Source organism: Parafrigoribacterium mesophilum (assembly GCF_039652555.1).
GTDB lineage: Bacteria > Actinomycetota > Actinomycetes > Actinomycetales > Microbacteriaceae > Parafrigoribacterium > Parafrigoribacterium mesophilum.
Map to the genome: position 1 here is coordinate 1 of NZ_JBDJAF010000007.1, position 83,663 is coordinate 83,663.

Consider the following 83,663-nt stretch of genomic DNA (forward strand, 5'->3'; position numbering starts at 1 on the left):
TGCTTCAGCAGCTCCACTCCACGACCGGAGGTCCTTCACCATCGACAACGACTACAGCGTGTCGTCACATCCACTCAACCAACCTGCCTGGGCAGTACAACTAGCCCCACCGCGAGCGTCGGCACCCTCCGCCGGTTGAGGGGCGAGCGCGCCAGCGCAGTCCCCCCGCCGGTTGAGTAGCGAGCGCGCCAGCGCGTTTTCGCCGGTTGAGTAGGCGAGCGTTAGCGCGAGCCGTATCGAAACCACTGCCCCTCACCCCGGCAACGCGTCCCCCGGAATCCCGCGCACCTCGTACACGTCATAAACCAGCACCCCGGCTTGCACCGCCGGGTCGCCCTCCATCACCGCCCGTGTCGCATCGCGGTCGAGATTGAAGATGCCGATTCCGGAGAGGTCACCGGTGTCCGTGACCGGGCAGACGATGGCCAGCCGGCCGTCCGCGTGCAACTCCATGTTGCGTCGGCCGTGCTCCCAGATGATCGACGCGGCGTTGTTATCGCCGCGATGCGGACCGGGTCGCAGAAGAACTGCAGTGTAGGCTCTGGCGTTTGCCCGCCACGCGTTCAGTTGCTCATCGGTGAATGACTGCATAGCGCCCTCCTAGGGGCGGTCGAGGCGAGCGGGCTCGGCCGAGCCCACGGCATCCACGGCGGTGCCGAGACAGCCGAGGATGCGCGCCCAGCCGGTGTTGAAGCTGCCGCCGAGGTAGCCGCCCGGCAGCGCGCACGCCTTGGCCAGGTCGGCGTCGCTCAGCACCTCCCAACCACGGTGTTCGACGGAGACGCGGGTCAGTGCTGGGCCCAGCGCGTGGAAGCTCAACGCGACCTCGGTGGGTGCGCCGGTGAGGTTCCAGGTCATGACGAATCCGGATGGCGGCTCCCACTGCAGAAGCGGTCCCCAGTCGTGGGTGCTCCCGTCGGTCCAGGTCTCGAAGACGCGGCCGCCGCGGTGCTGTTCGAGAGTGACCTGCCGCACCCGGTCGGTACCGACTGAAAAGGGGCGCACCGGCCACCAGGTTCCGATCTCACGGACGAAGACCGCGAAGGTGTGCTCGATGTCGCTGTGCACGAGCGTCGATTGCCGCACTGGTGGGCGCCGCAGCGCGGTCACCGTTCCGGCGGGTTGGGTGCTCTCTGTCACGGTGCACTCCTCAGATCGAGGTCATCCGGCGGCGGATCCGGATGCGTCATCGAGTTCACGCTCCGCCTCCACGAGTCGGCGAGCCGAGTCTAGGGACGCCGACCACATCTCGTCCAGTAATTCACGGAGAGCTCCCAGCCCTTCGGGGCGTGCCCGGTAGAGCCGGCGTGTTCCGTCGCGGCGCTCGGTCAACAAGCCGGCGGACTTGAGGATGCTCAGGTGCTGGCTGACTGCCGTGCGTGTGACGTCGAAGGCCTGGGAGATCTGACCGGCGGGAAGTTCCTGCTCGGTGACAAGGCGCAGGATGGCGCGACGACGCGGTTCTGCCAGTGCGCGCAGAACCGCGTCGGTCGCCTCCTCCTTCGGCAATGGATCGGGTTTGTTCACGACCACAGGCCCACGGCGTTGCCGTCGGGGTCGGCGATCATGGCGAAGGATCCGTAGCCGCCGGGCAACTTGGTCGGCTCGACCAGACGGGACCCGCCGAGTTCTTCGGCGCGCGCCAGGTACGCATCCAGGTCGCCGACGCGCATATAGATTTTCACACCGGTGTCGCCCGGGTTTTCGCTTGGTCCGAATCCGCCGATGACCGCATCCTTACCGGCGCCGGTGTCGACGAGCGCATAGTCGCCCATCGTCTCGTCGGTCTGGATGGTCCAGTCGAACAAACTCGAGTAGAACTGCTGTGCTCGTTCGCGATCTTCGCTGATGACCTCGAACATCGCCACTGGCTGACCCATGATCGTACTCCGTTCCGTCTCTTTCCGTTAGTAATCGCTAACGTTAGTCATAGGTAACGGATAGTGCAACCCCGCGTTTCCAACTCCACGGATCTGATCTGCGACTCCTGGCTCGTACTCTGTCCGACGCTGGGAACGATAAGCTATCGAGGGTCCGGTTTTCACCGTACGGACTAGCCACGGGCTGTGGCGCAGTTTGGTAGCGCACGTGACTGGGGGTCACGGGGTCGCAGGTTCAAATCCTGTCAGCCCGACCGCGAAGTCCCGGAAACTCAAGGGTTTCCGGGACTTTTTCAGTAGGTAGATTTGATCCGGCCATCGAAAACCCATCAAAAACCCCTCACCACCGCCGCCCAACAGCCTTGTTCTCCGCCTGGTGTCGGATGCCTGCGGTTCGGTGCGGACGCTCCGGCGACGCCGGCGCACCTACCGGCCATGGATACCGACAACACCACCCCGCCCTTTGGGCTGGAACCGCTGCTGGACGTGAACGAACTCGCCGCCTACCTGGGCGTGCCGGTGTCGACCGTCTACGACTGGCGCACCAACGGCAAGGGCCCGCGCGCATTCCGGTTCGGCAAACGGCTGAAGTTCGCCATCTCCGACGTCCAAACCTGGATCGGGCAACACCGCGACCCCAACCCGCCCGAGCCGGGCGATCGGTGGCCGATCCGATGAGCCGGCCAAGACTGACCATCGGCACCTTCGGCAGCCTGTCCGCCCGCCGCCTGGCCTCCTGCAAAATCGAGGTCCGCACCCGGTACCGGGGCTGGGACGGCAAGACCCGGCTGGTGCAGGCCACCGCCGCGACTCGGCCGGCGGCGGAGCGCGCGCTGAAGGCCAAGCTGGCGGAGCGGATGCTGTTCGAGCCGGCGTTTTCCGCGCTGACCGCGGACAGCCGGTTCTCGGAACTGGTCGCCTATTGGCTGGACGATCTCGGCCTGCAGGGCTGGTTGTCGGAGACGACCCGGCAGTTGTATGAGCGGAACATGCGCACCCTGGTGCTGCCGGTGTTCGCGGAGCTGACCCTGCGGGAGATCGGCGTGGCCCGCTGTGACCACTTCCTCAAGCAGCTGGCGCAGCGCAGCTACAACCGGGCCAAGCAGGCCCGGGTGGTGTTGCGGCTCGCTCTGGGTCTCGCGGTGCGGCACGAGGTGATCCCGAGGAACCCGATGGATCACGTCTCCCGGCTGCGCCGGCCAAGCCACACCCCGACCGCGTTGACCCCGGTGGAGGTCAACGCCATCCGTGCCGCGATCGTGTATTGGGAGGCTGGACGCTCCCCGTCCGGCCCGAAACCGGACGGGCAGTTGGGGGCGATCGTGGAGGTTATGCTCGGTACTTCCGCGCGCATCGGCGAGGTGCTCGCGCTCCGGCGCCGGGACATCGATATCACCGGTGCGCCACCGTCGATCCGGATCTGCGGCACCATCGTCAGCCGCAAGGGCGAACCCACGCTGCGGCAGGACCATCCGAAGACCGCGACCTCGCGCCGCACCGTGGCGGTCCCGTCGTTCACCGCCGAGGCCGTCCGACGCCGACTCGCGAGGCTGAGCAATCCGTCAGCGGAGGCGTTGCTGTTCAGTAGCCGGGAGGGGACACCGTTGACGGCGAACAACGTGCGGCGGCAGCTCCGGCACGTGATGGATCTGGCGGGCATCACCGGCGTGACGCCGCACCTGTTCCGCCGCACCGTCGCCACCGCGGTCAACGAGCAAGCCGGTGTCAACCTCGCCGCCGAACTCCTCGGTCATACCGACCCGAGGATCACCATCCAGCACTACATCCGCCGCAACGAGATGGTGAACCCCGCCACGGCCGAGCTACTCGACCGGGTGTTCGCGAAGCACTGATGAGCATGCGATCTCCATCGACCCCAAACCTTGTTCGGAACCGGCACGCCGTCACCACGATTCGGATAATCTGCCCAGCGCGCGCCTTGTGAGTAGCGGTGGTGCCAAGTTGGCACCACCGCAGACTCCGCCGTCCTCGGCTGCCCGAGAGGGTAATCCGCTACCTGGTCCGGGTCGTACTTGTTCGCGGTGGCGGTGCAAAACTCCGTGGCGCGGCACATCCGAATCCTGACCTCGAAGTCATCCCTCCACGCAACGCGAGCGAGCCAGTGCGGGCGCGTGAGCAGGACACTCAAGCGAGAATCATAGGATCCGTGTCGGTTTTCCTCATGTTCGTGGACCATCGCTGCGGCACCTCCCGATAGGTAGGTGCGCACGCCGTCCCCAACTGCTCGTATCGCTGGGCGTGAAACTCGGACGGCGTCTATTCCGAGGACGAGCGCGGCCTGTGTCGCCTGACGCCAGATCAGGTTGGCTCTGTCGGGCCGCGGCGGTACCCGGGTGAGACAGATCGCGGCAATCCTCCCAGAAGCGCGGCAGCAGCCGGCAAATACATCGCCGCGCTGGGACGCCGGGCTAGTCGATGCAATCCGTGTCCTACGTGCGGAGTGGAGGATGACCTAGCGCGGTCAACTCCCCGCGACTCAGAAGTCGTAATCATCTCTCCCTCGGGGGATGTCTCATCCAGACACGAGTAACTTCGCCGACCTGGTCCCAGGACGAGACGGGACCAAAGTTGTCGGACTGCAGAATCATGAGGACGTTATCAATATGGGGGACAAGAGGCAGGTCTACGGGTCTGGTGCTGCGCTGGAGGAGGTCTGGATACGGGCTGGATAGCTCCTGCAGGTGGGCCAGAACTTCTGCGGCTGGCAGTGCTTCGGCATTGAGATCGAGGATCGCGGCTTTTGAGGCCGTGGAGACGCTGCTGGATTGGATGATCTGAACAGCCTCTGGCGGCAGCATGGTTGATGTGCTGATGGACCAGGCTGCGAGCGCTTCCAATACTTCGCTGGTCGCCTTCTGTGGTGTGGCTGGCAGGCCGTTTGCTATCTGACTCTTGACCTCGTCATCGACGCTGTCGTCGCGGAGGAGTGCTTTTAGAACTTCGACGCTAGGCGTCAGTTGGTTGAAGTACCCGGATGCTTTTGTTGAGCCGATGATAAAGGCGACTTGAGCTTCTCCTGCGTTGTCCAGCGCTGCGAAGGTATTTGGGTCGTCGGCAACAAGTCCCTTTTGGACGAGAGACTTGATGAGCTCGGGTTCTCTCGTCGAGATCTTGTTGATCGCGATCGGTGCTCGCGTGAGCGAGTTTGCCAGTAGTACTCGGGTTTCAACGGTTAGCTGTTTCTCATCGATAAGTTGCGCTGCCATTGCTTCCTGTTCGGCAGGCTCGGCGCCGTTGGCGTTGATAGCGGGCTCGGAACTGAGGAAACGGACCAGGGGCTGATCGATAGAGCGCGCATCGATGTAGATTTCTACATTGTGAAGCGTGAGATCGAAGCGTCGGCCTTGCGCCAGGACTTCCATGACATTGTCGGGAACCCCGTCAAGGTCATCGATTCGGAGGCCTTCAGGTAGACGCGAGAGTACCTCCGATGACTTTCCGGCCTCGGCCCGTTCGACGGCGGACATGACATCGACGAGGACGTTGATGTCTTGAAGGGCGTATTGCGGAGGAGTGGTGCCGTCGATGCTCGACAAGTATTCATCGAAGTGGGCGATGATGTGGTCGAAGACGACATCGCTGGCGTCGAAGACTGTGTCGAGTCCAATGCTGTCGGGATCTTCGAGCGCTATCCGTAGGTTCTCGTCCGTGATGACATATTGGCGGGCTTCGATAATCGCTGTTGTCGCGGCGGGCGACAGTCCCTTCAGGGATGGGAGTCGCACTCCGAGGCGCTGAAGCATCTTGATCGCTCTCGTTGGATCATTCTCGCTAGCGGTAAGCTCCCGTAGTTTGTTGTATTTGGCTGCGATCTCGTCGCGGACTGCGTCCGACGCTGGATACTCCTCGTCAGGATCCGCGCCTTCGAACGCCGCCAGGGTGAGAGCCTCTCGCTCGCTGAGGGAATCTTGCGGTCTGTTGGCGATGTATTGGAATATGCCGAACCAGTGCGGCGCAAGCTTATGAAAGAGCTTTCCGACGTATTCACCTTCGGCCACGTAGATGTCGATGAACTCGACCCCAGCTGGACGCACCCAGGCGAGGAGTTTGATGTTGCGGTCGAGCCGTGAGTTGTCGGTGCCGAGCAATTCGTTGTAGATCGCGAGGTTGAACAGGCCGATCGAGCCGAAAACCTCGGGTCCGCCCTCTCGGAGAACGGCCGTGACCTCGTCCTGCGTCAGTTCGTAGCGGTAGGACGGCGCTTCGGCTTGGGTGTGCTGGATCAGGAAGTTCATGGCGTTGGCGGAGGTAACCTCGCCGTGAAACTCTGAGGTGTAAAGGTGGAAGTTGCGATCGATGTGGCCCTGCGCGATGAGATTGATCAGGAGTGGATCGCCCAGCGGAGTGAGGAAACTCTTTCGGAAGTCGATCCCGCTCTCCTTGTGCCGGAGGGTCCACTTTGGCTCAGTGAGCTGCTTGAAGTCTGCCGACCGGAGCCACCGTTGCTGATCCCTTGCATTCTGCAGTTCTTTTCGCCATGAGGTGTCCTCCTCCGCGGCCCAGCGCTCGGGCACGCTCGCTCCGAGCTCGGCGCGCAACCCAGCGCCATCGATGTGGAACACATCCGAACTATCTCCCCACACCTCGATTTCTGTGCCCCCGTCGATGACGCTTGCCCAGAAGTCTGGTGTGATGATTTCTGCGGTCGCGCGGAAATCATCCCCGATTCGGAACTGAATACGCCTCGTGGACTTACCAAGCCTTGTTAGCCAACGCTCGGACAGCGCCTGTAGCTCGGCCCCGAGCTGTTCTGCGCGAGCCTGAGTGTCCGCCACGGGCGAGCTGTGTTCTTCAAGAGTCGCAATCTCGCGCGAGACATCGGACAGACCCGCGTCGATAATTTCGCGCGCTACGCGATATAGCCGGTCAAGCGAACTGTCACCAACCCGAATGAGTTCGAAGTCTTTGAGGCGGGTGTTCTTGAAAGCGACCATCGCGAACAATCCGGTCGGTGTGAGCCCTTCGAGCTTCTTGGGGGCAAGCACACGGGCATGGAATACGCGGTATTCATTGATTATGTTCAGCAGAAGGCGCATGTCGGTGATGTGCTTCGCGACGACGCTGAGTACCTGGGCGTCCACAGAAGCGTCGACTTTCTTCATCGCTTTCACGAGGAGGTCGCGCGAAGTGCGATGCGTGATGAACGGGACGATGGGGATTACCAGGTCAAAAAACTTCGTTCGCTGAGTCGGAGGACTCGCCAAGCTGAGGTCGGCCTGCCAGACGCCAGGTCGGCTCGACTGGACACGAGGTGATGTCGTACCGTCGGTGGCGGGGACAAGTTCATCTGTGACGGATTCCGTCGCTAGATCCTCGAAGATGCTGTCTCGCACGGCGTAGATGAAGTGCAGGGGTCGTCTACGCAACTGTCGGGACGTATTGAGCACCGTATTTAGCGCTCGCAGCGATGCATAAATAGCTGGGTTCTCGAAGCGATCAAGATCTTCAACGATCACGATGTCGCGTTTGGTCATCTCGAAGAAATAGACGACTTCGTCAAGATACTTGTCGAAGTACGACTCTTCTCCACTTGCCCCGTCTGTTCTGAGTGTTACCGAGGTTGAAGCGGTGCCGAGCTTGTCGATGCGGACGCGATTGTGAAGAAGATACTGAAGTAGGTACGTGAGGATTGCGATGGCGGTACCAATCCCAAGTAGTAACCAGACGCGTTCGCCCTCTCGTTCCGGAGGTAGTTGGAGTGGGGCGCCCCAGCCCGTGAGCCAGAGAACTCCTCCGGCAACAGTCCCTGCTAGGACAGATATCACCGCGGTGCGCCAAAACGATAGCTTGCTAATTCTTCGAAACCGAGACCCTGGCACCTTGCTTGGCCGCTCGCGATAGAGCAGTTGTTTGACAATTTCCTTTTGGATTTGGTTGTTAACCTCTTCCTCAGCGGCGTCCGGCTGCACTCCTATGTCGCTGAGCGAAGACAGCGAGATCTCAACGACCCGCCGCCTAAGACTCATTCGTACGGCTGTCAAGACACTGCTCTTGCCGCTGCCGTACCCTCCGGTCAAGGCGATGTTCCAGACATTCTTCCGACGCTTTCGGTCGCGTAGCAGCGCGATGAGTTCCGTGCTGTAGACCCCGTGTTGGTCGGGGATTGGCATTGGCGTCAGCGGTCTGAGGATGAGGGCGTCACCCGCAATCCTCTGGCGAACTGCCTTTAATAGTCGCGTCGCTCTAAGTCGCAACCGGCCTGTCCATCGAAGTTCAAACCCGGCAGGTACCTCGATGTCGTCGTCCAACACACTTTCTCCTTCCGCACGGAAGGCAGGCTGCGGATCGAGGACTACTAGGGTCCGTATCAGTCGTGCGCCTACCACAGCCTCGTGCCCGACGATACCGGCATCGTACTGTGCGATCCGCGGGACGCGCAGGGACATCACTACCGAAAGTCTTCCTCATCTTCCTCGCGCTGCCGCAGTTCACCGGTCAAACAGCCAGCTGGCGCGCGCGGGTGCAGATGATTTTGCTCGGCGGCTTCACGTGGGGCAACTGCGCCAGCGTGTACTTCGCCGGCGGTTACGGGCGCCAGCACCATCCTGATCACTCGCCCGCGTGTCGCGAAGATCGTCGGCCTCCTTTTTTCGGCATCGCCACAATCGGCCACGGCATCGACCTGGTAATCGAGAAGTCCCTGACCGCGATCCACTGAGCAAACAGATGCAGGCCACGCCCGTACCGACCCCCGCGACAGCGGCGAATACCGGTCGTGCGGGAAGGGGCTCGATCCGGTCCCTTGCCGATCGTCTCGCTTTCAGATCCACCACACCATTTGCAGATCGAGGACAGAGCGTGTCGGGTTGATGCCGCGGAGGTCTCTGCCGCGCACCTTCAAGTCGTGGATGAGGTTCAGGCGGAGGCCGTCCGGTGACGGTGTCGATGCGGGTGATGTCGGCGGGCGACGGATACAAGTACTTGCTGAAGTCGGTGGCTGCCGGTGACGGCGATCGAGACCTGTCGACGCCGTTGATCCGCTACTACGCGGAGACGGGCACGCCTCCGGGGTTCTGGCTTGGTGAGGGTGTCCGCTCCCTCGGGCAGGGGGAGCTGGAGCCGGGCGATGCGGTGAGTGAGGCGCAGCTTCAGCTCCTGCTTGGTATGGGCCGTGACCCGATCACGGGCGCTCCGTTGGGGCGGGCGTTCCCGGCCTACAGGAGCGTCGCTGAGCGTATCCGTGACCGTGTGGCGGGGTTCGATGCCGGCCTCTCGGTCGATGAGCGGGCCGCTGCGGTGACTGCGATCGAGGCTGGGGAAGCAGGCAACACCCCGCGTCGGGCCGTTGCTGGGTATGACTACACGTTCAGCGTGCCGAAGTCCGTGTCGGTGCTGTGGGGGTTGGCCAACGCGGACACGCAATCCTTAATCGCAACGGCGCATCACCAGGCGGTTGCTGACGTGGTTGGGCTGATGGAGCGGGAGGTTGCAGCGACGCGCACCGGTGTCTCGGCGGGCGATGGGGCGGTGGCGCAGGTGGAGGTGACTGGGTTGATCGCGATGGGATACGACCACTACGACTCGCGTGCCGGCGACCCGCAGTTGCACACGCACGTCGTCATCTCCAACAAGGTCCGTACCGTCTACGACGAGGGTTGGCGGTCGTTGGATGGGCGGCCGATGCACGCCGCGGTACACGCACTGTCGGCACACTACAACGCGGTCCTCGCCGATCACCTCACGCGCGTGCTTGGCGTCGGGTGGGAGCGGCGTGACCGGGGCCGGGACCGGACCCTGGCGTGGGAGATCGCCCGCGTCCCCGAGGAGCTGATCGAGGAGTTCTCCTCCCGGTCGCGCGACATCAACGTCGAGGCCGACCGGCTGATCGATAAGCACGTGGCCGAACACGGTCGCCGGCCGGCGGGGGAGACGATCGTGAAGCTGCGGGCGCAGGCCACCCTGTCCACCCGCCCGGCGAAGCAGGTTCGCTCGTTGGCGGAGCTGACCGCGGAGTGGCGGAAACGAGCAGCCGACACGCTCGGGACGGATGCCGCAACCTGGGTGACGACGGTACTCAGCGAGAGCGAAGGGCGCGCACTACTGCACGCCGGCGAGGTGCCGCTGGGTGTCGTCGCCGAACTGGGGCGTGTGGTCGTTGCGGTGGTGGGGGAGAAGCAGTCGACTTGGCGGCGCTGGAACCTTCATGCCGAGGCGTCCCGGCAGACGATGGGCTGGCGGTTCGCTACCACGCAGGATCGGGAGGCGATCGTCGGCATGATCACGGATGCCGCCGAGTCCGCGTCGTTGCGGCTCACGCCACCGGAGCTTGCCAGCTCACCCTCGGTGTTTCAGCGCGGGGACGGCACCAGCGTGTTCCGGCCGAAGAACTCCGTCGTGTTTTCCTCCGAGAAGTTGCTGGCTGCGGAGGATCGGTTGCTCAAGCTGTCCCGCACGACGGATGCGCCGACCGTTGGTGTCGAGGTGATCGAGCGCATCGCTCACCGCCGCGACACTTCGGGCCGGAGGCTCGCTGCAGACCAGGCGGCGGCCCTAGCGATGGTCGCCGCCTCCGGCCGTACCCTCGATCTGCTGGTCGGGCCGGCCGGGGCGGGCAAGACGACGGCGATGAACGCGCTGCGCCGAGCGTGGGAATCTCAACATGGTGAAGGGTCGGTGATCGGGCTGGCTCCATCCGCGGCAGCCGCGCAGGTGCTTGCCGAAGACCTCGGCATTGCCACCGAGAACACCGCGATGTGGATCACTCGACAGAGCCACGGCCAAATCGCGTTTCATGCGGGGCAGCTGGTGATCGTGGACGAGGCATCCCTGGCCGGGACGTTCACCCTCGACACGATCACCGCCCACGCCGCCAAGGCAGGCGCAAAGGTTCTACTGATCGGGGACTGGGCACAATTGGATGCCGTGGACGCTGGTGGGTCATTCGGGATGCTGGTGCGGGACCGTGATCATGCCCCCGAGTTGGTCGACATTCACCGGTTCCGCCACGAGTGGGAGAAGACCGCCTCCCGGCAACTGCGGATCGGCGATGCGGCCGTGATCGACACCTACCAGGAGCAGGGCCGGATTCGCGAAGGCGAGTCCGAGGCGATGCTGGATGCCGCCTACACCGCGTGGCGGGCCGACCTCGCCCAAGGGTTGGCCTCGGTCATGATCGCCGAAACCCACGACATCGTCACCGCACTGAACAACAGGGCCAGGCTCGACCGGATCATCGAAGGAACCGTCGCAACGGCTGGCGCCGTTCGGCTGCACGACGGCACCGAGGCATCCGCCGGCGACCTCGTCGTCACCCGCCACAACGACCGGCGCCTGCGCGCCTGCCGCGGATTCGTGAAGAACGGCGACCGCTGGACCATCACCGCAACCGGCCGCGACGGGTCCGCGACCCTGCGCCGAGCCGGACACCGGTTCGGCGCCTCCGCCACCCTGCCCGCCAGCTACGTCGCCGACGAACTCGACCTCGGGTACGCGCTGACCGCCCACCGCGCGCAAGGCTCCACCGTCGACACCGCGCATGCGATCGTGCAAAGCACGGCCATGACCAGAGAGGCGTTCTACGTCGCGATGACCCGCGGCCGCCAGGCGAACACCGCATACGTGGCGACCGATCACCCCGACGACACCCACGCGCACCCGCATCCCGACGATCAGGCGAGCAGCACCGCGCGGGCGGTTCTGTCCGGGGTGCTCCAGCACGTCGGTGCCGAGCCATCCGGGCACGAGACCATCCGCGCCGAGCACGAAGCCTGGTCGAACATCGCCCAACTCGCCGCCGAGTACGAGACCATCGCCGCAGCCGCGCAACGCGACCGCTGGATCCACCTCGTCCAGCACGCGGGACTGACCGAACGGCAGGTCAGCCAGGTCATCGAGTCGCCAGCGTTCAGGCCGCTCACCGCAGCGTTACGCCGAGCCGAAGCCTTCCGTCATGATGTCGATGTGCTGCTGCCACGGCTGGTCGCAGCGCGGGGTTTCGAGGACGCGGACGACATCGCCGCCGTCCTGCACCATCGCCTTGCGAAGTCAACAAGCAGGCGTACCGGCAGCAGCCGAGGCACTCCCGCTCCGCGCCTCATTGCCGGCCTGATCCCCGAAGCGACTGGGTCGATGAGCGACGAGATGCGTCAAGCCCTCGCCGAACGGCAGCGGCTCATCGAGCAGCGCGCCACCGCGCTGGCCCAGGCAGCCGTCGAGGAACGTGCCGCATGGATGGTCCGGCTCGGGCAGCCGTCCCGCGACCGCCGGTCTCAAGCGACCTGGACACATCACGTGCGGACAATCGTCGCCTACCGCGACCGCTACCAAGTTACCGCCGCCACTAATCCGCTCGGCGCGCCAGCTGACGGTGTAGCGCAGCGGCTCGACCGCGCCCGCGCCGAAACCGCACTCACCTGCGCGCGACAACTCGAACCCAAGACCGCACTGCAGATGCCGTCGTCTGTGCGTCGCCAACCCGATCTGCGTCTGTGATCGACAGGTTCTACTTTCATAGGTTTGCTGAGCCTTTGCGCCAGCTGAGTCGCCCGAACTTCTGCCCGAGCCTCCTGATAACCGTCTTTACGCCGCTCATCAACTTCAGCGCGCGCCCATCCAGCCCTGATCTCTGAGCTGCCGCCCGGAGACAACGGAGGGGGCGCTGCTATCCGGAGTCCGCGAGCGCAACGTCTGTCATGGCTCAGTCAAGGCACATGAAAAGGTCTCATACGCTTCGAGATTTGCGCCCAGCGCCTCGCGACGATCGCGGGAACAGGTAGGTCCGTTGATCGGGCGCTCAAGGTTCAGGGAGCTGCGCCGAGCAAGCCAGTCGCCCGACGCGCCTCGATGTCATATGGATACGTGACAAGCCATCGGTACGCTCGGAGTTGGAGTCAGGTTCCGTCTCGGAGTCAGCCTTCACATCGAAAGGAACGCCGTGCGTCTAGAAGATATCGTCGCCCCGGCGGGGTTGGCAGGCATCGTACCCGGCCGTCCGGTGACGGTGCTGGCGGCATGGATGCACGGCCCGAACGCGGTTGAGGTCACCTACCGAGACGACAACGGTGACCTCGGCCAGATCGTCCTCTACCGGGCCGACGAGTCGAGGATCGAGCCGCATCTCAACAGCGGGCGTCCATTCGATGCCGACCCGCGGAACTTCCGCCTTGCCGCCGAGGCGCAACGCATCATGCTCGCGGCTCTGCATGACCCCATGCTCGCGGTGGCGACGAGCGCTGTGCAGCCTCTGCCCCACCAGATCCGTGCGGTGTACGGCGAGATGCTGCCCCGCACGCCGCTTCGGTTCTTGCTGGCCGACGATCCCGGTGCCGGGAAGACGATCATGGCGGGCCTCTACATCAAGGAGCTGATTCTCCGTGAGGACGTGCGCACCTGTCTGGTAGTGGCGCCAGGCGGTCTGGTCGAGCAATGGCAGGACGAGCTTGCGCTGAAGTTCGGGCTGGAGTTCGAGATCCTTGGCCCGGGCGCTGAGGACACCGTTCCCGGAAGGACCGTCTTCGACCAGAAGCCGCTGCTCATCGCGCGAATGGATCAGCTCGCGCGCAACGAGGTGCTGCTCGATGAGTTGGAGCAGGCCGAGTTCGATCTGGTTGTGGTCGACGAGGCGCACCGAATGAGCGCGAGTTGGTTCAGTGGCGAGCTGAAGGCATCCAAGCGATTCCAGCTCGGCGAGCTGCTGAGCGAGCGCGCCAGGCACTTCCTGCTGATGACCGCAACCCCGCATAACGGCAAGGATGAGGACTTTCAGACCTTCCTTTCGCTGCTCGATCGCGACAGGTTCGTCGGGCCCGGCGGCAGGGACGCCCATTCGGGAACCGCCGATGGCCTGATGCGCCGGATGGTGAAGGAGCGCCTGGTGACGTTTGAGGGGCGGCCGCTGTTTCCTGAGCGGATCGCCGAGACCGCCGCATACCGACTCTCGCCGGACGAGCAGTACCTCTACGAGGAGGTCACCGAGTACGTCCGCAACGGGATGAACCTCGCCGACCGACTGGAAGGCAAGCGGAAGAACACCGTAGGCTTCGCCCTCACCGTTCTGCAACGCCGACTTGCGTCCAGCCCGGAGGCGATCTACCAGTCGTTGCGGCGACGCACTGATCGGTTGGAGCGGCTGCGCGCCGACCTGATCGATGGCATCCTCGACGCGCCGCCGACGGACACGCCCGCGTCGCTGCTGGAGGACGATCCCGACATCGATGAACTCGACGCCGCCGAGCTGGAGGAGGCCGAGAATGAGCTCGTCGACGCTGCGACCGCGGCGCGCACCGCGGCGGAGCTGGAGACGGAGATCCTCGACCTGCGGAGGCTCACCGAGATCGCCCGCAAACTTCTCACCAGCCAGCAGGACGTGAAGTGGCGGGAGCTACGCGGTGTGATCGACAGCCATGTTCTTGCCCACGCCGATGGCACCCCGCGTAAGCTCATCGTCTTCACCGAGCACCGCGACACCTTGAACTACCTCGATCGCCGCATCGGGCAGTTGCTCGGCAAGCGTGATGCCGTCGTCGTCATCCACGGCGCAGTCCCGCGATACGAGCGTCGCCGCATCACCGCCGAGTTCACTGCGAACGCCGACGTGCAGATTTTGCTCGCCACGGATGCCGCGGGCGAGGGCCTGAACCTCCAGGCGGCGCACCTCATGGTCAACTACGACCTGCCGTGGAACCCAAACCGCATCGAGCAGCGCTTCGGCCGTATCCACCGGATCGGCCAGACCGAGGTGTGCCGGCTGTGGAACCTCGTCGCCGAAGACACCCGCGAGGGTGACGTGTTCATCCGCTTGCTCGACAAGATTGAGGAGCAGCGCGCTGCCTATGGCGGCGAGATCTTCAACGTACTCGGGACCTCCCTCGGAGAATTGTCGCTCACCAAAGTACTGCGCGAAGCGATCCGCTATGGCGAACAGCCCGAGGTCAAAGCCCGAATGTGGGAGGTCATCGACGAGAGTGTCTCCGCTGGCCTCCAAGAGCTGCTCGACGACAAAGCCCTCGCCAACGAAGCCCTCGCACCGAACGACCTGGAGACGCTGCGCCGCGAGATGGATGACGCCAAGGCAAAGCGTCTCCAGCCACACTTCATCCGCGACGCATTCCTCGAAGCGTTCGATCGAGTAGGCGGCCGCATCGAGCGGCGCGAGAAGGGTCGCTACGAGATCACCCACGTTCCTGCCGCGGTACGCGAACGCGCGGGGCGAGCGCCGATTGCGCGACGTTACGAGCGCATCACATTCGATGTGGACACCGTCGACGTCCACGGTGCCCCGCGCGCCGAGCTCCTCGCACCGGGCCACTCGCTACATGATGCCGTGCTGCACCTCGTTATCGACCAGTACGGCTCAATGCTCGACCGGGGCACAGTGCTGAAATCCGACACGGTGCTCGAGCCGACGCTGCTGATCGGCGTTGTCAACGAAGTAAAAGACGCCACAGGCGCAACCGTCAGCAAGCGCTTCGGCTACTCGTTTGTTGGCGAAGACGGTATTGCGCATGAGGCCGGCCCTGCCCCTTACCTCGATTTCGGGCCCGCCGACGACGCGCAACGGCAGTCCGCAGCAGGACTGCCATGGCTGGCGCAGCGCGAGCACGATGCCGTTTCCTGGGTGATCGCCGAGCAACTCCCGACCTTCGCCAACGAAGTCACCGTCCGTCGCACGGCGGAGTTTGAGCGCGTTCGCGAGCGCGTTATCACGCGACTCACTGGCGAGGTCAACCGTCTATACACCAAGGCGTTGAAGACTGACGCGGACGCCGCGGCAGGCAAGAAGGTCCGGTACTCTAGCGAGACCCTACGGCGTCGTGCCGAGGACCTCGAGCAGCGCCGCGTGACCCGTCTTGCGCTCATCGATCGCCAGCTCGCGATGTCGCCCGTCCCCCCGAGGATTACGGCCATCGCGCTCGTAGTGCCCCAGATTGAAGTGGAAGCCTCGCGCGACCCGAGCGTGTCAGCAGTCGCCCGCGCTGCTGTCGAGCGCCGCGGCGTCGACGCAGTACTCGCCGCCGAACGCGCGCTGGGACGTTTCCCTGAGGAGCAGGCGCATAACAACCCTGGTTTCGATGTCCTCTCGCGCGCTGTTGAGAGCCCCGATCTCCGAATCGAAGTCAAGGCTCGTATCGAAGGTTCGGACACATTCACTATCACCCGCACCGAGGTGCTCACCGCGCTCAACGCCGCGCCCGACCACAGGCTCGCCCTCGTGAGGGTCAGCGCTGGTGACTCCCACCTCGACCAGGTGCGCTATATCGGCAACGCCTTCCAGGGGGTTGAACCTGCCTGGCTCACCGACTTCGATGTGGTCTCCCAGAACCTTTCCTGGAACGACTGGTGGGCGCGCGGAACCGAGCCGTTCTGACGCAGAGTCGCTCACCGCGGAGCCGAAGGTTCCGGCGTGCTTGCCTCGGTACTTGCCCAGTCATCGCTAAGGTGAGAGAACGTAGCGTATCGAAGGGGATTCCATGGCGAGCCAGCGCCTCACAGTGTTCTTATTGACGGAAGACGTGCGTGTGCCGAACGATGCTCTGGATGCGGCTCGCGAGAAGCCTTATTCGGAGCAAGAGCTCCCCGCCACCGTCGGATTCGAGGGTGCGTTTTACTCGAAGTACAACCCACCGAAGTTCCCAGAATGGGTTAAGTACGTAACCCCAGTGCTTGGCTCCGACCTCGACGCCAAAACGGCGTCAGCATCAGGGCTTCTCATTATCAAGGCCGTCAACCGATACTTTGCGCTGAGCTTTGGGTTCGGCCGCAGCTTTCTCGATCCCTCGAAGATCGAGCGTCGCTTCGGACTCAAAGTCGCACTGAACCGTATCGACGCGCAACAGATTCGCAGCCTAGACACCAAAACGTTCGAGGACATGGTGGTGTCGAAAACCACGCAAACAAGCAAGAACGCGGAACTAGCCAACTTCGGTGTCGATGCTGCACGGGACCTACTGAGAGCTGTCACGGGGAAGCCGTCGGACAAGTCACTCGGTCGGACGATCTCCGGTTCGGATGCGCTTGTCCTCACGACGAAACGCTCGGTGAAAGAATTGCCCGACCTTCTCGCGGAGCTTCTGGTGGCCTATGAGGATGACGCCTACAAGGCCCGGTTCGAGTGGATCGACCACCTTGCGGAGGTGAAAGACCCAACCAACATCAGAGCCCTCGATGCCCAACTCGTCAAGCAGCTTCAAGTAGGAGATACAGCGAGAACTCACTTGGCGATGCCGGAGAACTTCGGATGGGATGAGATTTCCGGCTTCAAGATCGACGGAGCTGGCCGGACAGAGTTCGACGACCTCGACCTTGATGAATACCTCGAAGCCCTGGGCGACAAGCGAAACGACCTTACCGTCGAACAGCTCAAGTCCCACAAAGTCAAGGTCGGCTGGATCAGGTCAGGCAACTTTGACGCTCGCTGGAGCGTGTACAACGCTCTCGTCTCCGAACAGCACGTCGACCAAAAGTTGTTCGCACTGATCGAGGGCCGGTGGTTCGAAATCGCCGAAACACTGGTTGCAGAGGTTGACAGCTATCTCGAATCCCTGCCTGTTGCAGAGACCACTCTTCCCTCCGCGATCAAGAACGAGAGCGAGGGGACCTACAACGCCCGCGTTGCCGAACTGTCGACCGACCTGCTACTGCTCGACAAGAAACTTGTGCGTGCGCAGGATGCCGCAACTTCTATCGAGTTCTGCGATCTGCTCTCGTCCGGCTCAGAACTGATACATGTCAAGAGGAAGTCCCGGTCAGCGACCCTCAGCCACCTCTTTGCGCAGGGCAACGTCTCGGCGAACACTCTGATCGGAGATGGCCCATTCCGCGACGCCGTGAGAGCGCGCCTCGGGCAGGCCGCAGGAGACGACGCCGCCCGCTGGCTCGACCTGATACCAGGGTCAGACTCCCAGCCAGACCGTTCCCGCTACACCGTGCACTTTGCGGTTCTAACGAACTCAAAGGGAACGGGAACTGATTGGCTACCGTTCTTCAGCAAACTGAATCTGATGCAGACTGCAAAGCAGATTCAGAGCCTCGGCCCAGCCGTCGTTATATCTCGGGTGCCGGTCGATGCGACGACGGCGTAACCGCTCTAGCGCAGTAGAGCGGGTCGGTGGGCCGCGAGCCTCGTCGACGAGCTGTTCAAGGGCTGACGGGCCTCGCGGGTAGGCTCGAACCCGCGGCCTGATCGGCCAAGAGGTACGCCCGAGAGGAACCGAGTGGCAGTCAGACGCAAGTTGATTGAGGTGTCATTACCGCTCGACGAGATCAACAAGCAGTCGGCGCGCGAGAAGTCGATCCGCCACGGGCACCCGTCGACGTTGCATCTCTGGTGGGCACGTCGCCCGCTTGCGACGGCGCGCGCGGTGCTTTTCGCGCAGCTCGTTGACGACCCGAGCAACTTCCACGCTGAGTATCGTCAGGAGGCGGTCGACAAGGCCTATGAGGACCCGGACGCGTGGGCCGAGCATCGCGTGAAGCAGGAGCGTGAGCGTCTTTTCGACCTCATCAGGCGGATGGTGAACTGGGACAACCTGAACGACGAAGACCTCTTCGACCAGGTTCGTGCCGAGATCATGCGCTCGACGGATAACAACCCGCCAGCAATTCTTGACCCATTCGCAGGCGGTGGCACGATCCCGCTCGAGGCACAGCGGCTCGGCCTAGAGGCGCACGCTAGCGACCTTAACCCGGTCGCGGTGCTCATCAACAAGGCGCTCATCGAGATCCCGCCGAAGTTCGCCGGACGCGAGCCGGTGTTTCCCGGCGCAGCGGGGCAGCGCAACGCTTGGCCGAAGGCAACAGGGCTCGCCGAGGATGTACGCCGCTACGGCGAGTGGATGCGCAGCGAAGCCCAGAATCGCATCGGCCACCTCTACCCCAAGGCCACCCTGCCCGACGGGTCGAAGGCGGCTGTCATCGCCTGGATCTGGGCGCGGACGGTCACTTGCCCCAACCCCGCCTGCGGCATCGAGATGCCTCTCGTACGCTCCTGGTCGCTCGGCAAGAAGAAGGGCAAGGAAGCCTACGTCGTGCCACGCGTGGTCGAAGGGCGTGTTGAATACGAGATCGGGCACGATCCAACGGCGTGGCCGACCGGTGGCGCTGACGGAACAATGTCTGGCAGGAAGGGTGCCGTTTGCGTCTCCTGTGGAACTGCGGTTCCGACCGAATACATCAAAGCGGAAGGGTTGGAGCGCAGACTCCGCGCAACGCTAATCGCGACTGTCGCCGAGGGTGAAAGGCGCCGAGTCTATCTCGCCCCTACGGTCGAGCACGTCCAAGCGGCGAACGTGCCCAAGCCCGGTTGCACCCCTGACCAGAAGCTCGGGATTGATCCGCGCAATCTCTGGACACCGTCCTATGGGCTGGACACCTTCGACTCGCTTTTCACTAATCGGCAGTTGATGGCGCTCACCACATTCAGTGACCTCGTGTTAGAGGCTCGGGAGCGCGTCCTCAGTGACGCACTTGTCGCCGGAATGCCCGGGGGAGACCGCCTCGAAGCCGGCGGCACTGACGCCTCCGCCTACGCCGACGCCGTCGCGACGTACCTTGGTCTGGCCGTGGACCGCATCGCCGCAGTCAACTGCTCACTTTCACGATGGAATTCTGCGCCATCCAAAGAGAGCGTTTCTGATGTTTTCGCCCGTCAGGCTATTCCGATGGTGTGGGACTTTGCGGAGGGCAACCCGTTGCAATGGGGACCGGCGAATGTTCTGTGGAGCGTCGAGTGGGTGGCTCGCGCCGTCAACAACCTTCCCCTGGGGTCTGGGGCCGTCGAGCAGGCCGATGCCGCGAGCCGGAGCTTCTCGGGGCTGCTCCTCTCGACCGATCCGCCGTACTACGACAACATCGGGTACTCGGACCTGTCCGACTTCTTCTACGTCTGGATGCGCCGCTCTCTGCGCCCGATTCAGCCGAAGCTGCTCGGAACGATGCTCGTTCCAAAGGCTGAGGAGTTGGTCGCGAACCCATACCGACATCGGAGTACGGAAGGAGCCAAGGCCTTCTTTGAGGCGGGGTTCGAGCACGTCTTCGCTCACGCCCGCGAGAGCGCATCCGAAGACTACCCGATCGCCGTTTACTACGCCTTCAAGCAGTCCGAGACTGATGAAGGTGGCGAGGCGTCGACAGGCTGGGAGACCATTCTTAGTTCGATGGTTCGCGCGGGCTGGTCGGTCACGGCGACGTGGCCGGTGCGCTCAGAGCGTGGCGGTCGCATGATCAGTGTCGGAACGAATGCGCTCGCTTCTTCCGTAGTTCTTGCGCTTCGCCCTCGCCCATCGGACGCCACGGTCACTGACCGCCGCGGTTTCATCGCTGCGATGAAACGTGAGCTCGGCCCGGCGCTTCGTGAGCTGCAGCAGGGAGGCATTGCCCCTGTCGACCTGCCACAGTCGGCGATCGGGCCGGGAATGGCGGTGTTCTCCCGCTATGCAAAGGTCATCGAATCGGACGGCTCGGAGATGACCGTTCGCTCTGCACTCGCCCGGATCAATGAGGTTCTCGACGAGCTTCTCACCGAACAGGAAGGCGACTTCAACCCGACGACGCGCTTCGCGATCGCCTGGTATCGCGGCAACGGCTACGAAGCTGGCGCATTCGGCGACGCCGAGAATCTCGCACGCGCCCGGGCTACTGCCGTGGCAGCGATGGAACGTAGCGGTATCCTCACTGCTCGGGCTGGCAAGGTGCAGCTCTACCGCCCAGGGGACCTGTCCGGGGACTACGACGTGGCGATGGATCGGCACACAAGCGCGTGGGAGGCGCTGCAGCACACCATCCGCATCCAAGAGTCAATGGGCATCCCCGCCGCAGGTGCATTCCTACACGAGGCGAGCCGTCGCACAAATGGTCCAGTCGACCTAGATCTCGTGAAGCAACTGGCTTACCTACTCTTCCAGGTTGCCGAGAAGAACGGCTGGACGAAGGACGCCATCTCGTTCAACGGCATCGCCACCTCCTGGTCAGAGCTGCTCGACTCCGGGCGGACTTCTGCACACGTAAGCACCGCGGCGACCCTCGACTTTGACGCACTCGCGGAGTAGCGATGGCGATACGTGACGCGGACCGCAAGCTGCCGTGGGGGCGCGCACACAACCGGTGCGCCCCACTTGGCTCATGAGGTTCCAGGGCACGGTCAGCAGCAAACAAGTGGGCGGCTTCGATGACTGAGCCCCGAAACCTGTTGAAGGGCTGGTGCACTATAGGTCGGTCCTTCTCAGAAGGGCTGCGAGAGTTCGGTGATGATTCGCGTATCCAGAGTCTGGACGCGCATCTCAAGTCGCTCACCGGGCTCCGGTCGGGCGAGCCTGGTGCAGCATGGGCGCTCGCCGCACACACGGGGCTTTGGCCAGAGCCACGCGACGGGGCTGAACGCGGCCAGCGGCTGATCGACTTCGTGCTATGGGGAGAGGGCGACCATCTGGAAGCCGCCGAGGTCATGCAGACGACTGACCGTGAGTTCATGCGCCGACTTCGGACAATGAGCGACGCCATTGTTCCCGCCGTCCACGCGGCGTACAGCGGAACACGTTCCTGGGGGCTCCAGTTCGAGCGTTTCGTCGAGCTACCGTCGAGCAACCGCGACCTCCAGCGGCAGGTGTCTATCTGGGCAGAGGCGCTTAGGACCGCCGACCCGGAGGCCGGTGCCATAGAGTTAAGGCAGGGGCTTAGCGCCTGGCCGTTCAGCGATGAGAGACCCGCTGGTGTCTACTTCAGTAGCGCCAACGCAGAGGTTGGCGAGCGTCCGGAGACGCCCTACCTGGACCGCCTCTCTGAGTACCTCGCCACCGACAGCAACATCGCGCGACACGTCGAGAAGCTGAGTGCTGAAAGCACGACGCTCGGTGCTCGCCGCACCCATCTGTATCTACCAATCGCCGCGAGCGGCGAGAACGGTGATCTGTTGGCACTGTCTCCGAGCCTCTTTACTTGGGGCACGTTCACACCGCTTGAGGGCATCACCGACCTATGGCTTGCGAATGGCCTTGAAGTCTTCCACTGGTCAGCAGAGACCGGCTGGGTCTATCACCCAGATACGGACGAGAGTGCGGAAAACGCTCGCGCCCACCGTGCCGGGCCGAACTCCTAGCTTCCGCCACGCCGACCAAGCCCCCGACGTTCGGCCGATGTCCGCTGCCCTCGGTAGCCTGGGGAGTCAGGAGGCTTTCTAGTGGCGACATCAAATCGTGACCGCATCGGGCGGATGTTCGAGATCCTTGCGGAGGCGCTCGACCCCTTCATTGCAGAGGTGCTGGAGCCGCAGATCGGTGATTCCGATTGGGCGCTGGTGGTCAAGCTCGCCGACGAGGAGAAGGGCATTACCGGCAAGGCACACAGCCGGGAAGACCCTGCCATGCAGCTTCGGATTCTGACCGAGGGCCTAACGGGCCGGGTGAAGAAGGGCTGGTACCCGTTCAAGGGCGTCGTCACCCGCGAGCACGAGGCGTATGCGAGCCTGCTACGCGAGACGCGGAACCAGTGGGCGCACAACGCGTCCTTCGATGACGACGCGGCGCTGCGGGCGCTCGACTATGCCCGGCTGCTGCTGTCCGCGGTGGGGCAGGCGCATGCGGCCGACAAGGTGGACGCTATCCGGCTCGACCTGCGGCGGATCGCCACGGGCAAGCAGGACTCACGTGCGCTGAAGTCCTCAACCGTGGTGCCCGGCGCGTCGGGGCTGGCCCCGTGGCGGCAGGTGCTGAAGCCGCGCGACGAGGTGGCGACAGGCAACTTCCAGTCCAGCGAGTTCGCCGCCGACCTCTACAAGGTCGCACGCGATCCCGCGGCGACGAGCGGGGAGTATTCCGATCCGGCGCAGTTCTTCGCCCGCACCTACCTCACCGAGGGTCTGCGCGACCTCATCGGCCGCGCGGTGAAGCGCCTGGCCGGGGATGCGAACGCCTCGCCCGTGGTGAATCTCCAGACCAACTTTGGTGGCGGCAAGTCGCACTCGATGCTGGCGCTGTGGCACCTGGCCGGCGGTCTGCCGCTGAGCCGGTTCCCGCAGGAGGCGCAGGAGCTGCTGACGGCGAACGGCTACCCCGTGGTGGGCATCACCGCGCGTCGGGTCGCGCTGGTCGGCAACCACTTCGCGCCGCAGGGCGAGACGAAGGACGACGGCACCCGCGTGAATACGCTGTGGGGTGAGCTGGCGTGGCAGCTCGGCAGGCGCGAGGCGTATGAGATTGTCAAGCAGCATGACGAGAAGCGCACCAACCCGGGCGCTGACCTGCACAAGCTGTTGCATAAGTACGCTCCGGCAGTCATCCTGATCGACGAGTGGGTGGCCTATGCGAGACAGCTCTACGGCCGCGAGGACCTCGCGGGTGGCACGTTCGACACGCAGTTTACGTTCGCACAGTCGCTGACCGAGGCTTCGAAGTCGATACCCGGCATTCTGCTCGCGATCTCGATCCCCGCTTCACACGACGCGGACGACAGCGGTGAGTATGCAGGTGCGGCCGAGGAAGTTGGCGGCTCGAACGGTATGGAAGCACTTAAGCGCCTCCAGAATGTCGTGCGGAGAGTCGCCGACCAGTGGCGGCCAGCGTCGAGTGACGAGGCGTATCGCATCGTCAAGCAGCGGCTATTTGAGTCCGAGGATGCGCGGGCGCTTGCACAGATCGCTGCGACGGCCAGGGCCTTCAGCGACTTCTACGTGGCGAATGCGGGCGAGTTCCCCAAGGAGGCCCGCGACCCTCAATACGCCCGGCGTATCCAGCAGACTTATCCTCTGCATCCCGAGCTGTTCGACCGGCTCTACGAGGACTGGTCGTCTCTGGAGCGGTTCCAGCGCACGCGTGGCGTGCTGCGCCTGATGAACGCAGTGATTCATGCCCTGTGGGTCGGCGAAGATCAGGGACCTCTCATCCTGCCTGGCTCGATCCCGCTGTCGGTTGCCTCCGTGAATGCCGAGCTGACGCAGTACCTCCAAGACTCGTGGAAGGCCGTCATTGATGCGGACGTCGATGGGTTGAACTCAGAACCGGCTCGCATTGACAACGAGAAGCCCGTGCTCGGTCAGCGGTCAGTGACGAAGCGACTCGCTCGCACCGTATTCTTCGGTGCCGCGCCCACGATCGGCACAGCCCACATGGGCATCGACACTCAGCGCGTTTTCCTCGGCGCGGCGGTACCCGGCGACATCGTCGGCAACTTCCATTCCGCGCTCACTCAACTCGGTGACCGCACGACTTACTACTATTCAAGCGCGGGCAAGCACTGGTATGACACCCAGGCGAACGTCACGCGTCGCGCGAAGGACGCCGCTGACGCGCTCCATCAGGAAGATGTGTGGGCCGAGGTCGTCAAACGGCTCCGCGCTGAGGAGCGGACCCGGAGCGACCTCGCCGGTATCCATGTCGGACCAACCGACTCGGGGGACATCCCAGATACCGAGCAAGCGAGACTCGTCATCCTCCACCCGCGCTATTCGCACAAGGGTAAGAAGGGTGATTCACCCGCGATCGGCTTTGCACGCCAGGCCACCGAACGCCGCGGCACAGCGAATCGGACGAACCGGAACATGGTTGTCTTTCTCGCGCCAGACGAGGACCGCCTCGCCGAACTCGATCAGGCGACTCGATCTTTCCTTGCGTGGAAAGAGATCGTCGGCAAATCGAACGAGCTAAACCTCACGCCGCAGCAGCTTGCTCAGGCGCAGGAAAAGCGGGACCAATTTGGCCGCACCGTCGATGACCGGCTCGCACTGACCTACCAGTGGGTGCTCAACCCAGTCGCGCCCGACCCCAGCTCACCATTCGAGATCGAGATCGTCAGGGCTGAGGGGCAGACGGGTTCGCTCGCCGAACGTGTTGCAAAGAAGCTTGGCAGCACGGGCGCCTACAGCGTCCAGCACGCCGCCCGATCGATCCGGTTCTCGCTCGACACGAAGGTCCCGTCGGCATGGTCAGCGGGGCACGTCTCAGTCGGTGCGCTGTGGGGGCTTTATGCGCAGTATCCCTACATGCCGCGGCTCCGCTCGCGAGAGGTGCTGATCGACGCCCTCGACAACCAGCCGTTGCTTTGGCAGAGCGAAGGCTTCGCGCTGGCTGAGTCCTACGATGAGGCTGCCGGTAGTTATGTCGGTCTCTGGTTGCCCGGTGAGACGGGTCGTGCAGCAATTTCGGATGCAACTCTCATCGTGAAGCCTGAGCTGGCCGAGGCGCAGCGGGCGGCCGACCTGCTCGCGACAGCGACTGCGCCTGGCGGTGACCCTGCTAACAGCGACACGGGCGAAGGCACCGGCGCATCGTCGCCTGCCACGGGACCGGCATCTACGACAACGACGACACTGCCGAAGAAACCAGTCGCTACGCGCTATGTCGGGAGCGTACCGATCAACGCTGAGCGCTACTCCGCGGACTTCGCCAAGATCGCCACCGAGATACTCGCAAACCTCGCAGCGTCCGGCGCGAAGCTGTCGATCTCGTTGTCGATCGATGCGGTTCACCCTTATGGGTTCAGCGAGCAGCAACTCCGAACCATCCGCGAGAACGCCGGAACGCTGAAGTTCACGACAAACGAGTTCGAGGCGGAGTGACTAATTGTGGCCGTAGCTCGCGAACGAGTATGTCAATACTGGAACAGCAATTATCCGTTACTTAGGTCCGCTCGGAGACTGGTCATGTTCTCCTAGATCAGCTTTTGGAATCGCTCTGGTGAAATGCCCGATTCCTGGGCGACACGGACGGTGAACTCGTTTACCGTGCGATCGGTTTCGATGAAAACTTCACGCGTCTCATAAAGCTCCGCCAGCATCGTTCCCGTCCAGCAATAGTCATGAACGCGGCCGCCTTCTTCCGAAAGAAGCTCATCCAACTTCTTCGTTTGGGCGCAGCTTCGAAAACAGGCGCTGTCGCTCCGCCTCGACGATTTCTCTGACTAGTTCGGCCTCGGAAACATCGAACGCTTCGGGCGCAATCTGGGCCGTCTCGCTGATCGCGACGAAGTCATCGAACAGTTCCTTCTTCTTCGCCAAGATTTGGGTGACCCGTAGGTCGACACCTTCCTCGGAAAGCAGCCGATGGACCTGAACGGACCGCAACTGGCCCATTCGTCGCGCCCGGGCGATTGCCTGCCACTCCGTTGTCGGCTTGAGTTGCGGCTCGCAAATCACGACGACCGATGCGGCCTGGATGTTGAGACCGATGCCTCCAGCGATGATCTGGGCGACGAGCACAGCTCCAGATTCCGCAGCAGAAAAGTCGTCGACCAGTGTTTGCCGTTTCACGGCCGGGACCGATCCCGTCAGCGGCCCGAACACACTGCCGGACAATGCACCCACGACCTCGTTAAGGACGCTCAGGTAATTCGAGAAGACGATCACCTTCCGGTTGTTGTCCTGGGCCTCGTCTACGATCTCGATCAAGCGTTGGAGCTTCTCGGAGTCCATGCCTTGAAGCATCGCCGCTTGCCGCATGGCCTGGAAGTTGCCGGAGTAGACGGCATTCCTGTACGTGGCTCTGTCTGCGGCCGACATTGGCAGCCATTCTTCCACCTCGACCAGTTCAGGAAGCTCAGTGAGCACGTCTTCCAGGTTGCGGCGGAGGTAGACCGGGGCGACCTGCTGACGAAACAGCCGCGGGCGGAGGTCGGTCGCGTCGACCACGAGGTCCGGTCGGATGTAGTCAACGAGGTTGCGGAACTCTTCGACCCGGTTCTCCAGCGGGGTACCAGTGAGCAGGATTGCGCGCTCTGCCTTTTCGATCACTCGAGAGCTTCGCTGGGCGCGTAGCGTCCGGGGGTTCTTGATGTAGTGCGCTTCGTCAAAGATCACACAGGCAAGCTCGTTAACCAGGGCGAGGTGTAATTCGAGCCAGCCAAGGGATTCGTAGGTCGTGACGGCGATGCCGCCTAATCGCCGCCAACTCCGCAGGGCGGCGTCCCGTCCGGATCCATGCAGCCGGTGCGCTCGGAGAGTCGACTTCGCCTGGATCTCTCGCATCCAATTCGTCACGACTGCTGCTGGGCAGATGACCAGGGCATGTTGTGAGCCCTTTGTGCGCAGGTGCGCCACGGCGGCGAGCGCCTCGATGGTCTTGCCGAGGCCCATCTCGTCGCCGATGATGACCTTGCGCTGAACGAGTGCGAATCGTGCCGCAAAGCTTTGGTATCCGCGAAGCGACACGGCAAGGTGCTCGGTTTCCAGCTCTAGTTCACGGATGGCCGCGACTACATCCTCCGGCAACCCTCCGATGACGGCATCTTCGTCCTCGGTGAGGAACCCCAGCTCTTGAAGCATCGCGAAGTAGTCGGCCGGGCGGGCCAGAAAGTCCTGCCACGGGTCTCGCGGTGCGGCACCCGCAACCGAGGCAGAGATCGCCTGTGCACGGCGGACAACAGATTCGACGGCATCTACGAACGCAGCGTGATCCGAGAGCGCCGAGATAATAACCAGGTGCATGACGTTGCTGTCCAGCGCATTCGCCAGCGGGGTGAGTGCTTCGGCGCGGGCCAGGTCGGCCGTAGCGTTCTTCGTCTTCCGCGTAGCGTCCCAGATCCCGAGGTGTCTGACCAACGCGAGAGTCCGAGCTGTCGGGCTCTTAATATCGATGCGCACCGGCATCTCGTCGTACGTCGTCTGCCAGAGTGTTTGAGCTGCGCCCCGGATACGGCGAGCAGTGGTTGCGCCAATCCCCTGGAGTAATGAGAGTTGTGTTGCGTAGGTGAAGACGTCCTGAACCGTCGTGAACCCCGCGTCCGCCAGCGGCGCGATGCGAATGCGCTCCCTTGTGGCGTCCTTCAACCGCTCGATTGGCATCTCGGCGATCACGCGCTGGACCTCGGCCTTACGAAGCGCGACGCCGGCATCAACGGCCTGCTGTCGGAACTTTGCTTCCCTGGTCAGGTCGTCTTGGATTGTCTTGACCGCACCGGGAAGCGCTGACGTGACGGCGCTCGGAAGCAGTTGTGGTGCGCCGAGGCCGACTATCTCCGTGACGAGACCAACGGACTCCGAGAGTGCCGCGGCGACATCAATCGGGAACGGGTCACGAGACCGATCGTCGGTGCGAGACAGGATCGCGGGGACGCCTGCCGAGCGGCCCCAGGCAGCGAAGTCGGATAGGTAATGGCCGGCGTGCTCTCCCTTCTCGCGCACCTTGCTGCTACTAAAGAGTCGTCGAAGTCCGTACAACGCCCTGACGTCGCGCAGCGCGGTCGGGATTTCAGTGACCAGCTGTTGCAACGTTTTGGTTTCTTCCGGGGTCAGCAACGGGAGTAGTACGCGGAGGGCGAGCAAGCCGAACTGCTGGCTGTCGCTCTGGCGAACAGGAAGCACACTCCAGTGGCGCTCGCCATGCAGCTTTACGTCAACAATGCGTGACTTGATCGAGGCTGTTGCGCTGTCGGCCTCGGCTTGAACCCGAGAACGGTATGTCGTCACCTCCTGCGCGTGCTTCGCCCACTCCGAGACCTCATCCAATTCCGGACGCAGTCTGTGGAGTTCGTCGCGGATCATGCTGGTATCGTTCGCAATCGTCAGGTGATGGTCGGGCCCTCAAACGCTATTGGTAAGTACCCCTCAACGTTGGCGCCTAGCCGTATCGTAGCGACCGGCTGCGGGGAAGGAACCGCACCGTACTGAGGCTCATCGCATCGTGTCGTCGAATTTCGACAGGACAACGGGCCTGAGCCGCTCACTGCAGCGGGAAGGTACACGAAGTCAGTGCCGCTCCTTGGCCGGCGTGACCACTGCGTGCCGGCCGTGGAAATCATCGCCGAGTCCAGAACTTGTGCAAGCCAAAACTGATTCCTCAGTACGGCATCCGGCTTGTCACTATCCACGGCCAAAGTTCGTCGAGGGGAGCCTAACAAGAGGATTCGTGATTGCAACGTGTCGTCCCGCCATCTTTCGACGGCTTAGAGATGGTCAGGCGAGGTAAACTGACACCACCAAATGGGATGTACTTTCCGTCGGGCGATGATGCACCGAAGATCGCAGCTACACCTGTTTTCCCATCGAATTCATTCGTGACTACCCCGGATCGAGCATTTATAATCGGAGGAAGCGAACCGCCCGGTTCTCTGTCAACATAAGGGAACCCGCGAGTAGCCGAGACAGCCGGTTGGGATTCGAAAGAACATGAGGAATCCACGGGGTCGCAGGTTCAAATCCTGTCAGCCCGACCGCGGCCGCACGAAACCGCGAAGTCCCGGAAACTGAAGGGTTTCCGGGACTTTTTCAGGTTTCCGGGACTTTTTCAGTAGGTAGATTTGATCCGGTCATCGAAAACCCATCAAGAACCGCTCACCACCACCGCCCAACAGCCTTGTTCTCTACCTGGTGTCGGATGCCGGCGGTTCGGTGCGGACGCTCCGGCGACGCCGGCGCACCTGCCGGCCATGGATACCGACAACACCCCGCCCTTTGGGCTGGAACCGCTGCTGGACGTGATCGAACTCGCCGCCTACCTGGGCGTGCCGGTGTCGACCGTCTACGACTGGCGCACCAACAGCAAGGGCCATCGACCTGGAAGCTTATTCGGGAACTAACGCGCCCGTCACCATGGTTGGGATCGCTTGGCAAGCGTTTGTGGTGCCAAGTTGGCACCACCGCCGAATACACGATTCCCGGTCCCTGCCCGGAGCCGGGTGAACTGTTTGCCGGCGATGGTCATTCTCCAACTGGTCGAGGTCGTGCTTTTTCGCGAGGTCGGTGTAACGCTCAGCGGTGCACCGTATCCCACCGTAACCTCGGGGGACACTCGCCGCGAAGCAATCCACGTAGCCTGCACACTAGTTATTGCGCCACGCCGTCGCGTGGTTGAGAGATTCTCGTCCTAGAGTATCTCCATGGATGGTATACGCCTTACCGGAGATTCAGTCGTATCGGCGTTAACGTTGACTACATCTCCGATGATCTAAAGGTCCTCGTCCAAGCCCGGCTTAGTGACTATTGCTATGGCGCGACTCGCGTGATGGAAGATACGGCTTACTACTCGTTCGAGAAGACGGTTAAGCAATTTCTTGAACGATTCGAGTCGAAGCATCGGACGACGCAGATCGGCATGGCTGGCGAGTTCCTCGTCGATCTCCTTATGCCAATGGCGCAACCCGGCGCTCTCCAACACGAGTATCTATTTCAATAAAGAAGAGCGCAGCACAAAGAAGGGTTTCGACCTGACGTTTTTTGAAGAGACTTCCAATGCCGTCTGGTACTCAGAGGTGAAATCGGGCGAACCGACAAGTGACTCTGTCGACGTCAAAGTGGCATCTCTGATGGCAACTGCGGCTTCAGACCTTGCTTTTAAAATGAGGGCAGGTGCACCGCGGTCGCGCTGGGAATCAGCCCAGCTAGATGCGGGATTGGCGCTTAGCTCGAACGAAGACAAAACGGTAAAGGCTTTGCTAAGGCGCGACTTCACCGTTGCCCCAGCTAGATCCGACGTAGACAAGTTCTTCACGGAGCTGAGCCCAATAGCTTAAGAAGTGGGCGATCATTCGTTTGTAGGGTTCGTTATCGGAAGTGCCTCGGCACGAAATAACTTCGAGACGCCTCCGATTAGCATCCGTGGGCTGTATCGTACGAGATTCCCCATATGGGCACGACACCGATGTCCGCGGACGGCAGCCGGCCGGCTCAAAGGTGCGTCTGTTCAGCGTCCTCTTGCGCAACTTATGTGTGATTCGGGGCCAGCTGGCCGCTTGCATGTGACTTGCTAGGAGCATGGGCATGGGCATCGGCAGTACAACCGATACGGCACTGATGGAGGTCACAACGCCAGGCCAGTCTGCCGTTTATTTGCGAGGTTGCAGATTCCGCAGAGCCCACGTGCCGAGTTCCTCGATGGTCGGCACGATTTCGGTGCCCGCAGTGGTGAGTTCATAACTGACCGATATCGGTGGCCCTTCCGCGACGTCTCGGCGCACAAGTCCGACCTCGACGAGCTCGGACAGGCGCTCCGCGAGCACGGTGTCACTGATGCCACTGACGGCCTTGCGCAGCCCGACAAACGACGCGCTTCCCGTGCCGAGGACACCGAGAATCATGCCGTTCCATCGCTTTCCCAACACCGAGAAGGCAAGAGTGATCGCGGAATCACACCTGCGCGTGTTGGTCTCAAGGTCGGCCATGACATCAATCATAATCGTGCTAGCGTTTTCCGAGTCGCTTTGTTTTTCGTAGTCCACGTTTGGAGAACCAATGTCTTTGTTCCGCCTCGATGCCAGCATCATGCCCGCTACATCCCAGAGCCGTGCCCTGGCCGATCTGGTTGAAGCGGAGTGGTCCGCCGAACATCCCGACTCCGTCGTCAAGCGTCGTGATCTTGGCAGCGAGCCGCTGCCTGCCACGCTCTGGCGTGACGTCGTGACCAGCCGCTTCCTCGCCGAGGCAGACCGCAGTCCGGCTCAGCACGACGCTCACGCACGTGCCGCAGCACTCGCCGACGAACTGATCAACGCGGATGCCCTGTTACTGGCGATCCCGCTCTACAACTGGGGAGTCGCAGCCCACGTGAAGACCTGGTACGACGTCACCTACACCGACCGGCGCATCGCCGGAGGTGCCCTCAAGGGTAAGCCCGTTGTGCTCGCCACCGTCCTCGGCGGCAACTACAGCCCCGGCACCCCAAAGGAACGGTGGGACCACTCCACCCCGTGGCTTAGCCACGTGATCGGCGAGATCTGGGGTGCCGACCTGCTCGTTGTGCAGCGCCAGCTCACACTCGTCGGCGTCAATCCAGCGCTGGATCAATTCACCGGGCAGGCCGCAGAAATCAAGGTCGCCGCAGAGCAACTCGCGATCGAGCACGGGCGCGCCCTAGCCGCGAAGCGGTATTCGCGGGTGGGCTAACCCGGGATTGCGGGCATGGGCATCTCGCTCCGCGAGATCGCCGGGTCCATCGGCAGCCGCCTGGGCAAATGCTCGGCCGTAGGCGCCCCTTCTGCCTCAAGGGCGGATCGTTCGGTTCAACCTAATGAAAGAGATTACTCATCCATGAGCAGCATCAGTTTCATCGGTCTGGGGGGCATGGCCCGCGCCATAGCCGCTCGCGCGGTCGCGGGCGGCAACTCGGTCGAGCTCATCGGCCGCGACGCGGCCAAGGCGAAGGGCCTGGCTGCCGAGCTCGGCGGCGGGGCCACGGATGGCACATTCGGCGCTGTCCCGGCTGGTGATATCGTCGTCCTCGCCGTGCCGTACACCAGCGCAGTGCAGGTCGTCGCCCAATACGGGGATGCACTGGCTGGCAAGGTCATCATCGATATCTCCAACACCTTCAACGCCGACGGCACTGCTCTGGTCATCTCTGACGGCACTTCCGGTGCGCAGGAGATCGCCAAGGTTGCCCCGGTAAGCGCGCACGTCGTGAAGGCGTTCAACACCGTCTTCGGCCACGTCCTAGTAAAGGGGCGTCCGTTGGACGTGTTCTTCGCCGGAGATGACGCGCGGGCCAAGGCGAGTGTGTCGGCGTTCATCGAGAGCCTCGGACTGCGCCCCCTCGATGTCGGCGGCCTGGAGATGGCCCGCTGGCTAGAAGGGATCGGGCCGCTACTGATGGGCCTGGCCCGCCACGGCGTGGGGAACTTCAACCTCGCCCTCGGCGTCAGCATTCTCAGCTGAGCGCACCCGTGCCTGCCGCTCCTGCACCGCGTCCGGCAAGCGGCGGAGGCGCCCGTCGAGATCCAGATGCCGCATTATGCATTCTTGGTTGATGAGGACCTCTTCGGCCGCGCGTATGTGCGACAGGCCATCGCCCAAGCCCTCAGGCGTACGACAGCGACCATTCCGCCCACAGGAGTCGAGCCCTGCGTGTCCCGACGGAGGTTCCGCTTGTGACACAAGTCAGCAATCCTCGGCCAGCGAGCGTTCAACGATAGATCTGCGTCGGTAGAGGTCCGGCTTGCGGGTACCTACTTGATCCGTTCGTAGACTTGACCATGAGGTCCAGCAAGTGCAATGGGGATCCGGCTTGTGGGCCAGCTTGGCGCCGTCCGACCATACAGCGTCGCGCGTGCGATTAGCTGAGCGTCATGACACGCACACTCATTCTCGGTGGGACGGCATGGCTTGGTCGCGAGATAGCCGAGCGGTTGGTTACCAGAGGCGAGGACGTGACGTGTCTTGCTCGCGGTGAGTCCGGAGAGGTTCCGAGCGGCGTGACTTTCGTCCGTGCCGATAGGCGACATTCTGGTGCTTACGATGCTGTTAAGGGAAGCGACTGGGACGAAATAATCGAGCTTACGTACCAGGCCGACCTCGTCACCGGGGCGCTTGATGCTTCGGCTGATAATACGCAGCATTGGACCCTGATTTCGTCCGGCGCCGCGTCCTGCGCTGTCGCATCCGATGTCCTTAGCCCGAGAAGCGCGATTCCCTGTCACTCTTGGAGAAGGAGTGTGCGCGCAGCTTGAAGAACATCAAGATGAATGTCGTGGGGCTACAGGCGAGAACAAGGGCCAAGACCACCGCCCACCAGTCGCCGTTGACCGCGAAAAAGGCACCGAATGCGAGCGCAACCGATAATCGCACGACGTTGACGATGAGAAGACGGCGCCGTCGGCGCATCAGTTTTGCCTCGTCTGGCTCTTCCGGCCACGGCTCGTCCCAACTGCGTCGCACGAGCCAGACACAACCGATGGACATCAGAATCGTTGCCACCACCAGCAGGATCGCGCCGAAAATGCTCAGAGGCGGGTGAGCGATCATTCCGCCCGCGACGATAGCGACTAGAACACCCAGCACAATCGTGTAGGCACCCGCCACCCTTGGTGAGACCTTACGCAGCACGCCGAGACCTTCCTCCGGCTTTTGTGCTGAACACTACTACTGACGTCAGGCCAGCAGTGGCACATGGATCCGGCTTACGGACACGGGCGCCCCGGGGCGCAAATGGCACGGACTGGGTTTGCTTCGTGAATACACCAGAACGCGAGGTTGACCGGCCCGCAGAGACAACTTAGCCAGCCGTCTAGCCCCGAAATGTGGGGTCGGCTCGTGGCGCGGACTTTTGGACTGGACGGTGTGGTGGAGGGCCACAGCCAAGTATCGCCGGCCTCCTTACGCGCCGTATTCCTAGCCGACATGGCAGCGGAACGGACACCGGAAACTTCGCTTGCTCCGGGCCAGCGTCTCGAGCCGGTACACATTCACGGCGTGCAGGACACGAGCATTCATCTGTGATTACCGGCGGATAGATGCATCGAACTGACGAAATCGGGTTGGGGTGAGCCGCATCAGTATGGCGACTTCGGAACCGAACTCATGGTCTACGGCCCACGAAGCGACTCGGAACTGGAACTTGTGCTCGCGGTAATTCGGGAGAGCATCTCATTCGCACGCGGCGCGACACTGTGACTTGGGCACGATGGCCGTACGTCTCGCGAGGGAACCGGCGCGGACATGGCTGCGCGTGTATGGCTGTGGGTCGAAGCATGCGCCACCCGCGATGGCGCATCGCGCCGATCTGGCCGTCAGTTCTTCTTCAGCTGCTCAGCGGGCATCACGATGATGCCGCTGGGGCCGCGGATATACGTGAGCTTGTAGACGTCCCGACCGAGGAAGCGACGCGGTGCATGCCAATCTCGTTGGGGCGAGTCGGGTTTGACTCGATCGCTTCGGGGGTGGATGTACTCGAAGAGTTCCAGGCGACCGTGACCGTCTAGTGTTTGGAGCATCGCGATGTTGGCGTGATTGCCATTACCCGGAAACCCGAACTCGGGCAAACCTAGGCGCGGCCCAGCCGATCCTCATTTGCTCGGGCGGCCGGCCGGGTCGACGGAGTCACGAAGTACCGACCACTAAGTTCTTAGTTGGTTCCGTCGGGATCAAACGGCGGTTCGCCGCTGCGGAGGTCGACATCGGACTCACGAATGGCATAGCGCATGGCCGCCTCAGCCGCCGCGGGGTTGCCAGCCTCCACAGCTTCAAGCACGCGGCGGTGATCGGGCACCGGGTCGAGCCAGCCGGCTCCGGGATGGTGCTGGATACGGTTCCTAGCGTCGACGGCGTGTACCACCACGACATCCAATCGCATCATCAATTCGTTATGGGTCGCCTGCAGCAAGCGAAGGTGGAAGTCGCGGTCGGCGGCAGCGAGGCGATCCACGTCCTGACCGGCCGCTTCGAACTCGGCGAAAGAGCTACGTAGCGCCTCGATGTCGGCCGCATCCCGAAATTGCGCTGCCATCCGTGCGGTAGCTGGCTCGATGACGTCGCGCAATTGGGAAAGTTCTGCCAGCAGGCGGTCATCGTCGCGGTGTGCTTCCCGACGCCACATTATGACGTCACCGTCGAGCAGTTTCCAGGAATCACGGTTCGTCACGATCGTCCCGCGCTTGGGCCAAGAGTCGATCAGCCCCTTCTCGCGAATTACGCGAAGTGCCTCCCGGATTGCGGTCTTACTTACTCCGAACTCGGGTTCGAGCGCGTCAACGTTGATTCGGGATCCGGGCGGATAGTCACCACGGACGATGCGAAGCCCGAGCTTTCCCACGAGCTCTGCATGAAGATCAGCCATGAGTGTGACCCTATCGAACAAATCCGGTGTACCTGCTTGATTTTACGTATAGACCTAATGTTAGTATTAATCGTACCAATCGGCTTTGGGTCCGAGATTGGGCTCTTGCCTGGGAAACCGCACCGTTTACGAAGGAGTAGCAATGCAATTACGCCCTCATCGCCGCGTGAAAGCCCTAGCGACGATCGCCATACTCACTGCTGGCGCGACCGTGCTGGCGGGCTGTTCTTCCTCTGCCCCGAACGCATCAGAGGAATCCGCCAAGCCACAGGCCGCGACGATCACGTTTGCAGCCTCGACGCTGGGCGACCCCGGCCGCGGCCCGGGTCTCCAGAAGCTCATCGACGAGTACAACTCCAGCCAGGATGTCGTCACCGTCAAGCCTGCGTCGGTTCCATATCCCACGTTCGGGCAGACTGTCCTCACCCAGATGGGCGGCGGGGCCGGGCCCGACCTCGTTCGGTTCGACATGCCTGAGTTCGAAGCGGCAGCATCTTCGGGCCTTCTCGAGCAGTTGGATGACAAGATTGACGCGAAGGCACTGAATCTCATTGCGGGGCCCGACAAGTACTTGACCGTCGACGGTCACAGATACGGCGTGGTCTTCGAGAACTCGAACTACGGGATGTTCTACAACGCGGATCTGATTCCTTCACCGCCTAAGACTTTCGACGAGTTCGTTCAGACGGCGAAGGACCTCACGAAAGGCGACACCTACGGTCTTGCCTTCCGGCAGACGCCGGCCGAGGAGGCTGGGGTTTGGCAAGACACCTTCAACTATGTCCTGGGCTTCGGCGGAAACTGGTCCAACGGCAAGAAGCTCACGATCGACTCGCCGCAGGTGATCAAGGGGCTCGAGGCGTACCAGCAGCTCTACGATGCGAACGTCATTCCCAAGGGGGCCGATGCTGCGACGTTCCGCAAGATGTTCGCCAACGGTAAGGTCGGGATGGAGTTGAACAATGGCGGCTACGCTACGGCGACTACGGCGGCGAACCCCGAGCTGAACTTCAGTGTGGCACCAATCCCGTTCCCGGTGAAGAAGCAAGGCTCGCTGCTGGCCCCGATCGTGGTCAACTCAAACAGTAAGCATAAGGACGCGGCTCTCGATTTCATCAAATGGCTGCTGAAGCCGAGCCAGCAGGTCAAGCTGCAGGAGGTACTTGGCGCGAGTAGCGTCGCCACCCCGACCGAGCGCAGCCAGGCGAGCTTGGCGAAGTACCCGTTCCTGCCGGTGCTCGATGGGCTGACCAACTCGGGCGTGCCGCAGATCGTACTTGGGTTCGGCGCACAGACACCCGACCTCCGGCACGTCATCGTGACTCAGATCTTGTCCGCACTGCAAGGCCAGACGGATATGAAGTCCGCGATGCAGACAGCCCAGAAGCAGGCAGAGGAAATCGTAGGGCGGTGAGTCGCCTGACCACAGGGGTCGCGCCGGGCGGCGCGACCCCTGCGCCCTCACTGACGCCGTCCCGTGCGTCGACGTTCGCTGCGCGTCGACGTCGCAGAGTGATCGGCAGCCCCTGGACGCCTTACCTCTTCCTGGCGCCGGCGGTGGTCTACATCGCCGTCTTTCAACTCGTGCCCTTGATCCAGGAGGTCTGGCTCAGTTTCACCCGGACCACGTTGTTGAACCCCAATGTCAATGTCTGGGTGGGATTCGCGAATTTTCGGTCTATTTTCGCTGACCCGGAGTTCCAACAGACGCTGCTGACCACCGCGGTCTACGTGATCGCCTGCGTTGTCGGCGCGGTTGGCGTCGGTCTGCTCGTGGCGCTCCTGCTTAACGGACGCTTTCCTGGCCGTGCAGTGGCCCGCTCTCTGGTGACGGTGCCGTGGGCAGCCCCGGGCATCGCGGTGGCACTGATCGCGATTTGGATGCTCAACCCGCAGTACGGCGTCCTGACGAAACTGCTTCGCGTCGTAGGGATCGATCCGGGACCAAGCGGAGTCCTCGACAATCCCCGACTCGCGCTGGCAGCCATTCTCTTCACGACTATCTGGCAACTCGTCCCCTTCGTCGCGATTGTGCTGCTCTCCGCTCTGCAGTCGGTGCCGCAGGAACTGGTCGAGGCGGCCCAAGTTGACGGAGCCGGACGCTGGAGGGTGTTCCGGGTGGTTACGTGGCAGGTCCTCAAGCCGACCGTTGGTCTGGTCGCGGTGCTGATGACCATCTGGTCGCTGCGTCGCTTCGAACTCATCTGGCTGATGACCAGGGGCGGGCCACTCGGCTCAACCCGGACACTCGTGATCGACCTCTATTCACAAGCGTTCGATTCAAAGCAGTTGGGCTCGGCGGCGGCAATCGGCATGGTCGGTATCGTCATCGCGCTCATAGTCATTGTCGGCAGCAGGCTCGTTGCCCGCGCAGCGGCGAAGGAGGCCTGATGCGCACCTCAAGACTTGGCGTGACCGGGCGTATGCTCGCGGTCCTGATTGTTCTTGGCCTGGCGATCTTCCCGGTCTACTGGATGTTCGTCACAGCGCTTACGCCTGACTCGCAGTTGTTCGGAGCCGGAGTGAGTCTGTTGCCCGACCTCACGCGTCTCGGCGTTTTTGTCGACGCGCTCGAAGACGGACAGGTGCTCGGCTGGTTGCTGAACAGCTTCATCGTTGCTGCCGGAACCACGGTGCTGTCCATCGGGCTCGGCGTGCCCCTCGGCTATGCGCTCTCGCGATTTCGCTTCCGAGGCAAGCTGGTAGTCGGGCTCGCCCTGCTTTTCACGCAGATGCTCCCCGAGGCCCTGCTGGTGGTGCCCTTGTTCTCCCTATTTCGACGGTTCGAATTGCTGAATTCGTTGCAGGGGCTCATCCTGGCCGACACCGCATTTGCGCTGCCAGTTGTCGCCCTAATCCTGAAGGGCGCGATCGACGGCGTCCCGCGCGAGCTTGACGAAGCCGTGCGGGTAGATGGTGGCCGGCCGATGACGATATTGGCCAGAATCATCCTGCCGCTGATCGCCCCGGCCGTCGCCGCAGCAGCCGTCATCGCATTTTTCAGTGCCTGGAACGAGTATGTGTTCGCGGTGACTTTCGTGTTCGACAAGTCGCTCCAGCCAGCCTCGGTCGGCGTTGCTGGATATATCGGAGAACAGGACGTCTCCATCCAGAGCATCATGGCTGTCGCCCTGCTTTTCACACTTCCAGCCGTCGTTTTCTACCTATTCGCACAACGCTATGTCGTCAGCGGGATGACCGCCGGCGCCGTGAAAGGATGACGTAACCCAGATGAGAATCACCACCCTCGACAGCTTCGTCGTGGACTTCTACCGGACGAACCTCGTCTTCGTCCGGCTGAGTACTGACGAGGGAGTGACCGGTGTCGCAGAAGCGACACTGGAAGGTCAGGAACTCGCCATTCGCGGTGCGATCGCGCAACTCGCCGAGCAGGTGCGTGGCAAAGACCCGACCCGTATCACCGAAACAATCTACGAACTGAATCGCGACGCGTACTGGCGGGGCGGACCCGTCTCGATGACAGCTATCAGCGCGGTAGAGACGGCAATGTGGGACGTGTCCGCCAAAGCCCTCGGCGTCCCGGTGCACCGAATGCTCGGGGGAACGACCCGCGACCGTGTACGTGCATACGCTAACGGCTGGTTCTCGGGCGCGCGAACTCCGGAAGATTTCGCCAAGGCGGCCGTTGCCACCGTCCGGCAAGGATTCCGCGGACTCAAGTGGGACCCGTTCGAGGCGAGCGATCTCACCGTGGGAGCGGGCGATCTTCGCCGAATGCTTGAGCCGGTTGCCGCCGTGCGCGATGCAGTCGGCGACGATGTCGAGTTGTTCATCGAGGGACACGGCCGGTTCGACGTCCCGACCGCGATTCGCGTGGCGCGCGAGTTGGAGGCATTTCAGCCCGTCTTCTTCGAGGAGCCCACCCCGCCCGACAGCATCGACGCCCTCGTGGAGGTCCGCTCGAAGTCGCCGATTCCGATCGCTGCCGGTGAGCGCTGGTTCGGGCGCAACGCGTTCCTCCCGGTATTCGAACGGGGCGCGGTCGACTTTATCCAGCCCGATGTCACGCATGCAGGTGGACTGTCGGAACTGGTTTTCCTCTCGACGCTCGCTGCGGCCCGCTACGTACCGTTTGCCCCGCACAACCCTTCGGGGCCCCTCAGCACCGCAGCCACCCTGCAGCTTGGTGCGACTCTGCCGAACTTCCGTTACCTGGAGATCATGGCGACAGACGTCCCATGGCGCAGTAACATCTCAAACGAAGCGCTCATACTGACCGACGAGGGGGACGTACTGATTCCCGACGGCGTCGGTCTCGGTATCGAACTCGACTTCGACGCCATCGCAGAGCACCCGTACACGCCGCACCCCATGCGAATCTTCAATGACGCGGTTTCCGACATCCGGCCGCCGGACGCGCGGTCGTACTTCAATCTTGACAGGGTGACCGTGGCCTGACGGAGCGAGGAGAACAAGATGTACCTGCTACGCCTTGAGGGCGGTCGGATCGCGGTCGAGCGCGAGGACGAAATCTTCGCCCTCCCGGTCCGCTCGCTCGCCGAGCTGCTCGCCCATTCACTCGCCGAGATCCGCACGCTCGTGACGCAGGCGAGCATGCCGACCGCCGACGGCAAGCGCCTTGCGCCAATCGACGGCCGCACTGAGGTCTGGGCAAGCGGCGTTACCTACCAGCGTTCGCGGACCGCGAGGATGGACGAGTCTACCGACCCCGATATTTATGACCGTGTTTACGCGGCCACCCGGCCGGAGTTGTTTTTCAAGGCACCCGCCTGGCGGGTCGTTACTCACGGCGATCCTGTGGCAATCCGCGACGACTCGACTTGGGACGTCCCGGAGCCCGAGCTGGCCGTCATCGCGAACCGGTTCGGTGAAATCGTCGGCTACGGCGCCTGCAACGACATGAGCTCGCGTTCGCTGGAGGGCGAAAACCCGCTGTATCTGCCACAGGCGAAGGTTTTTGCAGGAGCGTGCGCCCTCGGCCCGACAATACGACCGGCCTGGGAAGTTGACCCTGCGACTGTCCCGATCCGCTTGACGATCGAGAGAGAAGGGCGGACGGTGCTGGACGAGTCCACCTCGACTGCGGCCCTTGTGCGGAAGGTGCCCGATCTGGTCGCCGCGCTCTTCCACGCGGAAAACTTCCCAGACGGAGCATGGCTGTCGACCGGTACGGGCATCGTGCCTCCCAACGATTTCACACTTTGTGTGGGCGACACCGTAACGGTTGACATCCTTGGCGTGGCGACGACTACGAACACCGTCGCCAGTGGGCGCGACGCCTGGCTATTTCTCACAGAGCGATGACGCCCCAGGGTACTTAAGGAGTTCTCATGACTGATACCACCCCGGCTGAACTGGAGTTGGTGGCGGCCCGGGCGGCCGCGGCTGCGCCGCTGTGGGCGGTCACCGCGCCGAAACGCCGGGCGGCCGCCCTGGTCGCAGTCGCCGACGGGTTGGAGGCGGCCGAGGACGACCTGGTTGCCACCGCGATGGTCGAGACCGGTTTGGCCGAGGCGCGCCTGCGGGGCGAGCTGACGCGCACCGCCGTGCAGTTGCGGTTGTTCGCCGATGTGGTGGTGGACGGCGCGTATCTCGACGTGCGCATTGACGACGCCGATCCGCAGTTCGCTTTGGGGGTGCGTCCGGATGTGCGTCGGTATCGGATCCCGGTCGGCCCGGTGTTAAATTTTGCGGCGAGCAACTTTCCGTTCGCATTTTCGGTGGCCGGCGGCGACACGGCGTCGGCGCTTGCCGCGGGTTGTCCGGTGGTCCTCAAAGCGCATTCCGGGCATCCAGAACTCTCGGAGCAGACCGCAGCGATCGTGACCGGGGCACTGGCCGGGGCGGGTGCGCCGGAGGGCACGTTTCAGTTGATCACCGGTCAGCGGGCGGGGGTGGCGATGCTTAAGGATCGCCGGATTGCCGCGGGTAGTTTCACCGGGTCGATCCGTGCCGGCCGGCTGCTGGCCGACATCGCCGCAGCCCGGCCGACTCCGATCCCGTTCTATGGCGAGTTGGGCAGTGTGAACCCCACCTTCGTCACGTCGGCCGCGCTCGCGGAGAACGCGGACGGCATCGCCGACGGATACGTCACCAGCGTCGCCGGATCGGCGGGGCAGTTGTGCACCAAGCCGGGCTTCCTGTTCGTGCCTGAACAGCAGCATCCGCTGACCGACCGGATCGCACAGTTGGTTGGTGTGGTGGGGGAGCACCGGTTGCTGAACCCGGGGATCGCCGCGGGCTACCGGGCCCGCCGGGACGCCATCCTGCGCACCACCGGGGTGACGGTCATCGCCGAGGGGTCCCTGCGCATAGACGAGGACGGTCAGGGTTGGGCGACTCCCACCATCGTGAGCGTTCCGGTGGCCACCCTGCAGCGGCATCGAGACACCCTTTTGGACGAGGCGTTCGGTCCGCTGTCCATCCTGGTGCAGTACGACACGGATGCCGACCTCGCCAAGGTGGCCGACGACCTGTTCCAGGGCAACCTCACCGGCACCGTGCACGCGGCATCCGGGGAGAACACCCCGGTACTGCGCACCTTAGTGCCGTGGATTGCCCAGCATGCCGGCCGGGTGCTGTTTGGCGGCTGGCCCACCGGCGTCGCGGTGACGCCGGCCATGCAGCACGGCGGCCCGTGGCCGGCGACCACGAACGACTCCGGCACCTCGGTCGGGACCGCCGCGATCAGCCGGTTCCTGCGCCCGGTGGCCTACCAGGGTGCCCCGCAGGAGCTGCTGCCAGAGCCGCTGCGCGACGACAACCCGTGGAACGTGCCCCAACACCGCAACCCTGCAGGGCAGTCACAAAACTGGGGCGCAGCAGCGCGCTAACGGGTAACTTACAAGTCGAACCTTCTCGACCTGGCGGCGTTAGATTGTTGCCAGCCGGATGTTCGAGAGCTCCTCACCGTAGTGCTCTCGGAGCCTCACTTTGCGCTCCAGGTCCTCGATGACGGCGGACGTGAAGTCCACGCCGTAGAGCGCCTCGCTGGATCCGAGGCCACCCGGCGAGAACACGTTGACCTCCATCAGCTTGTCGCCCACAATGTCCAGGCCGACGAGGAACAGACCATCCGCGAGCAGTTTGGGGCGCACCGCCTCCACGATCTGCAGCATCTCGTCGGTCACCTTCACCGCTTCGGCGCTGCCGCCCGCAGACATGTTGGACCGGATGTCGGTCTTTCCGGGCCGCCGACGGAAGGCGGCGTAGACGCCGTCAACCTCGAGGGCGCGGCCGTTCATGACGAACATCCGCACGTCCCCGTCCTTGGCTTTGGACAGGTATTCCTGGGCGACCACATAGCCATCACGAGCGATCGCCTCCACGATCTGAGAGATATTGGGCGCCTCCTTGGGGGTGACCAGGAACACGCCGGAGCCACCCGAGCCCTGCAGGGGCTTGAGCACGGCGTGGCCGCCCAGCTCGTCAATGAACTGGCGGATGCGGTGCTCATCTCGCGAGATCAACGTTCGTGGCCGCACCACCTCCGGGAAGTGCTGAAAATATGCCTTCGACGTGGCGTCGGCCAGGGAACCAGGATCGTTGACGATGAGCACGCCGGAGTCGGCGAGCAGCTTGCCGAAGGCGATGCCGGCCGTGTTCGCCCACGGGCTCTCCTCAGCGTCCATCGCCGGGTCGGAGCGCAGCATGATCACATCCAAGTCGCCCAGCGCAACCCTCTCCCGGTCGACCGCCTGCACGTCTTCGAGGTACCGCTTCGGCGAGCGGTACGCTTTGCCCGCGCTCACGGATGCCACCATCGCCGAGAGCGACCCGTCCGGCTCGTAACCGAAATCCCGCAGCCCCATCAGGCAAGCGTCGTGGCCGAGCCGAGTGGCGGTCATCGCCAGACGCGTGGTCGTGTACACGGGCTTCTCGGTGGCGATGTCGTTGACCACGAAACCGATCTTCATGGGGACTCCTAGCTGGATGGTCGTGGGCGGTTGGGGGAGGGGAGTATGAGCTGCGGCGTCGGGCGTTACGCGTTGACGAGTGTCACCAGGTCTTCCGTGCGGGCGGCATTCTGCAGCCTGGCGGCGGCCTCCGGGTCGGAGAGGTACCGGGGCATGACCCGCGCCGCGGCGAGCAATCCGCGCGCGGCGAGATCCTCCACGAGGGGCAAATCCTCCAGCGAGAACTTGCCGAGGAAGAACAAGTCCAACACGCCGCCGTCGGCCACGTGCCGCAGCAACGCGAGCAGTCCGCGCAGGTAGATCGCATCTTTGGTGAAGCCGCCGGCCCGGTACACCCGCATCGCGACGCCGTAGGCGCTTCCTGCGGGCAGACCGTGACCGGTGAGCAGGCGATGCGTCTCGACGAAAGTCGCGCCGCCCACCAGCGACTGCACGGCAATCACCCTCGCGGCGAGCTGGCGCAGCCGGGTGGCGGTGAGCCCGCCGCACGCGATCTCCGCCAGCACAGCGAGGCCTTCCTGCGTCTCGTCGTAGTGGGCGAGGCCCGAGCCCAGCATCCGGATCGGCTGCGCCATGCCGTTCACCTGGGTCACCAGGTGGGTGCCCACCTCGTGCTGCAGGAGCGCGTTAACGCGGGGGGCGGCCACCGCGGCGTTGTTGGAGATGAGCAGCATGTTGCCATCAACGAGCACGCCGGAGATGTCGTCGCGAATCTCGGCGTGGATCCCGACGTCCGGGTCGATCGATCGGTAGTAGTCGATTTCCGCCTGCGCTGCAGCCAGAAACGTCTCTGCGTTGACGGAGTCGTACTCGAGCCGGCCGCTCGGCAGTCGGCGCAGCAAGTCTTCGGCGCGGCTCACCAGCCCGGGGTGCACCGCGCCGTATTGGGCGATCGACAACTGCAGGAAGTCTGGCGTGTCGCGCGCCCGCAGCATCTCGATCCGCAGCGACATCTCCCGCTGCCGGTTGCGCAGCAACGCGGCAAGGGTGGCGTCAGCGACGTTGTCGAGCGGCAGCGCGGCCACCTGCGCATCCAGCACGTTGGGGTCAACGTCCAGTGTGCGGTACTGGAACACCGGGTCGACCTCCGGGTGCGCGAGGAACGTCGCACGAACGTCGTCGGCGTTCACGGGGGTCATTTCCAGCAGAAACCGCACGCTTCCCGCCAGGGTGGCCATGGCATGGTCCGCGGCGAGGTCCTCGGGGGAGAGAACACCCACGTCGATGGCGCTCGTCTCCGGGGCGGCGGCATCGTGCGGGCGGGCCGGCGGCTCGACGGCGTCGGCTGAGGGGACCGGGGAGGCGCCGGACCGCGGGCGTGCGGGGTCGACGGCGTCAGGCGCATCCGCGCTGCTGCCGTGGGTCTCCCGGCCGGCGCTCACGACGTCACCACCGCGCGCAGCGATTCCTCGACCGCCGGGATGGTGCCGGCCAGCGCGCGGGCGAGTTCGTCGATTCTGTCGCGGTCGACCTCTCCGGTCCACTCATCCATGAAGGTCTTCTTGAACTCGAGCGCGAGCACGATACCGCGGCCCGGGTACCGGGCGTGCGTCCAGGCCGCGAGCTGTCGACCACGGAAGCGGATGTTCTCACGCACGTCCAGAGCGCCGGTCGAGGTCTCGGCGCCCCGCAGCGCCTCCATGAACGTGTTCACCACAGGGGCGAACCGGGCATCCAACGAGCCCGTGCCCACGTTGACCTCGGGGTTCTCCTCGTCCGGGCCCGCCGCGGCGTCAGCTCCGTCACGTCGGTGGTTATAGGAGTGGATGTCGAACACCACGAACGGTCCGCGTTCAGCGACCGCGTCCAGGTATATGCCGAGCTCGGCATAGAAGGCGTCGTAGACGGCGAGGGAGCCGGCGACGAGGGAGCCGGCGAGCGGAGGATTGCGGATCACGTCCAGACCCCACGCCTCCTCCGCGGAACGGTAGACAGCCTCGTCGCGCTCGCGATTCAGGTCCACCTCGAATCGGGACCGATGCACGACGACACGGGCGGGGATGAGGGCCCCGATCTCGGCAGTGTGCGGGTCCTCCTCCCGCAGTCGGTCCGGCTCGGGAAGAATCAGCTCCGCAGCGAAGTCGGGGCGCACGTCGTGCCCATCGTGGATAGCGGTGGCGACGAATTGTCGATCCCAGCTGCCGAGAAACTCGAACGGGGGATGCTCAGGTTTACGCATTGGGACATTATTACCACCGCATATGGGAGGTACATGAAGGCTGGCCGTCGACGCCTGCGGGCGGATCAAGGCGGACTCGACACGAGTTGAAAGAACAGCAGGAAATCGAAACGCTGCCGTGGGGCACAGTAGGGTGAACGTCATGCATAAGGGGAAAAAGCCATTGGCCGTCGTCAGTTTTGCGGCACTCCTGTTGTTCTTCGGAGCAGTTCCGGCTGCATCCGCCGCGCCGGTGGGAGTCACGGATTCGAACGGCATCACGTACGAGGCTGACGACGGAAACGTTGCCGCCGGGGCATCCGTGATCGACTATACGGGCAGTGCAACCGCTGTTTCTATTCCTGCGGCGGTGACCATCAACGGCACCACGTACGATGTCACCAGCATCATGGGCGGTCCGTTCGATGGCACCAGTGTGACATCGGTGACCATCCCCAACAGCGTCACGAGCATCGGGGATGCGGCGTTCCAAGGCAGCAACTTGACAGCGGTGACCATCCCGAACAGCGTCACGAGCATTGGCGATCATGCGTTTTATTCCAGCAGGAATCTGGCGTCGGTGACCATCCCGAGCAGCGTGACTAGCATCGGAGAGGCTGCGTTCTCCTTCACCAACTTGACGTCGGTGACCATCCCGAACAGCGTCACCAGCATCGGGCAGGCTGCGTTCAACTACAGCGCTCTGACTTCGGTCACCATCCCGGACAGCGTCACCAGCCTCGGGGATTTTGCCTTCGACACCAACAAGCTGACGTCGGTGAGCATCCCGGACAGTATCACCAGCATCGGGGAGGGTGCGTTCCAGAATAACCATTTGACGTCGCTGACCATCCCGACCAGCATCACCAACATCGGCGGATATGCATTTGCGTTCAACAGTTTGACGTCCGTGACCATCCCGGATAGCGTCACCAGCATTGGATTCGGTGCGTTCTCAAGTAACGACTTGACGTCGGTGATCCTCCCGGATAGCGTCACCAGCATCGGCGGGACGGCGTTTGGGTTCAACAGTTTGACGTCGGTGGTCATTCCGAGCGGCGTCACCGGCATCGGCGAGTACACGTTCGCGCACAACGACTTGACGTCGGTGGTCATCCCGGACAGCGTCACCAGCATCGGTGACCACGCGTTCGACGGCAACATGTTGGGGTCGGTGACGATACCAGATGGTGTCACCACCATCGGCGCCCACGCGTTCTACAACAGTGGTTTGATCGGGTCGTTGACCATTCCCAGCAGTGTCACCAGCATTGGAAACTACGCGTTCGACGAGACCGACATTTCGGCGGTGCATTTCTTGGGCGCGGTGCCAACGACGGTGGGTTTGACGGCCTTGGGTACCTTCCCGGGTGTGCTCGTGTCGTACCTCCCGCAATACAGTTCTTCCGCTGTCGCTGGAGGGTTCACCTTCCCGACGTGGACACCCGCCGGGACCTCGGACGTCTACGCCACGTATGCGATCGCGACCGTCTCCTTCGACACGACTGGGGGCAGCACCGCCCCGGCTCCGGTAGGTGTGAACGCTGACGGCACTGCGCCCCGGCCGGCCGACCCGACCTGGGCCGGCCACTCCTTCGCCGGCTGGTTCACGGCAGCATCCGGCGGGAGCGCGTGGGACTTCACCAGCCGGATCGGCGCGGACACCACGCTGTACGCGCAGTGGTCGGTGACCGTGCCTCCTGTGGTCACACCGCCGGTGGTCATCCCGCCACTGGTTGACGAACCGGTGGATGCCGCACCTGTCCTCACCCTGAACCTTCACCTGGCCGTCGGATCGCCGATCGGTAACGCCCCAGTTGCCGTCAGCGGAACCGGGCTGCTCGCGAACTCAGCGTGGTCTGTGGTGTTGCACTCCACCCCGATCACTGTCGCTTCGGGGACAGCCAGTAGCACCGGAACGTTCACTGACACGTTCTTGCTCCCGGCCAGCATTCCTGCTGGAGCCCACACCATCACCCTCACAGGGACGGCACCGGATGGGTCCACGATCACCAAGGTGGTGTACATCACCGTCACGGGCACCGGGACACTCGGTTATCTCTCCACCCAGGGGCCGCATTCGACTCTTGCCGCCACGGGCGTCGACACGCCGACCGACGGGCTCATCGGGGGCGCGCTTCTGCTTCTCCTCCTCGGTTCGGCCCTGATCTTCACCAGCCGTCGTCGTCGACGGGGTGCCGTGTCCTAGGCCGGACGCTCGCCAGCTGACACCGGTCGTCGCGTCAGTGTTATGAACTGATCGTCCGTCAGGGAACGTTCCACCATGATGGTGGCCAACCTTCTTCGAAACCAGCGTTTTCCAGCGTAGCGTTGCCGACATCTGAACCTGGAATGCGGGGTTAGCACTCACACCGCATTCAGACTCTCCTGATGAGTGCTGTCACCAGTTGAAAGGGAACGATTCCGTTTTGCCCTGCGCAGCAGTGCGCATCTCCAGAAAGGCGAGTTTCGCTGGCCCTTGTCAGCGAATCTGGGTTGGCTTATGCTCACGACTCGTAACCGAGAAATCAATTACATCGCTTGTCGTGCGCCTGTCCTAACCCGTATGCAGGAGGCCGTAAATGGTGATCAACTTGGCTGAGCAGCCGGATGCAGGACAGCTGTATAGCGAATTTATCCCCGCTGGCTATGGTCCGGCACCGGCACCGTTTGCGGCCGCGGTGCGATATTGGGCCAGCGTTCGGGGCGACGAATGCGCTGTGTGCACGCACGGCGGTGTCTCGTTGTCGTGGCGAGATCTCGACACGTGGTCGGGACGGCTCGGCAGGCAGCTTGCTGACAGGGTCGCTCCGGGGGAGGAACCGGTGATCGTGATCGCCGGCCACGACCAGGACGCGGTGGTGGCGGCGGTAGCGACGCGACGAGCTGGTCGGCCGTTCGTCTTTGTGGACACGACTACGCCGAGCGCCCGCATCGCTGAGATCATTGGTCTCGCCACACCGGTCGCCACTTTCGTGGCCCCTCAGTATCGCGAGTTGGCGAATTCTCTTGAGTGTGACTTGGGTGTGGTCATTTCAATTGAGCGGCTGCCGAGTGGCCCGCTGCTTGATCCGCAGATTATCGATTACGAGGCGCTCGCAGCAATCGGGTTTACGTCGGGCTCGACCGGTGTTCCGAAAGGAGTTGTCATCGAGGGGCGTGCGCTGGCCGAGGAACTGGTCGAGAACCCCGTAAGCGTGGACCTTGGCCAGAGCGATCGGGTGGGCATCGTCAATCCGCTCAGCTTCTTCCTCGGCTTTTTCAACCTGTTCGACAACCTCGTGCATGGCTGCCCCACCCACCTGTTCGATCTGCGCCGCCGCGGGGTCGAAGCCATGACTGATTGGCTCGCGACGGAGCGGATCACCGTACTGAACGGCACGCCGCACGCTCTGCGCAGTGTGGCGGCGTGCGCCATCGACCGGGGCCTACACCTGCCCGACTTGCGTCGGGTGGTAGTCGGTGGTGAACCGGTCCAATGGCACGACGTCGAGTTGCTGCGGGGATGCACGACAGCTGACTGCGAGCTGATCGCCCTGTCCGGATCGTCCGAGGCCTGGACCTTGACCTGGTTTCCAGTGACGGCGGACATGCCACTGGGCAGCGGCGCTGTACCGGCTGGGCACCTGTTCCCGGGCAAAGAGCTGCAACTGCTTGACCACGACGGCCGCCCCGTCGCCGCGGGCACACCGGGCGAGATCGTCACCGTTGGAAGCCGCTGTTCGCGCGGTTACTGGCGCAATCCGGAGGGTACCGCCGCGCGTTTTCGCACTCGTGCCGACGGGCTACGCGTCTATCATTCCGGCGACCTGGCCCGGATCCGGCCCGGCGACGGACTGCTCGAATACGTCGGCCGCCGCGACCACATGGTCAAAATCCGCGGATACCTGGTCGAGCCCGCCGAGGTGGAACGTCATCTCATGTCCGAAAACGAGATACGTGAATGTGTCGTCGTGGGTGTGCCGACCCGGGTCGAGGGCGTTAACCAGCTTGTCGCCTATGTCGTACCGGATCCCCGGCGGTGGATTTCCGGAGCGGCTCTGCGTCGTCGGCTGCGCACCGACCTGCCCGGATACATGGTGCCCCCGGTGATCATTGAGCTCACCGAGTTACCGCGCAACCCTAACGGCAAGATCGACAGGTTGGCGTTACCGGCACCCGCGCGTGCGTCCGACGACGCCGACATCCGCATCATGACCCCGTTTGAAGGGTTTATCGCCAGCATCTGTGAACGGGTGCTGGGCGTGAGCGACATCGGACCGCACGAAGACCTCATTCAGCTCGGCGCTGACTCGCTCGCCGTCGAGGAGCTGGTGTCGGCCCTCGACACGGATGCCAACCGGACCATCACCTCCGCCGACTTCCTGCAGAACCCGACCGTGGCGGCGCTAGCCGCGCTGCCCCGGCACGCCCCCAGCAATCTCCAACGCGGTGTCATGATCGAACTAGCCAAGGGCGGCGATGCAGCCCCGTTGTTCGTGATCGCCGGCGCCTCCGGCCTCGGTATCCAGTTCCGCGAACTCGCGCAACTGATCGCCGCCGACCGGCCGGTGTATGGGCTACAGGCGCCCGGCCTGGAATGGGGCCTGCTGCCTGAAACCTCGATCGCTCGCATCTCCAAGCGGTACATCAAAGCCATGCAGTCGGTTCAACCACACGGCCCCTACCTCGTGGCGGGTTTCTCCCTTGGCGGCATTATCGCCTACGACGTTGTTCGCCGACTGCGCAGTGCCGGGCACTCGGTTGCCCTGCTCGCCCTGCTCGATGTCGTCGACAGCACCGCACTGGTATCCCAGGTAGAAATGCAGCGCATCATGCCGAGCGCGCCCTCCGCGGCCGATCAAGCCCGCGCAAGCCGGCTCCGCCAAACGCTACGACGACTGGCCTGGCAGCGCTGGCCCTACCTCGGCTTCTGGCGAGCCTTCCGCAAAGATCGCTTCGTCGCCTACTGGCGCCTCGGCGAGACGATAAGCGCGCGCTACCGAATCTTCCCGATGACCCAAGACGACACTCGAATCATCGATGTGGTGGCAACCGAAGTCGATAGCCCGCGTGTCGACTGGGCCCGCCACATCACACCCCCACCGACCCAGGCAACCGTCGCCGGCGACCACCTCACCATGCTGCGAGCACCGTTCGTCAACGAGCTTGCAGCCGTGTTGCTACCGGCGATGGAAGACCTGTGAGGATTGTTCTGCGCCGTTAGTGCGGTGCCTTCCTCGCTCAGAAGTCACCAGCCGCTGCGCGTTGGAGTGTGCCCCTCCCGCGCATCCTCCGGCATCGGCATCTCGGCCCGCAGCCCCAGCAGCCGGATGGGCCGGCCGGGTTCAATCCTGCCGATCAGTGCCAGAATCCCGGCGAGCACGGTCTCTCGGTCGAAGGTCTCAGCGACCCGTTTGGTGAGGACCCTGGTGACGAACGGCGCGTAGCGCACCTTCAGAGTCAGCCCGACCACGGGCCGGCCCTCGGCGGTGACATCCGCCAGCACCCGCTCAGCCAGGTCGCGTACCGCCTGCTCGACCTGAGCCGGCTCGGTCAAGTCGTGCTGGAACGTCGTCTCCCTGCTGTGCCCGCGCGCCACCCACGGCGTGTCATCCACCACACGGGCGCCCTCGCCCCGCCCGAGTTGGATGTACCAGGGACCCATTCTCGGTCCGAACTGGGCAACCAGGCTGTCCGGCTCGGCGGCGGCAAGCTCGGCGACGGTGGTGATGCCGCACTCGGCAAGCCGACGCGAGATCTTCGTTCCGACGCCCCATAACGCAATCGTCGGCCGGTCACCCATGACTTCCAGCCAATTGTCTACCGTGAGTCGAAACACCCCGCGAGGTTTGCCGAATCCCGTCGCGACCTTGGCGCGGACCAGCGTGTCGCCGATTCCGACGCTGCAGTGCAGTTCGGTCCGATCCAGGACGGCCTGCTGCACCCGCCGGGCATAGCCTTCTGGATCGTCCGTCTGCACGCCGACGAACGCTTCGTCCCAGCCGAGTACTTGCACGGTCGCGTCAGGTTGGGCGCGGAGAGTTGCCATGACCTCTTCGGATGCGGCGGTGTAGGCCTCGGCGTCCACTGGCAGGATCACCGCATCCGGAGCCTTGCGTGCGGCGATGCGCAGCGGCATACCGGATCCGACGCCGAACTCCCGGGCCTCGTACGACGCGGTGGACACCACGGCCCGCTCAGTGGGATCGCCTCGACCGCCGACGATCACCGGTTTGCCGGCGAGCTCGGGGCGCCGCAGCACTTCCACGGCCGCGATGAACTGGTCGAGGTCGACGTGCAGCACCCAGGAGTTCCGCCCTTGGTCCACGCGACCAGTCTGCCGCCCGGACCGCGCCGCGCAAAGGCCGAAGCGGGGTTGTTCAATATCGCTTACGGAGCGGTTTCCCGTACGAACTCGGTGATCTTCGTGGCCAAGGTCTTCGCTTGTGTCCAGTGGAGGTAGTGCGGGCCCTCGAGTTGGATGATCTCGTGGTGGCGGACGTTTGCCAGTTGGTTCTCGTGAGCCTTAAGCCAGTTGGGAATGGTCGCGATGCTATCGGTGGAGAGGAAGTTCAGAACGGGCAGGTCGTCGGGATAGGTCACACCGTTGAGCGCCGCGGCGTTGCTGCCCATTCGAGCGGTTTCGTCGGCGACCGCTGAGTTGCCGTAGTTCCAGATTGTCATGAGGCGCATCTGTTCAAGTTCGGCCGGAGTGAAGTCGTGGCTCGACGGGTCCGCCAGGGTTGGCGCAACCGACACCACGGCTCTGACCAACCCGATCGTGGCAATTATTTTTTCGACATTGATACCACCGCCGGTAAAGGATGCCGTGTCGGCTTGGGCGGCGGGCACTGTGGGATCGATGCCGATCACTGCGGTTACTTCGCTCGGGTACCGGTTGGCGTAGTCGAGTGTGTAAAAGCCGGCGATCGAGTGCCCGATCAAAACGTAAGGTCCGTCGACCTCGAGTGAGGCGAGCACCTGGTGCAGCTCGTCGCTGATGTTTTCCACGGTCCGTTCGCGGGCGGTCATGTCGCTGTACCCGTATCCGAATCCCTCGACGACGATGACGTCGTAGGTGTCGAGTTCCCGGATCAGAGGCGCGAAGTCCAGTGCCGGCGCGATGGTGCCAAGCCCGCTGAGCAAGACCAGAGGCTGTCCGGTGCGGTCCCCGGACCGGTAGACGTTCATCGCGCCGCCGGCAACCTCAACCAACTGGCCGTACGCTGCTGTACTCCCTTTCTCCTGTTGTTCGAGGAAGGAATTGGCCGCTGTGGATGCGAGTGTTACCGCCAGAGCGGTGAGAACGATGACACCAGTGACCTTGAGCCCGCGGTGGGCTGGCCGGCGGCGCTTTTCGGGTGGTCCTTCTGGTGCCGGCCGTGAACGCTGAGGACTGACTTGTGGCATGGGATATTTCCAGACTCTGGGATGTTCGGATGAGGTCAGACCTGCCACAACGCGGCACACTCGAGAAGGAGTACTCCATGTATACCCCTGGGGGTATATGAGTCAAGCATTAGTTGACGCGGGGTTCGAAGTCAGCCGACAGAATTGGCGAACCTCAGGCTCCCGTCCTATCGGGTGAAGGTGACGTGGATGGTGCCGCTCTCGGCCACTTCCGTCGTCACCGTGTGGGTGAAGTCGAGGCCGGCCAGGTCGTCCCACAGCCGGTTGCCCTGACCAAGGAGAATCGGGGCGACCATGACATGCAGCTGGTCGACCAGGCCAGCGCGCAGGAAGTCGCGTGCGGTGCCGACACCGCCGCCGACGCGCACGTCCCGGCCGCTCGCCGCCTGGGTCGCCTCGGCGAGCACATCCTCGATGCCGGCGCTGCGGAAGTGGAAGGTGGTACCGCCCCGCATCGGGATCGACGGACGCGGGGCGGTGTGGGTGAGCACGTAGACCGGGGTGCCGAACGGCGGCTGGTCACCCCACCAGCCCTTCCAGTCGGGATCGTCGGGAAACGAGTGCAGGCCGAACATCCCGGCGCCCATGATCTCGGCGCCGATGCCCTCGAAGAACGCGACGGCGTACCGGTCGTCGATGCCGGTCGTGCCCTTACCGCTGGTGTCGCCGAAGACACGTTCCCGGAACGTGCGGGTCGCGGCATACGCCGCCGTGAGACGCTCCCAGTCTGTGCCCATGGGATTTTCGGGCGTCGGGTCGGCCGGCGTGTAGCCGTCCAGCGAGGCGAACAGATCGAGACGAACGCGGGGCATGTCAGGTCTCCTTCGGTGTGGCGCATCGGCCGGATGCCGTGCCGTCATGGGCGGATGTGAATGATCGTCTTCCCGGTGCGTCGCTCGGTCGGGTTGAGGGCAACGACGGCGTCATCGAGTGTCGCGACGTGGCCGATGTTCGTCCGCAGGCGTCCGTCGCGCACCCGCTGCACGATCTCACCAAGTTGAGCACGATCGGACTCCACGACGAAATCAACGGCCAGGCCGTTTACGGGCCGTGCCTCGGCCGGCCCGGTGATGGTCACCAGCGTTCCTCCGGCCCGGATCAAGCTCGCGGATCTCTTCTGAATGTCTCCACCGATGACGTCGAAGACCAGGTCGACTGCGCCGACGTCTTCGAGGGTGTCGCCCGCGAGGTCGACGAACTCGTGCGCGCCGAAGTCGAGGGCCTTCTGACGATCGGCGGCGCGCCCGGTGCCGATGACGTAGGCGCCGGCTTCGCGCGCGAGTTGCGTGACCATCGTCCCGACCGCGCCAGCCGCGCCGTGCGCGAGGACGGTCTGCCCCGCCTGGAGGTGGCCGTGCTGGAACAGACCCTGCCAGGCAGTGAGGCCCGAGATCGGCAGGCTCGCGCCCACGATGAAGTCGACGTCACCGGGGAGCGGCGCGAGGTTGCGCGCCTCGATCGCCACATACTCCGCCAGGGTGCCGTCACGATGCCAGTCCGAGAGGCCGAACACCCGCTGCCCCACCGAGAGACCGGTCGTGCCGTAACCGAGGGCAACAACTTCTCCGGCCAGCTCGTGTCCGAGGATCGACGGCGCTCGGCCATGGTTGGCACGATCGGTCCAGGTGGACGGCCATCCCACCTCCGTCGGAACGAATCCCGAGGCGTGTACTTCGACGAGGACGTCGTTGATCGCCGCCGCCGGCTCCGGACGACCCTCCAGCATCATCCCGGCTGCTCCCGCGGCCTTGTCTGTCACCACAATCGCCTTCATAATGCACCTCACCCTGTCACGTCAGCCCCGCCACGGCGTGGGCTTCGGCCACCACCTCCGGACGTTGCGCCAGCCGCCACACCCCAGTCGTCCGAACGCCAGCCGGAGGTGATCCACGGAACGGCGCCGCGACCACGCCCGGTGCAGAACCTAAGGAACACGGTCGTCCCGATCCAGCGCGTGCGCGCGGGCCTGCCTGGGCCATGCCCGTCAGATTAGCCGGATTGTTCCCGCCGCGCGAGAGCGCGAAGCGTCGAACGTCGCTTCGTGTCAGCGACAGCTGCCGCGCTGCTCTGGAAATCTGCGGACATCACTGATATGAAAGGTGGACGAAGCGATGCGACCTCCCACACTCCGTCGGACCTGTTCGGCTCGCCCCGCAGACACCTCATCTACCGAGCGAAGGGGCAAGAACGCGGATGATTGAAAGGAGATCCCGATGACGGACTCGATTGACAGCACCACAACCATCGATGACGCGCTCGCGAAGTTTCGCGAGATGCTCGCGTCGGATGGCTACCTGCTGAGTTGGTCGGACGCCGGCGATGAGCGAATCGTCGTCGAGATCGCGGCGGGTGAGGATGCGTGTGCTGACTGCCTGGTCCCGCTTGCCGTGATGGAGCAGATCATGTCGAACGCTCTGGAGCCGACGCCGTATTCGCTTGACCACGTGGTCTTGCCTGCGGGGAATGCGCACTAGCGTCCGTCCCGAACAGAAATCTGCGGCGGCGGATCTACCATGCGCGCGGTCTCCGCGCCCCTGAGCAGGTGCCTTTCCATCTAACGGAACTTCGCTGGGGGAGCCAATTACCCGCATGCCATACTGACGGCACAGCTTCCGGCCACGACGAAAGGGCATGCCGAGATGGCAATTCAGGAGATGCTGCTTGATCCGACAGGAATGGAAGATCAGGCGACGGACAGTACACTTTCTCCCCGACCCGTGAGTCTCAAGGGATTGAGGATCGGTCTTCTCGACAACACCAAGCCCAACGCGACGATGCTGCTCAACGAGATCGCGAAGGAGCTTCAGGAGCACTACAGCGCCGGTGAAGCGCGGCTGTATACGAAGGACTACTTCGGCACCCCCCTTAAGCAGCCGCTGCTCGAGCAGATCGTCAATGAGTGCGATGTCGTTGTGACCGGGGTGGGGGACTGTGGCTCGTGCAGTGCGGCCACCGTGGCCGACGGCATTCTGCTGGAGCGGGCCGGCATGCCGACGGTGAGCATCACCTCGGATTCATTTCTGATGTCGGGCCAAGCGATGGCCGCAGTGCAGCGGTTTCCCGGGTTCGACTTCTACGCGGTGGAGCACCCGTTTGCCAGCCTGAGCGCCGGTGAGGTGCGCGAGCGCGCGCTGACTGCGCTGCCCGAAGTACTGCGGATTCTGGGTGTGGAAGGCTGAGATGACAACGACGACGGTGAATGAAGCGGTACTGCCCGAGGCCGAGGCCGACCAGTTTCGCGAGGTTCTGGAGTACTACTGGGACAAGGAGTGGACCGACGGACTTCCGGTAGTACCGGTCACCGAGGGGTATGTAGCCCGGTTCCTGGCCACGGTCGACCGCGATCCAGACGAGGCCCTCTTCACGATCACCCACCTCAATCGCCAGCTCACCGTTCGGCTCGCCGCGATCAACGCGGCGATGGCGGGCTGCAAGCCGGAGTACTTCCCGGTCGTGGTCGCAGCATGGGAGGCGATCGCCAAGGAGCCGCATCCGGTGCGCGGTATCTGGCAGAGCACCACGGGTACCGCCCCCTTCCTGGTCGTGAACGGTCCCATTCGAGGCGAGATCGAACTCAACAGCCAGGGCAACATCTTCGGCTCCGGTTTCCGGGCGAACGCCACCATCGGTCGGGCGATCCGGCTCGGGTGCATCAACGTGTTCGGCCTGCGTCCGCACAAACTCGACCAGGCGACGCAGGGCACCCCCGCGAAGTACTCGTCGTGCATCGCGGAGAACGAGGAGCAGAGCCCGTGGGCGCCGCTGCACACCGAATACGGGTTCGATGCGTCGGAGAGCGTCGTGACGGCCTATGTGATCCGGTCGGTGATGCACATCGAAGCGCGCCACACCTCGGATCCAGAGCAGCTCGCCCTAGATTTTGCCGACACCATCCGTCGTACCGGCGCCCTCATCCATGAGTACACGAGTGCGCTACTGGTGCTGGTGCCTGAGCACGCCGAGCTCTTTGCCTCGGCGGGCTGGAGCAAGGATGACCTGCGCAACTTCGTCTTCGAACAGGCGACGCGGTCTCGCTCGGAACTGGTGGCCGTGGGCAAGGATGCGCTCTCGCACAAGACCCGGTGGCGGCTACCCTCGAGCCACCCCGACTCCATGCCCGATACCGCCAGCGCCTCCGACGAGCCGGACACCATTCGCGTGCTCAGCCACCCGACCTCCATCCAGGTCATGGTCGCCGGAGCCAACAACGCGGGTGTGTCCGCCGTGGTCGAAATCTTCACTCTCAACCCGCCGCGGGAATTGCCGTTTTCGTACAGCAAGATCGAAGCCGCGAAGTAGTCAGTACGGCGTCAGCGCGTCACTCTCGTCGCGCCAGTAGCCGACGTGCGAGGACGCCGGTCTAGGGAACTTTCCGGCCGCGTGTGATGGTGAGCGGAAGCGTCGCCAGCGAAATGGCGGCGGCCACGAGAAGAGCGACCGGGAACGAGAACCCGGTCGCGATCGCCCCGACGAGCACCGACCCGATCCCCATTCCCGCATCGAATCCCACGTTCCACACGGCGCTCGCCGCGCCGTATTCAGGTCGGCGTGCGACCGCCAGCGCGAGCAGCAGCGTGAGGTTTTGCAGCCCGCCGTAGGCAACACCGACGAGAGCCATGGCGCCCAGGAACAGGAACACCTGCGTGTCACCCCGGTTCTGCACGGCGAGCGCCGTGAGCCCGAGCCCGATGACGGTGAGCAGCACCAGCGGCCACAGAAACCGGGCAATGCCGTGCCGATCGGCGAGGGTTCCAATACGCCACCGGCTGACCGCGGCGGTCACCGTCAGCAGCACCAGCCCACCCGCCGTCGCCAGCGGTGAGGAACTCATCTGCGGGGCAAACGTGATGAGCGCCCCACCCGCGAGTGTCACGCCGACCAGGAGCAGCGTGGGGCGCGCCAGCCGAATGGCGAGCCGTCGCCGCGGCCCGTCGCCGGATGACGCGGGTCGCTCCACGCCATCGCCGTCAGTGCTGTCGCCATCACGACGTTGCTGCTCCGCTTCCCGATCGCGCAGTGCACGGGAGAGCCGGGGGGCGGCAACAACACCGAGGATCGATAGGGCACCGAGCGCGAACACTATCCAATAGCCGACCGTGTCGACGAGCCAGGGCCCCGCGGGGAGCAGGACAACTTGTGGGATGGCGATTGCTGCGCCATACGCGCCGATCGCGGCCCCGTGACGTGACGGCGGAACCAGGTGGGCGACCGCGGTGGACCCGGTGACGGTGAGAACTCCGAATCCGAGGCCACGCAGCACGGAGAGCAGCAGTATCCAGTCGAGTTGGTCGGACACCAAGTGCAACAGCGATGGTGCGCCCATGAACACCAGGCCGGCCGCGAGGATCCGACCGGTGCCGAATCGGCGTAGTAACCACGGCACAAACGGCTGCGTCAGTATGGTGGCGAGCAGCAGGATCCCGTTGACAAGCCCCGCCCCGGCTTCATCGGAACCGCCATACACGGCCCACAGCGGCGATACCGGCAGCAGGGCCGCATAGCCGGCGAACCCGGCAGCGGTGAGTGCCAGCAGCGCCGGCATTCCAGGCTCGCGCCACACCGGGATCTGGGTCGATGGTTCAGGTCGGCTCACGCTGTCCAACTCTATTGGTTGGGCCCGCACGCTAGTTTGCGGCGATGAGGCGCATAATCAGATCCGGACAACTCGGGGAGATCGTGGATGGTGTCGCTGTTGGACGTCGATATCCTGGCGGGCCCGATGCTGTACGTCGTCTACGGAATCGCCGCGGCACTGGTCATCCTCGCGGCGAGCGGAGTGTTCGGCCTGCTCGGGAGCAGGCGCGTCTGGGTTGTGCGGACCAGCGCCGCGGCAGTCCTCGGCGCGGCCACCGGGCTGGTGCTGTCGTGGTTGATCGCGGATGTCTGGAACACCTTCGGGGCGCCGGTGTCTGCCGGAACACGAGCCTGGGGCTGCGCCACTTTGGCCGGAATCGCGGTGGCAATCAATGCGTTCTGGCGCACCCGCTGGTGGACCAAGGTCACCGCGGCGGTCACGGTGGTGTCGGTCCTCGTCGCCGGCTTGCTGGGCATCAATGCCGACATTGGTCAGTATCACTCCCTGCGGGCCGTCTTCTCGACGCAGATTCGACCGATCGCGTTGCCTCCGAAACCAGCCGCTTCACGGGCACCGTTGCCGGAGGCCCGGCCGCTGTGGCAATCCTGGAAGCCACCAGCGAATATGCCGGCGAGTGGGCGGCTGGGTGCCGTGAGCATCCCAGGGGTGGTTTCGAAGTTTCCTGCTCGGCAAGCCGTGCTGTACCTTCCTCCGGCGGCACTGGTAGCGGACGCGCCGCCACTTCCGGTGGTGATCGTCTTATCCGGTCAACCCGGGCAACCGATGAACGACTTCCAATCGGCGAATCTGCACCCGATGCTCGAGGCCTTCCAGCGGGCCCACAACGGCTTGGCCCCTATCGTGATCGCCCCGGACCAATTGGGAACGCCGTTCGCTAATCCGATGTGCGTGGATTCTCGCCTGGGCAACTCGGCCGAGTACCTGACCGTCGACGTTCCGGCGTGGATCCGGAGCCACCTGCACGTGCTGCCGGGTGCCGCATCCTGGGCTATCGGCGGATTCTCGCAAGGGGGCACCTGTGCCATTCAACTGGGGGCAGCGCATCCAGAGCTGTTCGGCGCCATCCTGGACGTGTCCGGCGAACTCGTGCCCCGCAACGGCAGTCCACAGCACACCATCGCGGTCGGTTTCGGCGGGAACGCTGCCGCATACCAGCGCGCGAAACCGGTGAACATCCTCGCTGCCCATGCACCGTACGCAGACATGACCGCAATATTCGGGGTCGGTCAGACGGATGCTCGTTACACCGCCTGGGCACGCCAGGTGGCGAAGGCGGCCGCGACCGCGGGAATGACCACCACGTTCATCGTCGCGCCCGGCACCGGCCATGATTGGCACACCGCGTCGTATGTGCTGGCAGCCGGCATGCGCATCCTCTGCGCGAAGTTCGGACTTGCCCGGTCATGATCGACATTGTTCTGCGGTACCTGCGACGGATTCCGGTGGCCCTCGGGTTGGCAGGCCTCACCGTCGCCGTTGCCATAGCGACCGGCGGGTTCGCCCGAGGCCCGCTGCCACGGGTTCGAGAGCAGTTCGGCACCGGACTGGATCCGTTCCTGGAGCACCACAATTATTTTTCGCCGATCACCTCGGTCTTTCTGGTCAGGGGGATCGGTGAGCTGATCGTCGTCGCCGTCGGCATTGTGATCCTGGTCGGCCTCGCCGAGCGGTTGATGGGCTGGTGGCGCACCCTGATCGTGTACCTGGTGAGTGCGGTGGTTGGGGCCGCGGCCGGGATCGGGCTGCAAGCCCTGGGCCTGGACTTTCACGAACTCTGGTCGATGGGTGTCAGGGACTTGACCACGCTGGACCCGTTCACTCCGATCGCTGGGGCCGTCATGGCAGGCAGCGCCTTCGCCGGACCGCTGTGGCGTCGCCGGATCCGCGTGCTCGGCTTCTCGATCCTGATCATGTTCCTGCTGTACTCCGGCCAGCCGGGGGACCTTTTCCGACTCCTCGGCGCGCTGGTGGGGTTCCTGCTCGGCGTGCTGATGTCACCGGGAAAACCGCAGTTGCGATGGCAGCGCAGTTCCCACAGCGAGACCCGCGGCCTTCTCGCCGCCGTGCTGGTCATCACCGCGGTCGGTCCGCTGATCACGGTGTTCTCGCGCGCCAAATTCGGGCCGCTGCATTCGCTCGGCCTGCTCTTCCGGGACGTGTTGCCGCGGCTTGGGACCGTCACCCAGCAGTGCCGGCTCGACCTGCGCACCAACACGTGTCTGCGCGATATTGCGCTTGCCCGGTTGGACGGACCGGGTCCCGTGTTGCTGACCCTCCTGCCCCTGCTGGTCCTACTGATCGCCGCGTGGGGCATCCTGCAGGGCAAGCGCTTCGCCGCGTGGCTGGCGATCGGCGTCAATCTCCTGCTGGCGGTATTGGCCGGCTACTTCTATGGCTTCATCCGGCTGTCCGGCATGCCGTTCGCGGTGGTGAGTTCGCGTGGCCCGCTGGAGGCGACCATCGAATTGGTCGTCTCGGTGCTCGTCCCGTTCGTCGTGGCATTACTCATTTTCGCGAACATCCGTCACCTCACCGTGTCGGTCGCCCGCCGGCTCGTGGTGAACTATCTTCTGGCAGTCGCCGGCGCGTTCGCACTGTTGTCGAGCGTGTATCTCGTGCTCGGGTCGCTCACCCGGGATCAGTTCCGACCCGGAATTTCGATCGATGAATTGATCACCGATCTGCCGCAACGATTCGTGCCGGTCGGCTTCCTCGGTGTGGAACGGATCCAGTTCGTGCCGACAGGCACGATCCCACGGCTGTTGTACCAGTGGATCGGCCCGGCGTTCTGGCTGGTAGTTCTTATCGGCGCGATCGCACTGACGGCATCGGTGTTCGACCACAGCCGGGCCGAAGACCGGGACCGCGCCCGGGATCTGTTGGAGCGCGCCGGCGGCGGCTCCCTCGGATTCATGACCACCTGGTCCGGCAATCGCTGGTGGTTCACCGACGACGGCGCAGCTGCGGTGGCGTATCGGGTCGTGAACGGCGTCGCCATCACGACCTCGGAACCGTTGTGCACCGTGGACCGGAGGGATGCCACCGTGCGGCAGTTCGCGACGTTCTGCGACGACAACGGATGGATCCCGGTGTTCTACAGTGTCCACGAGGAGTTCAGGCACATCTTCGCCGCAATGGGGTGGAGCGTGATGGTGGTCGGAGAAGAGACCGTGTTAAGACCGGCGACGTGGTCCATGAAGGGCCGCAAATGGCAAGACATCCGAAGCTCCATCAATCGGGCTGAGCGCAGCGGCATCCGGGCCGAATGGACGAGTTATACCAGGCTGCCGTTGCACATGTCGAGTCAGATCGAGGAGATCTCGGAGCAGTGGGTGGCAGAAAAAGGCCTCCCCGAACTCGGTTTCACGCTCGGCGGGCTGGACGAGCTGAAAGACCGCGACGTAGCCATCATGCTCGCGGTCGGCCCGGACGATTGGATCGAAGCGGTCACCAGCTGGATGCCATGCTACCGAAACGGCGAGGTCATCGGATGGACGCTCGACTTCATGCGCCGCCGCCCCGAGAGCATGAGTGGTGTCATGGAATTTCTCATCGCGTCCTCCGTGATTCACATGCAGACCCGCGAGATCGAGTTCATGAGCCTGTCGGCCGTCCCACTCGCGCAAGAGGGACGGCCCTCCAACGACCGCGACAATGGAATGACACGATTGCTCGCCTTTATTGGGGCAGCTTTGGAGCCGGTGTATGGATTCCAGTCACTCCTGCGGTTCAAACAGAAGTTTCAACCGGAGTACCGGCCGCTGTTCATGGCATACGCCGACCCGTTCACCCTGCCGGCCATCGGCACAGCTATCGCTCGCGCCTATCTGCCGACCATGTCGATGAGCGCGACACTGCGCTTCATGCGCAACCTGAGATAGGGCGTCCTTCGCCAGCTGCGGTAATACAGGTACACAATGAAGTGAGGAAGGTTGGTGCGTGGCGATGGGAACGACGGAATTGGGCGGACAGGCACAGCGGATGCAGAAGGCGTTGTCTCCGGTACTGGTGATCGGACCCGATTTTCTCGCCGGCCGATGTGACGCCGACGACATGGCGCACACCATGGTGCAGGCGGTGCAGGAGTTCGTCGACGGCGAGCGGGCGCGCCAGCAGGGTAGCGTGCCGTCCGACGCGGATGCTGCGCCGGCTCCGGTGAGTAAGACGCCCCCAGAACTCCAAGCCGCGCTGGCCGAGATCTACACCTGCGGGTCGGGATACCTCGCCGACCGCTGCGACTCCGACTGCGTGGCGCGCACGATGGTGCAGATCATGGACGAATTCGGCGACCTGGCCCCGGCGCGCTGAAAGCGGGGGCAGAGTCCCCCGCCCCCGATTTTGCCGTTGACGTTGTCCGTGCAAGGCTTGTCCGGTGCTGCGGATGCAGAGCAAAACTTCAGTGTCGTTGATGCCCTCCGCAGTCCATCGATAAGCGCCGGGGCCGGCCACCACCAACCACGGAGAAACGATGCTCGGAAAGCTCCTCGTCCGCTATCTGAAGCAGTACCGATGGCTGCTCATCGGCGTGCTCCTGTTCCAATTTGCGTCGGCCATGGCCTCCCTCTACCTTCCGAGCCTCAACGCCGACATCATCGACAAGGGCGTGGCCAAGGCCGACACCGGGTACATCTGGTCCACCGGAATCGTCATGCTCATCATCTCGCTCGGCCAGATCGTGTGCGCGATCCTGGCTACCTACTTCGCCGCCAGGGCCGCGATGCTGATGGGGCGCGACATCCGCAACGACGTTTTCGAGCGGGTCACCGCCTATTCAGAGCGCGAGGTGGCGCAGTTCGGTCCCGGGTCGCTGATCACCCGCAACACCAATGACGTGCAGCAGGTGCAGATGCTCGCGATGATGGGCGCCACGTTCCTCGTCACCGCGCCGCTGTTGGCCATCGGCGGCATCATCATGGCGCTGCGCCAGGATGTCGGCCTGAGCTGGTTGATCGCCGTCGCCGTGCCGGCGCTGTTGCTCATGGCCCTTCTCATCATCGGTCGCATGGTGCCGCTGTTCCGCAGCCTGCAGCTGAAGCTCGACGCGGTGAACCGCATCATGCGCGAGCAACTGACCGGCATTCGGGTGGTGCGCGCCTTCGTGCGGGAGAACATCGAGGAACGACGCTTCGCCGCCGCCAACCACGACATCATGGTCATCGGCCGCAGGGTTGGCGAACTGTTCGTGCTGCTGTTCCCGCTTGCGATGCTCGTGCTGAATGTCACGGTCGTCGGCGTGATCTGGTTCGGCGGCATCCGGGTCGACAACGGCGACATCGAGGTCGGCACCTTGTTCGCCTTCATGGTGTACATCATGCAGATTCTGATGGGCGTGCTCATGGCGAGCTTCATCACCATGATGATTCCGCGCGCCGCAGTCAGCGCCGAGCGGATCAGCGAGGTGCTCGCGAGTCAGTCCACGCTGACCAGGCCCACGGATCCCGTCACCGTGTTCCCGACCCCGGGCACGGTGGAATTCCGCGACGCGAGCTTCACCTACCCGGGCGCGGAACACCCGGTACTGGCCGGCGTCACCTTCCGCGCCCAGCCCGGCGAGACGGTCGCGATCGTCGGTTCCACCGGCGCGGGCAAGACCACCCTGGTTTCGCTCATTCCGCGGCTCTTCGACGTGACCGGCGGCAGCGCGCTCGTCGGCGGAGTCGACGTGCGCCAGGCCGACCTCGATCTGCTCTGGGACGGTATCGGATTGGTGCCACAACGGCCGTTCCTCTTCAGTGGCACCGTCGCATCCAACCTGCGGTTCGGTCGCGAGAGCGCCACCGATGAGGAGCTCTGGCAGGCCCTGGAAATCGCCCAGGGCCGCGACTTCGTCGCCGAGATGGAGGGCGGTCTGAGCGCCCGCATCGCGCAGGGCGGCACCAACGTCTCCGGAGGGCAACGGCAGCGGCTCGCCATCGCCCGTGCGATCGTGCACCGGAGCGCCGTCCTCGTGTTCGACGACTCGTTCTCGGCCCTGGACCTCACCACGGATGCCCGGCTGCGGCAGGCGCTCTGGCGCGAACTTCCCGAGGTGACCAAGATCGTCGTCGCCCAACGTGTCTCCACCATCGTCGACGCCGACCGCATCGTGGTGCTCGACGACGGACGCATGGTCGGACTGGGCACTCACCACGAGCTGCTGGAAACCTGCGAAACCTATCGCGAGATCGTCGAATCCCAGCTCGGCGTGGAGGCCCAGTCATGACCGCCAGCACCCCGGCCCCGCTGTCCGAGGAGGAGAAGCTCGAGCTTGAACTCGCCGAGCAGGCCCGCCTCGGCGCCGACGACTGGATGAGCATCAAGCCAGGCAAGGCGGAGCACTTCGGCACGAGCTTCAAGCGGCTGATCGGCCTGCTGCGGCCGCACGCGGTGGCCTTCGTCTTCGTCTCGTTCCTCGGGGCGATCGGCGTCGTGCTCGCAGTCATCGCGCCCAAGGTGCTCGGTGAGGCGACCAACATCATCTTCGAGGGCGTCGTTTCGAAGATGCTGCCCACGGGCGTCACCCAGGCCCAGGCCGTCGACCAGCTGCGCGCCTCCGGTCAGAACGAGCTCGCGAACATGGTCTCTGCCATGCATCTGACCCCGGGTCAGGGCATCGACTTCATCGGCCTCAGCCGCGTGCTGATCGTGGTCCTCGCGCTGTACCTCGCGGCGTCCTTCCTCAACTGGGTGCAGGGCTACGTGATCAACGCGATCATGATGACGACCATGTTCCAGCTGCGGGAAGACGTCGAGACCAAGATCAACCGGATGCCGCTGCGCTACTTCGACAAGGTGCAACGCGGCGAGCTGATCTCGCGGGTGACGAACGACATCGACAACATCACCCAGACCATGCAGCAGTCGCTCTCCACGGCGCTGACCAATGTGCTCACCGTCCTGGGCGTGCTGATCATGATGTTCACGATCTCCTGGCAGCTGACCCTCGTGGCGCTCGTGAGCCTGCCACTGATGGCGGTGATCTTCGGCATCATCGGGCCGAAGTCGCAGAAGGCGTTCGGAATCCAGTGGCGCAAGGTCGGGCGGCTGAACGCCCGGGTCGAGGAGTCGTTCTCGGGACACGCGCTGGTGAAGGTGTTCGGCCGCGAACAGGATGCCCTTACCGGATTCAAGGCCGAGAACCAGGAGCTGTTCGAGGCGTCGTTCAAGGCGCAGTTCCTCTCCGGCATGATGATGCCGGCCATGATGTTCGTGGGCAACCTCACCTACGTCGGCATCGCCGTGCTCGGCGGGCTCATGGTCGCCGGCGGCCAGGTGCGCCTCGGCGACGTGCAGGCGTTCATCCAGTACTCCCAGCAGTTCACCCAGCCGCTGTCGGAGCTCGGCGGCATGGCCGCGGTCGTGCAGTCGGGCACCGCCTCCGCCGAGCGGGTCTTTGAAATGCTCGACGCCGACGAGCAGGAACCGGATGCCGAGGATGCTCAGGCCCCGGTGGACGGCGACGGCACGATCGTCTTCGAGAACGTGCAGTTCGCCTACACGCCGGAACGGCCGCTGATCCGCAACCTCAGCTTCTCCGTCGAGCCGGGGCAGACGGTCGCGATCGTCGGGCCGACCGGTGCGGGCAAAACCACGCTGGTCAACCTGATCATGCGGTTCTACGAGTTGAGCGCAGGGCGCATCCTGGTCGATGGGCAGGACATCGCCGGTCTGCGGCGCAATGACGTGCGTGCGCGCACCGGAATGGTGCTCCAGGATCCGTGGCTGTTCGCCGGAACGATTCGCGAGAACATCCGGTACGGGCGGCAGGATGCCACCGATGACGAAGTGCTCGAGGCAGCGAAGACCACCTATGTCGACCGCTTCGTGCGCTCGCTGCCCGACGGCTACGACACGCTGCTCGACGAGGAGGCGTCGAACGTGTCGGCGGGGGAGAAGCAGCTGATCACGATCGCCCGGGCCTTCGTGGCGCGGCCCAGCGTGTTGATCCTGGATGAGGCGACCAGCTCGGTCGACACCCGCACCGAGTTGCTGCTGCAGCACGCGATGGCAGCACTGCGGGCCGGGCGCACCTCGTTCGTGATCGCGCATCGACTGTCGACCATCCGCGACGCGGACCTGATCCTGGTGATGGAGCGGGGCGACATCGTGGAGCACGGCACCCACCCGGAGCTGATCGGGCGAAAAGGTGCGTACTGGCGGTTGTACAACTCGCAATTCGAGCAGGCGGCCACCGACTTGGATGCTGAGGCCGCGGTGCACGAGGGGCCACAGGACCTGGCGGCGGGTTCGGCCGACGACGACAGCCGCGAGTCCAACGACGCCCGCGAGCCGAACCGCGAGACGAACACAGAGTACGCGGGCTAGCTCACACCGATCCAGCGGCGTATCCGAGATGCACCGTACCCATCCTTCTCGGAGGAGATCGTCTCGGTGGCCGTGTCGAAGTGGCCATACGGGGGCCGGCCGCCGGCGAAGGTGACATCCACCCGGGCGACACGACGATGGCCGAACTCGACGTAGCAGACACCGTTGCCGTCGTAGGTGCGTGTGGTCTCGCCGGAAGTGATCCGCGCGGTGATCGCATCCGCCACGACCGCCGCCTGACCCTCGGCGAACACCCCCGCCTTCGGGGTGCCGACGCTGGTGACATCTCCGATCGCGAAGACGTCCGGGTAGTCGGTTTGCAGCGTCAGCGCATCCACGGGCACCCAACCGCCGACGGCCAGCCCCGACTCGGCGACCACGGCCGGCACCACATGCTTGGGCACACCCAGGAAGAGGTCATAGGGCATGGTGGACCCATCGGCGAACACCACCTCGTGAGCATCCGGGTTCAGCGCCGTGATCTTCCGCTGAGGGTGCCATTCGATATCCCGTTCCGCGAATGCGGTGAGCAGCGCTTCGGATGCGGCCGGTACCGGGGGCACCGGGCTCGGCAGTGGCATCACCACCGCGATCTCGCAGTCGGCGCGCAGCCCGCGGCTGGTCAGGTACTCGTGGATCAGCAGAGCCGTTTCGCTCGGCGCCGGCGGGCACTTGAACGGCGTCGATGTGACGCCAACGACCACCCGGCCACCGCTGAATCCGGCGATCACGTCGCGCACCGCGAATGCACCGCGGTTCGTATAGAACTCGTGTCCGTCCTCGACAAGCCCGGGCGTCGCCGCCGGGTCGAGGTCCGCGCCGAGCGCCACGACAAGGAAATCCGCATCGAACGTGCCCGCATCGGTGTCGACCCGCTTGGTTGCCGGGTCGATCGAGCGGATGGTGGTGCGGATGAACCGCACTCCGGGCTTGTCGATCCGGTCGTAGGGGTGGCTCACCTCGGCGGCGGTGCGTTTTCCGAACATGACATCAAGCTTGGAAAAGCCGAACACGAAGTGGTCACGCCGGTCGATCAGGGTGATGTCGACGGCGGCGCCGAAGCGTTCCGACAGGCCGGCAGCCAGTTCCAGCCCGCCGAAGCCGGCACCGAGTATGAGAACACGCGTGGTCATCTAAGCAACTCCCGTTCCGCTAGGCCCAGAATAGCGTCGGCCGGGCGAACGAGGGCGTTGCGCGGATTCAGACGTGCAGGGCGGGCCGGTAGATGAGCTCTTGGATGTTGCGGTCGAGCGTTCGGGTCTCGAGCAGCTCGAGGTCGAAGTCGGCCGCTCCCTGAAAGATCGGGGCTTCCCCGGTTTGGCCGGTGATGACGGGGAACAGCGTCACTTGCACGCGGTCGACCAGGCCAGCAGCCATCAGCGCTCGGTTCATCGCCAGGCTGCCGTGCGAGCGCAACGGCACCTGGGACTCCTGCTTGAGTCCGGCGACGACGTCGACGGCGTCGCCGCGAGCGACGGCCGCGTCCGGCCAGTCGAGTGGCTCTTCCAGCGTGGTCGACACCACGGTCATGGGCAGGTTCCGCATCCGGGTGACCCAGGGGTCGCGCACGTCGGAGTCTTCGGTACTGGCGGCCAGCATCTGCGTAAACAACCGATAGGTGTGAGCACCGAAGATCATCCGCTGCTCTTGGTTGTACAGGGCGAGGCGGTGGTCGAGCAGTTCTGGGCCTTGCTTGCCCCAGTAGCCGGTCCAGTTGCCGCCGGCGCCGCCGAATCCGTCAAGGCTGGAAAAGACGTCGAAGGTGTAGGTAGCGGTCACGGTTGGATCCTGTCAGGCAACAGCACTTCCCTGCATTTCCAATCTATATCTCAGTGGGGGTCTTGCCGCAAGGCCCCGTTCGTGCCTGAGAATGGTCGATTGTGACTCTGACTACTGGCGCCTTTGACCTTCCCGACCGACTCGCCGCCAAGGCGGACCCGGCGCTGATCGCCGCCGACGATGAACAGTTCACGAAAATCGCCAACAGCCTCAAGACCGCCATCTCCGACCTCACCGACCGGCTCGATGCGGAGCGGAGGGCGCCCGGCAGGGCGGGCCAGCAGGCGCTCGAACGGGATCTGGAAATCCACCGGCTGACGGCCCGCCTGCGCGCCCTGCGCCGCTTCGGGCTGGACCTGTGCCTGGGCCGGATGGTCAGCGCGGACAACCCGGAACCGGTGTATGTGGGGCGGCTCGGCCTCGCCGACAGCGACGGGCGCCGGCTGCTGGTCGACTGGCGTTCCCCGGCTGCCGAGCCGTTCTTCGGAGCGACCCACGCTCACCCGATGGGACTGATCAGCCGCCGCCGCTACCGGTGGACCCGCGGCCGGATCAGCGACTACTGGGACGAGGTGTTCACCCCGGACGGGTTGCACAGCAACGCGGCGCTGGACGACCAGTCCGCCTTCATCGCGAGTCTCGGCAGCAGCCGGTCGCCCCGGATGCGCGACGTGCTCGGCACCATCCAGGCCGACCAGGATGCCATCATCCGCGCCGGCTCGCGCGGCGCGCTCGTGGTCGACGGCGGCCCCGGCACCGGGAAGACCGTCGTCGCGCTGCACCGCACCGCCTACCTGCTCTACTCCGACCCCCGCCTGGCGCGCAGCCGCGGCGGGGTACTGTTCGTCGGACCACACCAGGGCTATCTCGCCTACGTCGAGGACGTGCTGCCGAGCCTGGGAGAGGAGGGCGTGCAGCTGTGCACCCTGCGCGATCTGGTCCCCGAAGGCGCCACGGCCACGGTGGAGACCGACCGCAACCTGGCCCGGCTGAAAGCATCCGCGCGGCTGATCGCTGCGATCGAGACAGCCGTCACCTGGTACGAAACGCCGCCCGCCCAGGGAACGACGATCGAGACGCCGTGGTCGGATATCTGGCTCAGCGCCGCCGAGTGGGCCGAAGCGTTCGATGCGGCGGATGCGAGCACGCCGCACAATGAGGCACGCGACCAGGTCTGGGAGGCGCTCCTCGACATCGTGACCGACCGATTCGACGACGAGGAGGTGCCCCCGCACCTGTTGCGCCGATCGCTGCTGCGGAACGAGGAACTGACCGGAACGTTCGCCAGGGCCTGGCCATTGCTGGACCCGGCCGGCATCGTCGCCGACCTGTGGTCAGTTCCCGCCTACCTGAGCCGCTGCGCCCCGTGGCTGACCGCCCACGAAGTCCGGATGCTCCAGCGCCCCGAACCCCGAGCCTGGACGGTGTCCGACCTGCCGTTCCTCGACGCCGCACGCCTTCGGGTCGGCGACCCGGATGCCACCCGCCGCACGCGGCAGCGTGCCGCCGCGCTCGCTGCCGAACGCGAGGAGATGGACCGCGTGGTCGACGACCTGATCGCCGCCGACGACTCCGAGTTGCTGCTGATGTCGATGCTGCGCGGCCAGGACCTGCAGAACACGCTGGTCAACGAGGCCGCGCTGCCGTCAACCAGTCCGGACCTGCTCGCCGGCCCGTTCGCGCACATCGTCGTGGACGAGGCCCAGGAATTGACGGATGCCGAGTGGCAGATGCTGCTGAGCCGCTGCCCGTCCCGCAGCTTCACGATTGTGGGCGACCGTGCCCAGGCCCGGCACGGCTTCACCGAGTCGTGGCAGGACCGGCTGGAGAGGGTCGGGCTGGAGAAGATCCGGCTGGCGTCGCTGACCATCAACTACCGCACGCCGGAAGAGGTGATGGCGGAGGCTGAACCGGTCATCCGAGCGGTGATGCCCGACGCCAACGTGCCGACCTCGGTCCGCAGCAGCGGCACCCCGGTCATGCGCCGGCCGACGTCGGAGCTGGGCTCCATCATCGACACCTGGCTCGCCGCGCACGCCGAGGGGATCGCCAGCGTGATCGGGACTGGAGACATCCGAACCGGCCCGTTGCCGACGACCTCCCGCGTCCGATCGCTGACCCCGGTCCTGGCCAAGGGTCTCGAGTTCGATCTGGTCGTCCTCATCGACCCGGACACGTTCGGCTCCGGCATCGAAGGAGCGGTCGACCGCTACGTCGCGATGACTCGAGCGACGCAGCAACTGGTGATCCTCACGACCGCTGGTGCCAAGCGGTAGCCGTGATCGAGGGGTCAGCCGCCGCGTTGGCCGGATTCTCGCCGCAACGGCGGTCCGCTCAGTCCGCGTCCAGCTCCTCGAGGAGGCGTAAACCGCGCTGAGCCCAGGCGATCTCGCCTTTGGCCTGCTCGATCAGCCCCTCGTAGGTGAACCGCTTGAAGGCAACCGTCTTGCGACGTTCTGCGGCCGCGGTGACGGCGAGTCGCCGACGCAGCATGGGATTCGAAACAGTGTCGATAGCCTCGAGCTCATCCTCCCAGATCCCGAGCTGCTCGGTGTGGTGGGCGATGTGCCCCTGGAAGAATTCGCGGGCGGCGGCGGTGCTGGCGGATTCGAGGTAGGCGGCACGCAGGTGCGCGGGATCGCGCACGCGCGCGTAGACGAGAGGCTCGTTCATCCAGTCGACAAAGAACTGATCGCCCTTAGCGGTGACGCGGTACTGACGCTTCTTGCCTTTGGTGCCCCATGGAAGCACCTCACCCTCGATGAGCCCTTCCGCCTCCATCTTGCGCAGTTCCGGGTAGATCTGGGAATCGGGCGCGTGCCAGACGTGGCCGACCGAGACCGAGAACTGCTTCTGCAGGTCGTAGCCGGTCAGTGGACTCACCCGCAGCAGAGCGAGCAAGGCGTGGCGCAAGCTCATGGATGCCCCTTCAGGTGAGCGCGAAAAGTCGGCCGGTGTCGCGGCACGGCGGTGCGTGGAAAAGGCCGGGTGGAAATGACCGAGTGGAAATGACCGGTTGGAAATGAACGGGGAGAAGCACGGGCGCGAGCCGCGGGCTTCTCCCCGGTGTTCAGGATCGTGCGGCGACTACTCGTTCTTGTAGCCGGTGCGCCAGCCTCCCTTGTACTCAGCGCGAGCGACGGTGGAGTACGGGACGGGGCTGACGACGACGCGAACCTCGGTCTGCTCGTGCGGCTCGACGGAGGCCTTCGAGCTGCCGCCGTTCGGCTCTCCCCAGACGACCTTCAACTCGGTGCCCTCGGGGACATCCGGGTTGACGGTCGCAAGCGACAGGGCGCGACGCTCGTTCGAGCTGTAGCCGGTGAACATGGAGTAGCCGACAACCGTGCCGTCGGCATCCACGACCGCGTCGTAGTTCGCCGAGCCGTAGTTGGCCAACGGCAGGTCGAAGAACTTGTAGTGCGGTCCATCGACGTTCAGCAGTGAGCCCCAGACCTTCGTCAGGTCCTCGGCGTTCCAGGCAAGCGTGACCTTCTTGCGCTGGGTGGTCGGGTCGATCTTCTCCAGCGCGTCGCGGCCGATGAAGTCGTGGTCGAACTTGACGAACGTGCCGTAACCGAGCTCCCACGGGGTGAGGTAGTAGTCCTCGATGTTGTCAGAGACGAAGGAGCCGGCAAGGGTGCCGGTGGCCTCGTAGCTGTCGGCGCCGAGCCACGCCCGGTAGCCGGCCTCGGCCTCACCGGTGTAGATGGCCGGCAGCGGCGACGGGATCCAGCCCGACTCCAGCGTGTTCGACGGGTAGGCGCGCGATCCGACCGGGACCAGGCCGAACTCGACCCCGGCATCCACGATCGCGTCGCGGATGCGGTCGTGATCGGCGTAGGGACCCCAGATCTCCAGGCCCGGCGCGCCGGCCATGCCGTGGCGGAGCGTGCGTACCGTGGTGCCGTCGATCGTCATGGTGGACATGTTGAAGAACTTCAGCTGCTCCAGCGGACCGCCGTTGAGCTTCTCGATCACTTGCCAGGCGTTCGGGCCCTGGATCTGGAAACGGTAGTAATTGCGGCTGACCGAGTGGCCGTACGGGCGTGAGGGCGAACGGCGGTCCACGACAATCTCGAGGTTCTTGTAGTCGCCCGTTTCGCCGTGGTAGAGCAGCCAGTTAGCGGCTGGCGAACGGCCCACATATACGTACTCGTCCTCTGCCTCACGGAACAGGATGCCGTCGCCGATGACGTGGCCGCCCGCGGTGGTGGGTACGTATTGCTTGGCCTTGTTGACCGGGAACACGGCGGTGGAGTTGATGATCGTGTTGGAGATCAACTTGATCGCGTCGGAGCCCTTGAGGAACAGGTTGTCCATGTGGTGCGACTGGTCGTAGAGCACGGCGGTGTCACGCCACGCCTTCTGCTCCTTGATCCAGTTCTGGAAGTCAGCCGGAACAACGGGGTAGATGTACGAGCCGATTTGCGACTCGCGCAGGAGTTCGACGGGGCTTCCCGCCGCGTTGATCACGTCCTGCAGGTTCTTTGGTGCCATATTTGTTTCTCTTTTCCTTGTGATGGTGGTGGATTGGTCGGGGTGGTCTGGATGCCGCGGGGTGCCGTGATCGCCGGGTCGGGCTCAGAAGACGATGGTTTGTGTTCCGTGCCGGATGACGCGGTCCTCGGCGTGCCATTGCACGGCTCGGGACAGCACCGCGCGCTCGACGTAGGCGCCGCGTGCTTGAAGATCGGCAGCGGTCATCGAGTGGTCGACGCGTGCGACATCCTGCTCGATGATGGGTCCTTCGTCGAGGTCTTCTGTGACGTAGTGCGAGGTCGCGCCGATGAGCTTCACACCGCGTTCCTTGGCTTTGCGGTAGGGCGCAGCGCCGATGAACGCGGGCAGGAAGGAATGGTGGATGTTGATCACCGGCACACCGACCCCCTCGAGGAAGCCATCCGAGAGGATCTGCATGTACCGCGCGAGGACGACGAAGTCGACGTTGCCGGCGAGCAGTTTGACGATCTCGGCTTCCGCGGCGGACTTGTCCGGCCCCTGCGAGGGGACGTGAAAGAACGGTATCCCGAAGGAGCGCACCCCCTCGGCGGTGGTGGTGTGGTTGCTGATGACCATCGGGATGGTCACCGGCAGTTCCCCGCGTCGGTGACGCCACAACAGCTCCAGCAGGCAGTGGTCGCTGGTCGAGACCAGGATCGCCATGCGCTTGGGGATGGACTGGTCGGTGAGGGTCCACGTCAGGTTCAGCGGGGTGAGGGTCTTGTCCAGGTCCGCCTCGATCTCGGGGATTGCGGCCTGCAGGTCGGGCCGGTGGAACACCACCCGCTGGAAGAATGCGCCACCATCCGGGTTGTCGGTGAATTGGTCCAGAGTGACGATGTTGCCCCGGTTGCGGGTGATCAGCGCGGCTACCGCACTCACGATGCCCGGTTTGTCCGGCCCGTGCACAATCAGACAGGCGCGGTTGCGCAGCACTTCCATATTCATCGCCATTGATGCATCCTCTTCTAGTTTTTCTTCTAGTTTTTCGGCGCGTACTGGGTAGCCCAGTCCGCGGTGGCCTTGAGGCCGCCAAAGGTATAGAGGTGCAGCTTCACGCTCTCCAGCCCACCGGTGCCTGATCCTGTCGATGGATCGGCCAGCAGATTCCCCAGGGCGGTGACGAACTTGTCGGGGCCGGCAGTACCCATCAAGTTGGTCAGCGAGAAGCCGTACTTCTTCACGATCATGGCGTTGGCGCCCACGCCGAACCGGCGGGCGAAGCTGATCAGCCGCTTGATCCCGGCGGGGCCGGGGGTGCCGATCCTGATCTGGGTGTCGATGCCGTGCCCGCGCACCTGCTTGATCCACGCCATCACCGGGTCGGTGTCGAAAGAGAACTGCGTCAGGATCGTTGCCGCAAGTCCCTGTTCCTTCAGGCTCGCGGACTTGTCGGCGAGGTGCGACCACAGCACATCCGTCGGGATGTCGGGGTGGCCTTCCGGGTACCCGGCGATGCTGACGTGTTTCACCCCGTACTTCTGCAGCACACCGGAGCGGATCACCGACAAGGAGTCCGGGTATGGGCCCTGAGGTGTGGCCGGGTCCCCGCCCACGGCGAACACATTCTCGGTGGCCCCGACATCCTGTAGTGCAGCCAGAAAATCCTCCAGCTCGGCCTGTGACGAAAGTCGCCGCGCGGAGACATGGGGTACCGGGGTGAACCCGAGTTCCCGTACCGCCTTGGCCGCCGCCACCCGCATCTCGAGATCCTCGTTGCCCAGGAACGTCACGTTGATTCGGGTGCCGGCAGGGATGCTGTCCTTCGCCTCGATCAGACCGGGTACATCCTTACCCGTCATCTCCAGCGAATAATTCGACAGCAGGTCCACTCCGGGACTCGTGGTGTTCGTCATTGAATCGATGTCCTCTCCACCCTCAGGTGCGGCAGCAGTGCGCGTTCTCATCAGAATAACTATCTGTGTAGTTATTGTCTACTGTGTGTCGTTTATTACGGCGGTCTTTCAGGTGTTGGTCGACAACTCGGTGAGTCGGCGTTCCAAAAAGCGCCGCTCGGTGCCGTCGTCCGTGAGCTCGCGCCCTCCGATAGGCATCCTGCGCCTCCTCGATGTGTCCGAGCCGTCGCAGCAGTTCGGCCCTGGTCGAGTGCAGGTAGCGAAAGTCGTCGAGCCCGAGCCCGTCGAGGATACGCAGCCCGGCCTGCGGTCCTTCGGTCTCGGCGACGGCGATGGCGCGGTTGAGCTCCACGATGGGTGAGCCGGTCAGGCGGCCGAGCTCGCCGTACAACGCCGCGATCTGCGCCCAGTCGCACGGCACCTCGGCGTGCAGCGCAGCGATGGCGGCCTGCAGAACATAGGGCCCTCGGCCGCGCAGGGCGAGCGCCCGATCGAGTTCGGCGCGTCCGGCGGCGATCTGCGCCGTGTTCCACCGGGATCGGTCTTGATCGGCGAGCAGTACGAGTTCGCTGTCGCTGAACCGCGCCTCGCGCCGAGAGTCGTGCAGGAGCATCATCGCCAGCAGCCCGTGCACCTCGGGCTCGGTCGGGAGCAGTTCGGTGAGAGCCCGACCCAACCAGATCGCCTCGGCGGCGAGTTCGTCACGGCCGCCGTAGCCTTCGTTGAAGATCAGGTAGACGACGGCGAGAACGGCGTCGAGGCGCTCGCCGAGTAGGTGAGCCGGTGGCACCCGGAACGGGATCCCTGCGGCTTTGATCTTGCGTTTGGCCCGTACCAGCCGCTGCGCCATGGTGGCCTCGGGTACCAGGAAGGCTCGGGCGATCTCGTCCGTGCTCAGCCCGCCGAGGGTGCGCAGTGTGAGCGCCACCTGCGCCTCGATTGCGAGGGCGGGGTGACAGCAGGTGAAGATGAGCTCCAAGCGCTCGTCCGGAAAGATCATGGACGTCATCGGCACCTCGGCGCGATTCTCCGCAGCGAGCAGGCTGAACTTGGTTGTGAGAGTGCGGTTGCGACGGATGCGATCCGTCGCTTGGTTTCGGGCGGTCCTCATCAACCAGGCACGCGGGTTATCGGGAACGCCGTCGCGCGGCCAGCGGTCGGCGGCGATCGCGAATGCCTCCTGCGCGGCCTCCTCGGCGAGGTCGAAGTCGCCGAGGAAGCCGATCAGGGTGGCCAGAACGCGGCCCCATTCCTCGCGGAAGACCTGTTCGAGCGTCGTTACCAATACACCTCCGAGGGGCGGATCTCGACGGCGCCGCCATAGCGTGCTGCCGGCACGCGGGCGGCCACCTCGATGGCCGCGTCCAGATCATCGGCCTCGAGAATGAACCAGCCGCCCACCGCCTCCTTCATTCCGACGAACGGTCCATCCGTGGTCACGGTCTTGCCGCCCTCGAGCCGTACCGTGGTTGCGTTTTCGGGCAAGCCCATCGGCAGCCCGGGGGTGACGCCCGGCGTCTGGTTGATCGCCTGGTAGTCGGCGGCGACCTGCTTCTGCTCCTCCTCGGGGAGTGCGGCTTGCCGTTCGAGTGCGCCGTTTTGATAGATCATCATGATGTACTTCATCGCTAGCCCTTTCGTCGTGACCAGTGTGGTCGTAGTAAGACGAACGGCGAGCCCCCAAATCGACAACTCAACGAGAAAATCTGAACGCTGAGTCAGCTCGCCGCTTTCGTCACGAGGGCAGCGATCTTCTTCTCGTCGGCCTTAGTCAGTTTCGTGAGGGCATAGGCGGTCGGCCACATGCTGCCTTCGTCGAGGTTCGCCGCGGCTTCGAATCCGAAGGTCGCGTACCTGTTCTTGAACTTGTCGGCGCTTTGGAAGAAGCAGACCAGTTTGCCGTCCTTGGCGTAGGCGGGCATCCCGTACCAAAGTTTCGCTTTGAGCTCGGGTGCGCTGGCCTTGACGATGGTGTGGATGCGTTCGGCCATGGCGCGATCGGATTCCGGCATCTCGGCGATCTTGGCGAGCACATCGTTTTCGGCATCTGCGTCTTTGCCCCGGGCCGCCTCCGCCTTGAGTTCCTTGGCGCGCTCTTTCATCGCGGCCTTTTCTTCGTCGGTGAACTGGGGCGCTTTGCCCTTGGTAGGGGCCTTCGGGCTGGACTTTTTCGTGTCGCTCATGACTGGTTCCCTTTCTGTCCTTCGCGCTGCGCGCGTTCCTCGGAATCCTCGAGTTCCTCGAACACGGTTATCTGCTGCCCGCCGGGCCCCTCGAGCCTGGAGTTGAGTGACCGCCACGGTGTCTCGCGTGGTTCGCCAACGATGACGGCACCGGCACGTGCAAGTGTCGTTGTGGTGCCGCGACCATCGGACACCTCAAACGCGAGCCGGATGCCGGGGCGCTGTACTTGCCCTGTTTCGAGCTGGTCGATCATCCGTTTCTGGGCGGGATTTGCGATTTCGAGTGTGGCGCGGCCGGCCTCGAGAATCGCGACGCGTGCCGCGCCGTCACCCTCGAATGCCAGCTCTTCGGGCAATCCAAGAGCGTCTCGATAGAAGGCGATAGCGGCGTCGAAGTCCTCCACCTCGACAACCACACGGAGTTGTAAGGCGCCTCCGGAATCGTTCGTCGTCATGTTCATGGTTGCCAGGTTAACCCGGACGCCCTACCCCTGTCGGCGCACCATCTCCGCGATCCAGGCGGGTGCGAACGGCGAGGTGCAATTCGGGGGAGTCGGGTAGTCTTTCAAGACTTCGAGGCGCTCACCGATGTCAATGGCGCGGGGACGGAGGTCGGCGTGCTGTATGCCGATTTCGGCCAGGCAGTGGTTCATCGACCACTGCAGGCGGTCCGGGGCATCCTTCATCTCCGACTCGACGGTGTCGAGCAGTCCGGTCAGGTTGAGCACCTCGGGATTCTTGGCCACCCGATCGGTGGTCAGCTCCCAGCCGGCGCTGGCGACCACCGGGTCGGCATCGGAAAACCAGCGCAGCCGCAGCTCCTCGGCGTGCGGGTTCTTCTTCACTACGTAGTTGACGAGCCAGTCGTGCACCTTCGGGGCGCGAGCCTGCCGCAGCATCGCATCCAGCTGGTCGGCTTCGTACAGCTTCGGCCGGCAGATCAGGATCGCCAGCAGCCGGGCCGCGGTGTCATCCGTCGCCCACAGCTCGGCTGCCAGCTCGTGCTGAATCTTCAGGCGTTTGGCAAGCTGACGCAGCTTGCCGAGGTTCACGCCGTGGTCGTCGCCGCGCTTCTCGTTCGCCTCGCGCACCTTCGGGTCCGCGAGAGCAGCCAGCTCGGCCATGACGTCGGGCAACGGTTTTTCTTGCACTGCACTTCCCTTTGTCCTCACCATGGGCGCCCGTGAGCGCCCGACTGTGCTGCCCCCACAGTATGACGGATGCGCCTGAGGCTGACGAGGCATTCCGCCGGGTTCTGAGCCCCGATGCTCAGTTCCGTCAGGAGCGTGCCGGCACCGGCGACGAGGAGGTCACCGTCGCCGCATCCCGTCGCGCGGCCTTCGGGGTGAAGCAGACGCTTCCGATCATCATGATCACCGTCGTGGCCAGCACGACGAACAAGAGGATGCCGGGGCTGAAGCCGGTCAGTTGCAGAGACGCCGGGATGCTGTAGAAGAGCACGATGGTCACGAGCCCGCGCGGAGTGAAGAACAGTTCCGGCAGGATGTGACCTCGACCGAACACCATCAGGTACAGGTAGCGCATTACCAAGATGCAGGCGACGATGGCCGATCCGATCAGCAGCACGTTGGCATCCCAGAGGCTGCGGATGTCGATGGAGTAGCCGAACAGCACAAAGAACACGGTGCGGACGAGGAAGGCGGATTCCACCGTGACCGAGGTGACTGTTTCTGCGGCGCTTTCCACGTCACCGGTCGTCAAGTGCCTGTGGAACGGCCGGAAGCTGCTGTGACTCCAATTGTTGATGACGATTCCGAAGATCAGCACCGTGAGCAGGGTCGGGAGCTGCCAGGCGTGCCCGACGGCGTAGATGAGGAGCAGCACCGAGATGATGAGGAACGCCTTAACGTTCACATCCACCTTGGCGAGCAGAAAGACGAGTCCGATCGAGATGCCGATCGAGGCCAGCACGGCGGCCACCAGGCCGAGCACTTCCAACGCGACGACACCGGCGTCGAGTCGTTGGCCCGCGATCAGGAAGTTGAACAACAAAATTCCGAAGACGTCGGACAAGGCCGACTCATAGGTGAGGAACTCGCGTTTGTTCTTTGTCAGGTAGCCGATGCTTGAGGCGACGATCGTGCTGCTGATCACCGCCAGGGGGACGGCATAGACAATGCTCGATAACCACTCTTGGCCGAACGCCATGTAAATGATGATCGCGATGCCCGCCGTGGTCAGTGCCAGGACGAACAGCGAGGATGCTGTCGCGCGCTTGATCAGGGGCAGTTTGTCTTTCGACATGCTCAGGTCGAGACCCGCCTCCAGAAGGATGATGATAAGCCCCAGGACGCCGACGAACTGGAGGAACTCCAGCGGAACGTCCACCTGGGCGTCGAGGGCCGTGCTGGCTTCCCGCAGTCCGATGCCCAGCACAAGCAGCATCAGCACCGTGGGGATGCGAGTTTTGCCGCTGATGATGGAGAAGACGTAGGAAAGAACGACGACTCCGCTCAGGGCGGCGATGGCGAGGTAGGGCATAGGCACAGTGGGCTACCTTGCCACATCTGACTGTCAGTGCAAATTCCTGGTCGTGGCGCGTCGTCGTTGGCTGAACAGCCGCCGTGGGGTCGCCTATTTGACGGCTTCTTTTCTTCCGTGGTTCACCACGCTCTAGACTTCCGCGGTGAGTGTTCCCACCGTTGATGGACTTCGAACCATGGAGCTGGGTGCTCCGGGCTCCATGCGCGCGTTTCTCAACGATTGCGTGCTGAACGGCCGCAAGCGCGCCACCGCCGGACTTCCGACCTGGAGGATTGGCGGAAGCAGCACCGGGAGTTCTGGTCTCGGAGCGGCCGGAAGGTTACCGACGAGACTCCGGTGCTGTGCATCTACTTCATATTGCTCGTTGCCAGCCGCTACCAGCCACGCTTTTCGGATGCAGGGTCAGCATGAGGCGGTGCTCGTCGACCATCGCCTGCATGAACTCGTTCGGATCGGGGTGGGGCTTCTTGCTGATCGTGTTGTAGAGCGCCAGCAGGTCCTGCCCTGACTGATCACCCGGCTCACGGCTGACCGGGCCGACCTGGGCCGTGCACGCTACCGACGCGTAGGCCCAGAAGTCTGTGCCGAGCACGTGCATCGTTGCTCGCGGATCCCGGAGCAGGTTGCGGGTCTTGGCCCGGTTAGCGGTGACTGACACGCGGAAGACGGTGCCGTCGAAGGCGGTGGACACGTTGGATGACTGCGGTGACCCGTCCGAGCGCAGAGTGATCAGAATCGCTTTGTGATGAGCGCTCAGCCACTCGCGCACCTCTGGGGTGAGTGCACCCATGTGACCTCCTTCAGGTACGTGTCCAGCGCTTCGATCTTCGCATGGCACAGATGCGGGCCTTCGGTGGCCACGACTTCATGGCGTCTACCTGACGAGTTCCTTTCTCATTCCGATCACCAGCGTCGAGGCGATCACCGATAAGCCATAGAAGCAGAACATCCCGGCCGCCATCGTGAAGCCGTTGTCGACGCCGACCAACCCGATGAGCGGGGATGCGATCGCCGCCGCGGTGAGCGAAGCGGCGCCCATCAGCGCGGAGGCGACGCCCGCATGTGCCGGGTGGTCCCGCAAGCCCATGGCCTGGTTGTTCGGCGTCACTAGCTGCTGGAATCCGATGCACAACCAGGAAAACGCCGCAACGCCCGCAAGGCCGATCGTTGGGGCGGCGATCATCATGAGGGCGGCGGATGTCATTGCGCCCGCGAGGCCGACGAGGGCGACCTTGTGCGGGGTGAACCGGACCAAGAGCAGCGGACTCAGTCGGTTCATGAAGAGCATCGTGACGGCGCCGCCGGAGAGGATGAGGCCGTACATCTGTTGGGATGCCCCGTACCAGTCTTGCGCCACGAAACTCAGGCCGGAGATGTAGCAGAAGCTCGCCGCCATCATCGCGGATTGTGACAGCGCCGAGCCCACGAATACGCTATCCCTGACGACGGATTTAAGGCCGATGACGAAGTTGGTTTCCCGGAGCGATCGCCTGATCGGTTGGGTTTCCGGGAGGGCGAAGATCGCGGTGAGCACCAGCGCGGCGGACATGATGCCCTGCACGATGAAGATCCCGTGCCAGTCCGTCCACAGCAGCATGCCCGAACCGATGAGAGGCGCGACGATCGGTGCGCCGGTGGCGATCAGCAGGATTGACGAGTACCGCACCGACGAGGAGCGTCCCGCGGAGATGTCCCGTACGATCGCCACGGCGATCGCCGGTGCCGCTGCGGAACCGGCGCCCTGGAGTGCGCGGAACACGATGAGGGACCCAATATCGGGGGCCAATGCCGAGAGCACCGAGAACACGGCGTGCACGCTCAGTCCGGCGATGAGCGGCCAACGCCGGCCGACCGCATCCGACAGCGGGCCGAGCAGGAGCATTCCGACGGCCATGCCCAGTAGCGACCCGGTCAGGGTGGTCTGCACGGCCGCTTCGGATGTGGCAAAGTCGCGGGCGATTTGAGGCATCGCCGGCAAATACATGTCGACGGTCATGGGCCCGAGAGAGCACATGATGCCCAGGAGAACGATCAGGCCGCGGTGGGACTGGGTTCGGGTGCCGCTGGTCAGCTGCTGGTGCATTGCCAGTCGATCCTAACCCTGGGGGAAACGCACGCAAGCGGGCCCCGGGCAACATCGTCTACAGCAGTTCTGAGTCGGTAGGAGCGATAGCCCATAGGGCGGTCCGTTCCGCTCGCTGACCGGATCCGAGCACGATGGGGAGCATGCACCATGAGGCTTCCCACCGCAAAGATAACGGTTTGGTAACGGTGTTGTAGTCGGGTTGGTGGGGGGTGGTTTTGCTGGTTTTTGGGGGCTGGGATGTCGGTGGCTGGTGGGATTGTTGGGGTTATGGAGCAGCCGTTGCAGTTTCTGGAGGACGACGTGAAGTCGTTGCGCCGGACGTGGGTTGGTGCGCTGCCCGCGTTCGGTGGCGGTGCTGGCATCGATGCTGCCGGTGAGGTGGCGTTGATGAGTGATGCGGGTCTGGTGGCGGTCACTGGTGCGGTGGCGCATCTGGTGCGTGCCTCGGAGGCGGTGTTGGCCAGGGTGGCGGGGGAGGTCGCCAAACGCTCGCCGGCCGAGTTGGGTCGGGAGGGTCTGGCCAAAAAGCAGGGGTTTGTGAATTCGGTCAGCCTGGTGGCGGCGGCTACCGGTGGGTCGGTGGCGGCGGCGGCGCGGATGGTGCAGGTGGGTCGGGCGACCGCGCCGCGTCAGTCGTTGACCGGGGAGGTGTTGCCGCCGGCGCACCCGTACGTGGCTCGGGCGGTGAACTGCGGCCGGATCAGTTCGGATGCGGCGGCGGCGATCACCGGCATGCTGGACCGGGTCGCCGCCCGGGCGAACCCGCAACAAGCCGATGAGTACGAGCGGTTGTTGGCGGAGCATGCGGCGCAGCTGCCGCATGCTCTGGTGATCCGGATGGTGCGTGAGGCCGAAGCGCGTCTGGATCAAGACGGCCTGGCCCCGCGGGAGGAAGACATGCACGCCAGCCGGTTTCTGCACATCCGGGAGGACGAGCACGGCGTGATCCGGCTGACCGCGGCCCTGGATCCGGCCACCGGGGCACCGATCAAGGTCGCGGTCGAAGCGGCGGTCACCCAGATGATTCGGGCCCGCCGCAGCGACGCGGACGGCACCGACACCGACCACACCCCGGACGGCACCGATGCGGATGGCACGGCGGTGGGGTCGGTGGTGGGTGATGATCGGTCGGTGCCGCAGATGCAGGCCGATGCGTTGGCGATGATCGCCGGCCACACCCTGGGTTGCAGCCGGATGCCTACCGGTCCGGCGGTGACCATGGTGGTGCGCACCGAGTTGACCACGTTGACCGAGGGCCTCGGTCACGGTCACATCGACGGGCTGACCCAGCCGGTCAGTGCCGGCACGATCCGCAAACTGGCCGCCACCGCCGGGCTGATCCCGGCCGTGTTCGGCGGCAACTCGCTGCCATTGGATCTAGGCCGGGACGCCCGATTGTTCTCCTGGCCGCAACGCCTGGCGTTGGCCGAACGTGACGGGGGCTGCGCCTCCTGCGGAATCGACGTCGCCTACACCGAGGCCCACCACATCGATTGGTGAGGGTGTCAGATTGTCTGTGTAAGAGTCATATTTGATGAAAGGTTCTGACACTGAATGTCTTTGACCGATGAGATGGATTCGTCGTTGTCGCCGTCGCCTGCTGAGGAGGCGTTGAAGGAGCTGAAGGCCAGCGGTGGTCTGGACGCGTTGTTCGCGAAGATTGATGCCGGGCAGGTGCAATTGACCGGGCCTGGCGGGTTCGTGCCCGGCCTGATCAAGGCCGCGCTGGAGCGTGGCCTGCAGGCCGAATTGTCCGAGCATCTGGGCTACGAGAAGGGTGACCCGGAGGCGCGATTGTATGAGGACTCCCGCAATGGGTTCACCCCGAAAACGGTCGCATCGGAGATCGGCGATATCCAGTTGGATGTGCCCCGGGACCGGGCCGGCTCGTTCACCCCGCGCCTGGTGCCCAAGGGCGCCCGGCGTCTGGGCGGGCTGGACGACATGATCATCTCGCTCTACGCCGGCGGGATGACGATCCGCGAGATCCAGCATCATCTGACATCAACGATCGGCACGGAGCTGTCCCACGAGACGATCTCGAAGATCACCGACGCGGTGCTCGAGGAGGTGCTGGTCTGGCAGTCTCGACCGTTGGAGG

Annotated in this window: 65 protein-coding genes, 1 tRNA gene and 2 pseudogenes; 34 read left to right on the plus strand and 34 right to left on the minus strand. The window is 64.1% G+C overall.

The features are described 5' to 3' along the window. Nucleotides 1–252: 252 nt before the first annotated feature. From ABFX56_RS15330 to ABFX56_RS15345, 4 genes are read right to left on the minus strand one after another with little or no spacing between them, the layout of a single operon-like run. The gene (locus tag ABFX56_RS15330) at nucleotides 253–591 is read right to left on the minus strand and encodes a YciI family protein (RefSeq protein WP_346234234.1); all 339 of its coding nucleotides are present in this window, start codon (nucleotides 589–591) and stop codon (nucleotides 253–255) included. A gap of 9 nt (nucleotides 592–600) precedes the next feature. Then, the gene (locus tag ABFX56_RS15335) at nucleotides 601–1,140 is read right to left on the minus strand and encodes an SRPBCC family protein (protein WP_346234235.1); all 540 of its coding nucleotides are present in this window, start codon (nucleotides 1,138–1,140) and stop codon (nucleotides 601–603) included. Between the two features lie 21 nt (nucleotides 1,141–1,161). Next, a complete protein-coding gene (locus ABFX56_RS15340) occupies nucleotides 1,162–1,527 on the minus strand; it encodes an ArsR/SmtB family transcription factor (RefSeq protein WP_346234236.1) in 366 nt (121 codons plus the stop codon). Then, the gene (locus ABFX56_RS15345; RefSeq protein ID WP_346234237.1) at nucleotides 1,524–1,880 is read right to left on the minus strand and encodes a VOC family protein; all 357 of its coding nucleotides are present in this window, start codon (nucleotides 1,878–1,880) and stop codon (nucleotides 1,524–1,526) included. Before ABFX56_RS15345 ends, ABFX56_RS15340 begins: the two co-directional genes overlap by 4 nt. Before the next feature lie 180 nt (nucleotides 1,881–2,060). Between ABFX56_RS15345 and ABFX56_RS15350 the strand changes: the two genes are divergently transcribed. From ABFX56_RS15350 to ABFX56_RS15360, 3 genes are all read left to right on the plus strand, one after another. Further along, a tRNA-Pro gene (locus ABFX56_RS15350) sits at nucleotides 2,061–2,134 on the plus strand. A 181-nt stretch (nucleotides 2,135–2,315) separates the two neighbouring features. Continuing rightward, entirely contained in the window at nucleotides 2,316–2,558 is a 243-nt protein-coding gene (locus ABFX56_RS15355; RefSeq protein ID WP_346234238.1) for a helix-turn-helix domain-containing protein, read from the plus strand. Continuing rightward, nucleotides 2,555–3,733 (plus strand): tyrosine-type recombinase/integrase, encoded by a 1,179-nt coding sequence (locus ABFX56_RS15360; protein ID WP_346234239.1) that lies wholly within the window; start codon nucleotides 2,555–2,557, stop codon nucleotides 3,731–3,733. Before ABFX56_RS15355 ends, ABFX56_RS15360 begins: the two co-directional genes overlap by 4 nt. 657 nt (nucleotides 3,734–4,390) lie before the next feature. On the opposite strand, the gene ABFX56_RS15365 is transcribed toward ABFX56_RS15360, so the two are convergent. After that, nucleotides 4,391–8,152, minus strand: a complete 3,762-nt coding sequence (locus tag ABFX56_RS15365) for a YobI family P-loop NTPase (RefSeq protein WP_346234240.1) — start codon at nucleotides 8,150–8,152, stop codon at nucleotides 4,391–4,393. A 107-nt stretch (nucleotides 8,153–8,259) separates the two neighbouring features. On the opposite strand from ABFX56_RS15365, the gene ABFX56_RS15370 reads away from it, so the two are divergent. The 7 genes from ABFX56_RS15370 (at nucleotide 8,260) to ABFX56_RS15400 (ending at nucleotide 25,383) form a co-directional block, all read left to right on the plus strand. After that, nucleotides 8,260–8,559 carry a hypothetical protein gene (locus ABFX56_RS15370; RefSeq protein WP_346234241.1) on the plus strand — a complete coding sequence of 100 codons (300 nt, stop codon included), beginning with the start codon at nucleotides 8,260–8,262 and terminating at the stop codon, nucleotides 8,557–8,559. Nucleotides 8,560–8,786: 227 nt separating this feature from the next. After that, nucleotides 8,787–12,332, plus strand: coding sequence for a MobF family relaxase (gene mobF / locus ABFX56_RS15375; RefSeq protein ID WP_346234295.1), 3,546 nt, complete (start codon nucleotides 8,787–8,789; stop codon nucleotides 12,330–12,332). Nucleotides 12,333–12,774: 442 nt separating this feature from the next. Next, nucleotides 12,775–16,206, plus strand: a complete 3,432-nt coding sequence (locus tag ABFX56_RS15380; protein WP_346234242.1) for a helicase-related protein — start codon at nucleotides 12,775–12,777, stop codon at nucleotides 16,204–16,206. A gap of 103 nt (nucleotides 16,207–16,309) precedes the next feature. Further along, the gene (locus tag ABFX56_RS15385) at nucleotides 16,310–17,920 is read left to right on the plus strand and encodes a DUF6119 family protein (protein ID WP_346234243.1); all 1,611 of its coding nucleotides are present in this window, start codon (nucleotides 16,310–16,312) and stop codon (nucleotides 17,918–17,920) included. Between the two features lie 132 nt (nucleotides 17,921–18,052). Then, nucleotides 18,053–20,884, plus strand: a complete 2,832-nt coding sequence (locus ABFX56_RS15390; protein WP_346234244.1) for a DUF1156 domain-containing protein — start codon at nucleotides 18,053–18,055, stop codon at nucleotides 20,882–20,884. Between the two features lie 119 nt (nucleotides 20,885–21,003). After that, complete coding sequence (locus ABFX56_RS15395) at nucleotides 21,004–21,930, plus strand: hypothetical protein (protein ID WP_346234245.1); 927 nt, start codon at nucleotides 21,004–21,006, stop codon at nucleotides 21,928–21,930. Between the two features lie 81 nt (nucleotides 21,931–22,011). Then, nucleotides 22,012–25,383: a DUF499 family protein gene (locus ABFX56_RS15400; protein WP_346234246.1), complete on the plus strand. Its 3,372-nt coding sequence runs from the start codon at nucleotides 22,012–22,014 to the stop codon at nucleotides 25,381–25,383. A gap of 92 nt (nucleotides 25,384–25,475) precedes the next feature. Here ABFX56_RS15400 and ABFX56_RS15405 read toward each other — a convergent pair whose 3' ends face one another. Further along, nucleotides 25,476–25,661, minus strand: a complete 186-nt coding sequence (locus ABFX56_RS15405; RefSeq protein WP_346234247.1) for a hypothetical protein — start codon at nucleotides 25,659–25,661, stop codon at nucleotides 25,476–25,478. Continuing rightward, on the minus strand, nucleotides 25,654–28,302 hold the full coding sequence (locus tag ABFX56_RS15410; RefSeq protein WP_346234248.1) for a DEAD/DEAH box helicase: 2,649 nt from the start codon (nucleotides 28,300–28,302) through the stop codon (nucleotides 25,654–25,656). Before ABFX56_RS15410 ends, ABFX56_RS15405 begins: the two co-directional genes overlap by 8 nt. 884 nt (nucleotides 28,303–29,186) lie before the next feature. Here ABFX56_RS15410 and ABFX56_RS15415 point away from each other — a divergent pair. Next, nucleotides 29,187–29,336 (plus strand): hypothetical protein, encoded by a 150-nt coding sequence (locus tag ABFX56_RS15415; RefSeq protein WP_346234249.1) that lies wholly within the window; start codon nucleotides 29,187–29,189, stop codon nucleotides 29,334–29,336. Nucleotides 29,337–29,920: 584 nt separating this feature from the next. Here the strand turns inward: ABFX56_RS15415 and ABFX56_RS15420 are convergent. Both ABFX56_RS15420 and ABFX56_RS15425 read right to left on the minus strand, forming a co-directional pair. Then, on the minus strand, nucleotides 29,921–30,247 hold the full coding sequence (locus ABFX56_RS15420) for a hypothetical protein (protein WP_346234250.1): 327 nt from the start codon (nucleotides 30,245–30,247) through the stop codon (nucleotides 29,921–29,923). Between the two features lie 334 nt (nucleotides 30,248–30,581). Next, the gene (locus ABFX56_RS15425) at nucleotides 30,582–31,019 is read right to left on the minus strand and encodes a winged helix-turn-helix transcriptional regulator (RefSeq protein WP_346234251.1); all 438 of its coding nucleotides are present in this window, start codon (nucleotides 31,017–31,019) and stop codon (nucleotides 30,582–30,584) included. On the opposite strand from ABFX56_RS15425, the gene ABFX56_RS15430 reads away from it, so the two are divergent. From ABFX56_RS15430 to ABFX56_RS15440, 3 genes are all read left to right on the plus strand, one after another. Beyond that, nucleotides 31,018–31,638, plus strand: coding sequence for an NAD(P)H-dependent oxidoreductase (locus ABFX56_RS15430; RefSeq protein ID WP_346234252.1), 621 nt, complete (start codon nucleotides 31,018–31,020; stop codon nucleotides 31,636–31,638). The two genes, ABFX56_RS15425 and ABFX56_RS15430, sit on opposite strands and share 2 nt — an antisense overlap. Nucleotides 31,639–31,782: 144 nt before the next feature. Next, entirely contained in the window at nucleotides 31,783–32,406 is a 624-nt protein-coding gene (locus ABFX56_RS15435; protein WP_346234253.1) for an NADPH-dependent F420 reductase, read from the plus strand. A 410-nt stretch (nucleotides 32,407–32,816) separates the two neighbouring features. Further along, nucleotides 32,817–33,197, plus strand: a complete 381-nt coding sequence (locus ABFX56_RS15440) for an NAD-dependent epimerase/dehydratase family protein (protein WP_346234254.1) — start codon at nucleotides 32,817–32,819, stop codon at nucleotides 33,195–33,197. Here the strand turns inward: ABFX56_RS15440 and ABFX56_RS15445 are convergent. Further along, on the minus strand, nucleotides 33,139–33,549 hold the full coding sequence (locus ABFX56_RS15445; protein ID WP_346234255.1) for a hypothetical protein: 411 nt from the start codon (nucleotides 33,547–33,549) through the stop codon (nucleotides 33,139–33,141). The genes ABFX56_RS15440 and ABFX56_RS15445 overlap by 59 nt on opposite strands. Nucleotides 33,550–33,978: 429 nt before the next feature. Here ABFX56_RS15445 and ABFX56_RS16335 point away from each other — a divergent pair. After that, a pseudogene (locus tag ABFX56_RS16335) lies at nucleotides 33,979–34,140 on the plus strand (luciferase domain-containing protein); the annotation flags it as partial. A gap of 116 nt (nucleotides 34,141–34,256) precedes the next feature. On the opposite strand, the pseudogene ABFX56_RS15450 reads toward ABFX56_RS16335, so the two are convergent. Together ABFX56_RS15450 and ABFX56_RS15455 are read right to left on the minus strand one after the other, a co-directional pair. After that, nucleotides 34,257–34,484, minus strand: a pseudogene (locus ABFX56_RS15450) (VOC family protein); the annotation flags it as partial. Between the two features lie 107 nt (nucleotides 34,485–34,591). Then, entirely contained in the window at nucleotides 34,592–35,302 is a 711-nt protein-coding gene (locus ABFX56_RS15455) for a FadR/GntR family transcriptional regulator (protein WP_346234256.1), read from the minus strand. Nucleotides 35,303–35,399: 97 nt separating this feature from the next. On the opposite strand from ABFX56_RS15455, the gene ABFX56_RS15460 reads away from it, so the two are divergent. From ABFX56_RS15460 to ABFX56_RS15485, 6 genes are all read left to right on the plus strand, one after another. After that, nucleotides 35,400–36,716: an ABC transporter substrate-binding protein gene (locus ABFX56_RS15460; RefSeq protein ID WP_346234257.1), complete on the plus strand. Its 1,317-nt coding sequence runs from the start codon at nucleotides 35,400–35,402 to the stop codon at nucleotides 36,714–36,716. Between the two features lie 98 nt (nucleotides 36,717–36,814). After that, a complete protein-coding gene (locus ABFX56_RS15465; protein ID WP_346234258.1) occupies nucleotides 36,815–37,693 on the plus strand; it encodes a carbohydrate ABC transporter permease in 879 nt (292 codons plus the stop codon). Further along, nucleotides 37,693–38,523, plus strand: a complete 831-nt coding sequence (locus tag ABFX56_RS15470; RefSeq protein WP_346234259.1) for a carbohydrate ABC transporter permease — start codon at nucleotides 37,693–37,695, stop codon at nucleotides 38,521–38,523. The genes ABFX56_RS15465 and ABFX56_RS15470 overlap by 1 nt, the downstream gene beginning before the upstream one ends. 10 nt (nucleotides 38,524–38,533) lie before the next feature. After that, on the plus strand, nucleotides 38,534–39,721 hold the full coding sequence (locus ABFX56_RS15475; RefSeq protein ID WP_346234260.1) for a mandelate racemase/muconate lactonizing enzyme family protein: 1,188 nt from the start codon (nucleotides 38,534–38,536) through the stop codon (nucleotides 39,719–39,721). An 18-nt stretch (nucleotides 39,722–39,739) separates the two neighbouring features. After that, nucleotides 39,740–40,588 (plus strand): fumarylacetoacetate hydrolase family protein, encoded by an 849-nt coding sequence (locus tag ABFX56_RS15480; protein WP_346234261.1) that lies wholly within the window; start codon nucleotides 39,740–39,742, stop codon nucleotides 40,586–40,588. Between the two features lie 26 nt (nucleotides 40,589–40,614). After that, on the plus strand, nucleotides 40,615–42,117 hold the full coding sequence (locus ABFX56_RS15485; protein ID WP_346234262.1) for an aldehyde dehydrogenase (NADP(+)): 1,503 nt from the start codon (nucleotides 40,615–40,617) through the stop codon (nucleotides 42,115–42,117). A 39-nt stretch (nucleotides 42,118–42,156) separates the two neighbouring features. Here ABFX56_RS15485 and ABFX56_RS15490 read toward each other — a convergent pair whose 3' ends face one another. From ABFX56_RS15490 to ABFX56_RS15500, 3 genes are all read right to left on the minus strand, one after another. Further along, nucleotides 42,157–43,200 (minus strand): glutathione synthetase, encoded by a 1,044-nt coding sequence (locus ABFX56_RS15490; RefSeq protein WP_346234263.1) that lies wholly within the window; start codon nucleotides 43,198–43,200, stop codon nucleotides 42,157–42,159. A gap of 65 nt (nucleotides 43,201–43,265) precedes the next feature. Further along, entirely contained in the window at nucleotides 43,266–44,582 is a 1,317-nt protein-coding gene (locus ABFX56_RS15495; protein ID WP_346234264.1) for a tyrosine/phenylalanine carboxypeptidase domain-containing protein, read from the minus strand. Then, nucleotides 44,579–45,379: an N-formylglutamate amidohydrolase gene (locus ABFX56_RS15500; RefSeq protein WP_346234265.1), complete on the minus strand. Its 801-nt coding sequence runs from the start codon at nucleotides 45,377–45,379 to the stop codon at nucleotides 44,579–44,581. Before ABFX56_RS15500 ends, ABFX56_RS15495 begins: the two co-directional genes overlap by 4 nt. A gap of 142 nt (nucleotides 45,380–45,521) precedes the next feature. Between ABFX56_RS15500 and ABFX56_RS15505 the strand changes: the two genes are divergently transcribed. Next, nucleotides 45,522–47,567 carry a leucine-rich repeat protein gene (locus ABFX56_RS15505; RefSeq protein ID WP_346234266.1) on the plus strand — a complete coding sequence of 682 codons (2,046 nt, stop codon included), beginning with the start codon at nucleotides 45,522–45,524 and terminating at the stop codon, nucleotides 47,565–47,567. A 373-nt stretch (nucleotides 47,568–47,940) separates the two neighbouring features. Then, nucleotides 47,941–50,544 carry an AMP-binding protein gene (locus ABFX56_RS15510; RefSeq protein ID WP_346234267.1) on the plus strand — a complete coding sequence of 868 codons (2,604 nt, stop codon included), beginning with the start codon at nucleotides 47,941–47,943 and terminating at the stop codon, nucleotides 50,542–50,544. A 44-nt stretch (nucleotides 50,545–50,588) separates the two neighbouring features. On the opposite strand, the gene ABFX56_RS15515 is transcribed toward ABFX56_RS15510, so the two are convergent. The 4 genes from ABFX56_RS15515 to ABFX56_RS15530 form a co-directional block, all read right to left on the minus strand. Continuing rightward, on the minus strand, nucleotides 50,589–51,668 hold the full coding sequence (locus ABFX56_RS15515; RefSeq protein WP_460870243.1) for a DNA polymerase IV: 1,080 nt from the start codon (nucleotides 51,666–51,668) through the stop codon (nucleotides 50,589–50,591). Nucleotides 51,669–51,730: 62 nt separating this feature from the next. Further along, nucleotides 51,731–52,750 (minus strand): alpha/beta fold hydrolase, encoded by a 1,020-nt coding sequence (locus ABFX56_RS15520; protein ID WP_346234268.1) that lies wholly within the window; start codon nucleotides 52,748–52,750, stop codon nucleotides 51,731–51,733. 167 nt (nucleotides 52,751–52,917) lie between these two features. Beyond that, entirely contained in the window at nucleotides 52,918–53,562 is a 645-nt protein-coding gene (locus ABFX56_RS15525; RefSeq protein ID WP_346234269.1) for a dihydrofolate reductase family protein, read from the minus strand. 44 nt (nucleotides 53,563–53,606) lie between these two features. After that, entirely contained in the window at nucleotides 53,607–54,509 is a 903-nt protein-coding gene (locus ABFX56_RS15530; protein ID WP_346234270.1) for an NADP-dependent oxidoreductase, read from the minus strand. Nucleotides 54,510–54,963: 454 nt separating this feature from the next. On the opposite strand from ABFX56_RS15530, the gene ABFX56_RS15535 reads away from it, so the two are divergent. The 3 genes from ABFX56_RS15535 (at nucleotide 54,964) to ABFX56_RS15545 (ending at nucleotide 57,049) form a co-directional block, all read left to right on the plus strand. After that, the gene (locus tag ABFX56_RS15535) at nucleotides 54,964–55,224 is read left to right on the plus strand and encodes a hypothetical protein (protein ID WP_346234271.1); all 261 of its coding nucleotides are present in this window, start codon (nucleotides 54,964–54,966) and stop codon (nucleotides 55,222–55,224) included. A gap of 165 nt (nucleotides 55,225–55,389) precedes the next feature. Beyond that, nucleotides 55,390–55,929, plus strand: coding sequence for a UGSC family (seleno)protein (locus ABFX56_RS15540; protein WP_346234272.1), 540 nt, complete (start codon nucleotides 55,390–55,392; stop codon nucleotides 55,927–55,929). A gap of 1 nt (nucleotide 55,930) precedes the next feature. Further along, nucleotides 55,931–57,049, plus strand: a complete 1,119-nt coding sequence (locus ABFX56_RS15545; RefSeq protein WP_346234273.1) for a hypothetical protein — start codon at nucleotides 55,931–55,933, stop codon at nucleotides 57,047–57,049. Between the two features lie 61 nt (nucleotides 57,050–57,110). Here ABFX56_RS15545 and ABFX56_RS15550 read toward each other — a convergent pair whose 3' ends face one another. Continuing rightward, nucleotides 57,111–58,343 (minus strand): MFS transporter, encoded by a 1,233-nt coding sequence (locus tag ABFX56_RS15550; RefSeq protein ID WP_346234274.1) that lies wholly within the window; start codon nucleotides 58,341–58,343, stop codon nucleotides 57,111–57,113. An 87-nt stretch (nucleotides 58,344–58,430) separates the two neighbouring features. On the opposite strand from ABFX56_RS15550, the gene ABFX56_RS15555 reads away from it, so the two are divergent. The 5 genes from ABFX56_RS15555 (at nucleotide 58,431) to ABFX56_RS15575 (ending at nucleotide 66,650) form a co-directional block, all read left to right on the plus strand. Further along, nucleotides 58,431–59,753 carry an alpha/beta hydrolase gene (locus ABFX56_RS15555; protein ID WP_346234275.1) on the plus strand — a complete coding sequence of 441 codons (1,323 nt, stop codon included), beginning with the start codon at nucleotides 58,431–58,433 and terminating at the stop codon, nucleotides 59,751–59,753. Continuing rightward, a complete protein-coding gene (locus ABFX56_RS15560; RefSeq protein WP_346234276.1) occupies nucleotides 59,750–62,227 on the plus strand; it encodes a phosphatidylglycerol lysyltransferase domain-containing protein in 2,478 nt (825 codons plus the stop codon). The genes ABFX56_RS15555 and ABFX56_RS15560 overlap by 4 nt, the downstream gene beginning before the upstream one ends. A gap of 58 nt (nucleotides 62,228–62,285) precedes the next feature. Next, nucleotides 62,286–62,654 carry a hypothetical protein gene (locus ABFX56_RS15565; RefSeq protein WP_346234277.1) on the plus strand — a complete coding sequence of 123 codons (369 nt, stop codon included), beginning with the start codon at nucleotides 62,286–62,288 and terminating at the stop codon, nucleotides 62,652–62,654. A gap of 160 nt (nucleotides 62,655–62,814) precedes the next feature. Further along, nucleotides 62,815–64,548 carry an ABC transporter ATP-binding protein gene (locus tag ABFX56_RS15570; RefSeq protein ID WP_346234278.1) on the plus strand — a complete coding sequence of 578 codons (1,734 nt, stop codon included), beginning with the start codon at nucleotides 62,815–62,817 and terminating at the stop codon, nucleotides 64,546–64,548. Beyond that, a complete protein-coding gene (locus tag ABFX56_RS15575; protein ID WP_346234279.1) occupies nucleotides 64,545–66,650 on the plus strand; it encodes an ABC transporter ATP-binding protein in 2,106 nt (701 codons plus the stop codon). Before ABFX56_RS15570 ends, ABFX56_RS15575 begins: the two co-directional genes overlap by 4 nt. Here ABFX56_RS15575 and ABFX56_RS15580 read toward each other — a convergent pair. Together ABFX56_RS15580 and ABFX56_RS15585 are read right to left on the minus strand one after the other, a co-directional pair. Beyond that, on the minus strand, nucleotides 66,647–67,783 hold the full coding sequence (locus ABFX56_RS15580; protein WP_346234280.1) for an NAD(P)/FAD-dependent oxidoreductase: 1,137 nt from the start codon (nucleotides 67,781–67,783) through the stop codon (nucleotides 66,647–66,649). The two genes, ABFX56_RS15575 and ABFX56_RS15580, sit on opposite strands and share 4 nt — an antisense overlap. Nucleotides 67,784–67,850: 67 nt before the next feature. After that, complete coding sequence (locus tag ABFX56_RS15585; RefSeq protein ID WP_346234281.1) at nucleotides 67,851–68,429, minus strand: dihydrofolate reductase family protein; 579 nt, start codon at nucleotides 68,427–68,429, stop codon at nucleotides 67,851–67,853. A gap of 98 nt (nucleotides 68,430–68,527) precedes the next feature. Here ABFX56_RS15585 and helR point away from each other — a divergent pair, with 98 nt between their 5' ends. Continuing rightward, nucleotides 68,528–70,705, plus strand: coding sequence for an RNA polymerase recycling motor ATPase HelR (helR, locus tag ABFX56_RS15590; protein WP_346234297.1), 2,178 nt, complete (start codon nucleotides 68,528–68,530; stop codon nucleotides 70,703–70,705). Between the two features lie 58 nt (nucleotides 70,706–70,763). Here helR and ABFX56_RS15595 read toward each other — a convergent pair whose 3' ends face one another. From ABFX56_RS15595 to ABFX56_RS15650, 12 genes are all read right to left on the minus strand, one after another. After that, entirely contained in the window at nucleotides 70,764–71,348 is a 585-nt protein-coding gene (locus ABFX56_RS15595; protein ID WP_346234282.1) for a PadR family transcriptional regulator, read from the minus strand. A 168-nt stretch (nucleotides 71,349–71,516) separates the two neighbouring features. Further along, nucleotides 71,517–72,929, minus strand: coding sequence for a vanillate/3-O-methylgallate O-demethylase (gene ligM, locus ABFX56_RS15600; RefSeq protein WP_346234283.1), 1,413 nt, complete (start codon nucleotides 72,927–72,929; stop codon nucleotides 71,517–71,519). A gap of 84 nt (nucleotides 72,930–73,013) precedes the next feature. Further along, a complete protein-coding gene (gene purU, locus ABFX56_RS15605; protein WP_346234284.1) occupies nucleotides 73,014–73,886 on the minus strand; it encodes a formyltetrahydrofolate deformylase in 873 nt (290 codons plus the stop codon). Between the two features lie 26 nt (nucleotides 73,887–73,912). Then, the gene (locus ABFX56_RS15610; protein WP_346234285.1) at nucleotides 73,913–74,788 is read right to left on the minus strand and encodes a methylenetetrahydrofolate reductase; all 876 of its coding nucleotides are present in this window, start codon (nucleotides 74,786–74,788) and stop codon (nucleotides 73,913–73,915) included. Between the two features lie 22 nt (nucleotides 74,789–74,810). Then, nucleotides 74,811–76,073 (minus strand): RNA polymerase sigma factor, encoded by a 1,263-nt coding sequence (locus ABFX56_RS15615; RefSeq protein ID WP_346234286.1) that lies wholly within the window; start codon nucleotides 76,071–76,073, stop codon nucleotides 74,811–74,813. Further along, the gene (locus ABFX56_RS15620) at nucleotides 76,067–76,414 is read right to left on the minus strand and encodes a YciI family protein (RefSeq protein ID WP_346234287.1); all 348 of its coding nucleotides are present in this window, start codon (nucleotides 76,412–76,414) and stop codon (nucleotides 76,067–76,069) included. Before ABFX56_RS15620 ends, ABFX56_RS15615 begins: the two co-directional genes overlap by 7 nt. A 92-nt stretch (nucleotides 76,415–76,506) precedes the next feature. Next, nucleotides 76,507–76,971, minus strand: a complete 465-nt coding sequence (locus tag ABFX56_RS15625; RefSeq protein ID WP_346234288.1) for an iron chaperone — start codon at nucleotides 76,969–76,971, stop codon at nucleotides 76,507–76,509. Next, complete coding sequence (locus tag ABFX56_RS15630; RefSeq protein ID WP_346234289.1) at nucleotides 76,968–77,432, minus strand: VOC family protein; 465 nt, start codon at nucleotides 77,430–77,432, stop codon at nucleotides 76,968–76,970. Before ABFX56_RS15630 ends, ABFX56_RS15625 begins: the two co-directional genes overlap by 4 nt. Before the next feature lie 24 nt (nucleotides 77,433–77,456). Beyond that, a complete protein-coding gene (locus ABFX56_RS15635; protein WP_346234290.1) occupies nucleotides 77,457–78,146 on the minus strand; it encodes a DNA alkylation repair protein in 690 nt (229 codons plus the stop codon). 103 nt (nucleotides 78,147–78,249) lie between these two features. Continuing rightward, the gene (locus tag ABFX56_RS15640; protein WP_346234298.1) at nucleotides 78,250–79,473 is read right to left on the minus strand and encodes a cation:proton antiporter domain-containing protein; all 1,224 of its coding nucleotides are present in this window, start codon (nucleotides 79,471–79,473) and stop codon (nucleotides 78,250–78,252) included. Between the two features lie 355 nt (nucleotides 79,474–79,828). Beyond that, nucleotides 79,829–80,266: a PPOX class F420-dependent oxidoreductase gene (locus ABFX56_RS15645; RefSeq protein ID WP_346234291.1), complete on the minus strand. Its 438-nt coding sequence runs from the start codon at nucleotides 80,264–80,266 to the stop codon at nucleotides 79,829–79,831. A gap of 84 nt (nucleotides 80,267–80,350) precedes the next feature. Continuing rightward, nucleotides 80,351–81,559: a multidrug effflux MFS transporter gene (locus ABFX56_RS15650; RefSeq protein ID WP_346234292.1), complete on the minus strand. Its 1,209-nt coding sequence runs from the start codon at nucleotides 81,557–81,559 to the stop codon at nucleotides 80,351–80,353. A 270-nt stretch (nucleotides 81,560–81,829) separates the two neighbouring features. On the opposite strand from ABFX56_RS15650, the gene ABFX56_RS15655 reads away from it, so the two are divergent. Both ABFX56_RS15655 and ABFX56_RS15660 read left to right on the plus strand, forming a co-directional pair. Further along, a complete protein-coding gene (locus ABFX56_RS15655; RefSeq protein WP_346234293.1) occupies nucleotides 81,830–83,062 on the plus strand; it encodes a DUF222 domain-containing protein in 1,233 nt (410 codons plus the stop codon). Nucleotides 83,063–83,134: 72 nt separating this feature from the next. After that, nucleotides 83,135–83,663: transposase (locus ABFX56_RS15660; protein ID WP_428834463.1), on the plus strand; the 529-nt coding region annotated here is incomplete at its 3' end.

Coding starts and splice junctions, on each gene's coding strand:
- ABFX56_RS15330 (WP_346234234.1), bottom strand. CDS start 591: ATGCAGTCATTCACCGATGAGCAACTGAACGCGTGGCGGGCAAACGCC.
- ABFX56_RS15345 (WP_346234237.1), bottom strand. CDS start 1,880: ATGGGTCAGCCAGTGGCGATGTTCGAGGTCATCAGCGAAGATCGCGAA.
- ABFX56_RS15355 (WP_346234238.1), top strand. CDS start 2,316: ATGGATACCGACAACACCACCCCGCCCTTTGGGCTGGAACCGCTGCTG.
- ABFX56_RS15360 (WP_346234239.1), top strand. CDS start 2,555: ATGAGCCGGCCAAGACTGACCATCGGCACCTTCGGCAGCCTGTCCGCC.
- mobF (WP_346234295.1), top strand. CDS start 8,787: ATGCGGGTGATGTCGGCGGGCGACGGATACAAGTACTTGCTGAAGTCG.
- ABFX56_RS15385 (WP_346234243.1), top strand. CDS start 16,310: ATGGCGAGCCAGCGCCTCACAGTGTTCTTATTGACGGAAGACGTGCGT.
- ABFX56_RS15395 (WP_346234245.1), top strand. CDS start 21,004: ATGACTGAGCCCCGAAACCTGTTGAAGGGCTGGTGCACTATAGGTCGG.
- ABFX56_RS15410 (WP_346234248.1), bottom strand. CDS start 28,302: ATGATCCGCGACGAACTCCACAGACTGCGTCCGGAATTGGATGAGGTC.
- ABFX56_RS15415 (WP_346234249.1), top strand. CDS start 29,187: ATGGATACCGACAACACCCCGCCCTTTGGGCTGGAACCGCTGCTGGAC.
- ABFX56_RS15430 (WP_346234252.1), top strand. CDS start 31,018: ATGCCCGCTACATCCCAGAGCCGTGCCCTGGCCGATCTGGTTGAAGCG.
- ABFX56_RS15425 (WP_346234251.1), bottom strand. CDS start 31,019: ATGATGCTGGCATCGAGGCGGAACAAAGACATTGGTTCTCCAAACGTG.
- ABFX56_RS15435 (WP_346234253.1), top strand. CDS start 31,783: ATGAGCAGCATCAGTTTCATCGGTCTGGGGGGCATGGCCCGCGCCATA.
- ABFX56_RS15440 (WP_346234254.1), top strand. CDS start 32,817: ATGACACGCACACTCATTCTCGGTGGGACGGCATGGCTTGGTCGCGAG.
- ABFX56_RS15455 (WP_346234256.1), bottom strand. CDS start 35,302: ATGGCTGATCTTCATGCAGAGCTCGTGGGAAAGCTCGGGCTTCGCATC.
- ABFX56_RS15470 (WP_346234259.1), top strand. CDS start 37,693: ATGCGCACCTCAAGACTTGGCGTGACCGGGCGTATGCTCGCGGTCCTG.
- ABFX56_RS15475 (WP_346234260.1), top strand. CDS start 38,534: ATGAGAATCACCACCCTCGACAGCTTCGTCGTGGACTTCTACCGGACG.
- ABFX56_RS15480 (WP_346234261.1), top strand. CDS start 39,740: ATGTACCTGCTACGCCTTGAGGGCGGTCGGATCGCGGTCGAGCGCGAG.
- ABFX56_RS15485 (WP_346234262.1), top strand. CDS start 40,615: ATGACTGATACCACCCCGGCTGAACTGGAGTTGGTGGCGGCCCGGGCG.
- ABFX56_RS15490 (WP_346234263.1), bottom strand. CDS start 43,200: ATGAAGATCGGTTTCGTGGTCAACGACATCGCCACCGAGAAGCCCGTG.
- ABFX56_RS15500 (WP_346234265.1), bottom strand. CDS start 45,379: ATGCGTAAACCTGAGCATCCCCCGTTCGAGTTTCTCGGCAGCTGGGAT.
- ABFX56_RS15505 (WP_346234266.1), top strand. CDS start 45,522: ATGCATAAGGGGAAAAAGCCATTGGCCGTCGTCAGTTTTGCGGCACTC.
- ABFX56_RS15510 (WP_346234267.1), top strand. CDS start 47,941: ATGGTGATCAACTTGGCTGAGCAGCCGGATGCAGGACAGCTGTATAGC.
- ABFX56_RS15520 (WP_346234268.1), bottom strand. CDS start 52,750: ATGCCACAAGTCAGTCCTCAGCGTTCACGGCCGGCACCAGAAGGACCA.
- ABFX56_RS15525 (WP_346234269.1), bottom strand. CDS start 53,562: ATGCCCCGCGTTCGTCTCGATCTGTTCGCCTCGCTGGACGGCTACACG.
- ABFX56_RS15535 (WP_346234271.1), top strand. CDS start 54,964: ATGACGGACTCGATTGACAGCACCACAACCATCGATGACGCGCTCGCG.
- ABFX56_RS15540 (WP_346234272.1), top strand. CDS start 55,390: ATGGCAATTCAGGAGATGCTGCTTGATCCGACAGGAATGGAAGATCAG.
- ABFX56_RS15545 (WP_346234273.1), top strand. CDS start 55,931: ATGACAACGACGACGGTGAATGAAGCGGTACTGCCCGAGGCCGAGGCC.
- ABFX56_RS15555 (WP_346234275.1), top strand. CDS start 58,431: ATGGTGTCGCTGTTGGACGTCGATATCCTGGCGGGCCCGATGCTGTAC.
- ABFX56_RS15560 (WP_346234276.1), top strand. CDS start 59,750: ATGATCGACATTGTTCTGCGGTACCTGCGACGGATTCCGGTGGCCCTC.
- ABFX56_RS15570 (WP_346234278.1), top strand. CDS start 62,815: ATGCTCGGAAAGCTCCTCGTCCGCTATCTGAAGCAGTACCGATGGCTG.
- ABFX56_RS15575 (WP_346234279.1), top strand. CDS start 64,545: ATGACCGCCAGCACCCCGGCCCCGCTGTCCGAGGAGGAGAAGCTCGAG.
- ABFX56_RS15580 (WP_346234280.1), bottom strand. CDS start 67,783: ATGACCACGCGTGTTCTCATACTCGGTGCCGGCTTCGGCGGGCTGGAA.
- ABFX56_RS15595 (WP_346234282.1), bottom strand. CDS start 71,348: ATGAGCTTGCGCCACGCCTTGCTCGCTCTGCTGCGGGTGAGTCCACTG.
- ligM (WP_346234283.1), bottom strand. CDS start 72,929: ATGGCACCAAAGAACCTGCAGGACGTGATCAACGCGGCGGGAAGCCCC.
- purU (WP_346234284.1), bottom strand. CDS start 73,886: ATGGCGATGAATATGGAAGTGCTGCGCAACCGCGCCTGTCTGATTGTG.
- ABFX56_RS15610 (WP_346234285.1), bottom strand. CDS start 74,788: ATGACGAACACCACGAGTCCCGGAGTGGACCTGCTGTCGAATTATTCG.
- ABFX56_RS15620 (WP_346234287.1), bottom strand. CDS start 76,414: ATGAAGTACATCATGATGATCTATCAAAACGGCGCACTCGAACGGCAA.
- ABFX56_RS15625 (WP_346234288.1), bottom strand. CDS start 76,971: ATGAGCGACACGAAAAAGTCCAGCCCGAAGGCCCCTACCAAGGGCAAA.
- ABFX56_RS15630 (WP_346234289.1), bottom strand. CDS start 77,432: ATGAACATGACGACGAACGATTCCGGAGGCGCCTTACAACTCCGTGTG.
- ABFX56_RS15635 (WP_346234290.1), bottom strand. CDS start 78,146: ATGGTGAGGACAAAGGGAAGTGCAGTGCAAGAAAAACCGTTGCCCGAC.
- ABFX56_RS15640 (WP_346234298.1), bottom strand. CDS start 79,473: ATGCCCTACCTCGCCATCGCCGCCCTGAGCGGAGTCGTCGTTCTTTCC.
- ABFX56_RS15645 (WP_346234291.1), bottom strand. CDS start 80,266: ATGGGTGCACTCACCCCAGAGGTGCGCGAGTGGCTGAGCGCTCATCAC.
- ABFX56_RS15650 (WP_346234292.1), bottom strand. CDS start 81,559: ATGCACCAGCAGCTGACCAGCGGCACCCGAACCCAGTCCCACCGCGGC.
- ABFX56_RS15655 (WP_346234293.1), top strand. CDS start 81,830: ATGGAGCAGCCGTTGCAGTTTCTGGAGGACGACGTGAAGTCGTTGCGC.